At 71.1% G+C, this 112,759-nt stretch carries 102 protein-coding genes, 2 tRNA genes, 1 other RNA gene, 1 pseudogene and 1 riboswitch (1 of these 107 cut by a window edge); of the genes and pseudogenes, 38 read left to right on the plus strand and 68 right to left on the minus strand.

What is annotated here, in order from left to right; genetic code table 11:
* The coding region (locus KUM40_RS36165) for a hypothetical protein (RefSeq protein ID WP_217170557.1) at positions 1 to 1,744 on the plus strand (1,744 nt) is incomplete at its 5' end.
* Between the two features lie 151 nt (positions 1,745 to 1,895).
* On the opposite strand, the gene KUM40_RS36170 is transcribed toward KUM40_RS36165, so the two are convergent.
* Complete coding sequence (locus KUM40_RS36170) at positions 1,896 to 2,777, minus strand: SDR family oxidoreductase (RefSeq protein ID WP_217170558.1); 882 nt, start codon at positions 2,775 to 2,777, stop codon at positions 1,896 to 1,898.
* A 99-nt stretch (positions 2,778 to 2,876) separates the two neighbouring features.
* Here KUM40_RS36170 and KUM40_RS36175 point away from each other — a divergent pair, with 99 nt between their 5' ends.
* The 7 genes from KUM40_RS36175 (at position 2,877) to KUM40_RS36205 (ending at position 9,853) form a co-directional block, all read left to right on the plus strand.
* Positions 2,877 to 3,569, plus strand: a complete 693-nt coding sequence (locus KUM40_RS36175; RefSeq protein WP_217170559.1) for a TetR/AcrR family transcriptional regulator — start codon at positions 2,877 to 2,879, stop codon at positions 3,567 to 3,569.
* A 446-nt stretch (positions 3,570 to 4,015) separates the two neighbouring features.
* A complete protein-coding gene (locus KUM40_RS36180) occupies positions 4,016 to 6,013 on the plus strand; it encodes a sensor histidine kinase (protein WP_254396210.1) in 1,998 nt (665 codons plus the stop codon).
* Between the two features lie 2 nt (positions 6,014 to 6,015).
* Complete coding sequence (locus tag KUM40_RS36185) at positions 6,016 to 6,438, plus strand: roadblock/LC7 domain-containing protein (protein ID WP_217170560.1); 423 nt, start codon at positions 6,016 to 6,018, stop codon at positions 6,436 to 6,438.
* A complete protein-coding gene (locus KUM40_RS36190; protein ID WP_217170561.1) occupies positions 6,435 to 6,788 on the plus strand; it encodes a DUF742 domain-containing protein in 354 nt (117 codons plus the stop codon). Before KUM40_RS36185 ends, KUM40_RS36190 begins: the two co-directional genes overlap by 4 nt.
* Positions 6,766 to 7,386: an ATP/GTP-binding protein gene (locus KUM40_RS36195; protein WP_217170562.1), complete on the plus strand. Its 621-nt coding sequence runs from the start codon at positions 6,766 to 6,768 to the stop codon at positions 7,384 to 7,386. The genes KUM40_RS36190 and KUM40_RS36195 overlap by 23 nt, the downstream gene beginning before the upstream one ends.
* Positions 7,383 to 8,615, plus strand: coding sequence for a cytochrome P450 (locus KUM40_RS36200; RefSeq protein WP_217170563.1), 1,233 nt, complete (start codon positions 7,383 to 7,385; stop codon positions 8,613 to 8,615). Before KUM40_RS36195 ends, KUM40_RS36200 begins: the two co-directional genes overlap by 4 nt.
* A gap of 11 nt (positions 8,616 to 8,626) precedes the next feature.
* Entirely contained in the window at positions 8,627 to 9,853 is a 1,227-nt protein-coding gene (locus tag KUM40_RS36205; RefSeq protein WP_217170564.1) for a cytochrome P450, read from the plus strand.
* A 64-nt stretch (positions 9,854 to 9,917) separates the two neighbouring features.
* Here KUM40_RS36205 and KUM40_RS36210 read toward each other — a convergent pair whose 3' ends face one another.
* Entirely contained in the window at positions 9,918 to 10,391 is a 474-nt protein-coding gene (locus tag KUM40_RS36210) for a carboxymuconolactone decarboxylase family protein (RefSeq protein WP_217170653.1), read from the minus strand.
* A gap of 122 nt (positions 10,392 to 10,513) precedes the next feature.
* Entirely contained in the window at positions 10,514 to 11,404 is an 891-nt protein-coding gene (locus tag KUM40_RS36215; protein WP_217170565.1) for an alpha/beta fold hydrolase, read from the minus strand.
* 212 nt (positions 11,405 to 11,616) lie between these two features.
* On the opposite strand from KUM40_RS36215, the gene KUM40_RS36220 reads away from it, so the two are divergent.
* Positions 11,617 to 11,919, plus strand: coding sequence for a hypothetical protein (locus tag KUM40_RS36220; protein WP_217170566.1), 303 nt, complete (start codon positions 11,617 to 11,619; stop codon positions 11,917 to 11,919).
* 21 nt (positions 11,920 to 11,940) lie between these two features.
* Here KUM40_RS36220 and KUM40_RS36225 read toward each other — a convergent pair whose 3' ends face one another.
* From KUM40_RS36225 to KUM40_RS36235, 3 genes are all read right to left on the minus strand, one after another.
* Positions 11,941 to 12,300 carry a VOC family protein gene (locus tag KUM40_RS36225; protein ID WP_217170567.1) on the minus strand — a complete coding sequence of 120 codons (360 nt, stop codon included), beginning with the start codon at positions 12,298 to 12,300 and terminating at the stop codon, positions 11,941 to 11,943.
* A 30-nt stretch (positions 12,301 to 12,330) separates the two neighbouring features.
* On the minus strand, positions 12,331 to 13,809 hold the full coding sequence (locus KUM40_RS36230; protein WP_217170568.1) for an MFS transporter: 1,479 nt from the start codon (positions 13,807 to 13,809) through the stop codon (positions 12,331 to 12,333).
* A gap of 115 nt (positions 13,810 to 13,924) precedes the next feature.
* Positions 13,925 to 15,313: a DUF445 domain-containing protein gene (locus KUM40_RS36235; protein WP_254396211.1), complete on the minus strand. Its 1,389-nt coding sequence runs from the start codon at positions 15,311 to 15,313 to the stop codon at positions 13,925 to 13,927.
* 199 nt (positions 15,314 to 15,512) lie between these two features.
* Between KUM40_RS36235 and KUM40_RS36240 the strand changes: the two genes are divergently transcribed.
* Entirely contained in the window at positions 15,513 to 16,877 is a 1,365-nt protein-coding gene (locus tag KUM40_RS36240) for an SGNH/GDSL hydrolase family protein (protein ID WP_217170570.1), read from the plus strand.
* Between the two features lie 251 nt (positions 16,878 to 17,128).
* On the opposite strand, the gene KUM40_RS36245 is transcribed toward KUM40_RS36240, so the two are convergent.
* The 4 genes from KUM40_RS36245 to KUM40_RS36260 form a co-directional block, all read right to left on the minus strand.
* A complete protein-coding gene (locus KUM40_RS36245; protein ID WP_217170571.1) occupies positions 17,129 to 17,989 on the minus strand; it encodes a DUF1707 domain-containing protein in 861 nt (286 codons plus the stop codon).
* 33 nt (positions 17,990 to 18,022) lie between these two features.
* Positions 18,023 to 19,018: an ATP-binding cassette domain-containing protein gene (locus tag KUM40_RS36250; protein WP_217170654.1), complete on the minus strand. Its 996-nt coding sequence runs from the start codon at positions 19,016 to 19,018 to the stop codon at positions 18,023 to 18,025.
* 66 nt (positions 19,019 to 19,084) lie between these two features.
* Positions 19,085 to 19,927 carry an ABC transporter permease gene (locus KUM40_RS36255; RefSeq protein WP_308401314.1) on the minus strand — a complete coding sequence of 281 codons (843 nt, stop codon included), beginning with the start codon at positions 19,925 to 19,927 and terminating at the stop codon, positions 19,085 to 19,087.
* Positions 19,920 to 20,720, minus strand: coding sequence for an ABC-2 family transporter protein (locus tag KUM40_RS36260; protein ID WP_217170655.1), 801 nt, complete (start codon positions 20,718 to 20,720; stop codon positions 19,920 to 19,922). Before KUM40_RS36260 ends, KUM40_RS36255 begins: the two co-directional genes overlap by 8 nt.
* 216 nt (positions 20,721 to 20,936) lie before the next feature.
* On the opposite strand from KUM40_RS36260, the gene KUM40_RS36265 reads away from it, so the two are divergent.
* Complete coding sequence (locus KUM40_RS36265; RefSeq protein WP_217170572.1) at positions 20,937 to 23,384, plus strand: transglycosylase domain-containing protein; 2,448 nt, start codon at positions 20,937 to 20,939, stop codon at positions 23,382 to 23,384.
* Here the strand turns inward: KUM40_RS36265 and KUM40_RS36270 are convergent.
* The 3 genes from KUM40_RS36270 to KUM40_RS36280 form a co-directional block, all read right to left on the minus strand.
* Positions 23,378 to 23,698 carry a multidrug efflux SMR transporter gene (locus KUM40_RS36270; protein ID WP_217170573.1) on the minus strand — a complete coding sequence of 107 codons (321 nt, stop codon included), beginning with the start codon at positions 23,696 to 23,698 and terminating at the stop codon, positions 23,378 to 23,380. The genes KUM40_RS36265 and KUM40_RS36270 overlap by 7 nt on opposite strands.
* Positions 23,699 to 23,729: 31 nt before the next feature.
* A riboswitch (guanidine-III (ykkC-III) riboswitch) is annotated at positions 23,730 to 23,797 on the minus strand.
* 51 nt (positions 23,798 to 23,848) lie between these two features.
* The gene (locus tag KUM40_RS36275) at positions 23,849 to 24,151 is read right to left on the minus strand and encodes a co-chaperone GroES (RefSeq protein WP_254396221.1); all 303 of its coding nucleotides are present in this window, start codon (positions 24,149 to 24,151) and stop codon (positions 23,849 to 23,851) included.
* 77 nt (positions 24,152 to 24,228) lie between these two features.
* On the minus strand, positions 24,229 to 24,561 hold the full coding sequence (locus KUM40_RS36280; protein WP_217170575.1) for a DUF3618 domain-containing protein: 333 nt from the start codon (positions 24,559 to 24,561) through the stop codon (positions 24,229 to 24,231).
* Positions 24,562 to 24,653: 92 nt separating this feature from the next.
* On the opposite strand from KUM40_RS36280, the gene bcp reads away from it, so the two are divergent.
* The 3 genes from bcp to KUM40_RS36295 all read left to right on the plus strand — a co-directional run bounded on the left by bcp (position 24,654) and on the right by KUM40_RS36295 (position 26,392).
* A complete protein-coding gene (gene bcp / locus KUM40_RS36285) occupies positions 24,654 to 25,121 on the plus strand; it encodes a thioredoxin-dependent thiol peroxidase (RefSeq protein ID WP_217170576.1) in 468 nt (155 codons plus the stop codon).
* A gap of 132 nt (positions 25,122 to 25,253) precedes the next feature.
* Positions 25,254 to 26,255, plus strand: a complete 1,002-nt coding sequence (locus KUM40_RS36290) for an HNH endonuclease (RefSeq protein WP_217170577.1) — start codon at positions 25,254 to 25,256, stop codon at positions 26,253 to 26,255.
* Positions 26,256 to 26,308: 53 nt separating this feature from the next.
* A tRNA-Leu gene (locus KUM40_RS36295) sits at positions 26,309 to 26,392 on the plus strand.
* Positions 26,393 to 26,434: 42 nt separating this feature from the next.
* Here KUM40_RS36295 and rdgB read toward each other — a convergent pair.
* The 4 genes from rdgB to KUM40_RS36315 all read right to left on the minus strand — a co-directional run bounded on the left by rdgB (position 26,435) and on the right by KUM40_RS36315 (position 28,746).
* The gene (rdgB, locus tag KUM40_RS36300) at positions 26,435 to 27,037 is read right to left on the minus strand and encodes an RdgB/HAM1 family non-canonical purine NTP pyrophosphatase (protein ID WP_217170578.1); all 603 of its coding nucleotides are present in this window, start codon (positions 27,035 to 27,037) and stop codon (positions 26,435 to 26,437) included.
* A gap of 46 nt (positions 27,038 to 27,083) precedes the next feature.
* A complete protein-coding gene (locus KUM40_RS36305) occupies positions 27,084 to 27,488 on the minus strand; it encodes a hypothetical protein (RefSeq protein WP_217170579.1) in 405 nt (134 codons plus the stop codon).
* 180 nt (positions 27,489 to 27,668) lie between these two features.
* Positions 27,669 to 28,409: a ribonuclease PH gene (gene rph, locus KUM40_RS36310; protein WP_217170580.1), complete on the minus strand. Its 741-nt coding sequence runs from the start codon at positions 28,407 to 28,409 to the stop codon at positions 27,669 to 27,671.
* 103 nt (positions 28,410 to 28,512) lie between these two features.
* Positions 28,513 to 28,746 carry a glucose PTS transporter subunit EIIB gene (locus tag KUM40_RS36315; RefSeq protein WP_217170581.1) on the minus strand — a complete coding sequence of 78 codons (234 nt, stop codon included), beginning with the start codon at positions 28,744 to 28,746 and terminating at the stop codon, positions 28,513 to 28,515.
* Between the two features lie 177 nt (positions 28,747 to 28,923).
* Here KUM40_RS36315 and KUM40_RS36320 point away from each other — a divergent pair, with 177 nt between their 5' ends.
* Both KUM40_RS36320 and KUM40_RS36325 read left to right on the plus strand, forming a co-directional pair.
* Positions 28,924 to 30,219: a PTS transporter subunit EIIC gene (locus tag KUM40_RS36320; protein WP_217170657.1), complete on the plus strand. Its 1,296-nt coding sequence runs from the start codon at positions 28,924 to 28,926 to the stop codon at positions 30,217 to 30,219.
* Positions 30,220 to 30,457: 238 nt separating this feature from the next.
* On the plus strand, positions 30,458 to 31,708 hold the full coding sequence (locus KUM40_RS36325; protein ID WP_217170582.1) for a PTS transporter subunit EIIC: 1,251 nt from the start codon (positions 30,458 to 30,460) through the stop codon (positions 31,706 to 31,708).
* A gap of 114 nt (positions 31,709 to 31,822) precedes the next feature.
* On the opposite strand, the gene KUM40_RS36330 is transcribed toward KUM40_RS36325, so the two are convergent.
* Positions 31,823 to 32,575: an MBL fold metallo-hydrolase gene (locus KUM40_RS36330; protein WP_217170583.1), complete on the minus strand. Its 753-nt coding sequence runs from the start codon at positions 32,573 to 32,575 to the stop codon at positions 31,823 to 31,825.
* Positions 32,576 to 32,780: 205 nt separating this feature from the next.
* Here KUM40_RS36330 and KUM40_RS36335 point away from each other — a divergent pair, with 205 nt between their 5' ends.
* On the plus strand, positions 32,781 to 33,251 hold the full coding sequence (locus KUM40_RS36335) for a type II toxin-antitoxin system PemK/MazF family toxin (RefSeq protein WP_217170584.1): 471 nt from the start codon (positions 32,781 to 32,783) through the stop codon (positions 33,249 to 33,251).
* Positions 33,252 to 33,291: 40 nt separating this feature from the next.
* Here the strand turns inward: KUM40_RS36335 and KUM40_RS36340 are convergent, their stop codons facing one another.
* From KUM40_RS36340 to clpS, 7 genes are all read right to left on the minus strand, one after another.
* On the minus strand, positions 33,292 to 34,242 hold the full coding sequence (locus KUM40_RS36340; protein WP_217170585.1) for a PLP-dependent cysteine synthase family protein: 951 nt from the start codon (positions 34,240 to 34,242) through the stop codon (positions 33,292 to 33,294).
* A 6-nt stretch (positions 34,243 to 34,248) separates the two neighbouring features.
* A complete protein-coding gene (locus KUM40_RS36345; protein WP_217170586.1) occupies positions 34,249 to 34,536 on the minus strand; it encodes a MoaD/ThiS family protein in 288 nt (95 codons plus the stop codon).
* Positions 34,537 to 34,653: 117 nt separating this feature from the next.
* Positions 34,654 to 34,749 carry a putative leader peptide gene (locus KUM40_RS42770; protein ID WP_309546867.1) on the minus strand — a complete coding sequence of 32 codons (96 nt, stop codon included), beginning with the start codon at positions 34,747 to 34,749 and terminating at the stop codon, positions 34,654 to 34,656.
* A gap of 99 nt (positions 34,750 to 34,848) precedes the next feature.
* A complete protein-coding gene (locus KUM40_RS36350) occupies positions 34,849 to 35,271 on the minus strand; it encodes a Mov34/MPN/PAD-1 family protein (RefSeq protein ID WP_217170587.1) in 423 nt (140 codons plus the stop codon).
* Between the two features lie 95 nt (positions 35,272 to 35,366).
* The gene (locus tag KUM40_RS36355; RefSeq protein WP_217170588.1) at positions 35,367 to 36,803 is read right to left on the minus strand and encodes an amino acid permease; all 1,437 of its coding nucleotides are present in this window, start codon (positions 36,801 to 36,803) and stop codon (positions 35,367 to 35,369) included.
* Positions 36,804 to 37,195: 392 nt separating this feature from the next.
* Positions 37,196 to 37,804 carry a DUF2017 domain-containing protein gene (locus tag KUM40_RS36360; RefSeq protein ID WP_217170589.1) on the minus strand — a complete coding sequence of 203 codons (609 nt, stop codon included), beginning with the start codon at positions 37,802 to 37,804 and terminating at the stop codon, positions 37,196 to 37,198.
* An 80-nt stretch (positions 37,805 to 37,884) separates the two neighbouring features.
* The gene (gene clpS, locus KUM40_RS36365) at positions 37,885 to 38,202 is read right to left on the minus strand and encodes an ATP-dependent Clp protease adapter ClpS (protein WP_217170590.1); all 318 of its coding nucleotides are present in this window, start codon (positions 38,200 to 38,202) and stop codon (positions 37,885 to 37,887) included.
* 108 nt (positions 38,203 to 38,310) lie between these two features.
* On the opposite strand from clpS, the gene KUM40_RS36370 reads away from it, so the two are divergent.
* Complete coding sequence (locus tag KUM40_RS36370) at positions 38,311 to 39,657, plus strand: nicotinate phosphoribosyltransferase (protein WP_217170591.1); 1,347 nt, start codon at positions 38,311 to 38,313, stop codon at positions 39,655 to 39,657.
* Between the two features lie 94 nt (positions 39,658 to 39,751).
* A complete protein-coding gene (locus tag KUM40_RS36375) occupies positions 39,752 to 40,339 on the plus strand; it encodes a nicotinamidase (protein WP_217170592.1) in 588 nt (195 codons plus the stop codon).
* 88 nt (positions 40,340 to 40,427) lie between these two features.
* Here KUM40_RS36375 and KUM40_RS36380 read toward each other — a convergent pair whose 3' ends face one another.
* Together KUM40_RS36380 and KUM40_RS36385 are read right to left on the minus strand one after the other, a co-directional pair.
* A complete protein-coding gene (locus KUM40_RS36380; protein ID WP_217170593.1) occupies positions 40,428 to 40,775 on the minus strand; it encodes a hypothetical protein in 348 nt (115 codons plus the stop codon).
* A gap of 146 nt (positions 40,776 to 40,921) precedes the next feature.
* The gene (locus KUM40_RS36385; RefSeq protein WP_217170594.1) at positions 40,922 to 43,267 is read right to left on the minus strand and encodes an immune inhibitor A domain-containing protein; all 2,346 of its coding nucleotides are present in this window, start codon (positions 43,265 to 43,267) and stop codon (positions 40,922 to 40,924) included.
* Positions 43,268 to 43,700: 433 nt separating this feature from the next.
* On the opposite strand from KUM40_RS36385, the gene KUM40_RS36390 reads away from it, so the two are divergent.
* Positions 43,701 to 44,000, plus strand: coding sequence for a hypothetical protein (locus tag KUM40_RS36390; protein WP_217170595.1), 300 nt, complete (start codon positions 43,701 to 43,703; stop codon positions 43,998 to 44,000).
* A gap of 19 nt (positions 44,001 to 44,019) precedes the next feature.
* Here KUM40_RS36390 and KUM40_RS36395 read toward each other — a convergent pair whose 3' ends face one another.
* Both KUM40_RS36395 and KUM40_RS36400 read right to left on the minus strand, forming a co-directional pair.
* Positions 44,020 to 44,697 (minus strand): RDD family protein, encoded by a 678-nt coding sequence (locus KUM40_RS36395; RefSeq protein WP_217170596.1) that lies wholly within the window; start codon positions 44,695 to 44,697, stop codon positions 44,020 to 44,022.
* 305 nt (positions 44,698 to 45,002) lie between these two features.
* Positions 45,003 to 46,733, minus strand: coding sequence for an RDD family protein (locus tag KUM40_RS36400; protein WP_217170597.1), 1,731 nt, complete (start codon positions 46,731 to 46,733; stop codon positions 45,003 to 45,005).
* Positions 46,734 to 47,030: 297 nt separating this feature from the next.
* Here KUM40_RS36400 and KUM40_RS36405 point away from each other — a divergent pair, with 297 nt between their 5' ends.
* A complete protein-coding gene (locus tag KUM40_RS36405; protein ID WP_217170598.1) occupies positions 47,031 to 47,462 on the plus strand; it encodes an SsgA family sporulation/cell division regulator in 432 nt (143 codons plus the stop codon).
* A 26-nt stretch (positions 47,463 to 47,488) separates the two neighbouring features.
* On the opposite strand, the gene KUM40_RS36410 is transcribed toward KUM40_RS36405, so the two are convergent.
* Positions 47,489 to 48,931, minus strand: a complete 1,443-nt coding sequence (locus tag KUM40_RS36410; protein WP_374227454.1) for an FAD-binding oxidoreductase — start codon at positions 48,929 to 48,931, stop codon at positions 47,489 to 47,491.
* A 91-nt stretch (positions 48,932 to 49,022) separates the two neighbouring features.
* Here KUM40_RS36410 and KUM40_RS36415 point away from each other — a divergent pair, with 91 nt between their 5' ends.
* Complete coding sequence (locus KUM40_RS36415) at positions 49,023 to 50,456, plus strand: tetratricopeptide repeat protein (RefSeq protein ID WP_217170600.1); 1,434 nt, start codon at positions 49,023 to 49,025, stop codon at positions 50,454 to 50,456.
* 7 nt (positions 50,457 to 50,463) lie between these two features.
* On the opposite strand, the gene hppD is transcribed toward KUM40_RS36415, so the two are convergent.
* Entirely contained in the window at positions 50,464 to 51,609 is a 1,146-nt protein-coding gene (hppD, locus tag KUM40_RS36420) for a 4-hydroxyphenylpyruvate dioxygenase (RefSeq protein ID WP_217170601.1), read from the minus strand.
* Positions 51,610 to 51,733: 124 nt separating this feature from the next.
* Here hppD and KUM40_RS36425 point away from each other — a divergent pair, with 124 nt between their 5' ends.
* The 5 genes from KUM40_RS36425 (at position 51,734) to KUM40_RS36445 (ending at position 56,178) form a co-directional block, all read left to right on the plus strand.
* Positions 51,734 to 52,216 (plus strand): Lrp/AsnC family transcriptional regulator, encoded by a 483-nt coding sequence (locus KUM40_RS36425; RefSeq protein ID WP_217170602.1) that lies wholly within the window; start codon positions 51,734 to 51,736, stop codon positions 52,214 to 52,216.
* Positions 52,217 to 52,297: 81 nt separating this feature from the next.
* Positions 52,298 to 52,945, plus strand: a complete 648-nt coding sequence (locus KUM40_RS36430; protein ID WP_217170603.1) for an ABC transporter permease — start codon at positions 52,298 to 52,300, stop codon at positions 52,943 to 52,945.
* A gap of 13 nt (positions 52,946 to 52,958) precedes the next feature.
* The gene (locus KUM40_RS36435; protein ID WP_217170658.1) at positions 52,959 to 54,224 is read left to right on the plus strand and encodes a betaine/proline/choline family ABC transporter ATP-binding protein; all 1,266 of its coding nucleotides are present in this window, start codon (positions 52,959 to 52,961) and stop codon (positions 54,222 to 54,224) included.
* Positions 54,221 to 55,168, plus strand: coding sequence for an ABC transporter permease (locus KUM40_RS36440; RefSeq protein ID WP_217170604.1), 948 nt, complete (start codon positions 54,221 to 54,223; stop codon positions 55,166 to 55,168). Before KUM40_RS36435 ends, KUM40_RS36440 begins: the two co-directional genes overlap by 4 nt.
* A gap of 41 nt (positions 55,169 to 55,209) precedes the next feature.
* Positions 55,210 to 56,178 (plus strand): glycine betaine ABC transporter substrate-binding protein, encoded by a 969-nt coding sequence (locus KUM40_RS36445; RefSeq protein ID WP_217170659.1) that lies wholly within the window; start codon positions 55,210 to 55,212, stop codon positions 56,176 to 56,178.
* Positions 56,179 to 56,194: 16 nt separating this feature from the next.
* Here KUM40_RS36445 and KUM40_RS36450 read toward each other — a convergent pair whose 3' ends face one another.
* A complete protein-coding gene (locus tag KUM40_RS36450) occupies positions 56,195 to 56,974 on the minus strand; it encodes a S16 family serine protease (RefSeq protein ID WP_217170605.1) in 780 nt (259 codons plus the stop codon).
* 306 nt (positions 56,975 to 57,280) lie between these two features.
* A complete protein-coding gene (locus KUM40_RS36455) occupies positions 57,281 to 58,672 on the minus strand; it encodes a sporulation protein (RefSeq protein ID WP_308401315.1) in 1,392 nt (463 codons plus the stop codon).
* 254 nt (positions 58,673 to 58,926) lie between these two features.
* On the opposite strand from KUM40_RS36455, the gene KUM40_RS36460 reads away from it, so the two are divergent.
* The 3 genes from KUM40_RS36460 to KUM40_RS36470 are packed head-to-tail and all read left to right on the plus strand — an operon-like array spanning position 58,927 to position 62,320.
* On the plus strand, positions 58,927 to 59,931 hold the full coding sequence (locus KUM40_RS36460; RefSeq protein ID WP_217170606.1) for a dTDP-glucose 4,6-dehydratase: 1,005 nt from the start codon (positions 58,927 to 58,929) through the stop codon (positions 59,929 to 59,931).
* 2 nt (positions 59,932 to 59,933) lie between these two features.
* Complete coding sequence (locus KUM40_RS36465; RefSeq protein WP_217170607.1) at positions 59,934 to 61,169, plus strand: ATP-grasp domain-containing protein; 1,236 nt, start codon at positions 59,934 to 59,936, stop codon at positions 61,167 to 61,169.
* On the plus strand, positions 61,166 to 62,320 hold the full coding sequence (locus KUM40_RS36470; protein ID WP_217170608.1) for a DegT/DnrJ/EryC1/StrS aminotransferase family protein: 1,155 nt from the start codon (positions 61,166 to 61,168) through the stop codon (positions 62,318 to 62,320). Before KUM40_RS36465 ends, KUM40_RS36470 begins: the two co-directional genes overlap by 4 nt.
* Positions 62,321 to 62,330: 10 nt before the next feature.
* On the opposite strand, the gene KUM40_RS36475 is transcribed toward KUM40_RS36470, so the two are convergent.
* Both KUM40_RS36475 and KUM40_RS36480 read right to left on the minus strand, forming a co-directional pair.
* The gene (locus KUM40_RS36475; protein ID WP_217170609.1) at positions 62,331 to 63,506 is read right to left on the minus strand and encodes a glycosyltransferase; all 1,176 of its coding nucleotides are present in this window, start codon (positions 63,504 to 63,506) and stop codon (positions 62,331 to 62,333) included.
* Positions 63,507 to 63,636: 130 nt separating this feature from the next.
* The gene (locus tag KUM40_RS36480) at positions 63,637 to 64,212 is read right to left on the minus strand and encodes a TetR/AcrR family transcriptional regulator (protein ID WP_217170610.1); all 576 of its coding nucleotides are present in this window, start codon (positions 64,210 to 64,212) and stop codon (positions 63,637 to 63,639) included.
* A gap of 110 nt (positions 64,213 to 64,322) precedes the next feature.
* Between KUM40_RS36480 and KUM40_RS36485 the strand changes: the two genes are divergently transcribed.
* From KUM40_RS36485 to KUM40_RS41845, 3 genes and pseudogenes are all read left to right on the plus strand, one after another.
* Positions 64,323 to 64,619, plus strand: coding sequence for a putative quinol monooxygenase (locus tag KUM40_RS36485; RefSeq protein ID WP_217170611.1), 297 nt, complete (start codon positions 64,323 to 64,325; stop codon positions 64,617 to 64,619).
* A 237-nt stretch (positions 64,620 to 64,856) separates the two neighbouring features.
* Positions 64,857 to 65,624, plus strand: a pseudogene (locus KUM40_RS36490) (Scr1 family TA system antitoxin-like transcriptional regulator); the annotation flags it as partial.
* Complete coding sequence (locus tag KUM40_RS41845; RefSeq protein WP_308401318.1) at positions 65,610 to 65,864, plus strand: DUF397 domain-containing protein; 255 nt, start codon at positions 65,610 to 65,612, stop codon at positions 65,862 to 65,864. The pseudogene KUM40_RS36490 and the gene KUM40_RS41845, both read left to right, overlap by 15 nt.
* Positions 65,865 to 65,886: 22 nt before the next feature.
* On the opposite strand, the gene KUM40_RS36495 is transcribed toward KUM40_RS41845, so the two are convergent.
* The 3 genes from KUM40_RS36495 to KUM40_RS36505 all read right to left on the minus strand — a co-directional run bounded on the left by KUM40_RS36495 (position 65,887) and on the right by KUM40_RS36505 (position 70,322).
* A complete protein-coding gene (locus KUM40_RS36495; RefSeq protein WP_217170613.1) occupies positions 65,887 to 66,549 on the minus strand; it encodes an IclR family transcriptional regulator in 663 nt (220 codons plus the stop codon).
* 304 nt (positions 66,550 to 66,853) lie between these two features.
* Positions 66,854 to 68,650, minus strand: coding sequence for a DEAD/DEAH box helicase (locus KUM40_RS36500; protein WP_217170614.1), 1,797 nt, complete (start codon positions 68,648 to 68,650; stop codon positions 66,854 to 66,856).
* Between the two features lie 202 nt (positions 68,651 to 68,852).
* Positions 68,853 to 70,322, minus strand: a complete 1,470-nt coding sequence (locus tag KUM40_RS36505; RefSeq protein WP_217170615.1) for an MFS transporter — start codon at positions 70,320 to 70,322, stop codon at positions 68,853 to 68,855.
* A gap of 182 nt (positions 70,323 to 70,504) precedes the next feature.
* On the opposite strand from KUM40_RS36505, the gene KUM40_RS36510 reads away from it, so the two are divergent.
* Positions 70,505 to 70,605 (plus strand) — tRNA-OTHER (locus KUM40_RS36510).
* 226 nt (positions 70,606 to 70,831) lie between these two features.
* Positions 70,832 to 71,854: a hypothetical protein gene (locus KUM40_RS36515; protein WP_217170616.1), complete on the plus strand. Its 1,023-nt coding sequence runs from the start codon at positions 70,832 to 70,834 to the stop codon at positions 71,852 to 71,854.
* A 24-nt stretch (positions 71,855 to 71,878) separates the two neighbouring features.
* On the opposite strand, the gene KUM40_RS36520 is transcribed toward KUM40_RS36515, so the two are convergent.
* From KUM40_RS36520 to KUM40_RS36565, 10 genes are all read right to left on the minus strand, one after another.
* On the minus strand, positions 71,879 to 72,529 hold the full coding sequence (locus KUM40_RS36520) for an SUKH-4 family immunity protein (RefSeq protein WP_254396213.1): 651 nt from the start codon (positions 72,527 to 72,529) through the stop codon (positions 71,879 to 71,881).
* 130 nt (positions 72,530 to 72,659) lie between these two features.
* Entirely contained in the window at positions 72,660 to 74,987 is a 2,328-nt protein-coding gene (locus KUM40_RS36525; RefSeq protein ID WP_217170618.1) for a molybdopterin cofactor-binding domain-containing protein, read from the minus strand.
* The gene (locus tag KUM40_RS36530) at positions 74,984 to 77,329 is read right to left on the minus strand and encodes a 2Fe-2S iron-sulfur cluster-binding protein (protein WP_217170619.1); all 2,346 of its coding nucleotides are present in this window, start codon (positions 77,327 to 77,329) and stop codon (positions 74,984 to 74,986) included. The genes KUM40_RS36525 and KUM40_RS36530 overlap by 4 nt, the downstream gene beginning before the upstream one ends.
* Positions 77,326 to 78,219, minus strand: coding sequence for a xanthine dehydrogenase family protein subunit M (locus tag KUM40_RS36535; protein ID WP_217170620.1), 894 nt, complete (start codon positions 78,217 to 78,219; stop codon positions 77,326 to 77,328). The genes KUM40_RS36530 and KUM40_RS36535 overlap by 4 nt, the downstream gene beginning before the upstream one ends.
* Before the next feature lie 242 nt (positions 78,220 to 78,461).
* Positions 78,462 to 80,117, minus strand: coding sequence for a beta-N-acetylhexosaminidase (locus KUM40_RS36540; RefSeq protein WP_374227455.1), 1,656 nt, complete (start codon positions 80,115 to 80,117; stop codon positions 78,462 to 78,464).
* Positions 80,118 to 80,121: 4 nt separating this feature from the next.
* Positions 80,122 to 80,967, minus strand: coding sequence for a carbohydrate ABC transporter permease (locus KUM40_RS36545; protein ID WP_217170621.1), 846 nt, complete (start codon positions 80,965 to 80,967; stop codon positions 80,122 to 80,124).
* Positions 80,964 to 81,929: a carbohydrate ABC transporter permease gene (locus KUM40_RS36550; RefSeq protein WP_217170622.1), complete on the minus strand. Its 966-nt coding sequence runs from the start codon at positions 81,927 to 81,929 to the stop codon at positions 80,964 to 80,966. The genes KUM40_RS36545 and KUM40_RS36550 overlap by 4 nt, the downstream gene beginning before the upstream one ends.
* The gene (locus KUM40_RS36555; protein WP_217170623.1) at positions 81,926 to 83,224 is read right to left on the minus strand and encodes an extracellular solute-binding protein; all 1,299 of its coding nucleotides are present in this window, start codon (positions 83,222 to 83,224) and stop codon (positions 81,926 to 81,928) included. Before KUM40_RS36555 ends, KUM40_RS36550 begins: the two co-directional genes overlap by 4 nt.
* 202 nt (positions 83,225 to 83,426) lie before the next feature.
* Positions 83,427 to 83,723, minus strand: coding sequence for a DUF3039 domain-containing protein (locus tag KUM40_RS36560; RefSeq protein WP_217170624.1), 297 nt, complete (start codon positions 83,721 to 83,723; stop codon positions 83,427 to 83,429).
* A gap of 30 nt (positions 83,724 to 83,753) precedes the next feature.
* Positions 83,754 to 84,326, minus strand: coding sequence for a YqgE/AlgH family protein (locus KUM40_RS36565; protein ID WP_217170625.1), 573 nt, complete (start codon positions 84,324 to 84,326; stop codon positions 83,754 to 83,756).
* 233 nt (positions 84,327 to 84,559) lie between these two features.
* Between KUM40_RS36565 and murA the strand changes: the two genes are divergently transcribed.
* Positions 84,560 to 85,906 (plus strand): UDP-N-acetylglucosamine 1-carboxyvinyltransferase, encoded by a 1,347-nt coding sequence (gene murA / locus KUM40_RS36570; protein ID WP_217170626.1) that lies wholly within the window; start codon positions 84,560 to 84,562, stop codon positions 85,904 to 85,906.
* 197 nt (positions 85,907 to 86,103) lie between these two features.
* Here the strand turns inward: murA and KUM40_RS36575 are convergent, their stop codons facing one another.
* The 13 genes from KUM40_RS36575 to KUM40_RS36635 all read right to left on the minus strand — a co-directional run bounded on the left by KUM40_RS36575 (position 86,104) and on the right by KUM40_RS36635 (position 104,234).
* Positions 86,104 to 86,385, minus strand: a complete 282-nt coding sequence (locus tag KUM40_RS36575) for an HU family DNA-binding protein (RefSeq protein WP_003950507.1) — start codon at positions 86,383 to 86,385, stop codon at positions 86,104 to 86,106.
* Between the two features lie 352 nt (positions 86,386 to 86,737).
* A complete protein-coding gene (locus tag KUM40_RS36580) occupies positions 86,738 to 88,153 on the minus strand; it encodes an NAD-dependent malic enzyme (RefSeq protein WP_217170627.1) in 1,416 nt (471 codons plus the stop codon).
* A gap of 429 nt (positions 88,154 to 88,582) precedes the next feature.
* On the minus strand, positions 88,583 to 90,919 hold the full coding sequence (locus KUM40_RS36585) for a UvrD-helicase domain-containing protein (RefSeq protein WP_217170628.1): 2,337 nt from the start codon (positions 90,917 to 90,919) through the stop codon (positions 88,583 to 88,585).
* A gap of 82 nt (positions 90,920 to 91,001) precedes the next feature.
* On the minus strand, positions 91,002 to 91,790 hold the full coding sequence (locus tag KUM40_RS36590; RefSeq protein WP_217170629.1) for a zf-HC2 domain-containing protein: 789 nt from the start codon (positions 91,788 to 91,790) through the stop codon (positions 91,002 to 91,004).
* A gap of 59 nt (positions 91,791 to 91,849) precedes the next feature.
* Positions 91,850 to 92,374, minus strand: a complete 525-nt coding sequence (locus KUM40_RS36595) for a sigma-70 family RNA polymerase sigma factor (RefSeq protein WP_007450155.1) — start codon at positions 92,372 to 92,374, stop codon at positions 91,850 to 91,852.
* Positions 92,375 to 92,609: 235 nt separating this feature from the next.
* Positions 92,610 to 93,200 (minus strand): ABATE domain-containing protein, encoded by a 591-nt coding sequence (locus KUM40_RS36600; RefSeq protein WP_217170630.1) that lies wholly within the window; start codon positions 93,198 to 93,200, stop codon positions 92,610 to 92,612.
* Between the two features lie 932 nt (positions 93,201 to 94,132).
* A complete protein-coding gene (locus KUM40_RS36605) occupies positions 94,133 to 95,293 on the minus strand; it encodes a uroporphyrinogen-III synthase (RefSeq protein WP_254396214.1) in 1,161 nt (386 codons plus the stop codon).
* Positions 95,294 to 95,402: 109 nt separating this feature from the next.
* Entirely contained in the window at positions 95,403 to 96,764 is a 1,362-nt protein-coding gene (locus KUM40_RS36610) for a NarK/NasA family nitrate transporter (RefSeq protein WP_217170631.1), read from the minus strand.
* Positions 96,765 to 96,896: 132 nt separating this feature from the next.
* Positions 96,897 to 97,802, minus strand: a complete 906-nt coding sequence (locus KUM40_RS36615; RefSeq protein WP_217170632.1) for a hypothetical protein — start codon at positions 97,800 to 97,802, stop codon at positions 96,897 to 96,899.
* A gap of 235 nt (positions 97,803 to 98,037) precedes the next feature.
* A complete protein-coding gene (locus KUM40_RS36620) occupies positions 98,038 to 99,369 on the minus strand; it encodes an acyltransferase (protein ID WP_217170633.1) in 1,332 nt (443 codons plus the stop codon).
* Positions 99,366 to 101,561 carry a polysaccharide deacetylase family protein gene (locus KUM40_RS36625; RefSeq protein ID WP_217170634.1) on the minus strand — a complete coding sequence of 732 codons (2,196 nt, stop codon included), beginning with the start codon at positions 101,559 to 101,561 and terminating at the stop codon, positions 99,366 to 99,368. The genes KUM40_RS36620 and KUM40_RS36625 overlap by 4 nt, the downstream gene beginning before the upstream one ends.
* Positions 101,561 to 102,961, minus strand: coding sequence for a hypothetical protein (locus tag KUM40_RS36630; RefSeq protein WP_217170635.1), 1,401 nt, complete (start codon positions 102,959 to 102,961; stop codon positions 101,561 to 101,563). The genes KUM40_RS36625 and KUM40_RS36630 overlap by 1 nt, the downstream gene beginning before the upstream one ends.
* A 301-nt stretch (positions 102,962 to 103,262) precedes the next feature.
* Positions 103,263 to 104,234, minus strand: a complete 972-nt coding sequence (locus KUM40_RS36635) for a LysR family transcriptional regulator (protein ID WP_217170636.1) — start codon at positions 104,232 to 104,234, stop codon at positions 103,263 to 103,265.
* 83 nt (positions 104,235 to 104,317) lie between these two features.
* Here KUM40_RS36635 and KUM40_RS36640 point away from each other — a divergent pair, with 83 nt between their 5' ends.
* Entirely contained in the window at positions 104,318 to 105,697 is a 1,380-nt protein-coding gene (locus tag KUM40_RS36640; protein ID WP_254396215.1) for an MFS transporter, read from the plus strand.
* Between the two features lie 93 nt (positions 105,698 to 105,790).
* Here the strand turns inward: KUM40_RS36640 and ssrA are convergent.
* From ssrA to ftsE, 5 genes are all read right to left on the minus strand, one after another.
* Positions 105,791 to 106,189, minus strand: a transfer-messenger RNA (tmRNA) gene (ssrA, locus tag KUM40_RS36645).
* 108 nt (positions 106,190 to 106,297) lie between these two features.
* Complete coding sequence (gene smpB, locus KUM40_RS36650) at positions 106,298 to 106,777, minus strand: SsrA-binding protein SmpB (RefSeq protein ID WP_217170637.1); 480 nt, start codon at positions 106,775 to 106,777, stop codon at positions 106,298 to 106,300.
* 289 nt (positions 106,778 to 107,066) lie between these two features.
* Positions 107,067 to 108,257 (minus strand): S41 family peptidase, encoded by a 1,191-nt coding sequence (locus KUM40_RS36655; protein ID WP_217170638.1) that lies wholly within the window; start codon positions 108,255 to 108,257, stop codon positions 107,067 to 107,069.
* A 68-nt stretch (positions 108,258 to 108,325) separates the two neighbouring features.
* On the minus strand, positions 108,326 to 109,243 hold the full coding sequence (gene ftsX, locus KUM40_RS36660; protein ID WP_217170639.1) for a permease-like cell division protein FtsX: 918 nt from the start codon (positions 109,241 to 109,243) through the stop codon (positions 108,326 to 108,328).
* Positions 109,244 to 109,274: 31 nt separating this feature from the next.
* Positions 109,275 to 109,964 carry a cell division ATP-binding protein FtsE gene (gene ftsE, locus KUM40_RS36665; protein WP_217170640.1) on the minus strand — a complete coding sequence of 230 codons (690 nt, stop codon included), beginning with the start codon at positions 109,962 to 109,964 and terminating at the stop codon, positions 109,275 to 109,277.
* 214 nt (positions 109,965 to 110,178) lie between these two features.
* Here ftsE and KUM40_RS36670 point away from each other — a divergent pair, with 214 nt between their 5' ends.
* A complete protein-coding gene (locus KUM40_RS36670) occupies positions 110,179 to 110,373 on the plus strand; it encodes a hypothetical protein (RefSeq protein ID WP_217170641.1) in 195 nt (64 codons plus the stop codon).
* Positions 110,374 to 110,587: 214 nt separating this feature from the next.
* Here KUM40_RS36670 and KUM40_RS36675 read toward each other — a convergent pair whose 3' ends face one another.
* Entirely contained in the window at positions 110,588 to 111,466 is an 879-nt protein-coding gene (locus KUM40_RS36675) for a hypothetical protein (RefSeq protein ID WP_217170642.1), read from the minus strand.
* Positions 111,467 to 111,783: 317 nt separating this feature from the next.
* Positions 111,784 to 112,759 carry the 3' portion of a peptide chain release factor 2 gene (gene prfB, locus KUM40_RS36680; protein ID WP_217170643.1) on the minus strand. The gene runs 131 nt beyond the window's last position, so the window shows 976 of its 1,107 coding nt (coding positions 132–1,107); the start codon falls outside the window, past its right edge — the gene reads right to left on this strand; its stop codon occupies positions 111,784 to 111,786.

Raw genomic sequence — 112,759 nt, forward strand, 5'->3', positions numbered from 1 at the left:
ACGTGCCGCCGAAGAAGGACGCCGGGCCGCCGAAGAAGAGGAAGCACGCCTCGCCGAAGAACGCGCGGCCGCGGAGAGAGCACGCCTCGCCGCCGAACGCGCCACCGCCGAAGAGGCACGCATCGCCGCCCTCGTGGCCCGCTTCCCTCCGTCGGGACGCACCCGACGCGGCTCAGACTCCGGCACCCGGCCCGACCCCGCAGGCCTCACTCGACGCGGCTCCGAAACCGGCACCCAGGGCATGGAAGTCGACCCCGGCTTCCAAGAACACGTCGACACGGCCAGGGACGAAGCACGCACCGCCGCCGAAGAACGCGAGGCCGAAGAGGCACGCCGCGCCGCCGCCGAGGCCAGGTCGGAGGCCAGGAGTGAGCGCCTGAAGGCAGTCGCCGAGAACGCGGACCAGGGGAAGAGGGTCCTCGACCCCGCGGACGCCTTGGGCAAGGGTTTCCAGGCCCCCACCGCCGCCGGCCTCGGCCAGGAGGCCACCGCCGCAGCGTCCTCCGCCCCGAAGAACGACACGGCCGCCGCCGCGGACGCCTCCGCCCTGAAGCACGACGCCTCCGCCGCGGGGGTCTCCGGCGCATCGCTGAGCGCCGGCACGGAGCTCCTCTCCTTCGGGGCCAGCGTCGCGGATTCGTTCAGGAATCTGAGGACAGCCCTGCGGAAGGGGAGCGGAGCCGGCTACCACAACGCACATAAGAAGGGCAAGACCAAGGCGACCGACGCGGGCGTCAGTGTCGCCAGTACGGGTGCCAACGCCGGCGCCATCGCCAAGGACGCGGTCAAGCTCCAGGGCGTGGCAAGCACCGCGGCCTCCGCCGAAGCGAGCGGTGTTCTCAGCGCCGTCGCAGGTCTGGCGAAGAGCATCCGGGCCGTCGGCAAGGTCGGGGGAGCGTCCCGCAAGCACAGGAACCTGAAGAGGCTCGGAGATGCCAACGTCACCCACGCCGAACTGCTGGGCCGACTGGAGGCCGAGGCGAACACCGCGGAGCGGAACGCCAAAACCGCGTACGAGGCCGTCACGGCGCTCGCGGCGGACAACGCCGGTCGCCCACTGGAGGAGTGGAGGCCCGCGCTCGACGCCACCGCGGCCGACTACGAGGCGGCGGCGCAGCTCGAGACCCAGGCCAAAATCGCCCACCTCAGGGTCGTGCGAGACCTGGAAACTCTGACCGGCACCACGAAGCTCGCGAAGAAGAAGCAAGTCTCCAAGATCGCCAAGGAGGCGGGGGGCGGCGTCGTGGGCGAGGGCCTCAAGGGCGCGGGCGGCATCGCCACCGTGGCCATCGTCGCCACGGGAGCTCTGGCGTCCAACCCGGCCGGTTGGATCATCGCCGGGGTGGGGGCGGGCCTCGTCGTCACCGTCGCCGGTTACAAGGGAGGCCGGGCGGCCACCAAGCGTTTCCAGGAGGCCCACCACCCCGAGCGTTACACGCCGGAGGGCGAGGAAACGCCGGTGGCCCAGCCCACCTGGGAATCGCTGAAGCACGCCATGAAGGTCTGGAAGAAGGTGTCGAGGCACGAGCGCCAACTGGCGGCGCACAAGATCTACAACATGGCCTCGAGCCCCGACACGGCGCCCGAACTGCGCCGCTCCGCCCTGGACCTGCTGGTAGCGATCAAGTGCGGCCCCGAGAAGCACAAGATGGAACAGGGGCCGTGGGAGGCGAGCCTCATGGACCCGGCGGGCAAGAACGATTGGATCAAGGAGATCACGGACCAGCTCAGCTCCGGATCGTGAGGGAGCGGGTTGGAGCGGGTTGGAGCGGGGCGAGACGGGGCGGGGTGCCTGCGATGACAGCCCCGCTCCCGGCCCGCAGCACCTGCCGCCCGTAGCACCGCCCCCGGAGCACCGCCGCCGCAGCACCGGCCGGTCGAATCGGTCGGTCGGATCAGCCGGCGGACGGCTGCTCGCGCAGCGTCTCCCCCAGCGCCTCCCGCAGGCCGATCGGCTCCCGGCCCAGCAGCTCGGCCAGGGTCGAGTCGACCATGGAGAACTCGCCCGCGCGGGCGGCGGCGAAGATGCCCAGGAGATGGTCGGCCGACTCCGCGGGGACGCCGTTGCCCACCAGTTGGTCCCGGAACGGGGCGTCGGGTGCGGTGGTGCGGGTGAAGGTGCGGCCGGTCACCTCGGTGGCGATGCCCGCGATGTCGTCGAAGGTGAGCGCCCGGGAGCCGGTGAGCGGCGGGGTGGGGCCCTCGAAGCAGCCCTCGTCGGCCAGGATGGCGGCCGTCGCCTCGGCGAGGTCGGCGTGGGCGGTCCAGGCGACCGGTCCGTCGGCGGGGAGCACGATCTGGCCGGACTCCACCGCGCGTTCGAGGAAGAGCGCGGCGCTGGCGGCGTAGAAGCCGTTGCGCAGCGAGGTGTACGGCACGCCGCTCTCGCGCAGTATCTCCTCGGTGGCGGCGTGGTCGCGGCAGGACTGGAAGTGTGACGCCTCACCGGCTCCCATCTGGCTGGTGTAGAGGATGCGGCGGGCGCCCGCCGTGACGGCCGCCTCGATCGCGGCCCGGTGCTGCTTGACGCACTCCTCGCCCATCTTGTCCACGGACACGACGAGGACCTGCGAGGCGCCCTCGAAGGCGTGGGCGAGGCTCGCGGCGTCCGTGAAGCTGCCCCGCCGTACCCGCACGCCCTGGTCGGCGAAGGCCCGCGCCTGCGGCTTCTCCGGATCGCGGACGCTGACGCCGATCTGGTCCGCCGGCACCCGGTTGAGCAGGTGCTCGACGATCTGACGGCCCAGCTTGCCGGTGGCTCCAGTCACGATGATCATGATTCGCTCCAGTGTTCACAGAGGTTTGTTTCCAGCGGAATCACTTCCACGGTAACACCGATAATTACGATGGGAACACTGACGCGATATCGTTGATTCATGCCATCTCGTTCCGACCAGACCCGGCAGCGGGTCATCGAGGCCGCCATCGGCCTGCTGACGCGCGGGGGGCGCGACGCGGTCACCACGCGCGCGGTCGCCGAGGCGGCGGGGCTGCAGCCGCCGGCCATCTACCGGCTGTTCGGCGACAAGGACGGGCTGCTGGACGCGGTGGCCGAGCACGGCTTCGCGACCTTCCTCGCCGGCAAGCGCGTCGACCCCGACCCGCCGGACCCCATCGCGGACCTGCGGGCCGGCTGGGACGTCGCGGTCGAGTTCGGTCTGGCCAATCCCGCGCTGTACACGCTGATGTACACCGAGCCCACCAGAACGGGGTCGGCCGCCTTCAGGACCGGCATGGAGGTCCTCATGGGCCGGATCCGGCGCCTCGCCGCCGGTGGCTGGCTGCGCGTGGACGAGGAGCTGGCGGCCCAGATCATTCACGCCACGGCACGCGGCGCGGTGCTCACCTGGCTGTCCCTGCCCGCGGACCGGCGCGACCCGGCCCTGTTCACCACCCTGCGGGAGTCCATGGTCGCCGCCGTCACCCGCGAACGTCCGGCCGTACGGGACGCGGGCCCGGCGGGCGCCGCCCGCGCCCTGCGCGCCGCCCTCCCCGACCAGACGGCGCTCAGCGACGCGGAGCAGCGGCTGCTGAGCGAGTGGCTGAGGCGCCTCGCCGACGACGGCTGATCCTCTACCAAAGTTCCGCGGGCGGGGCCAACGCCCTTTTCAGCCACAGGTGTTCGACTGCCATCCGGGCATTTTTCGCGTCAAACCTCCGGTGGCTCCGGCTTGCAGTCACGAGGCTGACACGAGGTGTGAGCACAAGCGGTAGGGTCCCTTCCCGTACGTCGAACGCCGGTCGTGGATACGGGTGTTCGAGGCGGCTCGGGTGCGCGGTCCTGGTCCGTTTCGAGTCCGCGTCGTCGTCGCCCCCTCTGCTCGTACCGGCCCTCGCGTGTTCCCTGGAGATCCATGTCGTGCGCTCTCGCCGCCGCCGGGTCGTTCCGGCCTGTTGAGGCTCGCGGGCATCACCGCCGCCGGCCCCCGGCGCCCTCCGCCTCACCCCTTGCTCGGCCCCTCCGCGCCTCGGCCTCCCTCCCCCACACCGACGGCTTCCGATCCGTGAGGACCTGATGACTGAACTGATACTGACCGCCACCGCGGCGCTGGCGGTGGCCGCGGTCGGGGCCGCGTGGCATTTCCGGCGCAAGGGCGGGCAGGCCCGGCGCCGGGCCGAGCTGCTGCGCGAGCACGCCGACCGGCTCACCCTGCAACTCGTCGCGGCCGAGCAGTGCGTGCAGCACCTCACGACCACCGTGATCCCGGCGGCGGCAGCAGCGAAGGACGGGCGGGGGGCTGCGGGCCCCGAGGGCGGGCTGCTGGTGCCGGCGCAGCTCGAGGGGACCCCGCTCGCCGAGCGGCTGCGGGCCGTCCCCGGGTCGGTCGCCGCCGCGGTGGAGGACGTACGGGCCCAGGAGCGGACGGCCGCCGGGCAGGCCGCGGCCCGGACCGCCGACCACGTACGGCAGGACACCGAGCTGCGGATCGCACAGGTACGGCACGAGTCCGTCGGCGTGGCCCGGGCCGCCGTGCGCGGCTTCGCCAACAACGTCGTGGCGCGGTCGGCGAGGCTGGGCCGGGCCGTCAGCCACGGCGTACGGCGGCACATCTCGGACGAGGCGTACGCGACGCTGGTGGAGATCGACCACCTCGCGCAGCAGATGCTGCTCACGGCGTCGGGGTACTCCGTACTCGCCGGGGACAAGCTGTCCCGGCGCTGGCCCGCCACCACGCTGACCGACATCGTGCGCGCCGCCATGGGCCGCATCGAGGGGTACGAGCGGATCAAGCACCCCGAGATGGGATCCGTCGTGGTCGAGGGCCGCGCGGTGGAGGCGATCGTGCACGCGCTCGCCGTACTCCTGGACAACGCGCTGCGCTACTCGCCGCCCGCCGCCAGTGTCCACGTCTCGCTCGAACAGGGGCACCACGCCTGCTTCCTGATCGTGGACGACGCGGGACTGCGCATGGACGACGAGCGGCTGCTGTGGGCCAGTGACGTGATGTCCGGCGAGCAGCGCGACGACATCACCCGGCTGGGCGCCCACCCCCAGACCGGGCTGCGCGTGGCGTCCCTGCTGGCGGAGAGCTACGGCTTCCGCGTCGAGCTGACCGCGCCGAACATCTACCAGGGAACCCGGGCCATGGTCGTCCTGCCGAAGAACCTGCTCGCCGACCCGGCGACGACCCATCCGGCCACCACACCCGCCGCCGTGCCGGGCGCCATACGTGCCGCCCCGGCCGCCGCCGTGCCAGCGGCCGTGCCCGGCGCCCAGCCCGGCGCCGTGCCTACCGCCGTACCCGCGGCCGTACCCGGCGCCGTACCTGCCGCCGTGCCCGGCGCCGTGACCGCCCAGCCCGCCGCCGTGCCCGGCGCCAAACCTGCCGCCCAGCCCGGCCCCGTGACCGCCCAACCCGCGGCCGAGCCCACCGCCACACCCGCCGCCGCGACGGGCGCCCCGACCGGCCGCGGCCTCGCACCGTCGACCCCGGCCGCCACACCCACCGCCGTACCTGCCGCCCAGCCCGACGCCACACCCGCCCCCGCATCCGCCGCCGCGACCGGCGTCGCCCCGGTCGGCGCCGACTTCGCGCCGTCGGCCCTGGTCGCCGAACCCGCGCCGCCGGCCCCCGACGCGGAGCCCGCGGTGGCTCTCGCCGCGGAGCCACCGCGACCGGATTCGGGGTCGGAATCCGTACCGGAGCACGGGCCCAGAGAGCACGGGCCCAGAGAGCACAGGTCCGGGGAGCGCTGGCCCAGGGAGCACGGGCCCGAGGGCGGATCGCCCGCCCCGCATCCCGCTGGCGAACCGACCCCCGCTCCGGAACCGGCCGCCGCGCCCGCGACCACCACCGCCAGCGGTCTGACCGTCCGGCGGCGTTCCACCGCGCCCGCCCCGGCGCGGCGGCCCGCCGCATCGGACGACACCGAGCCCGGCCGGCCCACCGTCGCCGCGGCCTGGGCGGCGGGGACCCGCCTCGGTCGGCAGGGGGAGGCCGGACCCGCCGACACCGGCGCCGACGCCACGCACACCGCCGGCCGCGACGCCGCTCACGACGAAGGACACTGATCGTGCAAGACACACACACCAACAGCCTGGGCTGGCTGCTCGACCAGGAACTCGGCACCGTCGAAGGCGTCCGCTACGCCGTACTGATGAGCAGCGACGGCCTGTTGAAGGCCCGGACCGTGACGATCGGCCAGGACGACGGGGAGAAGTTCGCCGCGCTGACGGCGGCGCTGCGGGCGGCGGGCAAGGCCTGGGACGAGTTCACCGGCGGTGCGGGCATGCGCCAGTTGCTGATCGAGTCGGTCGGCTGCATCGGCCTGACGACCACCGCCGCGAAGAACACCATGCTGTCGGTGTGCACCACGGGCCCGGACGCCGACGTCGGGCTGATCTCCCACCACATGGTGCGCCTCGCCACCCGGGTCGGACACGAGCTGACCACGGAGGAGCGCGTCCCGGTCGCGGAAGGCGGCTCACCGGTATGAGCGGGCCGCGGCGTGACCCCGACATGGTCAGGCCCTACGTCCGCACCCAGGGCCGGATCCGCGCACGCGAGGACGTTCGCCTGGAGAGCGTGGTCATCGCCGCGACCGGTCCCACGGACACCCTCGGCCCGGACGCCCGCCGGGTGATGCGGCTGTTCGCGGGCGCGGACGGCGGCCTGGCCGTCGCCGACATCGCCGCCGCGCTGGAACTGCCGCCCTCCACGGTCCGCATCCTCGTCTCCTCGCTGATGGACTCCGGCCACCTCTCGAGCCCGGTCCCCGCGGCCGACGACGAACCCGACTTCGACCTGTTGCAGGAGGTACTCCGTGGGCTCCGCTCCATGGTCTGACCCGCCCGTCGCCTACGTCCCGGCCACGGTGACGCGGTCGGCCAAGATCGTGGTCGCGGGGGGCTTCGGCGTCGGCAAGACGACATTCATCGGCAGCGTCTCGGAGGTGCGGCCGCTGCGGATGGAGGAACCGATCACGCAGGCCAGCGCCGGTGTGGACGACCTGCGCGGCACCCCGCACAAGACGACGACCACCGTGGCGATGGACTTCGGCCGCATCCACCTGGCCGACGGGCGGCTCGCGCTGTACCTGTTCGGGCTGCCGGGGCAGTCCCGTTTCCAGCCGCTGTGGGAGGACCTGGCCCAGGGCGCCCTCGGCTGTCTCGTGCTGGCCGACACCCGCGACCTCGACGCCTCCCACGACGCCCTCGGTCTGCTGGACGGCGCGGGCATCCCGTACGCCGTCGCCATCAACACCTTCCCCGGCGCCCCGGGTTACCCCGAGCCCGAACTGCGCGAGGCGCTGGCCCTCGAACCCGCCACGCCCCTGACGGTGTGCGACGCCCGCGACCGCACGTCCTCCCTGCACGCCCTGATCACGCTCACGGAGTACCTCTCCGCACACCGTTCAGCCGCCCTCCTGGAGTCCCGCCGATGACGTTGCCCTCCACCGAGCCCGCGCCGACCACCCCACCGGGCCGGATCGCCCTGTACGCCCCGGAGTTCGCCGACGACCCGCACGCCGCCTACCGGCGCATGCGGCGCACCCACGGCCCGCTCGTCCCCGTCGACCTGGCGCCCGGGGTCCCCGCGACGCTGGTGATCGGCTACTACCAGGCCCGCCGCATCCTCAACGACCCGCTGCACTTCCCGGCCGACCCCCGCGCCTGGGAGAAGCTGATCCCGGCGACCTGCCCGGTGCGGCCGATGATGGAGTGGCGGCCCAACGCGCTGCGTTCGGGCGGCGCCGAACACGCCCGCTACCGGGCCGCGAACACCCAGGCCATCGACCACGTCGACCAGCACGGGCTGCGGGCCCTGGTCGAGAAGGTCGCCGACGGTGCCATCGACGGGTTCCGCGGCGTCGGCTCGGCGGACCTGCTCACGCAGTACTCGTTCCCCATCGCCTTCAGCGTGCTGAGCGCGCTGCTCGGCTGCCCGGACGAGATCGGGCAGCGCATCGCCGACGGCATGGCGAAGATCTTCGACACCACCAACGCCGACCAGGGCAACCAGATCCTCGCCCAGGCCGTGTCCGACCTCGTGACCCTGCGCCGGCTCCACCCCGGCGACGACATCACGTCCCGCCTGACCCTCCACCCCGCCGAACTGAGCGACGAGGAGATGGGCCATCAGCTCGTCACGCTCTACGGCGCCGGGATCGAGCCCCTGACCAACCTGATCAGCAACACGATCCTGAAGATCCTCACCGACGACGAGTTCTCCGCGGACCTGCACGCCGGTCTGTCCACGGTGCGCGACGCCCTCGACGCCGTCCTCTACACCGACCCGCCGATGGCGAACTACTGCATCTCCTATCCCCCGTACCCCATCGACGTGGAGGGGGTGCTGCTGCCCGCCGACCAGCCGGTCGTGATCTCCATGGCGGCCGCGAACAACGACCCGGCCCTCACCGAGGGCATTCCCGCGGGCCACCACGCCGGCAACCGCGCCCATCTGGCCTGGAGCATCGGCCCGCACACCTGCCCCGCCCGCTCGCACGCCTACCTCATCGCGGAGACCGCGGTCACCCACCTCCTGGACGCGCTGCCCCGGACCGACCTCGCCCGGCCGCTCGCCGAACTGACCTGGCGCCCCGGCCCGTTCCACCGCGCCCTGGAATCCCTGCCCGTCACCTTCCCCGCCGTACACCACGCCGCACACTAAGGAGCCAGGCCATGGCGACCCAGCAGCCCGTCCTCGTCCTCGACCCCACCGGCGCCGGTCACCACGCCGAGCACCGTGCCCTGCGGGAGGGCGGCCCGGCGACACGCGTGGACGTCCTCGGGGTGGAGGCCTGGTCGATCACCGATCCCGCCCTCCTCAAACAGTTGCTCACCAGCCCCGACGTCTCCAAGGACGCCCGGGCGCACTGGCCCGCCTTCGGCGAGGTGGTCGGCACCTGGCCGCTCGCCCTGTGGGTGGCGGTGGAGAACATGTTCACCGCGTACGGACCCAATCACCGCAAGCTGCGCCGGCTGGTGGCACCCGCCTTCAGCGCCCGTCGCATCGCCGCGATGCGCCCTGCCGTCGAGGAGATGGTGACCGGGCTCGTCGACCGCCTCGCGGACCTCCCCGCCGGTGAGCCGGTCGACCTGCGGCAGGAGCTGGCCTACCCGCTGCCCATCGCGGTGATCGGTCACCTCATGGGCGTGCCCGAGGACCGGCGGGAGGGCTTCCGCGCCCTCGTCGACGGAGTCTTCGACACCACCCTGGACCAGAGCGAGGCACAGGCCAACACCGCCCGCCTGTACGGGGTTCTGGACGAGCTGATCGCCGCGAAGGGCGCCACCCCGGGCGACGACATGACGTCCCTGCTCATCGCCGCGCGGGACGACGAGGAGGACGGCGCCCGCCTCTCCCCCGCGGAGCTGCGCGACACCCTGCTGCTGATGATCAGCGCCGGTTACGAGACCACCGTCAACGTCATCGACCAGGCCGCGCACACCCTGCTGACCCGCCCCGACCAGCTCGCACTGGTCCGCAAGGGCGAGGTCACCTGGGCGGACGTGGTCGAGGAGACGCTGCGCCACGAACCGGCGGTCAAGCACCTGCCCCTGCGGTACGCGGTCACCGACGTCGCCCTGCCGGACGGGCGGACCATCGCCCGCGGGGAGGCGATCCTCGCCTCGTACGCCGCCGCCAACCGCCACCCGGACTGGCACGAGGACGCCGACACGTTCGACGCGACACGCACGGTCAAGGAGCACCTGGCCTTCGGTCACGGCGTCCACTTCTGCCTGGGCGCGCCGCTGGCCCGCATGGAGGTGACCCTCGCCCTGGAGAGCCTCTTCGGCCGCTTCCCCGACATACGCCTCGCCGACCCCGCGGAGGAACTGCCGCCCGTGCCCTCCCTGATCAGCAACGGCCACCAGCGGCTCCCGGTCCTGCTGCACGCCGACTGAACGGCGGGCAGCGGGACACCGGGGGCCGATGGGCCAACGGGCCAGCAGGCTGGCGGGCCGGGCTTCAGCCGAACATTCCCGGCTCGTAGTCGCCCGCCGGCTGCTGCGTGATGACGTTCATACGGTTGTACGTGTTGATGATGGCGATCAGCCCGACCAGGGCGGTGAGCTGCTCCTCGTCGTAGTGCTCGGCGGCGTTCGCCCAGGCCTCGTCGGTGACACCGCCGCCGGCGTCGGCGATGCGGGTGCCCTGCTCGGTCAGTTCCAGGGCGGCGCGCTCGGCGTCGGTGAAGACCTTGGCCTCCCGCCAGGCGGCGATCAGGTTCATGCGCAGCGAGGTCTCTCCCGCCTTCGCCGCGTCCTTGGTGTGCATGTCGAGGCAGAAGCCGCAGCCGTTGATCTGGCTGGCACGGATCTTGACCAGCTCCTGGGTCGCGGCGGGCAGAGTGGATTCGCCCACGGTCTTGCCCGCGGAGTTGATGTGCCGCAGGAGCTTGCCCGCGAGCGGGTTGGCGAACAGGTTGAGGCGCGCTTCCATGATGAGTTCCTCCGTCATTGGTCATTGGTGATTGGTCGCTGGCTGTCGGCCTACACAGCTACGACGGACCGACGGGGGTGGGATGTGACAGGCCGGGCAAGGGCGCGTCTGTGACCTGCGTCTCACCCGTTTGGAGTAGTGCGTTCCATCAGCCGGCCCAGTGCCGCCGTCACGGCGTCCGGGCGTTCGTCCATCACCCAGTGGCCCGCGTCGTCCAGCATCGTCAGTTCGGCGCGGGGCACGGCCCCGGCCAGCTCGGTCGCGATCGCGGGGCTCAGGTACGGGTCCGCGCGGCCCCAGACGACCGCCGTCGGGCAGGAGATGCCGGCGAGGCCCCGGCGCAGCTCGGGGCGGGGCGGGGTGCGGTAGTCGCCGAAGTAGTGGAGCAGCCAGCGGCGGCCCTGTGGGGTGTCCATCCAGCCGACGTAGCCCTCCAGGACGTCGACGTCCAGGTGTCCGGCGCGCACGAGCGGCGCGAAGGAACGGCGGTGGATGGCGGCGTAGGGCAGGCGCATCGCCGGGCGGCGGAGTACGGGGCTGCGTCCGGCGAGGCCGACCAGGCTGAACGCGGCGTACCAGCGGCGGGTGAACGTGGCCTGCGCGCGGCTGTTGAGGATCGCCAGCCGGCGCACCCGCCCGGGGTGGGTCTCGGCGAAGCCGAGGGCGAGGAAGCCGCCGTAGTCGTGGCCGACCAGGTTCACCGAGTCCAGCCCGAGCGCGTCCAGCAGCCGGCCGAGCCGGGCGACCTCCGTGTCGTAGTCGAAGGACAGGTGCAGCGGTCGGTCGGACGCGCCCCAGCCGAGGATGTCCGGGGCGACGACGCGGTGCCGGACCGACAGAGGTGGGATCTGGTGGCGCCAGCAGCGGTGGTCGGCCGGGTAGCCGTGCAGGAGCAGCACGGGCTCGGCGTGGGGCGGCCCCGACTCCCAGCAGGCCACGCGGGCGCCGTCCACCCGGACCGACCGGGCGCGGGACCGGTCCGGCCGGTCGGTGCCGGGACTCTGCGTACTCATCGGCTTGCTGCTCCCTCGTTTCCCTCGTTCACGTTCCACCTGTCCACCTGACCACCGTCCCCGCTCCTCAACTGGGCGGATACCCCGAGGTGTCGCGCTCAGGGCACGATGTTCGGCCAATCGGGCGGCGCTCACCCCGGCGCGAGCGCCGTGCCCGGTGAGGATTAGCCTCGGTTCCAGAAGTCGGTGCGGCAGCAGGAGCAGGAGGCAGCATGGCGAAGGTTCCCAGCTCGGTGGTGGCCGCGGGCGGTCTCGTCGGCGGGTACGGCGTGGCCCGCTGGACGAAGAAGCGGCAGCTCGGCGGGGTCGTGCTCGCCGTGGCCGGGGCGGCTGCCGCGCAGCAGTGGCGGGAGCGGGCGGGCGGCCGGGCCGCGGGCGCGCTGAGCGCCGCGTACGTCGCCGGGTTCGCCGGGTCCCACCCGCTGGCCAAGAAGGTGGGCGCCTGGCCCGCCGTGTTCGGTGTCGCCGGTGCGGTGGCGCTGGCCTCGTGGGCGGTCGCCGACCGGCGGGCCTGAGCACCGCGCGGCCGACGCCGGTCAGGACATGTGGGTCAGGACGTTGATCACGCGGCCGTTCGGATCCCGTACGAAGAAGCGCCGTACGCCCCACTCCTCGTCCTGCGGCTCCCGTACGATCTCGGCGCCCGACGCGACCACCTGGTCGTACACCGCGTCCACGTCCTCGACCTCCACGCTCAGGTCGGGGACGACGGGCGCGGTGCGTTCCTCGGTGAAGAGGCTGATCTGGGCGGTGGGGTTGGACGGGGAGGCCAGGGTCGTCACCCAGCCCATGTCCATGACCTCCTCGAAGCCGAGCAGGCCGTAGAAGTCACGGCTCGTCTGCCACTGCTCCTCGGCCTCGACGTGGATGTTGGGGACGATCCTTCGGATGCTCATCGGGGGCTCCTCACCCATTCTCTCGGCTCCTCACCGCTCCGCCACCGTCGACAGCGGTTCCGCGATGTCCTCCAGCGAACGGCGTTCCGCCTTGACCGCGAGGAACGCCGCCACCAGCCCGGCCGCGCACATCAGTCCCGCGCCGATCTGGAAGGCCAGGACAGTGTCGCCGACCACGCCGGACTCCGTCAGGTTCGCGAAGAGCAGCGGGCCGCTGATACCGCCGGCGGCGGTACCGAGAGCGTAGAAGAAGGCGATGGCCATCGCGCGGGTCTCCATGGGGAAGATCTCGGAGACGGTCAGGTACGCGCTGGAGGCGCCCGCCGAGGCGAAGAACAGCACCACGCACCAGCAGGCCGTCATCGTGCTGGCCGTCAGCGAGCCGCGGTCGAAGAGCCAGGCCGTGCCGAAGAGCAGGATGCCGGAGATCAGATAGGTGCTGGAGATCATGATCCGGCGGCCGACCGTGTCGAAGAGGTGGCCGAGGAGCAGCGGGCCGCAGAAGTTTCCGGCGGCGATGACGGCGAAGTAGTAGCCGGTGCTGCCGGTCGGCACGTCGAAGAACGTGATGAGGATGGTGCCGAAGCCGAAGGTGATGGCGTTGTAGAGGAAGGCCTGGCCGATGAAGAGGGAGAGGCCGAGGACCGCGCGGCGCGGGTAGCGGCGGAAGACGGTCTTGGCGATCAGGCCGAAGCCGATGCTCTTGCGCTGGTGGATGGTGATCTCACCGGCCGGTGGCGGCAGTTTCTCGCCCTTCTCCGCCTCGATCTCCCGTTCGACGGAGGAGACGAGTCTGTCGGCCTTCTCGCCCTGGCCGTGGATGAACTGCCACCGTGGGCTCTCCGGGACGTGCCGCCGCACCAGGAGCACCACCAGGCCCAGGAGCACACCCATGGCGAAGCTGAGCCGCCAGCCGAGGTCCTTGGCGAAGATGTCGGTGTCCAGCATCACGATGGACAGCAGCGCGCCGCCGATCGCGCCCAGCCAGTAGCTGCCGTTGATGATCAGGTCGACCCGGCCCCGGTAGTGGGACGGGATCAGCTCGTCGATCGCGGAGTTGATCGCCGCGTACTCGCCGCCGATGCCGAAGCCGGTGAGGAAGCGGAAGAGGAAGAACCACCAGGACTCGAAGGAGAGCGCGGTCAGCGCGGTCGCCGCCAGATAGACCACCAGTGTGATCATGAACAGCTTCCGGCGGCCGTGCCGGTCGGTCAGCCAGCCGAAGAACAGCGCCCCGGAGCACGCGCCCGCCACGTACAGGGCGGCGGCGAGGCCGGTGATCTGGGCCGAGCTGATGTCGAGGCCGCTGCCGTCCTCGGCGATGCGCCCGGCGACATTGCCGACGATCGTGACCTCGAGGCCGTCCAGGATCCAGACGGTGCCCAGGCCGATGACGATCATCCAGTGCCATCGCGACCAGGGCAGCCGGTCCAGACGGGCCGGGACGGCCGTGGTGACGGTACCGGTGGAGGCGGGCACCGAGCCCGACGACGACGCTTCCGCTGCCATGGCTCCCTCTCCGTCGGGCTCCGCCGAGCGAACGCCTCCCGTGTGCCCGGCACCGGGAGGAACACGCCACCGCGCCGGGAGGCCTGCGAGAGGCCCGGGGCCCGTCGGACGGGGGCTACGCCCCCAGCATGCGGGAGACCGTGTAGATCAGCAGCCCGGCCAGCGAACCGACCACCGTGCCGTTGATGCGGATGAACTGGAGGTCGCGGCCGATGTTCGCCTCGATCTTCTTCGTGGTGTGCTCCGCGTCCCAGCTCGCCACCGTGTCCGTGATCAGCGAGGTGATCTCCTTGCGGTAGGTGGTGACCACGTACACCGCGGCGCCCTCCACCCACCCGTCGACCTTGCCCTGCACCTTGGGGTCGGAGGCCATCCGGGCGCCCAGGGACAGCAGCGAGGCCCGGACCCGCAGGCGCAGTTCGCTGCGCTCGTCCTCCGCCGCCGAGACGATCATGGATCGTACGGCCGTCCAGGCGGACGCGATCAGATCCTGGACCTCACCGCGGCCCAGCACCTCGGTCTTCAGCCGCTCCACACGCGCGCGCGTGTCCGTGTCGGACTGGAGGTCGGAGGCGAAGTCGGTGAGGAACCGGTCGAGGGCGCCGCGCGCGGGGTGGGCGGGCATGTCGCGCATCTCGGTGACGAAGCGCAGCAGCTCCTTGTAGACGCGGTCGCCGATCCGCTTGTCGACGAACCGGGGCGTCCACCCGGGTGCCCCGCCCTGTACGGCGTCCATCACGGAGTCGCCGTGCAGGATCAGCCAGTCGTGGGCGCGGGAGACGATCAGGTCGACGGCGCGTCTGTGGCCGCCGTCGGCGACGACCCGGTCCAGCATCTTGCCGATGCCGGGGGCGATCTCCTGGGCGTCGGCACGGCGCGTGATCGCCTCGCCGACCACCGCCTGCACGTCGGAGTCCCGCAGCACGGTGAGGGCGCCGCGCAGGGCGGCGGACAGCTCGGCCGTCACCCGGTCGGCGTGTTCGGGCACGGCGAGCCAGGCGCCGAGCCGGCTGCCGATGCCGACGGCGCGCAGCCGCTGGCGTACGACGTCCTCGGAGAGGAAGTTCTCGCCGACGAACTCGCCGAGCGAGACACCGAGCTGGTCCTTCTTCTTGGGGATGATCGCGGTGTGCGGGATGGGAATGCCGAGCGGGTGCCGGAACAGGGCCGTGACCGCGAACCAGTCGGCGAGGGCGCCGACCATCCCGGCCTCCGCGGCGGCCGACACATAGCCCGCCCAGGCGCCCGCGCCGCGGTGGGAGGCCCACTCGGCCAGGACGTACACCACGGCCACGAACAGCAGCATGCCGGTGGCGGTGAGCTTCATACGGCGCACGCCGCGGCGCTTCTCCTCGTCGGCCGGGCTGAAGGAGGTCATCGCGCGGTCGCGGTACGCCCCCGCGGCGGGAGCACCGGTCCCCGCGCCCTCCGCGGCCCCTCCGGAACCGCCCGCCCCTCCGGAACCGCCGGCACCGCCGGGAAGTTCCGCCTTCGTGCGTTCCATCCGCTCCACCCGTTCGCTGATCCGTCCCGCACACATTGTCCCTTCCTGACCGACTCCTGGAACGGAACACAAGTTCCCGGCGTCTGTCCGGAAGGGGGAACGCCCGGGGCTCCTGCGGCCTTTCCCCGCCCCATGACGCATCATGGGTTCATCGGACCGGAGCCTCGGGGCTCCCCTCGCCCGAGGAGAACAACACAGCATGACCCGGGGTCGTGACGGAGGTGCGGGGGCGCCTCCCACCAAGCACCGTGCCCTGCTCGCGGCGATCGTCACCCTGATAGTGGCGATCTCCGCGGCCATATACGCCGGAGTGTCCGCGGACGGCGGCGGCAGGGACCGCACACCGCTCGCCGGCGGCCGTCTCCCGCGGGGTGACGTCGCCCCCGCCTCCACGGGCACCTGGGTCGGCGCCTGGGCCACCTCGCCCGCCGCCGCCGAGCCGGGCACCGAGACGACCGGCATGGCGGGCCGCTCCGTGCGCAACGTCGTGCACACGAGCATCGGCGGCACCAGCGCGCGGATCACCCTGTCCAACCTCTACGGGCAGTCCCCGCTGACCGTCACGCACGCCTCCATCGCCCTGGCCGCAGGACCCGACACCGCCGCCGCGATCGCCGACACCATGCGCCGGCTGACCTTCGGCGGCAGCGCGCGGGTGATCATCCCGGCGGGCGGACAGGTGATGAGCGACATCGCCCGCATCGCCGTCCCCTACGGTGCGGACGTCCTGGTCACCACGTACTCCCCCATCCCGTCCGGGCCGGTGACCTACCACCCGCAGGCCCGGCAGACCAGCTACCTCGCCGACGGCGACCGCACGGCGGGCGTCACCGGCGTCGCCTACACCACGCCGACGCCGTACTGGCGCTACCTGACCGCGCTGGACGTACTGAGCCACGAGGCCGACGGCACCGTCGTCGCGTTCGGCGACTCGATCACCGACGGCTTCGGGTCCGAGGTCGGCGCCAACCACCGCTGGCCCGACATCCTCGCCGGGCGGCTGCACGACGCGGCGGACGCCGGCGAGGACGCGCCCCACTACAGCGTCGTCAACGAGGGCATCAGCGGAAACCGCGTCCTGACCAGCAGGACGGGGCGGCCCGCCGACAACCCGAGCGCGCTCAGCAGGTTCGAGCGGGACGTACTGAGCCGCACCAACGTCAAGGTCGTCGTCATCGTCCTCGGCGTGAACGACATCCTGCACAGCCCCGAACTCGCCGACCGCGACGCCATCCTCACCGGCCTGCGCACCCTGGTCGACCAGGCGCACGCCCGGGGACTGAAGGCCGTCGGCGCGACGATCATGCCGTTCGGCGGCTACGGCGGCTACACGGAGGCCCGGGAGACGATGCGGCAGGAGATCAACGAGGAGATCCGCTCCGGCCGGGTCTTCGACGCGGTCGTCGACTTCGACAAGGCCCTGCGCGACGCCTACGACCCACGCCGGTTCCGCTCCGACTACGACAGCGGCGACCACCTGCACCCCAGCGACAAGGGATACGCGCGCATGGGCGAGATCCTCGACCTGGACACACTGAAGGGGGCCGCTCCGATCGCGGCGTAGGGGCCGGCGGGACTCAACGGGGCCCGGCGGAACCCGGCGGGACCGGCGAGAACGACCTCGCCCGGCTCAACCCTCGCCGCGCCTGCGGCGGTCCCGGTCCTCCCGGCGCAGTTCGCGCTACTCGCGGCGCTCGTCGCTGCGCCCATCGAGGCGCAGGGGCCGGCGGGACCCTGCGGGACCGGCGGAAGCCGACCTGGACCGGCAGGACCCGGCAGGACCCGGCTGGACCGGCGGGAACGACCTCGCCCCGCTCAGTCCTCGCCGCGCCTGCGGCGGTCCCGGTCCTCGCGGCGCAGTTCGCGCTGCTCACGGCGTTCGTCGCGCTGCTCGCGGCGTTGGTCATGGTGCTCGCGCAGCATGTCCCGGTGGCCCTCCAGCATCCTGTCGTGGGCCCCCTCCACGTCCTCCCGGAAGGAGGAGTGCAGCTCCCGCATCTCGGCCCTGCGGTCCAGCTTCTCCTGCCGGCGCTCCTCCTTCAGCCGCTGCCGCTCCGCCCGCGCCATCTTGCGCTCGACGCCGACGCCGCCCCAGAAGGCGAAGCCCGTCACGACCACGCGCGGGGCGCCCGGATCCCCTGGGACACCCTCCTCGCGGTGGTCGAAGCCGCCCATGATCCCGATGCCGCGCACTACGACCTCGATGCCCGGCGGCACGGTCACCTGCATCCCGCCCATGATCGCCACGCAGTTGATCACGACCTCGCGGTCCGAGAAGTCCGCCTCGCGCAGGTCGATCTCCCCGCCGCCCCAGAACGAGAAGGAGTTGAACCGCTTCGGCACCGTCCAGCGCCCCTTGCGCTGGAAGCCGGACATCACGGCGACCGCCCACGACGACGAGCCCTCACGGCCGGTGATCCGGCCCGCCCAGCCCTCACCGCGCCGCTCGGGCTCCTTGGTCATCGACACCCTGGGCATCTCGACCGCCGTACCGGCCGGCAGGTCCCTGGTGATCGGCGCCAGCTCGCCGTAGGTCCGCGCGCTGTACGTGGCGTCCAGCCGCTCCTCGAACTCGGTCATGTCCAGGCGCCCCTCCGCGAGGGCGTCCCGCAGGACCTCGGCGACTCGTTCACGGTCGGCGTCGGATGCGCGGAGTTCCGGGGCGTCGTCGGTCATGTACAGCAGCCTACGAGGTCACCGCGCCGGACACTACGCGCCCGCGCGTTCCGCGTACATCTTCGCGATCACCGACTCGATGTCCGGCTCCCGCACCGACAGGTCCACCAGCGGATACTCCGCCGCGATCCGCGCCACCAGCCCCGCCGCCGAAGCCGACGCCGGGAACGCCAGCCACTGCCGCGGCCCCTCCACCCGCACCACCCGCGCAGGCTCCGGCGCCTCGATCGGCGGCAACTCCCGCTCCAGGTCCACCACCAGAGTGCGTTCGCTCTCCCCCACCTCGTGCAGACCGGCCAGCGGACCGTCGTACATCAGCCGCCCGTGGTCGATCACCATCACCCGCGAGCACAACTGCTCGATGTCCTGGAGGTCGTGCGTGGTCAGCAGCACCGTCGTGCCGCGCTCGGCGTTCAAGTCCCGCAGGAACCCCCGCACCTTGGCCTTGGACACCACGTCCAGGCCGATCGTCGGCTCGTCCAGGTACAGCACCTCCGGGTCGTGCAGCAGCGCCGCCGCGATGTCCCCGCGCATCCGCTGCCCCAGCGACAACTGTCGCACCGGCACGTCCAGCAGCTCCTGGAGCTGGAGGAGTTCGACACAGCGGTCCAGGTTCACGCGGTAACGGGCGTCCGGGATGCGGTACATGCGGTGCATCAGCCGGTAGGAGTCGATCAGCGGCAGGTCCCACCACAGCGTCGTCCGCTGCCCGAAGACGACCCCCATACGCTGCGCCAGCCGGGTCCGCTCCCGGGACGGGTCGATCCCGGCCACCCGCAGCCGGCCGCCGCTCGGCGTCAGGATGCCGGTGAGCATCTTGATCGTCGTCGACTTCCCGGCACCGTTCGGCCCGATGTAGCCGACCATCTCGCCCCGCGCCACCGTGAACGACAGCCCGTCCACGGCCCGCACCTCACGCCGCTCCCGCTTCATGAAGCCGGTCTTCTTGCGCACGTCGAAGACCTTCTCGACGCCGGTCAGCTCGATGAAGGCCGCGCCCTGCGGCGCGGCGGTGTCCACCTCGGTCATCGCCGTCTGCTCCCTCACACCCTCAGCTCCCTCTGCTCCCTCTGCTCCCTCTGCTCCCGCACGCCCTCAGCTCCCTGTACTCCGGTACGAACGAAGCCCCGCCCGCCAGGCCAGCCCCGCCAGCGCACAGCAGGCCACCGCCACGAGCGGCGACGTGAAGGCCACCCACTCCGGCAGGTCCAGCGGGAAGGGCCGGTCCAGCACATAACCCGCCGGCAGCCAGTTGACGAAGGCCAGCGGCATCACGAAGGTCACCCCCCGCACCAGGTCCAGCGCGAACACCGTCGGCGGATACTGCAGCATCGTCGTCCCGCCGTAGGTGAACGCGTTCGACACCTCCGACGCGTCCTGCGCCACGAACTGGAACGCCGCCGCCGCCACGAACACGGCGCAGAAGATCCCGGCCCCGCCGAGCAGCATCACCGGCATCAGCAGCAGCTTCGCCGCCGTCCAGTCGATGTCCAGCAGCACCAGGGCGTAGACCAGCACCAGCACCCCCTGCGCCAGCCGGCCCAGCCGGCGCAGCGCGAACCGGTCCGCCGCCACCTGCGCCAGCACCGGCGCCGGGCGCACCAGCAGCGTGTCCAGCGTGCCGTCGCGCACCCGCCGGCCCAGCCGCTCCATCGAGCCGACCGCCAGATCGGCCAGCCCGAAGGAGACCCCGGCCGCCCCGTACAGGAACGCCACCTCGCCCAGCGACCAGCCACCCAGCGCGTCGACACGGGAGAACATCAGCAGGATCGCCACGAAGTCCAGCGCGGTCGCCGCGAAGTTCCCGAACGTCGTCAGCGCGAACGACGTCCGGTACGCCATCGTCGACCTGATCCACATCGTGGCGATCAGGCCGTACGCGCGCACCCCCTCCGCGACCCGCCCGCGCTCCCCGGCCACCCGCGCCGTCTCAGCCACCCTGGACCACCACCCGTCGCGTCGCCGCCGACTGCATCAGCCGCCCCACCGCCAGCAGCGCCGCCGCCCACCCGGCCTGGAAGACGAACGTCCCCAGCGCGTCGGTCTCACCGAGGAGCACGTCCGCCGGCGCCTGGAGCAGCGACGACCACGGCAGCATCCGGACCACCTCACCGAGCGCACCCGGGAACACGTTCAGCGGAAGCAGCATCCCCGAGCAGAAGAATCCCGCGAGCCACGCCATCTGCGTCACCCCCATGCCGTCCATCAGCCAGAACGCCGAGAGCGCCACCAGATACCGCAGCGCGAAACTGACCACCGCCGCCAGCACCACCGCCACCAGGAACGCCGCCCACACGGACACCTCCCGCGGCAGCGCCACCGGGAAGACCAGCGACCCGAACGCGAACGGCAGCACCCCGCGCCCCAGCAACTGGAACACCGCCCGCCCCACGTCCGCCGCCAGCCACCACATCTGAAGGTCCACCGGACGGTACAGATCGACGGCGACATCACCCGTACGGATGCGCTCCATCAACTCGTCCTCGAACCCGCCGCCCCCGATCGCCAGCGCCGCCAGCAGCGCCTGCCCCAGCCACACGAAGGTCACGGCCTGCGCCTGGTCGTACCCCCCGAGCTGCGGTTTCTCGTCCCACAGGGCCAGATAGGTGTATACCAGGATCAATCCGAAGACCGTGTTGGTGAACACCCCGGCCGCGGTGGCCGCCCGATACGTCGCGTACCGTCGAAATCCACCCGCCGCGACGGCCACGTACAGCCGCCCGGAGCCCACAGGGGCCACATCCACAGCCCTCCCCCTCCGATCGGCACCAAAGCGCAGGAGCCTAGTCCGACCGCGACGGCCGGTGCCACGGAATTTCACGGGTGTGCCGTCGAGTGGGAACGGAACGCCCGGTGCGAGAGTCTTCATCAGAAGAACCTCAGACGTCGCCAGACGACTCAGACGACCCAAAATCCGCACGAAGCGAAACAGGAGTCCGTGCACGACATGAGTGACGAGCCGCAGCCGCAGCAGCCGCACCAGGGCTGGGCGCCGAGAGAGCCACAGGCGGCCGGCGAGGATCGGACGGACCGGACGGGCCAGGCAGACCAGGCAGGCAAGCCCGGGAAGCCGAAGCGGCCCAAGCGGCCCAAGCGCACCGGATGGCGCCGGCTGATCCCGACCTGGCGCATCGTGCTGAGCACCGTCGTCATCGGCCTCCTGCTGATCGTCGGCGGCTTCTTCCTCGGCTACCACCTCGTGCAGATCCCCGCCGCCAACGCGCTCGCCACCAAGCAGTCCAACGTCTACCTGTACGCCGACGGCAGCGTCCTCGCCCGCGACGGCGAGGTCAACCGGGAGAGCGTCGGCCTCGCCCGCATCTCCAAGGACGCCCAGCACGCCGTCCTGGCCGCCGAGGACCGCGACTTCTACACCGAGTCCGCCATCGACCCCGCAGCGATGCTCCGGGCCGGCTGGAACACCGCCACCGGCAAGGGCAAGCAGTCCGGCTCCACGATCACCCAGCAGTACGTGAAGAACTACTACCTGGCCCAGGACCAGACCATCACCCGCAAGGTGAAGGAGTTCTTCATCTCGATCAAGCTCGACCGCGAGACGAGCAAGAGCGAGATCCTCGAGGGCTACCTCAACACCAGCTTCTTCGGCCGCGGCGCCTACGGCATCCAGTCCGCCGCCCAGGCCTACTACGGCATCGACGCCAAGGACCTCAGCGCCGCCCAGGGCGCCTACCTCGCCTCCCTGCTCAACGCCCCCAGCCACTACGACGTCGTCGCCCACCCCGAGAACAAGCCCGCCGCCGTGGCCCGCTGGAACTACGTCATGAACGGCATGGTCGAGCAGGACTGGATCAGCCCCTCCGAACGCGCCGCCGCGAAGTTCCCCAAGCCCAAGCAGTCCACCATCTCCACCAACATGTCCGGACAGCGCGGCTACGTCGTCAACATCGTCAAGAAGTACCTGATCGAGCACGGCATCGTCGACGAGGAAGAACTCGACCGCGGCGGCTACCGCATCACCACCACCCTCCAGAAGGACAAGCAGGACGCCTTCGTCAAAGCCGTCGACGACAAGCTGATGTCCCAGCTCGACAAGAAGGAACGCAAGGTCGACACCTACGTCCGCGCCGGCGGCGCCTCCGTCGAACCGAAGACCGGCAAGGTCGTCGCGATGTACAACGGCATCGACTACGTCAAGCAGTACACACCCAACGCCGTCCGCCGCGACTTCCAGGTCGGCTCCACCTTCAAGCCCTTCGTCTTCGCATCCGCCGTCGAGAACCACTCCGAGACGCAGGACGGCCGCACGATCAACCCCAACACACGCTACGACGGCACCAGCGAACGCCCCGTCCAGGGCTGGAGCGGCGGCCGCTACGCCCCCGAGAACGAGGACCACCGCGACTACGGCAACGTCACCGTCCGCGAGGCCACCGACAAGTCCATCAACGCCGTGTACGCCCAGATGGCCGTGGACGTCGGCTCCGACAAGGTCATGCAGACCGCCATCGACCTCGGGCTCTCCAAGAACACCCCGGAACTGACCCCCTCCCCCTCCATCGCCCTCGGCGTCGCCACCGCAAGCCCCCTCGACATGGCACAGGCGTACGCGACCATCGCCAACCACGGCAGGCACGGCACGTACACCCTGGTCGAGAAGGTCATGAAGGACGGCAAGCACGAGGTCGAGCTGCCCGAGCGGCGCGAGCACCAGGCCGTCAGCCGCGAGTCCGCCGACACCACCACCTCCGTCCTGCGCAGTGTCGTCCAGAACGGCACCGCCACCGCCGCCCAGGCCGCCGGCCGCCCCGCCGCCGCCAAGACCGGCACCGCCGAGGAGGACACGGCCGCCTGGTTCGCCGGCTACACCCCCGAACTGTCCACCGTCGTCGCCGTCATGGGCCAGGACCCGAAAACCGCCGCCCACAAGCCCCTGTACGGCGCCATGGGCCTGGCCCGCGTCAACGGCGGCGGCGCCCCCGCCGAAATCTGGAGCCAGTACACCCGCAACGCCCTCAAGGGCGAACCCGTCACCGACTTCGACCTCCGGCTCCAGGACGGCGCCGACGTCACCGCGCCCCCGTCCGCCGACTCCTCCGACGAACCCGGCAGCGGCGACGAGAGCGGCAGCGGCGACCCGGACGACGAGTCCACCGGCGACGAGGACGACGGCTCCGGCACCGAAACCCCGGGCGGTGGCGACAGCGACAGCACCCCGCCCGGCGACTCCGGCGGCAACGACACCGGCCCCCCGTCGACCGGCGGCGGCACCCCCACCACCGGCGGCGCCAGCACCGAACCCGGCCCCACGGGCGGCGGCGGCTCGCCGGACGGCGGCACCACCGAGGGCGGCGGGGACAACAGCGGAGCGGGCGGCGGCGACTCGGACACCGCGGGCACGGTCGCCGGCATCCCCATCACACCCCGGCGTCAGTGACCCGAGGTCGCCTTCAGCCCCACCACGGCGACCAGCAGCAGACAGATGAAGAAGATCCGGGCGGCGGTCATCGGCTCACCCAGCACCACCATGCCGAGCACCGCCGCCCCGGCCGCACCGATCCCCACCCACACGCCGTAGGCGGTACCGATGGGCAGCGTCCGCGCCGCGTACGACAGCAACATCATGCTCGCGACGATCCCGGCACCGGTGAACACACTCGGCCACAGCCGGGTGAAACCGTCGGTGTACTTCATCCCGATCGACCAGCCGACCTCGAGCAGACCGGCGACGACAAGCAGAACCCACGCCATGACAGGCACCTCCGTGAACGAACTGAACGGTGGTGCGTCGTCTTTTCCTTCAGCCCGGTACGGCGCGTCTCGTCGGGGTGCTTCCCAAGGTAGCAAAAACAGCAGAAAGGGGCTGGTGACACCGGTCACCAGCCCCTTCGCCCTACCGCTCTACAGATACAGCCCGGTGGAGTCCTCCGACCCCTCGAACCGGTCCGCGGCCACGGCGTGCAGATCGCGCTCGCGCATGAGCACGTAGCCCACGCCCCGCACCTCGACCTCCGCACGGTCCTCCGGGTCGTACAGCACCCGGTCGCCCGGCTCCACGGTCCGTACGTTCTGCCCGACCGCGACCACCTCGGCCCAGGCCAGCCGCTTGCCGACCGCCGCCGTGGCGGGGATCAGGATGCCGCCCCCCGAACGCCGCTCGCCCTCACCGGAGTCGTGCCGCACGAGTACACGGTCGTGCAGCATCCGGATGGGCAGCTTGTCGTCCTGGGAGACGTGCTCGTTTCTCTTGGCGCTCACGCCTCGAACCTACCTGCCCCGGCTCAGCGCCTGCGCCGCCGGGTACCGCCCAGGGCGAGCAGCCCCACGACCCCGACCACCACGAGCGCGACGGGCACGACCCGCTCCAACCGAGGCGCGCCCTCCTCGTCCACGAACTGCGACTTCACATCGCCGACCACCCGATTGGCCTGGACGTACGCCCGCCCAAGGGTGTGATCGACGCTGGAAGCGACCTTGGCCTTGGCATCGCCCACGATCGTCTTCGGGTGCACCCGCATCCCGATCTCGTCGAGCGTCTCGGCCAGCACCTCGCGACGGCGCTTGATGTCCGCCTCGATCTGCGCCGGGGTTCTGATGTCCGACGTGTCCGCCACCGTACGCCTCCGAAGTCTTCTGACACTGTCCCGGACAGTCTGTCAGCTCCGGGCCCCGCCGCACTGTCAGGACCCCCCGTTACTCTGACCCGATGAGCGAGCGACTCCAGCCCGGGGACCCGGCCCCCGCCTTCACCCTCCCGGACGCCGACGGCAACGAGGTGTCCCTGTCCGACCACAAGGGCCGCAAGGTCATCGTCTACTTCTACCCTGCCGCGCTTACCCCCGGCTGCACGAAGCAGGCCTGCGACTTCACCGACAACCTCGAGCTGCTGGCCGGCGCCGGGTACGACGTGATCGGCATCTCCCCCGACAAGCCGGAGAAGCTGGCCAAGTTCCGCGAGACCGAGTCCCTGAAGATCACCCTCCTCGCCGACCCCGACAAAGAGACCCTCGACGCGTACGGCGCCTTCGGCGAGAAGAAGAACTACGGCCGCACCTACATGGGCGTCATCCGCTCCACGATCGTCGTCGACGAACAGGGCAAGGTCGAACACGCCCTCTACAACGTCCGCGCCACGGGCCACGTAGCCAAGCTCATCAAGGACCTGGGCATCTGAACTGCCCTTGACGGGGCCCGTACCGGAAGCTTTCCGGTACGGGCCCTTCCGCATGCCGTGCGTGACGGTCCGATAACCGGTTCGTTACTCCGTACGAGGCCACGAACGCGTGGCCGGAACGGAGGGGGTTCGATGGGATCCAGCGCGTACAGCCGGGAGCGGCTGGAGGAGGCGGTCGCCGAAGCTCGAAACTGGGCCGATCTGATGAGGCGACTCGGCCTCAAGGTGAGCGGCGGCCAGCGAAGGGTGCTCCAGGAAAAGGTCAACGGATACGGGCTGGACACGAGCCACTTCGTCAAGCGCAGCCCTTGGCGCAAGTATCCCGACGCAGCCATCGCTGAGGCCGCCGCCTCGTCATCGTCCCTGCGGGAGGTGGCGCTGAAGCTGGGTGCGACCCCTGCCACCGGAACCCTGTCCCACATCCGACGCCGCATCGCCGCAGCGGGAATCGACGTCGGCCACTTCCCCGGCCTCCACCACGCCGAGGTGGACCTGCCTTTCACTACCGATGAACTTCGTATCGCGGCGGCAGCGGTGACCAGCGTGCGGGCCGTCGCGCGTGCGCTGGGCGTACCGGACGACAGCCGCTCGCGCGCCACACCGCGTCGCATGATGAGCGCCCAGGGCATCGACACGAGTCACTTCTCACACCGGCGCCTGCATATTCTCGAAGATCAGCTCCGCGATCTTGTGCCGTGTTGCACGAGCTACGCCGATGTCATGCGCAGCCTTGGGCTGGAGGTCTGTGACGTCAATCATCGCCGAGTCCGACGCGCGGTCGCGCGACTAGGCATCGACACCAGTCATTTCGAGCGCAGGTCCTGGGGGCGAGCCGAGCCGCCCGCCCCAGCATCTACTGCTCACCGAGTGCTGATCGTTCTCCCGTCTCACGTCGGCCGAACCAACAGGGCCCAACTGCACAGAGCTCTGGGTGAGATCGGGGTGCCATACTCCTGCGAGACCTGCGGCAGCACCGGCGAATGGCTCGGCCGGCGCATCACCCTTCAGATCGACCATGTCAATGGGAACTGGCGGGACAACCGTCGGGAGAACCTGCGGTACCTCTGTCCCAACTGCCACGCCCTGACGGAGACCTGGTGTCGCCGGAAAGGCGAGGCGCCCCTCGCAGGGTGACCCGCTCCCCCGTACACTGACTGCCACCGGTCGAGCACTGTGATCGGTTTTGAGCGGCCGTGTCGTAACTGGCAGCCGAGCGGCGTTTAGATCGCCGTGGGCGAAAGCCCGTGTGGGTTCGAATCCCACCGGCCGCACGGCAGAGGGGCCGTCCAATGGGCGGCCCCTTCCGTGGGGCCTCAGCCCAACAGCTCCCGTACCACCGGCACCAGTGCCCGGAACGCCTTCCCCCGGTGGCTGATCGCGTTTTTTTCCTCCGCCGTCAGTTCCGCGCAGGTCCGCGTCTCGCCCTCCGGCTGGAGGATCGGGTCGTAGCCGAAGCCGTTCGTGCCGGCCGGGGTGTGGCGGAGGGTGCCTCGGAGTTGGCCCTCGACCACGCGCTCCGTGCCGTCGGGCAGGGCCAGGGCTGCCGCGCAGGCGAAGTGGGCGGGGCGGTGTTCGTCGGCGATGTCGGCTAGCTGGGCGAGGAGGAGGTCGAGGTTGGCCTTGTCGTCGCCGTGGCGGCCGGCCCAGCGGGCGGAGAAGATGCCCGGCGCGCCGTTCAGGACGTCGACGCAGAGGCCGGAGTCGTCGGCGACGGCGGGGAGGCCGGTGGCCTGGGCGAGGGCGTGGGCCTTGAGCAGGGCGTTCTCGGCGAAGGTGACGCCGGTTTCCTTGACGTCGGGGATCTGCGGGTAGGCGTCCGCGCCGACGAGGTCGTGGGGCACGCCCGCGTCGGCGAGGATGGCGCGGAGTTCGGTGATCTTTCCGGCGTTGCGGGTGGCGAGGATCAGGCGGGTCATGGGGTCCAGTATCCCGGGCGCCCGCCAGTCCTCCGACACCCGCTCCCTACGGCGTGCAGACCTTCGTCAGTTCGCCGGCCGCGTCCGTCACCGGGCTGAGGTCGGGGGTCTCGTCGCCGTTCTCGACCGAGGTGCGGACGTTGTCGACGGCCTTGCCGAGGTCGTCGACCGCCTGGTTGACGTCGGCGTTGTCGGTCTGGTCGCCGATCTTGCCGAGGTTCTTGTCTATGGAGTCGAGGGACTCCTCCCACTGGGTGGGGTCGTCCGTGTTCTCCACGGCCTGCTGGAGTTCGGTGACGCTGTCGGCTATCGCGTCGGCCGTGCGCACGCAGTCGAGGGCCTTGTCGACGGCGTCGCAGCCGGTGGTGAGGCCGGCCGTCAGGGCGATGGTCGCGGCGGTGGCGACGGCGGTGGCGGTGCGGCGAAGGCGGCGGTGGCGGCTCGCGGCCATGGGTCTCGGTCCTCCCCTTGGGACAGGGCCGGGCGGCCCGTGTGCGGTGCGGCGTCGGGCGTACGGCTTGGACTGCCGTACGCCCGTGGTGTTGTACTGCTAGGGACGCGGTGGTGGGCGGCCGAGTTGCGTGTGCGGCCGCCTTTCCTTGAGGCGTCTTTGGCGCTTCCTTTACTCCCTTTACCTTTCGAGGACCGCGTCGAGCGCCTTGCGCTGGAGCTCGGCGAGTTCGGTGCAGCCGGCGGTGGCGAGGTCCAGCAGGACGTTCAGCTCGTCGCGGGCGAAGGGCTCGGCCTCGGCGGTGCCCTGGACCTCGACGAAGCGGCCGTCGCCGGTGCAGACGACGTTCATGTCGGTGTCGGCGCGGACGTCCTCCTCGTAGCACAGGTCGAGGAGCGGGGTGCCGTCGACGATGCCGACGGAGACGGCGGAGACGGTGCCGGTGAGCGGCTTGCGGCTGGGCTTGATCAGCTTCCTGGTGTGCTGGGCCCACATGACGGCGTCGGCCAGGGCGACATAGGCGCCGGTGATGGCGGCGGTGCGGGTGCCGCCGTCGGCCTGGAGGACGTCGCAGTCCAGGACGATGGTGTTCTCGCCGAGCGCCTTGTAGTCGATGACGGCGCGCAGGGAGCGGCCGATGAGGCGGCTGATCTCGTGGGTGCGGCCGCCGATGCGGCCCTTGACGGACTCGCGGTCGCCGCGGGTGTTGGTGGCGCGGGGGAGCATGGCGTATTCGGCGGTGACCCAGCCTTCGCCGCTGCCCTTGCGCCAGCGGGGGACGCCTTCGGTGACGGAGGCGTTGCAGAGGACTTTGGTGTCGCCGAAGGAGACGAGGACGGAGCCTTCGGCGTGCTTGCTCCAGCCGCGTTCGATGGTGACGGGGCGGAGCTGCTGGGGGGTGCGGCCGTCGATGCGTGACATGCGGATGAGCCTAGCGGCCCATGGGGAAGGGGCCTTCCCCGCTGTGGAAATCCGCGGTGGAGGCCCCTTGTCGATGAAGCGGTGAAACGGTGAGCCCGTTCGTTTACATCAGGTCTTCGATGTCCGCGGCGATCGGGTCGGCGTCGGTGCCGATGACGACCTGGATGGCGGTGCCCATCTTGACGACGCCGTGGGCGCCGGCGGCCTTGAGGGCGGCTTCGTCGACGAGCGCGGGGTCTTTGACCTCGGTGCGGAGTCGGGTGATGCAGCCTTCGATCTCGTCGATGTTGTCGATGCCGCCGAGGCCGGCGACGATCTTCTCAGCCTTGCTGGCCATGTTCCTTCTCCCTGGTCCGGACCGCTTTGTCGCAGTAACCCACAGTTGGCCCATCTTCGCGAGCCATCGTGCGGTGCGTACCGAATGATGGCGTCACGACGGCGGAGCCGCCCGTCGACTGGTCTACACCAGTGTACGGGTGGCCGGATGGCCGGATGGAGACCGGATGGAGACCGGATGAGTGCCGACAGCGCGGTCAGTCCCGCTCGCGTCCGCTGGAACAAGGCGTTCCAGGGCTTGCAGAAGATGGGTCGCAGTCTTCAGTTGCCCATCGCGGTCCTGCCCGCCGCGGGCATTCTCAACCGGCTGGGGCAGCCGGACGTGTTCGGGGACGACGGTCTTGGCTGGTCGAACGTCTCGAAGGTGATGACCGGCGCGGGGGGTGCGCTGCTGGACGGTTCGCTGGGGCTGCCGCTGCTGTTCTGTGTGGGCGTGGCCATCGGGATGGCGAAGAAGTCGGACGGTTCGACGGCGTTGGCGGCGGTGGCGGGGTTTCTCGTCTACTACAACGTGCTGCGGCAGTTCCCGGAGGACTGTCCGGAGGGTTCGCAGGTGGTGCCGCAGGTCGGCTGTCAGCCGGTCGACGGTTCGGCGGAGGCGACCGCGTTCGTCTTCCAGAATCCGGGGGTCTTCGGCGGGATCGTGATGGGGCTGCTGACGGCGTATTTCTGGCAGCGGTTCCATCGGACGAAGCTGGTGGACTGGCTGGGCTTCTTCAACGGGCGCCGGCTGGTGCCGATCATCATGGCGTTCGTGGCGATCGTGTTCGCGGCGCTGTGTCTGTGGGTGTGGCCGCCGATCGGTGACGCGCTGGAGAGTTTCAGCGACTGGCTGACCGGGATCGGCGCGTGGGGCGCGGGGGTGTTCGGGCTGGCGAACCGGGCGTTGCTGGTGATCGGTCTGCATCAGTTCCTGAACGTGCCGATGTGGTTCCAGTTCGGTTCGTACACGAAGCCGGACGGCACGGTGGTGCACGGTGACATCAACATGTTCCTGGCGGGTGATCCGAACGCGGGTCAGTTCACGTCGGGCTTCTTCCCGATCATGATGTTCGCGTTGCCGGCGGCGGCGCTGGCGATCACGCACTGCGCGAAGCCGCACCGGCGCAAGGAGGTCGGCGGTCTGATGCTGTCGGTGGCGCTGACGTCGTTCGTGACGGGGATCACGGAGCCGCTGGAGTACTCGTTCCTGTTCATCGCCCCGCTGCTGTACGCGGCGCACGCGGTGTTGACGGGGGTGTCGATGGCGGTGACGTGGGCGCTGGGTGTGAAGGACGGGTTCAGCTTCTCGGCGGGGCTGATCGACTACGTCATCAACTGGAACCTGGCGACGAAGCCGTGGCTGATCATTCCGATCGGGCTGTGTTTCGCGGTGGTGTACTACGTGGTTTTCCGGTTCGCGATCACGAAGTTCGATCTGAAGACTCCGGGGCGGGAGCCGGAGGACGAGGTGGAGGACGTCACCAAGGTGTAGCCCTCACGCACCGTCACGTACCGTCTCACGTACCCTTTGACCGTGGTCTTGCGAAGGCCCCCGGACTCTCCGTCCGGGGGCCTTCGGCGCGCCCTCGCGGGGGCGTGAGCTGGGGGTTTGATCGGGCACTGCGCGTAGCGCTCCGGTCGCGGAATCACGGGTTCCTTACGCGGCCTTCATCGTGCTAAAACAGGTCTACACCACTGAGTGGTGTAGACCACCACCCGATGGAGGAAGTATGAGCACCGCCACCGACAAGGCGGCCCCCGCAAAGAAGCGGGGATCTGGTCTTTTCCAGGGTTTGCAGAAGGTCGGCCGCAGCCTGCAGCTCCCGATCGCCGTTCTCCCGGCGGCGGGCATCATGGTCCGGCTCGGCCAGGACGACATCTTCGGCAAGGACGGCCTGGGCTGGGACAAGGTCGCCGCCGTCTTCAACAACGCGGGCGGTGCTCTCACCGGCTCGCTGCCGATCCTGTTCTGCATAGGCGTGGCCATCGGCTTCGCCAAGAAGGCCGATGGCTCGACCGCGCTGGCCGCGGTGGTCGGCTTCCTCGTCTACAGCAAGGTCCTGGAGGCCTTCCCGGTCACCGAGGCGGTGGTCCAGAAGGGCGAGGACGTCGCGGCGACGTACAACGACCCGGGTGTGCTCGGCGGCATCATCATGGGTCTGCTCGCCGCCGTCCTGTGGCAGCGGTTCCACCGGACCAGGCTGGTGGACTGGCTCGGCTTCTTCAACGGCCGTCGTCTGGTGCCGATCATCATGGCCTTCGTCGGCATCGTGGTGGGCGTGTTCTTCGGTCTGGTCTGGGAGCCCGTCGGCACCGGCATCTCCAACTTCGGTGAGTGGATGACCGGCCTCGGCTCCGGCGGCGCCGCCCTGTTCGGTGGCGTGAACCGCGCGCTGATCCCGGTCGGCATGCACCAGTTCGTGAACACCGTGGCCTGGTTCCAGCTCGGCGACTTCACCAACTCCGCCGGTGAGGTCGTGCACGGCGACATCACCCGCTTCCTGGCCGGTGACCCGTCCGCCGGCATCTTCCAGGCGGGCTTCTTCCCGATCATGATGTTCGGTCTGCCGGCCGCCGCCCTGGCGATGGCGCACACCGCCCGTCCCGAGCGCCGCAAGGCCGTCCTCGGCATGATGCTCTCCCTGGCCGCGACCTCGTTCGTCACCGGTGTGACCGAGCCGATCGAGTTCTCGTTCATGTTCATCGCACCGGTCCTGTACGTGCTGCACGCGGTGCTGACCGCCATCTCCATGGCGGTGACGTGGGGCCTGGGTGTGCACGCCGGCTTCAACTTCTCGGCCGGCGCCATCGACTACGTCCTGAACTGGCATCTGGCGACCAAGCCATGGCTGATCATTCCGATCGGTCTGGTGTTCGCGGCGATCTACTACGTGACGTTCCGCTTCGCGATCATCAAGTTCAACCTGATGACGCCGGGCCGCGAGCCCGAGGAAGAGGTCGAGGACCTCACCAAGGCGTGAGCCACCGCCGTACGGCATGACCGCCGTACGCATGACGGCCGTACGGCATGACGAGGGCCCCGGAACCGGGTAGCGGGTACTTGGTTCCGGGGCCCTCGTGCGTCCGGGTGCGGTCTAGATCTCGTACACCGCGCCCGCCGCGGCGACCTCCACCGCTCCGTCGTAGACCTCGCGCGCGTCGGCCAGGTTGACCTCGGGGTCGGTCCACGGGGGGATGTGGGTGAGCACCAGGCGCCGGGCGCCGGCGCGGGCGGCGCTCTCGCCGGCCTCGCGTCCGTTGAGGTGGAGGTCGGGGATGTTCTCCTTGCCGTGCGTGAAGGCGGCCTCGCACAGGAACAGGTCGGTGTCGCGGGCGAGTTCGTCCAGCACGGGGGTGACTCCCGTGTCGCCGGAGTACGTCAGTGAGCGGCCGCCGTGCTCGACGCGGACGCCGTAGGCCTCCACGGGGTGGGCGACCCGCTCGGTGTGCACGGTGAAGGGCCCGACCTCGAAGGTGGACGGCTTGACCGTGTGGAAGTCGAACACCTCGCTCATGGACGAGGCGGAGGGGGTGTCGGCGTAGGCGGTGGTGAGCCGGTGCTCGGTGCCCTCGGGTCCGTAGACCGGGAGGGGGGCGCAGCGGCCGCCGTCGTGCCGGTAGTAGCGCGCCACGAAGTAGGCGCACATGTCGATGCAGTGGTCGGCGTGCAGGTGGCTGAGGAAGATCGCGTCGAGGTCGTAGAGACCGCAGTGGCGCTGCAGCTCGCCGAGGGCACCGTTGCCCATGTCGAGGAGCAGCCGGAAGCCGTCGGCCTCGACGAGGTAGCTCGAGCAGGCCGATTCCGCGGACGGGAACGACCCCGAGCAGCCGACGACGGTGAGCTTCATGAAGCAGAAACCTCCGCTGGCGCGTGTGGGTAGACGGGGGTCGTGCGGTTCGTCGAGCGTAAGGCGCAAAACCTGTGGTCGCTCCTCCACCAGGGGCCGTTGTGGGCGAACTCACCTGCGGTGTCACCGGTTCGGCTGGAAGTGGGGCGCGCGGGGCCGCGGAAGGGGCGCGCAAGTGGTTGTGCGCGCCGGTACGGTCGTCGGTATGGACACGTCCTGGTGGCTCGCCTTCGCGGCGGTGGTGCTTCTCGCACTCGTCGCCACGGTCGTCGACGGCTGGGGCCGGGGGCGGCGACCTCCCCGGCCGGGCGGCAGCCGGCGTCCGCCGGGGCACCCCCGGGGGCCGAGGGTCCGGGTGGACCGGCCGCGGCCCGCGGAGATCTGGTGGGCGAACGTGCCGTACGAGGACTCGGGCGGGGCGAAGGACCGGCCGTGTCTGGTGATCTCGGTGCGCGGGCGGCGGGTACTGGTCGCGAAGATCACCACCCGGTACCGGGACGGGCGGGCCGGGGTGATCACGTTGCCGCCGGGCTCGGTCGGGGACGCGCGAGGGCGGACGAGCTACCTGGAGACCGAGGAGCTGCGGAGGGTGCCGGAGCGGGACTTCCGGCGCCGGGTGGGTGCGGTGGACCCGGCCCTGTGGGACCAGGTCCGCCGTCACCTCGCCGCCGAATGAGCCGAACGAGCCGAAAGAACCGGATGAGTCGAACGAGCCGTCAGGCCCAGAGCTGGCCCTGGAGGGTCTCGATGGCCTCTTCGGTGGTGGCCGCCGTGTAGACGCCGGTGGAGAGGTACTTCCAGCCGCCGTCGGCGACGACGAACGCGATGTCCGCGCTCTCGCCGGCCTTCACCGCCTTCTTGCCGACGCCGATCGCGGCGTGCAGCGCGGCGCCGGTGGAGACGCCCGCGAAGATGCCCTCCTGCTGGAGCAGCTCACGGGTGCGGGTGACGGCGTCGGCGGAGCCCACCGAGAAGCGGGTGGTGAGCACGGAGGCGTCGTACAGCTCGGGTACGAAGCCCTCGTCGAGGTTGCGCAGGCCGTACACCAGGTCGTCGTAGCGCGGTTCGGCGGCGACGATCTTCACGTCCGGCTTGTTCTCACGCAGGTAGCGGCCGACGCCCATGAGGGTGCCGGTGGTGCCGAGGCCGGCCACGAAGTGGGTGATGGAGGGGAGGTCGGCGAGGATCTCCGGGCCGGTGCCGGCGTAGTGGGCGCCCGCGTTGTCCGGGTTGCCGTACTGGTAGAGCATGACCCAGTCCGGGTGCTCGGCGGAGAGTTCCTTGGCGACCCGGACTGCGGTGTTGGAGCCGCCCGCGGCCGGGGAGGAGATGATCTCCGCGCCCCACATGGCGAGCAGGTCCCGGCGCTCGCGCGAGGTGTTCTCGGGCATCACGCAGACGATTCGGTAGCCCTTGAGCCGGGCGGCCATGGCCAGGGAGATGCCGGTGTTGCCGCTGGTCGGCTCCAGGATCGTGCAGCCCTTGGTGAGGCGGCCGTCCTTCTCGGCCTGCTCGATCATGTGGAGCGCGGGGCGGTCCTTGATCGAGCCGGTCGGGTTGCGGTCCTCCAGCTTGGCCCAGATGCGGACGTCGTCGGACGGCGAGAGCCGCGGCAGGCGCACCAGAGGGGTGTTGCCCACCGCGGCCAGCGGGGAGTCGTAGCGCATCGCCGATCAGGCCATACCGCCGGCCACGGCCGGCAGGATCGTGATGCTGTCGCCGTCGGTGAGCTTGGTGTCGATGCCGTCGAGGAAGCGGACGTCCTCGTCGTTCAGGTAGACGTTGACGAAGCGGCGCAGTTGCTCGCCGTTCTCCTGGTCGATGATGCGGGCCTGGATGCCCGTGTGCCGGGTCTCGAGGTCGGCGAAGAGCTTGGCGAGGGTGTCCCCGTTGCCCTCCACCGCCTTCTGGCCGTCGGTGTACTGGCGGAGGATGGTCGGGATGCGGACCTCGATGGCCATGGCTGAGGGCTCCTGTCGGAAGTTTGTCGTGGGTGGTGAGGGCGCACGGCGGCGCACGTCGGCACGCCGCGGCTCACGGCCGTACGGCACCGCTCACGGCCGTACGGCGGCGGAAGATCAACAGATGGCGCTTTTCAGCCTGCACAGGTCGACGTGCAGGCGCGCCACGAGCAGCGTGCCCGGCGCCTTTTCGCTCACGTCGAGAAGAACCATGGGCTCATCGTATCGATTCCCGGTCCGGCTTCCGGAGTGTGATCTCACCTGATGGACTCGTTCCGTCCGCTGTGCGAGATCGGGTGAGGTCGGGCGAGATCAGTACGCCTCGACGACCTTGACCTCCTCCTCCGTGACCTCGCCCTCCAGGATGCGGAACGACCGGAACTGGAAGTCGCCGACGCCGTCGGTGTCGGCGGTGGAGACGAGGACGTAGTGGGCGCCGGGCTCGTTGGCGTAGGTGATGTCGGTGCGGGAGGGGTGGGCCTCGGTGGCGGTGTGGGAGTGGTAGATGACCGCCGGCTCCTCGTCGCGGTCGTCCATCTCGCGGTAGAGCTTGAGGAGGTCCTGCGAGTCGAACTCGTAGAAGGTGGGCGAGCGGGCGGCGTTGAGCATGGGGACGAACCGCTCGGGGCGGCCCTCGCCCACGGGACCGGCCACCACGCCGCACGCCTCGTCGGGGTGGTCCTCGCGCGCGTGGGCGACGATCTGGTCGTACAGGGCCTGGGTGATGGTCAGCATGCGGCCAGGATAAGCAGAGGGACCGGACCGTACCGGTGGGTGGTACGGGCCGGTCCACATGCCGGACGTCCGTCGGGCATCGCCCGCCGGCGGTGTCAGCCGATCTTCTCGAACTCCGGCTCGCCGGGCCGCTCGGTGATCTGCGGGTTGCGGCTCTTGAGCACCGCCCAGCCGATGCCGAGGGCGGCGGCCCAGCCGGCCATCACGTACAGACAGACGCGGGCGTCGGCGTCGTAGGCGATCAGGCAGGTGACGAAGAGCAGGAAGGCGATGGCGATGTAGGAGCACACGGAGCCGCCCGGCGCCGGGAAGGAGGAGGCGGGCAGGCGGCCCGCGACGACCTTGCGGCGGTAGCGGACGTGGCTGATCAGGATCATCAGCCAGGTCCAGATGCCGGCGGCGGTGGCGACGGAGGTGACGTAGCCGAAGGCCTTCTCCGGGACGAGGTAGTTCAGGACCACGCCGATGGCCATGAAGACGACCGAGACGCCGATGCCGATGGCCGGGGTCTTCGTCGAGGACAGCTTGTTGAAGACCCTGGGAGCCTCGCCGTTGTCCGCGAGGGTGCGCAGCATGCGGCCCGTGGAGTACATGCCGGAGTTGCAGGACGACAGGGCGGCGGTGAGCACGACGAAGTTGACGATGCCGGCGCCGGCCGGGATGCCGATGACGGTGAAGGCCTCCACGAAGGGGCTGACGCCCTCGGCGAACTCGGTCCACTTGACCACCGCCAGGATGACGGTCAGGGCGCCGACGTAGAAGAGGGCGATGCGCCAGGGCAGGGTGTTGATGGCCTTGGGGAGGGTCTTCTCCGGGTTCTCCGACTCACCGGCGGTGACGCCGACCAGCTCGACGGCGAGGTAGGCGAACATGACGCCCTGGAGGGTCATCAGGGACGAGCCGATGCCCTTGGGGAAGAAGCCGTCGAACTCCCACAGGTTGGAGACGGCGGCGGTGTCCCCGGCCTGGCTGAAGCCGAGGGTGAGCACGCCGACGCCGATCACGATCATGCCGATGATGGCGGTGACCTTGACCATCGAGAACCAGAACTCGATCTCGCCGAACAGCTTCACCGAGATCAGGTTGGCGACGAACAGCAGGACCAGGAAGACCAGGGCGGAGACCCACTGCGGGATGTCCGGGAACCAGTAGTGGATGTAGATGGCGGCGGCGGTCAGCTCCGCCATGCCGGTGACCACCCACATCAGCCAGTACGTCCAGCCGGTGAAGTAGCCGAAGAAGGGGCCGAGGAATTCACGTGAGTACTCGGCGAACGAGCCGGAGACGGGACGGTAGAGGAGCAGTTCGCCGAGCGCCCGCATGATGAAGAAGATGATCACGCCGGCGAGGGCGTACATGAGGATGATGCTGGGGCCGGCCTTGGCGATGTTGGCCCCGGCGCCCAGGAAGAGACCGACGCCGATGGCGCCGCCGATCGCGATCATCTGGACCTGGCGGCTGTTGAGGCCGCGCTCGTAGCCCTCCTCGGGGGCCTTGTCCGTGTCGTCCGTGTCGACCTGCGCTGAGGTCATGTGTGGTGCGCCTTTCTCCATGCCGATCCGGGCCTTGACTCGGCCTCGGATCGGGTCTCGATCCCCCCGGATGATGGAGCTGAGCGGGCCTCACATCCCGCTCGGTGCCTGGCCGGCGGTCGGCCGGCTCGGTGGCGCACCCGGCCGAACATTCGGGTGGTGTTCGCCGGGCGGTCGAGAAGATTTACCACGACGACGGCGCTGATCACAGGGGTCGACTGTGACGTGTCCCACAGGGAGAAGCGGACAAAGGACACCCCGGCGGTGCAAAAAAGGGCGCGGCTTTGACGGGATCGTTATCCGGATTTGAGACTCCGCTGAGCGGACACCCAGCGTGACCGAATCACCGCGCTCGGGGCATAACGGCACGCGGCATCACGGCACCACAGCACTCAGGCCATGAGTGTCGCGACGAGTGACTCCTGGAGCCCGCCGAGCCACAGGTACGCCATCACCATCGGCTTGCGCGGGTCCTCGTCGGGGAGCCGGTAGAGCAGGTCCGTGTCGTCCTCGTCGGCGATCTCCAGCCGGGCGCCGATCGCCAGGCGCAGGTCGTTCAGGGCGCTCAGCCACTGCCGGGACTCCTGCGCCGACAGCTTCAGCACCGCCCCGTCCTCGCCGGCCGACCGGGAGGCGACGGCGTCCAGGCCGCGGATCACCGTGAGCGCGCTGTCCCGCTTGCCGGCGCGCAGGTCGTTCTCGGTGTAGCGGCGGAACTCCGCGGAGTGCGCCCGCTGCTCCTCGGCCTCCCGGGCCTGCGGGGTGCCCTCGGGGTCGCCGTAGGCGTCCGGGAACAGGCGGCGCAGCACCGGGTCGGAGGGGGGCTCGCTCGGGCCCTCGGCGAACAGCTCGGCGAGCGGGTCGTCGGAGGCGTCCTCGGCGGGTCCCGGGCCGATCAGCTCCAGGAGCTGCACGGCCAGGGAGCGGATGATGGAGATCTCGACGTCGTCGAGGGCGACGGCCGCGCCGCCGCCGGGGAGCGGTTCGAATTGTCCGGGCATGAAGGCGATTCAGCTCTTCCGTCCTGCGGGCGGGCGTGGGTCACCGGGCGTCCGTCACCGGCACGGGTCCCTGGGCGTGGTCATTTCCGGTCCTGCTGGAGGGTGGCCCACAGACCGTAGCCGTGCATGGCCTGTACGTCCCGTTCCATCTCCTCCCGGCTGCCGCTGGACACGACCGCCCGGCCCTTGTGATGGACGTCCATCATGAGCTTGGTGGCCTTGTCCTTGGAGTAGCCGAAGTACGACTGGAAGACGTACGTCACGTAGCTCATGAGGTTGACGGGATCGTTGTGAACGATCGTCAACCAGGGCACGTCGGGCTCGGGTACGGCGAAGACCTCCTCCGCCGGTTCGGTCTTCTCGATCTCCATGGGTGCGGCTGCCGTCACATGGCCCATGCTGCCACCACAGGGGGGCACCCGCACAAACGGGCCTGTGGCGGGCGCCACGCGAACAGGCGGACATCGAAATCGTCAGAGTGACGAAATGGGGGTACGATCCGTCGTATGAACACAGCGGACCTTGGGCTGCCGGTGGACGTTCCGTCGACGGCGCTCTTCACGGACCAGTACGAGCTGACCATGCTGCGGGCAGCCCTGAAGGCGGGCACGGCCGGGCGCCGGAGCGTGTTCGAGGTCTTCACCAGGCGGCTGCCGGACGGGCGCCGCTACGGCGTCGTGGCGGGCACCGGGCGGGTACTGGACGCGGTGGAGAACTTCCGCTTCGACGCGGACGTCCTGCGCTTTCTGCGCGAGAAGGACATCGTCGACGAGGAGACCCTGGACTGGCTCGCCCAGTACCGCTTCGGCGGCGACATCTGGGGCTACCCCGAGGGCGAGGTGTACTTCCCGGGCTCGCCGATCATGCGGGTCGAGGGGACCTTCGGCGAGTGCGTGCTGCTGGAGACGGTGATCCTGTCCATCCTCAACCACGACTCGGCGATCGCGGCCGCCGCCTCCCGGATGTCCTCCGCCGCCGGGGAGCGTCCGCTGATCGAGATGGGCGCCCGGCGCACCCACGAGCTGGCGGCCGTGGCCGCCGCCCGCTCCGCCTACGTCGGCGGCTTCGCCACCACCTCCGACCTGGCCGCGGGCTTCCGCTACAACATCCCCACCGTCGGCACCTCCGCCCACGCCTTCACCCTGCTGCACGACAACGAGCGCGACGCCTTCCGCGCCCAGGTCGACTCGCTCGGCCGGGACACCACACTCCTGGTGGACACCTACGACGTCGCCGAGGCCGTCCGTACGGCCGTGGAGATCGCCGGGCCCGAGCTGGGCGCCGTACGCATCGACTCCGGCGACCTGCTCCTCGTCGCCCACCGGGTGCGGCAGCAGCTCGACGAGCTGGGCGCCACCGGGACGAGGATCGTCGTGACCTCGGACCTGGACGAGTACGCCATCGCCTCGCTGGCGGCGGCGCCCGTGGACGCCTACGGGGTCGGCACCCAGCTAGTGACCGGGTCAGGGCACCCGACGGCGTCCATGGTCTACAAGCTGGTCGCGCGCGCCGAGTCCGGCGCGGACGGGGCGCCGCTGGTGCCGGTGGCCAAGAAGTCCACCGGCGGCAAGACGTCGATCGGGGGACGCAAGTGGGCCGCGCGGCGCCTGGACGCGGAGGGGTACGCGGAGGCCGAGGTGGTCGGCACCGGGCCGGTGCCCGACGCCCTCGCCGACCGGCAGCTTCTGGTCGAGCTGGTCAAGGGCGGCGAGGTGGTCGCCCGCGAGCCGCTGGACGCCGTCCGGGACCGGCACACGGCCGCCCGCGCCAACCTTCCGCTGTCCGCGACCCAGCTCTCCCGAGGGGAACCCGTCATTCCGACGGAGTACGCGCACGGGGGCTCGGGTAGCTAAAGCTGTGCGGCCCACAAGGCCGGAACCAGCCCCGCACCACCCGTCTCCACACCACCCCCCACCCCACCCCCGACCCAGTCGAAGGACACCGACCATGCGCCGCGCCTTGATCGTCGTAGACGTGCAGAACGACTTCTGCGAGGGAGGCAGCCTCGCGGTGTCCGGCGGTGCCGACGTGGCGGCCGCCATCACCGAGCTGATCGGGCAGGCGCCCGCCGGCTACCGCCACGTGGTGGCCACCCGCGACCACCACGTGGCGCCGGGCGGCCACTTCGCCGACAACCCCAACTACGCCCACTCCTGGCCGGCCCACTGTGTCGCCGGTACCGAGGGGGTCGGCTTCCACCCGAACTTCGCCCCCGTCGTCGCCTCCGGCGCGATAGACGCCGTCTTCGACAAGGGGGCGTACGCGGCCGCCTACAGCGGCTTCGAGGGCGCCGACGAGAACGGCACGACGCTCGCCGAGTGGCTGCGGTCCCGGGAGATCGACGAGGTCGACGTCGTGGGCATCGCCACCGACCACTGCGTCCGGGCCACCGCCCTGGACGCCGCCCGTGAGGGCTTTCGTACGCAGGTGCTGCTCGACCTGACCGCGGGGGTGGCCGCGCAGACCACCGAGCGGGCGCTGGAGGAGCTGCGGGAGGCGGGCGTGGAGCTGTCCGGGAAGCCGGTCGTCCAGTAGGGCCGGATCCTGCCGTCCCGATCGCCGTCCGGATCACCGACCCGGTCACCGGCCCGGTCACCGTTCCGGTCGCGGGCCCCGGCGGGCTCTACGTCTGAGGGGCGGCCGGGCGTCTGAGCAGGGCCCGGATCGGGTGCCACAGCTCCTGGACCAGGTCGGGGCCGCCCACGGCGCCGGCCACCGGTGCCGTACGCCATATCAGGCCGTCCGGGTGGTGCAGGACCGCGGTGACCTCGTCCGGGGTCGGCGGGGCCGCGTTGCCCCGCAGGTAGACGGCGCGCAGCCCCAGGTTGCGCAGCCTGGTCAGGGCGCGCGCCCGGTTCTGGGCGTGGACGAGAAAGCGCACTCCCCCGGCCTGCGGGCCGACGGGGCTCGGCAGGTTCAGTGCCACCACCACCGTGCCGTTCGGCAGCTTGCAGAAGCCTCCTGCGGCCATGCGGTCATACCCCCGAGTCAGCCTGCGTCGGTCCGGGTGTCGGGCCCGGTGTCAATAAGAGAACCACAGGACGCACCTAAACACGGATCGGCGGCGACCCGCCAGGGGGTCACCGCCGATCATGATCTGACCTGGGCAGATGCTATTTACCTGCCCGCTGGACGGACCTCGAGCGTGATCGTCGAGCCGTTTCTGGCCTCCTTGAGGATCTTGATCTTCGTGTTGGTGTCAGTGATCTTGACGCCGCCGGTGGGGTTCGCCGGGTCCCAGTAGTCGTTCTTGCGGTCGTTGAAGACCGAGACGCCCTTCGAGCCCGGGATGTACTTCGCGACGTCCGCCTTGTGCAGCGTCATGCCGTCCGTGCGGTAGCGGCTGAACGGCGCGTCGTACGACTGGACGCGGTTGCGCATCAGCGTGCCGTCCTTCCACTTCAGCGCGGTCGGGTGCGAGTCGATCGGCAGGATCAGGCCGGTGCCCGGGTGCTGACTGGTGTTGTTGTCCGTCTGGGAGGTGTCCCACTTCCAGATCAGCAGGCCGTTCTGGTAGTTGTAGTGCTCGACCCAGTTCGGGCGCGACGTGAAGCCGAAGTTGTACGGACCGGTCTTCAGCGTCGTGTCGTACGACACGTACTGCCGGTTCTCGGCGACGTAGTACTGCGCGTACTCCTTGGTGAAGGACGCGCCCTTGCGGGTGAAGCCCTTCGCCGTCCACGCGTCGTCCGCGGTCTCCGCGTTGTCGGAGAAGAGCGTCTCGCCGTCGGCCGTCACCGCGATCTCGTCGGCGGCGAAGCCCTTCATCGCCAGGCCGCCGTCGGTCTGGTAGCGGAAGCGCAGGTCGATCTTCTTGCCGGCGTAGGCGTCCAGCGGGTAGACCAGCTTGCCGTAGGCGTCGACGGTGGCGCTCAGCGCGGGCTTGTCACTGCCGTCGCGCTGGATCGGCTGCCCGTCGAACGTGCCGTCGATCGCGGTCCAGTTGGCGCCGCCGTCGGTGGACACCTCGGTGTAGAGGAAGTCGTAGTCGGCCTCGATGTCGTACCAGCCGTCCAGGGTGAGGGAGGCGGACGACTTGCCGGTGAGGTCGACGCTGCGGGTCAGCGTGTTCTTGAGGTCGTTGCCGCTGCCGCTCCACCACTGGGTCTCGCCCTCGGCCGGCGGGACGATCTCGGTGGTGACCGCCTCCTTCGGCAGCTCGACGACCAGGCCCTGCTTGTGCTTGGTGTTGTACTCGGCCAGGCCCAGCTTGTGCCAGGAGTTGACGCCCGCCTTGGCGGTGTCGTAGTTCAGCCAGCCGAGCTGGAGCTTGTCCCAGGCGGTCATGTCGCCGGGAAGGTTGCCGATCTCGTTGCGGCCGGTGCCGAGCCAGGAACCGGACGACATCAGCGTCCAGAAGCCGGTGGAGTTGTCGCCGCCGGCGGTGTCGTAGAGGTCTGGCAGACCGAGGTCGTGGCCGTACTCGTGCGCGTAGACGCCGAGTCCGCCGTTCTCCGGCTGGATGGTGTAGTCGCCGACCCAGATGCCGGTGTCGCCGATCTGCGTGCCGCCGAGCTGGTTCCCGTCGGGTCCTGTGGCGCCGGCGTCGGTGCCGAAGGCGTACCAGCGGTGGGCCCAGATCGCGTCCTCGCCCTGCGCGCCGCCGCCCGCGGACTCGTCCTCACCGGCGTGCACGATCTGGAAGTGGTCGATGTAGCCGTCGGGCTCGTTGAAGTCGCCGTCGCCGTCGAAGTCGTAGCGGTCCCACTGGTCGTACTGGGCGAGCTGGGACTTGATCTGGGCGCTGGTCCGGCCGGCGGCCTTCTGGTCGGCGACCCAGGCGGTGACGCCGTCCTGCACCGCGTACCAGGCGCAGTTGTCGGGGTCGCACTTGTTGGAGCCGTAACGGGCCTCGTTGTAGGGCACCTTGACCCAGTCGGAGACCTCGCCGTCGACCGAGTAGCGGCCGGAGGACTGCTTCTCGTAGTACGTCTTGACCGAGTGGACGCCCTTGCCGGAACCGAAGTACAGGTCCTGGTAGTGGTCCTGGTCGTAGTCCTCCTGCCAGGCCGTGGAGTTGTCCGTACTCCGTTTCGGCTTGGCTATCTCGTTGTGCAGCGGGCCGGCGTCGCCGCCGTAGCGGCTGTCGACCTTGTCGCCGAACTCGACCAGGATGGTGAAGATCTTGTCGGTCTTCTCCCGGCCCAGTTCTACGTACTTGCTGTCGCCCTTCCTGCTCTTGAGCTCGACGACTTTGGAGCCGTCCTTCTTCTTCACCGAGGCATCGCCGGATATGACCTGCTTCAGGGCTTCCTCGCGCTGGGCTGCCTGAGTGTCGCTCAGGGGGCCCTTGAGGTTGTGGGCGCGCGACTCCTTGGCCGGGCTCGGGTCGTGACGGTTCACGGCCTCCGGCCGGGCCGGCGAATCCGCCTGCGCCACGCCGGCCGCCGACATCGTTGCGGTGGCGGCCGCCAGTGCGACGGTGGTCGCCGCGGTTCTGAACGTCCAGGATCTTCTGGCCACTTGAGTTCCTCCCCCGCGTTCACGCGCGCGGATGGAGGGACAGGGACAGAGCGAAGTCCGCGCACACGTGTTCAACGCGTGTAGTCAAGTGACGACATTTGACTAGAGGTTCCCCAGAAAAGACAGACCTTGACTTGAGCAGAACAAGTGCACTATGCGGAGCCGCGGTTCGCTTTGCGGACGCCGAATCGTGACCGTCCTGACGTCCGACCTGACGTCCGTACTCACGTCCGACGGGCGCGCGGGACCGTCCACTTCGCGGACGTCGTGAATCCGTGCGCCCCCCGTGCATCGGCCATGCCGGTTAGGTCACGCTTACTGCTGGTTCCACTCGGGCACACAGCGGGTTAGAGTCGCTTGGCGGAACGCCCGGAAGCCGGCGGAAAGCCAGGCCGACAGCCCGTCTCACCCCAGATTGTCTTCCGAGGACACGATGGCCATGCCCCGTCCGACTGCCGCACAGTTCGCCTACGGTTCGTTCACCGTGATCTTCTCGACGCTCGCCATGCTGCTGCTGTCGCGGACGAGTTCGGGTCCTGGAGTCGCTCTCATCGCCGTCGCGGCCCTCGGCCTCGGGCTGTTGGTCGCCATGACCGTCCCGGTGCCCAGGTCGCGCGCGGTGACCGCCGTGCCGGCCCACAGGCCCGCCGCGGGCCGGGAGCCGGTATCGGCGGCGACCCGGATCTCCGCGGGCGCGAGCGCGGGCGAGTCGGCGCGCGGACGGGCCGCCTGAGGCCGAGGAGGAGGCCGTGTCAGCGGGTGCTGACCACGACCGTCTTGGCCGCCTTGTCGTGCAGGCCCTGCTTGTAGGGCCGGTCGAAGAAGCTCCAGCCACCCGCGATGATCGTCCATACGCAGGCGCAGCAGAACGCGAACGGGATCCACAGCACCAGGGCGCGGATCAGTGACGTCTGCCCCGAGGGCGTCGCTCCGTTGTCCAGGTTGGCCACGCGCAGCCCGAGCCACTTCTTGCCGAGGGTCTGGCCGTTCCTCGTGATCATGTACGTGTCGTAGCCGATGTAGAGCAGGGCGGCGATCAGGGACTGCCAGAAGGACTTGCCGAAGGAGACGTCGTCGTCGTCCACCTGGTACTCCTGGACGTCGAAGGCCCAGCTCAGCAGCCAGACCACGAGGCCCACGAGAATCATGTCGACGATCCGCGCGAGCGTACGCCGGCCACTGTCGGCGAGCGGGGGCATCCCGGCCAGCGGATCGGTGGGGTAGGAGCCGCCGCCGTACGGATCACCGCCGTAGGGCCCGCCACCGCCCGGGGGCGGGGGCGGGGACGGGGACGGGTTGTCGTACGGCGAGCCCGTGCCGCCCTCGCCGGGGCCCGGGTCGGGGCCCGGCCCGGGGGACTGGGGACGCTTCCTGAACGGGTCGTCTTCCGGCGGCTGCCCGCCGGATCCGGGGGGCGGTTCGCTGCTCATGTCCCGAGTCGACCCCGGGCTCTTTTACGGCGCATCCGGCGAGCGGCCGTTCGGAGTACGGGGGCGTGCCTTGCCTTGCCGTCGACGCCGTCGGGGGAGGTGGGCCGAGGGTGCGTCGGCGGGTGCGGGTGCGTGGGGGCTGGTCGCGCGCACGCGGCGGAGCCGCATATTCAGCACAGCCCCGCGCCCCTTGAGGCGCGTGCAGTGGACGCGCCCCCAAAGGGGCGCGGGGAACGGCGCGAGCAACCACAACGCACCCGCAGCCGACCGCGAGACGCACGCCCCCCTCGGCCCCACCCGCCAAGCTAGCCCGCGACAAACGTGCGGGCCGCCTTGTCGTGCCAGCACTGGTGCCACGGGCGGTCGAACAGGCACCACGCGACGCCGACCACTCCCACGGCCAGGAGGCCCGGGACGCTGTAGACCAGCCAGCGGCGCAGGGCCGAGCTGAACGACGGCGGCTCGTGGGCCTCGATGTCCCGTACCTCCAGGCCGAGCAGCCTCTTGCCCAGCGTGCGGCCCCACTTGGCGGTCGGCAGCGCCTCGTAGACGACGCCGAAGAGCAGCAGGACGGCGAGCACGATCCCCAGATACGTGGAGGTCGTGCCGTCCAGCAGCCACACCGTGACCGTCTCGCCGGAGAGCTTCGCCTGGTCGATCTTGTCGTTGACGTGGTCGGCGGCCTTGACCCCGAGGGGTACGGCGGCCACGCCGGTGACGCCCGCGAGGACGACGGTGTCGATCAGCCGGGCGGCCAGCCGCTTGCCGAGACCGGCGGGCCGGGCGGCCGCCTGACGCCTGGCGGCGGCCTGGAACACGTCGTCGACCGGCGGCTTCCACGGCGCGACGGGCTGCTCGTCCGCGCCGGCGAGCCGGTGCACCTGCTGCGCCCAGGAGGACTGACCGCCGCCGGGACCGGCCGCCGCGACCGGCGCGGAGGCGTCGGGCTGCGACGCAGGCACCGGGGCCGGGGCCTGCCCCTGGTGCGGAACCCCGGGGGCGGCGGGGGCCGTCGGAGGCTGCGCGCCGACGGCCCGGTCGGCGGCCGCCTTGCCGGCACCGAAGCCGGGGCCGGGGCCTGAGCCGGAGCCGCCGGGCTGCGTGCCCGCACGCGGGGTGACGGCGCGGAAGGTCATGGTGCCCTCGTCCTCCGCGGCGGGGGCGCTCTGCGGGCCCGCCGTCGGGCGACGGAAGACGAAGGTGTTGCCGGCCTGGGCCTCCGCCTCGCCGGAAGTCGCGGCGCCGGAGGCGGCGTCGTCCTGCGCGGGCCTGCCGCCGCCAGCCGAACCCGCAGGGCCCGCCGAGTCGGCAGACGCAGCGCCTGCGGGCACGCCGGGGTGCCGCCCCGGGCCACGCCCATCCTGCACGGGCCCGCCACCACCAGCCGAACCCGCGGCACCCGCCGAGCCCGCAGGACCCGCCGAGGCCGCCGAGCCCGCCGAGTCGGCAGACGCGGCGCGCGCGGATCCGCCGGGGTTCCGCCCGTCCTGCGCAGGCCTGCCACCGCCCGCAGGGCCCGCAGGGCCTGCCGGGCCGCCGGGGGCACGTCCCTCCCCCGCCGTACTGGCCCCCGTACCGGGCCCGGCGATCCCCGCACGCGGGTCGCCGCCCGGCGCCGTGCCGGGGTCGGGTGGGGCGGTCGGTCCCGGCTGCCGGGCGTGCGGGATCCTCGGGTCCGTGCCCTGCGCCGTGCCCGGCCAGGCGACGCGCTGCTCCGGGGTGCCGGGGTGGCCCGGCTGGTGGGAGCGGTCGGCGCCCCAGGCCGTGGCGGGCTCCGGACGGCTGCCGTGCTGGGACGCGGCTCCGGGCGGCTCCCCGACCGGGTCCTCGTCGAAGAAGTGCGGGCCGGTCTCCTCGACGGAGGGCCGCGCGCCGGGCGGAGGCGCGAGCGGCTCGCCGTCCTCGGGGGCGGGGCGGCTCGTGCCCGCCACCCAGGAGGCGCCGTTCCAGTACCGGACGTATCCAGGAATGGACGGGTCCGGGTAATACCCTTCGCGGGGCCTGTCGTCGCCGGGGGCCGGGGTTGGGGCGCTCATGTCCGTCGTCCCGTATCTGCTCGGGGGTTGATAGGGGGGCCTCAACATCTATCAGACGGGCGCAATCCGCACCGCCGGTCCCGCCGGACCCGCCCCTTTCCGGGCAACCTCGTGCACAGACCTTCACACCCGGGGGCGCCCGGGACAGAGGTGGTGCGAAAAAAGTTCCGCGAACCCGCGTAATGCTCCCGCCCCGGTGCGCTCTCTCTCGTGCGGGCCCGCTCCGGCCGGCCCGTACGGATCCGTACGAGACACGAGATCCGGGACACGAGAGACGAGCGAGAGAGGGACCCCGCCATGCACCCCGACCACCCCACCGCCCCCACCGTCGTGGAACGCGAACTGGAGCTGAGGCTCATCCTGTCGCCCGAGCGCGGCATCCCGGTGCCGGCCCGGCTCGGCTACCACACCGACGACCCCTACGCCGTCCACATCACCTTCCACATCGACTCCGGCCTCCCGGTGCACTGGACGTTCGCCCGCGACCTCCTGGTGGAGGGCGTCTTCCGGCCGTCCGGGCACGGCGACGTGCGGGTGTGGCCGTCGAAGGCGGAGGGCCGCAGCGTCGTACTGATCGCGCTGAGCAGCCCGGACGGCGACGCCCTCCTGGAGGCGCCCACCCCCCAGGTGTCGGCCTGGCTGGAGCGGACCCTGCGGACGGTGCCGCCGGGGACGGAGGGCGGGCAGCTCGGCATCGACGACGGGCTGGCCGAGCTGCTCGCAAGGTGAGGGGCGGGCGGCCGGGGCCTGTCCGGTCAGAAGAGCTTGCCCGGGTTGAGGAGGCCCAGCGGGTCGAAGACCTGTTTGACGGCCCGCTGCATCTCCAGGCCCACCGGGCCGATCTCCCGCGCCAGCCACTCCTTCTTCAGTACCCCCACGCCGTGCTCGCCGGTGATGGTGCCGTCGAGCTCCAGGCCGAGGGCCATGATCTCGTCGAAGGACTCGCGGGCCCGCCGGGACTCGTCGGGGTCCAAGGCGTCGAAGCAGACCGTGGGGTGGGTGTTGCCGTCGCCCGCGTGGGCGCAGACCCCGATGGTGAGGTCGTACTTCACGGCGATGCGCTCGATGCCCTCCAGCATGGCGCCGAGCCGGGAGCGGGGCACGCACACGTCGTCGATCATCGTCGTGCCCTTGACCGACTCCAGCGCGGTGAGCGCCAGCCGCCTCGCCTGGAGGAGGAGTTCGGACTCGGCCGCGTCCTCGGCCGGTACCACCTGCGTGGCGCCCGCGGCCTCGCACAGCGCGCCGACGGCGGCGAGGTCGCCTGCCGGGTCGGTGGTGTCGAAGGCGGCGAGCAGCAGCGCCTCGGTGGTCTCCGGCAGGCCCATGTGGGCGAGGTCGTTGACCGCCTTGACCGTCGTACGGTCCATCAGTTCGAGGAGGGACGGGACGTGCCCTCCCTCCATGATCCGGCAGATCGCGTCGCAGGCGGCCGACGCGGAGGCGAACTCGGCGGCCAGCACCAACTGCTCGGGCGGCTTGGGGCGCAGCGCGAGGACCGCCCGTACGACGATGCCGAGGGAGCCCTCGGAGCCGACGAAGAGCCGGGTGAGGTCGTACCCGGCGACGCCCTTGGCGGTGCGGCGGCCGGTGGACATCAGGCGGCCGTCGGCGAGGACGACGTCCAGGCCGAGGACGTACTCGGCGGTCACCCCGTACTTGACGCAGCACAGGCCGCCGGAGGCGGTGCCGATGTTGCCGCCGATCGTGCACATCTCCCAGCTTGAGGGGTCCGGCGGGTAGTAGAGGCCGTGCTCGTTCACCGCGCGGGAGAGCGCGGCGTTGACGACGCCCGGTTCGACGACGGCGACGCGGTCGACCGGGTTGATCTCCAGGATGCGGTCCATCTTCGTCAGGGAGAGGACCACGCAGCCGTCGGTGGCGTTGGCCGCGCCGGACAGGCCGGTGCGGGCGCCCTGCGGGACGACGGGGACGCGCAGCTCGGTGGCGGTGCGCATGACGTGCTGGACGTCCTCCACGGTGCGCGGCAGGACGACGACCGCGGGGGCGCCGGCCGGGCAGAAGCTCGCCATGTCGTTGGCGTAGGAGGCCGTGACGTCGGGGTCGGTGAGGACGGACCCGGCGGGCAGTCCGGCCACCAGCCGGTCGACGAGGGTGCTGTCGACCGCCGCGGCCGCGCCGGCCTCGGAGGCCGCGTCGTCTTCGTCGCGAGGCGCTTCGATACGGCTCATGATCACAGGTTCGCACCCGGGGCCATCGGTGTGAACCCCGTCGACGGCACCCGCCGCCTGCCCGGTGCGATCGTCGTATTGACGCACAGTGAGCGCCATGGACGCCACGGACGCCATGCAGGACGTCGTGCAGAAGGAGACCGGACGCGGGCGGCGATCCCGCCGCGGTCGCCGGGTCCTGATCGCCTCCGTCGCCGGGACCGCCGTACTCGGCGGGGTCCTGGTGCTGCTGCCCTGGGGCGGGGGCGACGCTCCCCCGCCAGCGCCGGGTCCTGCGGCGGTGGCCCGGGGCGCGGTCACCACGGGGGTGCCGGCCGCGCTGGGCGACCTGGCGGTGCTGATCGGGGACCGGGAGACCCACCTGCGGGCGCATCCGCTGGACGGGGCGTCGTGGGCGGTGCTGGGCGCGGCCTACGTCGAGCAGGGCCGCCGGACGGAGGACGCCGCGAACTGGCCGAAGGCCGAGAAGGCGCTGCGCACCTCGCTGAAGACCGGGGCGAAGCGCAATCCGCAGGCCCTGGAGGGGCTCGCGGCGCTGTCGGTGGCGCGCCGGGACTTCCCGGCGGCGAAGAAGTGGGGCGAGAGCGCGGTGAAGGCGGCGCCGAAGCGGTGGTCGGCGCACGCGGTGCTGATCGACGCGTACACCGGACTCGGCGACCACAAGGGCGTGGGCCGGGCCCTGGACAAGGTGATGGAGCTGCGCCCGGGCACTCCGGCCGTGGGCGCGCTGGCCGCGGCCGTCTACCGGGACCGGGGCTGGCGGGACGACGCGGCGGCCCGGATCTCGGACGCGGCGGCGGCGGCCGAGGCACCGGCCGAGCGGGCGGCATACCTGGAGCAGGCCGGGCGGCTGGCGTTCGAGCGCGGGGACCGCGAGGAGGCGCTGCGGTTCTTCCAGGAGGCGCTGCGCACCGACCCCGACCAGCGGGCCGCGCAGGCCGGGCAGGGCCGGGCGCTGGCGGCGCTGGGCCGCACGACGGACGCGCTGTCCGCGTACCAGGCGGCGCTGGCCAAGCGGCCGAGCCCGGAGTACGCGCTGGAGCTGGGCGAGCTGTACGAGTCGCTGGACCTCGGGCAGGCCGCGCGGGTGGAGTACGACCTGCTGCGGGACCGGGTACGGAGCGCGGAGGCCGCCGGGGCCGACGAGCGGCTGGTGCTGGGGCGTCTGGAGGCGGACCACGGGGACCCGGCGACGGCGGTGCGTCTCCTGCGGGCCGAGTGGGGGCGGCAGCCGGGGATCGCGGTCGCCGACGCGCTGGGCTGGGCGCTGCACCGCACCGGCGCCGACGAGGAGGCGCTGGAGTTCGCGACGATCGCGACGGAGGGTGAGAAGGGCGGCGGGGTGCGCAGCGCGCTGTACGTGTTCCACCGGGGGGTGATCGAGAAGGAGCTGGAGCGGTCCGGGCCCGCGCGGCGGCATCTGCGGGAGGCGCTGATGATCAACCCGTACTTCTCGCCGCTGCGGGCGCCGGAGGCGAAGCGGGCACTGGCGGAGCTGGGCGAGCCCTCGCTGGAGGGCCCGCCCGCGTAGCGTCGGCTCAGAGGTTGCCGCGCTTGTCCTGCTCGCGCTCGATCGCCTCGAACAGGGCCTTGAAGTTGCCCTTGCCGAAGCCCATCGAGCCGTGGCGTTCGATCATCTCGAAGAAGACGGTCGGACGGTCCTGGACCGGCTTGGTGAAGATCTGCAGCAGGTAGCCGTCCTCGTCGCGGTCGACGAGGATCTTCAGCTCGCGCAGCGTGTCGACGGGCACCCGGGTCTCGCCTGCCCACTCGCCGAGCGTGTCGTAGTACGAGTCGGGGGTGTTCAGGAACTCGACGCCGGCCGCCCGCATCGCGCGGACGGTCTGCACGATGTCGTTGGTGTTCAGCGCGATGTGCTGGACGCCGGCGCCACCGTAGAACTCCAGATACTCGTCGATCTGGGACTTCTTCTTGGCGACGGCGGGCTCGTTGATCGGGAACTTGACCTTGAGGGTGCCGTCGGCCACGACCTTCGACATCAGCGCGCTGTACTCGGTGGCGATGTCGTCGCCCACGAACTCCTTCATGTTCGTGAAGCCCATGACCTTGTTGTAGAAGCCGACCCACTCGTTCATGCGGCCGAGTTCGACGTTGCCGACGCAGTGGTCCACAGCCTGGAAGACACGCTGCTCGGGCGGGGCGACCATCGGCTTGGCGGCGGCGTAGCCGGGCAGGTACGGGCCGTCGTAGCCGGTGCGCTCGACGAGGGTGTGGCGGGTCTCGCCGTACGTGGCGATCGCGGCGAGGACGACGGTGCCGTGCTCGTCCTTGACCTCGTGCGGCTCGGCGAGCGAGCGGGCGCCGTGCTCGACGGCGTAGGCGTGGGCGGCGCGCGCGTCCGGGACCTCGATGGCGAGGTCGACGACGCCGTCGCCGTGCGCGGCGACGTGCTCGGCCAGGAAGCGGCCCCAGTCGGTCGAGGGCCTGATCACGGAGGTGAACACGAAGCGGGCGGAGCCGCTCTCCAGGACGTAGCTCGCGGTCTCCCGGCTGCCGTTCTCCGGTCCGGAGTAGGCGACCAGTCGCATGCCGAAGGCGGTGGAGTAGTAGTGCGCGGCCTGCTTGGCGTTGCCCACGGCGAAGACGACCGCGTCCATTCCCTTGACCGGGAAGGGATCGGCCTGCCGGGCGGTGTCGGGAGTGTGGTGTGTGGTCTGCGTCATAGTCGCAGCGTCTCCCGTGTCTGCAAGGTGCGCAATAGTTTGCGTTTTCAGTGGGCAACCTGACCAGTGATACGCCGGTGGGTGCGGGCGATGTGTACAGGATGACCAGCCGGGAGGGCGTGACATGGCGATCGATCGACTGGACGGGCGGATCATCGGGCTGCTGGCGCGGGAGCCGCGGATCGGGGTGCTGGAGATGTCCCGGCGGCTGGGGGTGGCGCGCGGTACCGCGCAGGCCCGGCTCGACCGGCTTCAGTCGAACGGAGTCATCCGCGGCTTCGGTCCTGACGTGGACCCGGCGGCCCTCGGATACCCGGTGACCGCGTTCGCCACGCTGGAGATCCGACAGGGCCAAGGAGCCGACGTACGGGCGCACTTGGCGAACGTGCCGGAGGTGCTGGAGCTGCACACCACGACCGGCACCGGGGACATGCTGTGCCGCCTCGTGGCCCGCTCGAACGCCGATCTCCAGCGGGTGATCGACCGGGTTGTCGGTTTTGATGGCATCGTCCGGGCCGCCACGGCGATCGTCATGGAGAACCCGGTTCCGCTGCGGATCATCCCGCTGGTGGAGCAGGCGGCCGAGGACAGCGGCGGACACGACTGAGTGACCGAGACCGACTGAGTGACCCAGACCGACTGAGTGACTGAGTGACTGAGGCCGACCCGATCCCGGAGGTGAGCGGACGTGAACTTCTGGGACTTCCTGGGCAACCGGCACCAGCAGTTGCTCGCCGACGCCTACCAGCACGCGAGCGCCGTCTTCCAGTGCATGGTCGTGGCGACCCTGATCGGCGTCCTGGTCGGCGTCGTCACCTACCGCAGCGAGTGGGCGGGGAACCTGGCGACCCTGACCACGTCCACCATCCTCACCATCCCGGCGCTGGCCATGATCGGTCTGCTCATCCCGATCGTGGGCCTGGGCGTGCCGCCGACGGTGACCGCGCTGACGCTGTACGGGCTGCTGCCGATCGTGCGCAACGCGATCGTCGGCCTGCGCGGGGTCGACCCGGCGCTGGTGGACGCGGCCAAGGGCATCGGGATGTCGCGTCCGGCGCGGCTGCTGCGGGTGGAGCTGCCGCTGGCGTGGCCGCCGATCCTGACCGGCATCCGGGTCTCCACGCAGATGCTGATGGGCATCGCGGCGATCGCCGCCTACGCCTCGGGTCCTGGCCTGGGCAACGAGATCTTCCGCGGGATCGCCTCGCTGGGCAGCAAGAACGCGCTCAACCAGGTGCTCGCGGGCACGCTCGGGATCATCGTCCTGGCCCTGTTGTTCGACGCGGCGTACGTGCTGCTCGGACGCCTGACCATTCCGAGGGGGATTCGTGCCTGAGACAGCTCAGTCCGTGACCGAGAACGACCACGGCAAGGCGGCCGCCGGCGACACCACCGGGGCGACGATCGAGCTGGATTCCCTCACCAAGCGCTACCCGGGCAATCCGCAGCCGGCCGTCGAGAACGTGTCGATGGAGATCAAGGCCGGCGAGACGGTCATCCTCGTCGGCCCCTCGGGCTGCGGGAAGTCCACCACCCTGAAGATGATCAACCGGTTGATCGAGCCCAGCGGCGGCCGCATCCGCATCAACGGCGAGGACGTCACCGACATCGACCCGGTGAAGCTGCGCCGCAAGGTCGGCTACGCGATCCAGTCCTCCGGTCTCTTCCCGCACATGACCGTCGCCCAGAACATCGCCCTCGTACCGAAGATGATCGGCTGGTCGAAGTCCCGCATCCGCGCGCGGGTGGAGGAGATGCTCGACCTGGTCGGTCTCGACGCCGGGGAGTTCCACGGCCGCTATCCGCGCCAGTTGTCCGGCGGCCAGCAGCAGCGGGTGGGCGTGGCACGGGCGCTGGCGGCCGATCCGCCCGTACTGCTGATGGACGAGCCGTTCGGCGCGGTCGACCCGATCACCCGGGACCACCTCCAGGACGAGCTGATCCGCCTCCAGCACGAACTGCACAAGACGATCGTCTTCGTCACCCACGACTTCGACGAGGCGATCAAGCTGGGCGACCGGATCGCGGTGCTGCGCGAACGCTCCCACATCGCGCAGTTCGACACCCCGGAGGCCATCCTCACCAACCCGGCGGACGACTTCGTCTCCGGCTTCGTGGGCGCGGGCGCGGCGCTGAAGCGGCTGAACCTGACCCGGGTGCGGGACGTCGGCATCACGGACTACCCGACGGTGACCGTGGAGGACCCGCTCCAGCACATCTTCGACCGGCTGCGGGAGTCGGGCACCAACGAGATCCTGCTCCTCGACCGGCGCGGGCGCCCCTACAAGTGGCTGCGGCGCGGCGACCTGATGCGGGCCAGGGGCTCGCTGGCGCGGGCCGGGACGCTGGTCCACGACACGGTGACCCGGGACGCGACGCTGCGGGACGCGTTGGAGGCGGTGCTCACCGACAACGCGGGGCGGGTCGCGGTCACCGGGCGGCGCGGCACGTACGAGGGCGTCGTCGACATGGAGACGCTGATGAACTCCGTGCACGAGCTGCTGGAGGCCGACCGGCTCGACGCGCTGGAGCACCAGCACGACCTCGAGGAGACCCGGGCCACGCAGACGCACAGCGAGCAGGAGGGCTTCGTAGGGGACGGGGGCGGGGCGTGAGCAGCTCTTCGCGCCCCTCCCCCGGCCGCCGCCCCGCGGGCGAGCACGAGGTCAAGGGGCTGGCCTTCCGGGACGACGGCGGAGGCGGAGGCGAGGGCGGCGGAGGCGGAGGCGAGGACGGGGGCGAGGGCGGGGGCAGGGGCGCCGGGGAGGACGCGGCGCAGTCACCGCCGTCCCCGCCGTCCCCGGCTGCCGCGGCGGCCCGGCCCCGGGTCGGGTGGCGGAAACTGACCTTCCTGCCCGTGGTCCTGATCGCCGTGCTGCTGGCGACCTGGCTGTGGTTCCAGCAGGCCGACCTGGACGCGCTCAGCCGCAACGCCCTGTCGAACGGCCAGGTCACCAAGGCCCTGTGGCAGCACGTCCAACTGACGGTGATCTCCACCTTCTTCGTACTGATCATCGCGATCCCGCTGGGCATCCTGCTCACCCGGCGGATGTTCCGGAAGGCCACGCCGGTGGCGATGGCGTTCGCCAACATGGGCCAGGCGACCCCGGCGATCGGTCTGCTGGCGCTGCTGGTGATCTGGCTGGGCATCGGCCGCAGGGCCGCCCTGATCGGCATCATCATCTACGCGATCCTGCCGGTGCTCTCCAACACCATCGCCGGCCTGAAGGCGAACGACCCGACGCTCCTGGAGGCGGCCACCGGCATCGGCATGTCGCCGCTGGGCGTACTCACCCGGGTGGAACTCCCGCTGGCCGTCCCGCTGATCCTGGCCGGCGTGCGCACGGCCCTCGTCCTGAACGTCGGTACGGCGACGCTGGCGACCTTCGGCGGCGGCGGTGGCCTGGGCGTGCTGATCACCACGGGGATCACCAGCCAGCGGATGCCGGTGCTGGTACTGGGCTCGATCCTCACCGTCGCCCTCGCGCTGCTGGTGGACTGGCTGGCCTCGCTCACCGAACTGCTGCTGCGCCCGCGGGGACTGGAGGTGGAGACATGAGACGGCTCACACCGCCGAGACGGCTGAAACGGCTGACCCGGCTGAGACGGCGGACGTGTCTGCTGCTGGCCGCGGCCGTCCTGGCGGCTCCCGCCGGCTGCGGCCTGACGAGCGGCTCCCCCATGGTCGACGACGTCGAGCCCGGCTCCATCGGAAAGGGACGCCCGCTGGACGGCGCCGATCTCACGGTCACCTCGAAGGAGTTCACCGAGCAGTTGGTCCTCGGCGCGATCATGGGCATCGCCTTCGAGGCGGCCGGCGCGGAGGTGCTCGACCGCACGGGCATCCAGGGCTCCGTCGGCACCCGCGCGGCGGTCGAGAACGGCGACGCCGACGCCACGTACGAGTACACGGGCACCGCCTGGATCACGTACCTGGGCCACAGCAAGCCGATCCCCGACCCGCGGCAGCAGTGGGAGGCGGTGAAGGAGGCCGACGCGAAGAAAGGGCTGACGTGGCTGGAGCCGGCCCGCCTGAACAACACGTACGCCCTGGCGATGAACCAGGCCAACTACAAGAAGTACAAGACGAAGACCCTCTCGGAGGTGGCCGAGCTGGCGAAGTCGGACCCGGGTGCGGTGACGCTGTGCGTGGAGGGCGAGTTCGCCAACCGGGCCGACGGCCTGCCGGGCCTGGAGAAGGCGTACGACATGTCCATCCCGGCCGGGAACATCACCCAGATGGACACCGGCATCATCTACACCCAGACCGCGGAGGGCGCCTGCACCTACGGCGAGGTGTACACCACCGACGGGCGGATCAAGTCCATGAACCTGGTGGTGATGGAGGACGACAAGAAGTTCTTCCCGAACTACAACGCGGCGCCCATGGTCCGCACCGCCACCCTGGAGAAGTGGCCGGCGATCGCCTCCGTCCTGGACCCGGTCACCAAGGCGCTGACCAACGACGTGGCCCAGACCCTGAACGCGAAGGTCGACGTGGACGGCGAGGATCCGCACCAGGTGGCGCTGGACTGGATGAAGGAGAAGGGCTTCGTGAAGGAGGGCTAGACGGGGGCGGCGGTGCTCAGCAGGAGGGGACGCTGCCCTTCCCGCTCTCCAGCGCCTTGAGCGAGTCGACGGCGCCCTTGAGGGTGGTGACGGGGATCAGCCGGAGCCCCTTCGGCAGCTCGGCCTGCGCGTCCGAGCACTCCGCCTTCGGTACGAGGAAGACGGTCGCCCCGTCCCGCCGCGCGGCCTGCGTCTTGAGCGGCACCCCGCCCACGGCACCGACCTTGCCGCCGTCGGTGATGGTCCCGGTCCCGGCGATGACCTTGCCTGCGGCGAGGTCCCCGGCGCCGAGCTTGTCGACGATGCCGAGGGAGAACAGCAGCCCGGCACTGGGCCCGCCGACGTCCTCGAGCCGCAGCTCAACGTCGACATCGTCCTTGTCCATCCGGAGGTACCGGAGCGCGGCCGCGGTGGCCGAGTCCTGCGACTCCTCCATCTGCTCCCGGTTGTACTCCTCGATCTCGCTCACGTCGTCGCCGCTCGGGTACACGGCGTCGCGCGGCATGACGGCCCGGTCGGTGTCGAACCAGCTACTGAGCACGTCGCCGAGATGAACACTCGCGTCCGGCCCGGTCGCCTGGATCGTCGTCATCCGCAGTTGCCCGCTGGTGTCGTCCGTCGGCGCGCCGCTGATCGTGATCACCTCGGCCCCCTGGTTCTTGCCCAGCACATCGGCCGTCAGCCCCGGCTGCGCCACGGAGAACGGCAGCGGCGCGAACACGGCGGTCGCGAGCAGCGCCACGACGGGAAGCCCGCATACGGCGAGGACCTGGGGACGCGTGAGACGAGAGAGCACGGAGTCAATCTAACGCGAGGTCGTCCTGCCCGGACCGGGCGCCTGTCGCGCCTGTCAGGGGTAGCGCCGGTAACGCTCCAGGATTGAACGGTAGCGACGGTCCCCCGGCTGGAGGCGACCGTCCTCGATGGAACGCCTCGAATGCCACGCACGAGATCCAGCTCAGGGCGTGGCCTTCCTTCGCTAGGTAGAGCGTCTGGGACCGGGTCGCCGGGCCCCGTCCGTTGGTGAGGCTGGCAAGAGAGCTATCCGCCGTCACGGACACCCACCGCGCGGTGTGATCTGCTCAGCGGCGGTCCGCAGGGGTCACGCCGCGGCGGGCAGTTCGGTGCGTGTGCGCTGGATCAGGTCGCCGACCTCGGGGTGCGCCTTCCACGGTGCGAGGGCGCGGGTGACGTCGTGGAGGTAGCTGTGGGCTCGGGCGGAGTGAACGGTGCTGAGGATGCGCAGTGAGGTGTTCGCTGCTGTGAGGCCGGCTTCGAGTTCGCGGTTCTGGAGGTGGCTGGTGGCCAGGACGGCCATGCGGATGCCGGTGGCTCGGGTGAAGCGGTCCGCGGGCATGGGCTCGGCCAGCTCGTTCCAGGCGAAGGCGCCCTTGGGGTCGGCGAGGTCGCGGTGTACTTCGGTGGCGTCGGCGGCGAGCCGGGCGTGGGTCATGTAGGCGAGCTGCTGCGGATCGTGGCTGCCGGGTCGGATGGAGTCGAGCAGTTCTTCGGTGCGGCCGAGGGCGGCCTTGGCTGCTCTGGCATTTCCGCTGCGCCCGTGGGCACGGGCCTCGGCCAGCTTCGCGAAGGCCAGCACCCGGGGTGCGGCGTGGCCGAGACCGCGCTCGTAGGCGCCCTCGGCCATGTCGGCGGCCTGGTCGGGGCATCCGCGCAGGAATGCTTGGAGCGCCATGGTGGCCAGCACGTAGCAGCCGCTCTCCACGTTGCCTGCGGCCCGCGCCAGACGCAGGGCCTGGACGAAGTGCCGCTGGGCGACGTCGTGGTGACCGGTGTCGACGGCTGACCAGCCCACGACACGGGACAGCTCAGCGGTCGCCGCGAACAGCTCGCGCCCGATGGTCTCGGTGTACGTGCCGGTCAGTAGGGGTGCGGCGCGCAGGCGTAGGCATTCGGTGACGGAGCTGGCCTTCCAGTTCCCGCCGCCGTAGCGGGAGTCCCAGAGGCGGGCTTCATCGGCGGCCTTCCACAGTTCGCCGAGGTCGCTGCGGCCTACCTGGCGGCCGCCTTCGTGCGCGGTGGGGGTGTCGGTCGGCTTGGCCAGCCAGCGGGTGACGGGGGTGGCGAAGGCGGCGATGGCGAAGCCGTTGCTGATGAGTTTGCGGCGGGAGCGGTCCACGGTTCTCCAGTAGGTCGCGGCGACGCGGATCGCATCGACGGGGTCGCGGGCGAAATCCAACCCCATATCAGGGTTTCCGCCTGACCTGCCGTACATGCCGATTTCGTCCACGCTGACCGGCCTGCCGAGGCGTTCGCCCAGCGCAGCGGCCAGAAACTCAGGGGTCCGGCCGCGCGGGGTCATTCCGAGATTCACCCATCTGGCGACACTGGTGTGCTCGTACCTGAGGGGCACGCCGGCCGCTGCCCCGATCTTGTTGATCTGCGCGGCCAGCGATTTATGGCTCGCGCCGGCCTGGGTGACGAGCCGGGCCAGAGCCTCGTTGGGATCGCTCTGGCGGTCCTTTGCAGACGTCACCGAGCCCCCTCCAACCAGCTGTTGTCCTGCGACGCGGATGCCGCAGGTGCGGGACCCGAGCCTAGGACGTGACGGGGAGGCGGGGATACGGGATGTGCGTTGTTCGCCCCCATAGTTCGCCTCCCCATGCCCCCGCGCCGGCGGTTCCCTGAGGGCAGACAGCGACTCGCCAACGGGCCCCCACATCGACTTAGGGGTCTGGTGTTCGAGGGGTCCGCTGTCCCTTCCCGGTCCACGACCAAAGTGGGTGTCAGATGTACGAAATTCTCGTCACCGGCGGTGCCGGCTTCATCGGTTCGCACTTCGTCCGGCGGATGCTGCGCCGGGACGACGTGTCCCGGGTGACCGTGCTGGACGCGCTCACCTACGCAGGCAACACCGCGAACCTCGGGGATGCCTTCCTCGACCCGAGGCTGACCTTCGTCCACGGCAACATCCTCGACGCCGCGCTCGTGGACGAGCTCATGGCCCGGCACACCGTGGTGGTGCACTTCGCTGCTGAATCGCACGTCGACCGTTCCCTCACCACGGCCGACCGCTTCCTCACGACGAACGTCCTGGGGACCCATACCCTCGCCGCGGCCGCGGGCCGCCACGGGATCGAGAAGTTCGTGCACGTCTCGACGGACGAGGTGTACGGTTCGCTGGCCGAAGGCGCAGCAGGCGAGGACGCCCCCTTACGGCCCGGCGTCCCCTACGCCGCGTCGAAGGCCGCCAGCGACCTCGTGGCCCTGAGCCACTTCCAGACCTACGGCCTGCCGCTGTGCGTGACGCGCAGCTCGAACAACTACGGCCCCCACCAGTTCCCCGAGAAGATCATTCCCCTCTTCGTCACCCGCCTCCTGCGCGGGGAGAAGGTGACCCTGCACGGTCAGGGACAGCATGTGCGCAACTGGCTGCACGTGGACGACAACTGCGCCGGCATCGAGCTCGTGCTGTGCGCCGGGAAGCCCGGCGAGATCTACAACCTGGGCGGCGGCACCGACCTCACCAGCCGCGACCTGACCGCCAAGCTCCTGTCCCTGTGCGGCACGGACTGGGACTCGGTGACCTACATTCCCGACCGGCAGGCCAACGACCTGCGGTACTCCATGCTCTGGGACAAGATCCGCGCTCTCGGCTTCCGCCCGGCCCACGACCTCGACGAAGGGCTGGAGAAGACCGTCCAGTGGTATCGCCACAACCACGGCCGGCGGACGCCGCCCCTGTCCGCCGCCATGCGTCCGCGCGTCATCCTCGCCACGGCCCAGGGAGCCTGAGCATGTCTGAGAGCTGGCCACAGGGTGCGCTGATCGTGCTGGGTGCATCGGAGGAGCAGATCCCGCTCTACCAGGAGGCACGACGCCGTGAGATCCCGACCATCGCGGTGGACATGCGGTCGGACGCTCTCGCGTTTCCGTTCGCCGACGCGGCCCTGACGATCTCCACCCGGGACACCGGCGCCATCGCCGACGCGCTGGGCGACGTACGCCCCGCCGGGATCGTATGCGGCGCGAGCGACGCCGGGCTCGCCAGTTGGCACGCCCTGGCGCTGCGATACGGCACTGCCTACGTCTACCCCAAGAGCGCACTCGTGGCCCTCGACAAGGCCGCGTTCCACGAGATCACCGCTGCCTGCGGCATTACCGGATACGGATGGACCGCGTCGAGCGATCCGGATGAGGTCGTCGCAAAAGCGGCGGGGCTGCGCTTCCCGCTCGTGATCAAGCCTGTGGATGGTTCGGGAAGTAAGGGTGTCACCCGCGTCACCCGCCCGGACGACCTACCGGCCGCCGTCGCCCACGCCCGTGTCTACTCCGCCTCTCGGACCGTGATCGCTGAGGAGTTCGTCCAGGGCCGTCAGTTGACCATTGATCTCTTCCTGCGGGACGGCAGGTCGATGATGACCTGCGTCAAGGAGCAAGAGCTTGTCGCCGGGAGTTTCGTCGTCAGGCGGATCAGCACGGTGCAGCTGTCCTCGGCGGAACACGACCAGCTTGAGGCGAGCGCCGAACGGCTGTGCCGTGCACTTGGCATTGTCGATGGGCCGGCGAACTTCGACCTTGTCCTTGGTACAGATGGTCAGGCGCGCATCATCGAGGCCAACCCACGTCTCAGCGGCGACAGCATCCCGCGAGTGCACACCGCCGCCTATGGCGTGAACGTCGTGGGTGCGCTCGTCGCACTCGCGCTCGGCGAGCCGTTCGACGATCATCTGGTGCCGACGCGCAACGAGCAGGCGGCGGTGGAGCTGGTCGGATCACCGCTCATCACGGACGGCGAGTTGGTCGCATGGGAAGGCGTCGCCGAAGCCCGCAACATCCCCGGGATCACCGACGTCGTGCTGTATGCCAAGCCGGGCGACCTTATACGGCCGCACGACCAGTCCGGCCACAAGATCGGCATGTTCGTCGCTGCCGGGCCGTCGGTCGCGGACGTGTCCTCGGCTCTGGAGACGGCCGGCGCGCTGATGCGACCGATCATCCGTCCGATCACGAAGGCGGAGGGTGAGTCATGATCAACTCGTCAAAGCCGGATACCCGGCGCAATGCCAGGCCGTACCTCTACGGCCAGGAGGCCGCCGCCGTCGCCCAGGCCCTGGAGTCCGGCCAGTACGGACACACCAGCGTCACCGAGGAGTTCGAGCAGAGGATTGCCGAATTCCTCGGCGTCCACGATGCCGTGGCCGTCACCTCCGGCACCGCAGCCCTCCATACCGCCCTACTCGCCGCCAAGGCCGGCCCCGGTGACGAGGTGATCGTCCCCTCGATGACGTTCTGCGCGACGATTCAGGCGATCCTGGCCGTCGGCGCCACCCCGCGGTTCATCGAGATCGACCCCGCCACCCTGTGCGTGGACCACCAGCTAGTCCTGGAGGCGGTCACCGACAAGACGGCCGCTGTCATGCCGGTCCTGTTCGGCGGCCGGCCCGTCGACCTCTCCGCCATCCGGGAGGACCTCGACGAACGGGGCATCGTTGTGATCGAGGACGCGGCGCACGCGTTCGGCTCCCGGCACGGCACACGCCGCGTCGGGGCGAGCGGCACCGCCCTGACCTGCTTCTCGTTCGGCCCGATCAAGAACCTCACCTGCGGCCAGGGCGGCATGGTCATCCCCCGCACGCCCGCGGAAGCCGACACGATCCGCAGGACCCGGCTCTTGGGCGTGGTCCAGTCCCAGGGCGAACGCGCGAACACCACCAGCTACCGGGTGGAGGGCTTCGGCCTGCGCTACCAGCTCTCTGCCCTCAATGCCGCCATCGGCCTGGTCCAGCTCGACGGCTTCCAGGCCGCCGAGGACACCCGCCGCCACCTGTGGCGCACCTACCGCGACGCCCTCGCCCCGCTGGACGGTGTCACGCTCGTCGACGTCGACGTCGACCAGGCGGTGCCACACCTGTGCCAGGTCCGCATCGCTCACCGCGACGAGGTGTTCGCCGCCCTCCGGGGCCGGGACATCGGAGTCGGAGTCCACTACCCGCCCAACCACACCCAACCAGCGTTCGCCGCATTCAGGCGTCACCTGCCGGAGACCGAACAGGCCGGTGAGGAGATCCTCAGCCTGCCGTTCCACCAGCACCCCACCGAGCCGGACATCGACCTCGTGGTGACCTCGCTCGAACAGGCCCTCACGTCCGCCGGAGGTTCATCGGGACGCGGCCGCCCCTGAACGCGGCCAATCAGCCGGATGCTGCGGACAGCACCACATCCACGAGCCGGTCCGCCGCATCCGGTCGCCCCTTCGAGCGGGCACGCTCCGCCATCCCCGCCCGCAGGGCGGGGTCGGTCAGGAGCGGGCCCACCGCATCCCGGAGAGCCTGGCCGGTGACCTCGCCGAGCAGAGCGAGCGCGGCCCCGGCGTCGGCCAGGTGCCGGGCGTTGTGTGCCTGCTCGTTCCCGGCCGACGTGGCGAGCGGAACGAATACGGCCGGCTTGCCGAGCGCGGTCAGCTCGGCCATGGTCCCGGCGCCGCTCCGGGACACCACCACGTCGGCCAGCGCCAGAACGTCCGGCAGCTCCGACCCGACGAACCCGCTCACGTGGTACCGCCCGGCGAGAACCGGATCCAGGCCGCTGGCGGCCGCCCGGAGTCCGTCCACGTTCGCCGGACCGCACTGGTGGACTACGTTCGCATGCGCCAAGAGCCAGGGCAGCACCTCACGGACGACCAGATTGATCTGCTGGGCGCCCTGGGCCCCGCCGGTGACGTACACGGTCGGCAGATGCCGGTCGAACCCGTGCAGGCCCAGTGCCTCGATCGCCTTGTCCCCGTGGCCGCCCAGCACCTCAGGCCGTACCGGGTTTCCGGTGACGACCGCACGCTCACGCACCTCGGCCGGCAGCAGCGGCAGCGAGGACTCCGAAGACACCGCGATGCGCGTCGCCGAACTCGCCAGCTTCCGGTTGGCCAGCCCGAGCCGGACCGTCTGCTCATGCAGGACCAGCGGGCGCCGGCACAGCCGCGCAGCGAGCCCGGCCGGGACCGCCACATACCCGCCGGTCGCCAGGACCACGTCCGGCTGGAACTCCGACACGATCGAGCGGGCCTGAGCGACGCCGAGCGGCACCCGCGCCATGTCCTTCACGTTCGCAGCGGACAGCATCCTGAGCGGATTCGACGAGCGGCGGATCTTCCCCGTGGCCACCGTCCTGAAGGCGATGCCCTCCGCCGGCGCGACACGCGCTTCGAGACCGTCCGCCGTCCCGATCCACAGGACATCCAGCGTGCCGCCCGCATCCGCGAAGCGGCCTTGCAGCGTACGGATCGCCGTCAGGGCCGGGTAGGTATGACCGCCAGTGCCTCCCCCCGTCACCAGCAGCCGGAACGAACGCGGGAGCGTGGAGGAAGTGTTCACCTCACGCACCCTACTGGCTGCCCAACGCCTCCCGTTACCGAAGGACGCCGGACCCCTAACCCTCGCCAACCCCTCAGAAGCGGAACCGTCGCTACCGTTCAATCCTGGATCATTACCGGCGCTACCCCTGTCACGCCTGGCGGGTCAGAAGGGGCACCGCAATGCCGTCGACGATCCGTTCGATGGCCTCGTCGGACACGGGCCGCAGCGTCATGAGGACCTCGTGCCGGAAGAGATCGAAGGGCAGCGAGACGAGACGCGGCTCCAGCAGGGAGGCGTCCACCTCCCCCCGCCGGACGGCCCGCTGGACGATCTCCTCGGCCGCCGAACGCCGGCCCGCCAGCACATACTCGCGGAGTTGGTCCGGATTCGTCCCCGTGTCCGCGAAGTACCCGTCGAGGAGGATCACGGTCGCCACGAGAAGGTCGGTCCGCGACGCGTTCGCCGCCCGCAGGACGGCGATCAGGTCACCACGGAGCGTCCCCGTGTCCGGGACCTCGACGACCCGCTGAGAACTCGCGTGCGCGATGGCCGCCTCGACCATGAGCGCCTTGTTGGCCCAGCGACGGTAGATCACCGGCGTACTCGTACCGGCCCGGTTCGCCACGGCCTCCAGCGTGAACGCCGCATACCCGCGCTCCGTCAGCTCGGCCCACGCCGCCCCCAGCAGGGCATCCTCGAGATCCTTGCCCCGTCTGCGCCGCATCGCCCCTCCTGTTGTACCGTTGGCAAATAAGAAGCGTGAACACATCTTATTCTACCGACTGGACCGACTGGACCGACGGAGAACCCACAGGAGAGACGGGAGCACCACCCATGAGCAACCAGAACACCATCACAGTCCTCATCGAGATCCACGCCAAGGACGGACTGGAGCTCCAAGCCCGAGACGCGCTGCTCCACGCGATCCAGACCTCCGAGAAGCTCGGCCTGATCAGCTCCACCGAGTACGAGGACGCCAATGACCCCGGAGCCTTCTACGCCATCCAGGTCTGGGAGAACGCCGACGCCTTCCACGCACACATGGACGATGCCGCCAAGTCCGGCATGAACGAGGCGATCCAGGTCCTGCGCGAGCACCCCAAGACCGCACTCCTGCGCACCATCGGCTGATCACGTCGGCTGGTCGAGCTGAAGCTTCGGATGAACATACGTACGGCGACAGCGAGTTGGCGGGGCGGGAGCGACATCACGGGGTCACCGTGGCACTGGACGCGGTACTTCACCAGGTCAGCCACTCGTACGCAGAGTCAGCGTACGAGTGCGAAGAGTGGACAGTGGCGGTGACCGACTGTAACCCTGGGCGCGTTGGGAGTGTGCGGCGGGGAGAACGTGCGGAAGGTGGCCGCCATGGCGGACGGTGCGGTGGATGCGGGCGTGGTCGGCGGGGGCGGGGAGCCTGAAGTCTCCGACAGCCTCAAGACGTTCGGGGCCGTGGTCAAGGGGTTCCGCAGGCGGGCCGGGCTGACGCAGGAGGAGCTGGCCGAGCAGGTGCGGTACTCGGTCCAGACCGTGGCCTCCGTCGAGCAGGGCAGGCGCCTCCCCACGCTGGAGTACGTCCAGCGGGCCGATGACGCGCTGGACGCGGCAGGCATTCTCAGCGGAGCCGTGCAGCATCTGTCGCGGCAACCGGGACTCGCGAGCTGGTTCCGGCAGTGGGCCAGGCTGGAAGCCACGGCCGTCAGCCTCAGTACGTACGAATGCCGGCTCATTCCAGGCCTGTTGCAGACGGAGGCGTATGCGCGCACTCTGTTCGAGAACCAGTTGCCTCCGCTGGGAGACGAACAGATCGAGGCGCAGTGGGTGGCACGGGAAGAACGGCAGAAGTTGCTGCGCGAGCGGCCGAACACGGCGTTCAGCTTCATCGTTGAGGAACACCTGTTCCTCCGGTGCACGGGCGGGGCGGACGTGACACGACAACTGATCGACCACGTACTGGAGCTGGCGGCGCTGCGCAACATCGAAGTGCAGGTGATGCCGTTGGTGCGGACGGCTCACGCCGGCTTGGCCGGCCCCATGCAGTTGCTGGAGACGCCCGAGGCGCGATGGTTCGCCTACAACGAGGGTCAGGGTGGTGGTCTGTTCGTCTCCGACCCGAAGGAAGTGAGCGTCCTCCAGAGCACTGAACTGGCCTGGTTCAAGAGCAGCTACAGCAGCAGCGGAGACGGCGACTGCGTCGAGGTGGCTGTCGCCTGGTTCAAGAGCAGCTACAGCAGCGGCGGAGACGGTGACTGCGTCGAGGTCGCCACCTGCGCCGCCGCGGTCCACATCCGGGATTCCAAGGACAGGCGCGGCCCGCAGCTTGCCCTCTCCCCCGCTGCCTGGGGCGACTTCGTCGCTTACGCGGCGCACGACTGATACCGACGCGCGCCGCCGGACGTCACCGCAGGGCCTCCGCCACCTCGCGGGCCGCGTGCATGACGCGTTCGCCGACGCGTTCGGGGACCACGTCGGCCAGCATGACCACGCCGACGCTGCCCTCGACGCCCGTGACGCCGAGGAGGGGTGCCGCCGCGCCACACGCGCCGGCCTCCAGTTCGCCGTGGGTGAGGGTGTAGCCGGGGTCGTCCTCGGGCTCGCCGGCGGGCTGGGGCGGCGGCTGGCGGGCGGCCAGGATCGCCTTGCCGGCGGCGCCCCGTTCCAGGGGATGGCGGAAGCCGGCGCGGTAGGCGACGTGGTAGTCCGTCCAGGTCGGCTCGACGACGGCGACGGCCAGCGCCTCCGCGCCGTCCACCAGGGTCAGGTGGGCCGTCGCCCCTATGTCCTCGGCCAGCGAGCGCAGCGCCGGCATCGCGGCCTCGCGGACGAGGGGGTGCACCTGGCGGCCCAGGCCCAGTACGCCGAGTCCGACGCGGGCGCGGCCGCCCAGGTCGCGGCGTACGAGTGCGTGCTGCTCCAGCGTGGCGAGCAACCGGTAGACAACGGTCCGGTTCACGCCCAGTTTGTGGGACAGCTCGGTGACGGTCAGCCCGTGGTCCGTATCGGCCAGCAGCTTGAGGACGCGCAGTCCCCGGTCGAGCGTCTGAGAGGTCTCCGCGGTCACGACGCCCACTCCTTAGTGGTGAGGTCGGCGGCCCTCCTCGCGGCGATGCGTCACCGAGTCCCGTCAGTGACGCGCTTCAGAGGCCGCCGATCGGCTGACGGTCCGGCCTTGTGCCCGGGTCCAGTCGCTTCACGGCTGCGCTCCGCGGCGGCGCTGCCACGGGGCGTGTGCGTAGCGGGACAGTAACTACCAGGTCCGCTCAGCGGAAGGCTCCGTCCAGAATCCGGGCGCCAACCGTTATCGACTGCCTGTGTTTGTCCCGATACGTATCGCGCGTGCGCACGGGGCCGCACGCCCCCGCGCGTCACTTCATGCGCGTCGCCCACTCCTGCACCTTGGCGATGCGCTGGCGAAGCTGACCGCCGGTGGCCTCGGCGCTGGGCGGGCCGCCGCACACGCGGCGCAGTTCGGTGTGGATCACACCGTGCGGCTTGCCGCTCTGGTGGACGTAGGCGCCGACCATGGTGTTGAGCTGCTTGCGCAGCTCCATCAGCTCCTTGTGGGAGACGACCGGGCGGCGTTCGGCGGGCAGTTCGAGCAGGTCGGCCTCGTCGTCCGGCTTCTTGCGGCTGTGCGCGATCTGCCGGGCCTGACGCTTCTGGAGGAGGAGTTGGACCTGGTCGGGCTCCAGCAGGCCCGGGATGCCCAGGTAGTCCCGCTCCTCCTCGCTGCCCGGGTGCGCCTGCATGCCGAACTCGGCGCCGTTGTACATCACCCGGTCGAAGGTGGCCTCGGACTCCAGTGCCTCGAAGGAGAACTGCTCCTGCTCGCCGGTGTCCTCGTCCTGCTCCCGGTTCGCCTCGTCCATCTCCTTCTCGGACTCGGCGTAGGGATCCTCCTCGCCCTCCTTCTTGGGCTTGTCGAGGACGTGGTCCCGCTCGCGCTCCATCTCGCCCGCGAAGGTGAGCAGGTCGGGCACGGTGGGGAGGAAGACGGAGGCGGTCTCGCCGCGGCGCCTGGAACGGACGAAGCGGCCTACTGCCTGGGCGAAGAAGAGGGGGGTCGAAATCGTCGTGGCGTAGACGCCGACCGCGAGGCGGGGGACGTCGACGCCCTCGGACACCATGCGGACGGCGACCATCCAGCGGTCGGTGCTCGCGCTGAAGTCGTCGATGTTCTTGGACGCGCCGGTGTCGTCGGACAGGACGACGGTGGCCTTGTCGCCGGTGATCTCGCGGATCAGCTTGGCGTAGGAGCGGGCGGAGTCCTGGTCGGCGGCGATGACGAGGGCGCCGGCGTCCGGGACGCCCTTCCTGACCTCGGTGAGCCGCTGGTCGGCGGCGCGCAGCACGGCGGGCATCCACTCGCCGCGCGGGTCGAGCGCGGTGCGCCAGGCCTGGCTGACGGCGTCCTTGGTCATCGGCTCGCCGAGCCGGGCGGCGATCTCGTCGCCCGCCTTCGTGCGCCAGCGCATGTTGCCGCTGTAGCTCATGAAGATGACGGGGCGGACCACGCCGTCGGCGAGCGCCGATCCGTAGCCGTAGGTGTAGTCGGCGGCGGAGCGGCGGATGCCGTCGTTGCCCTCCTCGTACGCGACGAAGGGGATCGGGTTCGTGTCGGAGCGGAAGGGCGTGCCGGTGAGCGCGAGGCGGCGGGTGGCCGGCTCGAACGCCTCCAGGCAGGCCTCGCCCCAGGACTTGGAGTCACCGGCGTGGTGGATCTCGTCGAGGATGACGAGGGTCTTGCGCTGCTCGACGCGGTTGCGGTGCAGCATGGGGCGCACGCCGACGCCGGCGTACGTGATGGCGATGCCCTGGTACTCGCGGCTGAGCGGGCCCGCGCTGTACTCGGGGTCCAGCTTGATCCCTATGCGGGCCGCGGCCTCGGCCCACTGCTTCTTCAGGTGCTCGGTCGGCGCGACGACGGTCACCTGCTGCACGACGTGGTGGTGCAGCAGCCAGGACGCCAGCGTCAGGGCGAAGGTGGTCTTTCCGGCGCCGGGGGTGGCGACCGCCAGGAAGTCCCGGGGCTGGTCCTGGAGGTACTTCTCCATCGCCCCCTCCTGCCAGGCCCGCAGCTTGCCGGCGGTGCCCCACGGGGCACGGCCCGGGAAGGCCGGGGACAGGTGGTGCGAGGTGCTGGAGCTGGCGGTGGTAGTCACGGTCTCCGAAGGGGTCCGAAGGGGGTGGAGCGGCTCGGCCACGTATGACAACCGGGCCACCCTACCGGCGGGCCGACGCGTTCAACGCGCCCACGGGGGCGGGTCACCCCCGGGTGGGACGGACGTCACAGCTCCCCCGGCCGCCTCGCAGCCGGGCCCGGCTCGCTTCTCCCGCATCCGGTTCATTTCTTCCGCACCCGGCTCACTTCTCCCGTACCCGCATAGCCACCCACGCCCCCACCAGCGCCACCGCCGCCATCGGCAGGAACACCGCCGCGAAGGCCGTCGGGTGGGAGCCGGTGGCTTCCGTGGCCGCGTGGCTGACCGTGCCGCCGCCGAGGGCGGCGAAGGCGGCGCCTCCGACCGACAGCAGTACGACGTTGGAGAGGCCGTCGGAGATCTGGAGGGCGGCGGAGTTGGTGCCGGCCTCCTCGGGGGCGGAGAGCTTGAGCAGGAGGACGCTGGTGGAGGAGATCACCAGGCCCATGCCGAAGCAGCCGAAGCCCCAGGCGACGGCCACCGTCCAGGCGGGCACGGCGTCGATCAGCACGCTCGGCGCCGTCGCGATGGCCGCCGCGACCAGGACCATGCCGAGGGCCATCAGGCGCTCGCGGTGGGGTTCCAGGCGCGGCCGGGACTGAAGCCAGGAGCCCGCCGCCCAGGTCGCCCCGCCGGCCGCCAGCGAGAGACCGGCCAGCGTGGGGCTGAGTCCGCGCTGGGTGACCAGCATCAGCGGGACGAAGGACTCGGCGGCGATGAAGGACCCCGCGGCCACCCCGCGCAGCAGGACCACGGAGGGCAGCCCGCGCACCGCCCGGTAGGTGCCGCGCGGCAGCAGTCCGAGGACCGACGGCACGAGCAGCGCCACGCCCGCCGCGCCGGGCAGCAGCGAGAGGGGGCGCAGGTCCTGGGCGGCGTACTGGAGCAGCCCCGCGCCCAGCGAGATGGCGAGGGCGAGGCGGATGCGGCGGCCGTCGAAGGACGCCGGCGCTTCCCCTCCGCCGACGGCGCCGGACGCGCGGGCGCGTATCTGCGGCAGCGCGAGGGCCAGCGGGAAGACGACCAGCACCGGGATGCCGAGGAACACCCAGCGCCACCCGAGGTGTTCGGTCACCGCGCCGGAGGCCAGCGGGCCGACCACCGACGGGACGACCCAGCCCGCCGCGAACGCCGCCATGATCGCGGGCCGCAGCCGCTCCGGGTAGGCCCGCCCGACGACGACGTACAGGGCGACGATGACCAGCCCGCCGCCGAGCCCCTGCACGGCCCGCCCGAGGATGAACAGCCACATCGCCCCGGCCGTCCCGGCCAGCACCAGACCCGCGGCGAAGGATGCGATACCGCAGGTCAGCGGTGCCAGCGGGCCCCGTCGGTCCGACCACTGGCCGGAGAGAACCATCCCGAACAGGCTCGTCGTGAAGTACCCCGAGAACGCGAACGCGTACAGCGACACCCCGTCCAGCTCCCGCGCCGCCACCGGCATCGCCGTACCGACCGCCGTCGCCTCGAAGGCGATCAGCACGATCACGGAGACGATGCCGATGCTCAGCGCCCGGTAGGTGCGGCTCAGTACGGTCTCGTCGGGCGCGGCGGTACCGACGGCGGGCTCGGCGGGGACTGTGGGGACTGCGGGGACGGCGACATCGGTGTCGCGGGGCTCAGGGACGGTCATGGTCGCCAGAGTAAGGGCCACAGTGCGCTTTGACCCCTGTCGGAGGGCGGTACGGGGCCGGGACCTTGGTCGTACGACCGCCCGCCGTTCATGAACGCGGTATGGCAGTCGTGTTGCGGCCTCCCCGGGTTCCTTGAGCACCGCCGCGGCTCCGCCTACCGTCGAGTCACGAAGTCGGACACGGCCGTGTGCCCGAGTGGTTGAGGGGCTCGCCTGCGCGGCATCCATGAGCGAGCTCCGCTCGCGGGGAGTTACGTGGGTTCGATTCCCGCCACGGCCTCCATGCTTGTGCAAAGGGAGGACAACAAGGGGCCGTACAAGAAGGGGCCGTGCCCGTTCGGGCGTCGGAGTCTGCCCCTCAGCCTCTGGTCCCGTGGCCGTCGTCCGCGTATGCAGAGGTGACCGACACACCTGCTCCGAGGAGAAACGCGTGCACGCCCGACGCCAGGACCCCGTACGCCGGAGCCGACCGTCCGCGGCACGGCCCCTCTCCCACGGCGACGGCGACGGTGGGCAGAACGCCGCTGCTCAGCGTCACGGAGGTCCAGAACACCGCCGGGAACCAGGCCGCGGTGCAGATGCTGCGCGAGGGTCACCATCCGCACGGCCGGCCGCGGCAGGGTTCCGGCTCCGCCGCCGGCGGCCTGCCGGTGCAGCGCATCCTTTCCGGCACCATCGCCCCGCCCACTGAGGGAGCCTCGGAATCAGTGCCCGACCTGCCTGCCGAGCTCGTCCGGCGCATCGGCACGGCGGCGCCGGGCGAGCGTCAGCAGCTACTGATGGACGTGTTCACGCATGTCATGCAGCAGATGCCCGCTCCGACGGACGAGGTGGGCATCGAAGGAATGAAGAACCTGCACAGGAACGCCAAGATCGTTTACAAGGACACCGACGCAGGGGCCGGGAAGGCCATGGCCGTCACCCAGGAGGCCCTGATCAAAGACGGAGAGTCGCCCGGTGAGCAGCAGGTCACCCTGACCTTCCACCGCAACCTCTTCACCCTCGGTGCGGCGGCCCTCTACAGCACCCTTCGTCACGAACTCATCCACGTGGCACAACGGTCCCTGGCTCCCGACGAGGACCGCGCGGACGGCGGTGACGCGCACATCTTCAACGACCCCATGGCGGACACCCCGACCGGGGGACCGACCATGAAGACCCTCCAGCTCCCCATGCAGGAGATCGAGGCCCATGTGTGGGAGTTGGAGCACACGGGCGAGACCGGCATCGACGACGCGCACCTGGGCAGCACCGTGCATTACCTCGTCGAATACACGAACCGTCTGAGCGCCAGCCTCAACGGAAAGAACGTCACCGCGCAGCAGTTCGCCTACTGGAAGGCGTACGTGGAGAAGTCGCTGGCCGCTCTCGGCCGGGCCGCCGTCGCCGCCCCCGGGCACACCGAAGCGATCAACGGGGCGAGGGCCGGGCTCCAGCAGGCGTACGAAGCGAGGTCGGCGAAGGCGGGCGGCACCAAGCGCGGTGCGTCGGGCACCGGTTCGGGCAGCAGCAGCAAGAGGGGCCGGAGGTGAGCCAGGCGCCGGCCGGCCGCCCCGCTACGTGAGCGCGGCGTCGCGCGCGGCTCCGCGCGACGCCCGGTGTCTGAGCCACAGTCCGAACGCCAGGACCGAGAGGTCCGGAGCCAGGGGCAGCGGGGCGCCCTCCGGCGGGCACCAGGTCAGGACCTCGCCCGTCGTGCCGTGGACGAGCAGGTGGATGCCGTCGGCCGTGCCGCCCAGGTGAAGCAGGTGGTCGGCGTGGTCCGGGAGCGGCGGGGCGTCCGCCCGTTCCGAGGCGTACTCCGCGAGCGTTGGCAGCACCGGCAGGCCCTCGTCGGTGCGCCCGAGGAAGGGGCCGTGGTCCGGCAGCCCCGTCTCGCACAGGAAGCGCCGGGTCGGTTCGTGGGTGAGGGTGCCCGGGAAGTCGGCTTCCTCGAAGCGCGTCACCCGGGACCGGCCGAACTCCCGGTCCAGGAACCGGGCCGGCAGTCCCGGAGCGGCTTCCGCGGGCGCTCGGCGGCCCGCTGTCAGGAACAGACAGCCGACCAGCACGTACGTCTTCCACAGCCACAGCGGTGGCGGCGTCTCGCACCCGGCCGGCGCGGGTCTGAGGATGCCGCGCGTCCAGGACGGATCGTCCACCGACGTCACGAGGCGGACCAGGGTCAGCAGCGACGGCACCGAACGCGCGGTCGTCTTCTCGCCCATGGCTGTGTGCATTGTTTCCCCCGAGAGTGTGCGGTCCCGCGGTCGGGGACTGCTGCCGTCCCCACCACCTCGCACACTACGGGGCACCACTGACATCGCCCGGTGGACCGGCCGCGCCCGGCGCTCACGCTCAGCCCCCGGTCACCACCGCGGCCTGCGGGCGGATCGGGAGGCGGTTCACCGGGCGTCCGGTGGCCGCGCGTACGGCGGAGGCGACGGCCGCCGGGGAGGCCACCACCGGCACCGCGCTGACGGCCTTGGCGCCGAAGGGGGCGACCACGTCGCGTTCCTCGACGAGCTTCACGATCCGGATGTCGGGGGCGTCCAGCGCGGTCGGGAGGGCGTAGCCGGTCAGGTCGGGGTGCCGGATCAGGCCGCGCGGGGTGCGGAGGTTCTCGGTGAGCGCGATACCGACGCCCTGGGTGACGCCCGCCTCGATCCGGGCGGTCAACTGGTCCGGGTTCAGCACCCGGCCCACGTCCTGGGCGACGGCCAGCTCGACGACCCGTACCGAGCCGATCTCGATGTCGACGTCGACCACGGCGCGGATCGCGCAGAAGGCCATGCCGACGAAGGCGTCGCCCTGCCCGGCCTCGTCGAGCGGCTCGGTCGGGTGCGGGCGGCACTGGGCGGTGGCCCACAGTTCCTTGCCGTCCAGCGCCTCGGTGACCGTGGTCGACAGCACGCCGTCGTACGAGGTGATCTTGCCGTCGGCGATCTGGAGCAGCTCGGTGGACATCCCGAACTGGTGCGCCAGCGGCTGGAGGAGCTGGGTGCGGACCATCTTCGCCGCCCGTTCCACCGCGCCGCCCGACACCCACGTGTGCCGTCCCCGGCAGCCCGGTCCCGCCGGGGGCTGGTCGGTGTCGACGGGCGCCACCTGGACCTCGTCGACGCCGAGGGTGTCCTGCACGATCTGCCGGGCCAGCGTGGTGAAGCCCTGGCCGGTCTCGACGGCCGCGCACAGCACCGTCGCCACGCCGTCCTGGACCTTCACGGTGGCCGTGGAGACCTCGTCGGCGCCCTCGGCGCCCAGCATGTGCACCATGCCGATGCCGTAGCCCACGCCCCGGCGCACCGCGCCCGGTTCGCCCGCGCCCTCGGGGCCGCCGGGCAGCAGCCACTCGTCCTCGGGCGTGTCCTTGGGCAGGTCGGGGAGGGGGAAGTCGCGGACCGCCTGGAGGAGTTCGGCGACGGGGGCGGGACACGTGACCGTCTGGCCGGTGGGCAGCACGTCGCCGGTGGCCAGTACGTTGCGCAGCCGCACCTCGGCCGGGTCCAGGCCGAGCTTCTTGGCGACCTTGTCCATCTGCGCCTCGTAGGCGGCGCACACCTGCATGGCGCCCTCGCCGCGCACATGGCCGGAGGGCGGGTTGTTGGTGCGTACGGCCCAGCCCTCGATGGAGGCGTTCGGGACGACGTACGGGCCGCAGGCGAAGGCCACCGCGGCGGCCAGGGCGTCGGAGGAGGTGTCCGCGTAGGCGCCCGCGTCGAGCAGGATCTGCGCCTCGACCTTCACGACCCGGCCCTCGGCGTCCGCGTGGTGGCGGTAGCGCAGGAGGGTGGGGTGGCGGTGGGTGTGGCCGAGGAAGGACTCCTCGCGCGTGGCGGTCAGTTTCACCGGGCAGCCGGTCCTCAGCGCCAGCAGGCCGAGCGGAAGCTGGAAGCCCTGGTCCTCGCGGTCGGCGGTGGCCCCGGGCACCCCGGTGACGACGATCTTCACCTGTTCGGGTGTCAGGCCGTAGCAGGCGGCGGCCGTGTCGCGGTCGCCGTGCGGGTCGGTGGAGGCCAGGTACAGCTCCACGCCGCCGTCGGGGCGCGGTACGGCCAGGCCCGCCTCGGCTCCTATGGGGGCCGGGTCCTGGCGGCCGATGCGGTACAGGCCCTCGACGACGACCTCGCCGGCCGCCTCCGGGTCGCCGTGGCGCAGCGGGATGTGCCGGATGAGGTTGCCGTCGGGGTGCAGCGGCTCGGCCTCGAAGGCCTGCTCGGGGTCGGTCACCGGGTCGAGGACCTCGTACTCGACGATGACGGCGGCGGCGGCCATCCGGGCGGTGTCCGGGTGGTCGGCGGCGACGGCGGCGATGGGCTCGCCGTGGTGGCGTACGACCTCGGAGGCGAAGACCGGGCGGTCGGCGCGACCCCGGCCGTGCAGCGCGGTGCCGGGCACGTCCTCGTGGGTGACGACCGCGCGGACGCCGTGCATCTCGCGCGCGTGGGTGGTGTCGATGGACACGATGCGCGCGTGCGGGTGCGGTGAGCGCAGGACGGCCGCCCACAGCAGGCCCTCGGCCCACAGGTCGGCGGCGTAGGGGAAGGTGCCCTCGGTCTTGGCGCGGGCGTCGGCGGGCGGCAGGGACGCGCCGATGCCGTGCGGGATCGGCTCGGAGACGGGGGGTGCCTGGGGTGCCGCCCCGGCGGTTCCCTCGGCCTCCGCAGTCGCGGCGTCGTTGCTCACGCGTGGCCTCCGTCCTGGCCCTGGTCACCGAAGGGCCGGTCGTGCGGTCCCGCTGCCGCGTCCGGAGTGCCGGGCGGTGGCTGGGAGTCGAACGCCGACGGGTTGACGCCGCCCGCGCCCGGACCGGCCTGGTGCGGGATGCGGGGCTCGTCGGCGTCCGTGCCGCCCGCCTCGGCGGCGGTGTGCGCCTCGCGCTCGGCGACGACCTCGTCGACGGCCTCCAGGACGCCCCGGTAGCCGGAGCAGCGGCACAGGTTGCCGCACAGGGCCTGGCGGGCCTCCAGCTCGGTCGGCGCCGGGTTGCCCTCCAGGAGGTTGTGCACGGTCATCGCCATGCCGGGTACGCAGAAGCCGCACTGCACCGCGCCGCGCCGGGCGAGCGCCCGCTGCACGTCCGACGGCTGCCCGTCGGTGGCCAGGCCCTCGACCGTACGGACCTCGCTGCCGGCGGAGGTGACGGCCGGGACCAGGCAGGAGGCGACGAGCCGTCCGTCGACCTGCACGTTGCACGCGCCGCACTCGCCCTGCGAGCAGCCGTCCTTGGCGCCCGCGAGACCGAGCCGCTCGCGCAGCACGTACAGCAGCGACTCCCCGATCCAGGCGTCGGTGACGGGCCGGTCGGCGCCGTTGACGCGCAGGACGTAGGAGGCGAGGGGGTGGTCCTCGTGCGGGCCGGCCGGGGACGGCTCCTGGTCGACGGCCGGGTCCTGGTCGGCCGGGTCCTGGTCGGCGGCCGGGTCGGCCGCGGTGGCCGCGGTGGGCTCGTCGGTTCCGTCTGTCCCGTCGACCGCGTCGGCCGCGTCGGCCTGGGGATCGGTGGTGTCGGTCGCGTCGGGCCGGTCGTCGGTCGCGTCGAGCCGGGGGTGGGCGCGGTCCTGGTCCCTCGGGCCGGTCCGGGGCTCCGTCTCCGGGTCCCGTCCGGGATCCTGACCGCGGTCCGGTGCGGGCTGCGGAGCCCGCTCCCGCGGGGCGGCCGTACCGGGCCGCGCCAAGGCCGTCACGGGGTGCGCGGCGGCCTCCGGTCCGGAATCAGCATCCGCGGCCTCTCCGCGGTCCGCCGCCCGCTCAGCGGGGCCTTCAGGGGCCTCCTCGGCCCCACCGGGTCCGTCGGCCACGGTCCTGTCGCCGGGCGCGGTCGCGGAGCCCGCTTCCACGGCGGAGCCGGCGGGCGGCCGTTGCCCGTACGGGCCGACGACGGGTTCGGGCGCGCGCGGAGCCCCGGTCACGGTCTCGTCGCCGGGCGCGGTCGCGGAGCCCGCTTCCACCGCGGGGGCGGCGGGCGGCCGTTGCCCGTACGGGCCGACGACGGGTTCGGGCGCGCGCGGAGCCCCAGTCACGGTCTCCTCGCGGGGCGCGGTCGCGGAGCCCGCTTCCACCGCGGGGGCGGCGGGCGGCCGTTGCCCGTACGGGCCGACGGCGGGTTCGGGCGCGCGCGGAGCCCCGGTCACGGTCTCGTCGCCGGGGGCGGTCGCGGGGGCCGCTTCCACCGCGGAGCCGGACGGCGGCCGTTGCCCGTACGGGCCGACGGCCGGTTCGGGCGCGCGCGGGGCCCCGGGCGCCTGTCGTTCACGGCCGGGACCGGCCTGGGCCGGGCCCTCGCCCTCGCCCCACGGCTGTCCGGCGGGCTGGGTCGCCCAGGGCGCGGGGGCGCCGCCGGGGAGGGTGGCCGGAGCGCCGGTCCCCCACTGCTCGGCCAGGGACGACGTGGTGAACTCGCCCGACTCGTCCGGCAGATCGCCGTCGGCCACGGGGATGGACCACTGCCCGGTCACGTCCTGCCCGGGTGCGGGTCGAGCCGCCGCCTCCGCCTCCGCCTCGGCCTGCGAGAAGTCCCACTGTCCGGTGGCGCCGGGCTGGTAGCTGAACCGGGTGTCCTGTCCGGGGGCGCCCTGCCCGGTGTTCGCGTCGTAGGGCGCGGCCCCGCCGTACGGGTCCTGCCGCGGGTACTCGGTGTACCCCTGGTGGGCGGGGGGCTCCTGCCGCGTGTCCGGGACCTGCCACTGGGTGCCGTCCACGGGCGCGGACGGTGCCGACGGCATGGCCCAGGAGCCGGTGGCGGCCGGGTCGGTGCCGGTCGTGGCGGGCGTGACCGTGATCTGCGGCGGCACATAGCCGTGCCCGGGCGCGGCGAGCGGGCTGTCGGAGGAGGCCAGGAGCGCGTCCACGCCGCCCTCGGGCAGCTTCACGAAGGCGGTGGCGCCGTCGTCGTAGTCGCCCTGGGGCAGCGGGTCCCAGCGTCCGCCGCTCGGGGGCGTGCCCCCTCCGTGCTGGTCGCCGTACTGATCGCCGTAGGGATCGTCGTGCGGATCGTCGTACTGGTCGCCGTGCTGGTCGTCGGTCACGACAGCGCCCTCCCCAGTGCTCGTCGGGCCAGCGCGGCGACAGTGCGCCGCAGGTGCAGTACGGCGGGCGGGAGCTGCGTCACGGAGCCGTCCTCGGCCGGGACCGCGTCGGGGATGCAGGCCGCGGCGACGTACTCGCCGAAGCCGTGCAGCGCCTCCGGGACGATGGCGCGGCCGTTGTCCCAGTCGATGAGCGAGGCCACCCACTGCTCGGCCTCCAGGGGCCGCAGCGGCATCGGCGCGATGGCGCCGACGGCGCACCGCACGCCGCGCCTGGCGGGGTCGAGGACCAGCGCCACGGAGGCCGTCGCGCGGCCCGGGCCGGTCCGGCCTGTCGCCTTGAGGAAGACCTGCGGCGCGTGCAGCAGCGGCACGCGCACGTAGCCGATCAGCTCGCCCGCGCGAAGCATCTCCATGCCCGCCAGCAGGTGCGAGACCGGCATCTCCCGGCGGGCCCCGTCCGGGCCCGCGATGATCAGCGTCGCCTCCAGGGCGGCCAGCACCGGCAGCGCGTCCCCGGTGGGGGCGGCCGAGGCGATGTTGCCGCCCAGGGTGCCCGCGTTGCGGATCTGCGGCGGTCCGGCGGCGCGTGCGGCGGCGGCGAGCGCCGGGATGAGCGCGGCGAAGTCGGGGCGGCCCATGCGGGCATGGGTGAGCCCCGCGCCGAGCAGTGCGTGCCCGTCCTGGTACTGCCAGCCGCGGATCTCGCTGATCCGGCCGAGGCCCACCAGCGCGGCGGGCCTGAGCTGGCCTGAGTTGACGGCCGCCATCAGGTCGGTGCCGCCCGCGACCGGCACGGCGGCGGGCATCGCGGCGAGCGCCGCCACGGCCTCGTCCAGTGTCGTGGGCAGCGTGACGGCCTGCGCCGCCTGCGGTGCGTGCGTGGTCAAACCGACTGCCCCTTCCCGCTGTCCCACCTGGTCCCGCCCATGTGGCCGTACGGTACGACCTGACAGGGCGGACGTGGCAACTCTGGCACATCTTTGCAGGGCCCGAACGCAGGGGTCCGCTAGGAGGCATTCGCCCACCTCGCCGACGGGATGGTCCGTTTTCACACGGGATATCCAGCGATCGGAGCTACGCTCGATGCGCACGAGTTGCCACTCTTCGGTGGCGTTTGGGGGCGTTTTCCTTACTTGTTGGGCGGTGGCCCGTCGAGCGGCCTGCCGAGCACGCCGGGCCGCCGCTGCCAGGGCAGGGGGCCGCCGGGCGGCCGGTAGGAGACGCCCAGGGCGTCAAGTCGCCGGTAGTGGGTGGCCATCCGCTGCTCGAAGGCGGCGAAGTCCCGGTCGGCCGGGGCGGGCAGGGCGCTCCAGGCGACCTCGGCGAAGGCGGCGAGCCTCGGGAACAGTTGGTAGTCCACCCGCTCCTGGTTCTCGGTCACCTCGGTCCACAGGTTCGCCTGGGTGCCGATCACATGCCCGGCCTCCTCCGGCGCCAGTTCCGCCGGAACCGGCTCGAACCGGTAGACGTCCTCCAGGGTGCGCACGAAGGCGATCGGCACGGGTTCGTCCTCGCCCCCGTGCTCCCGGAAGTTCAAGTACACCTGCTGCTCGGGGCACATCACGACGTCGTGTCCCGCACGCGCGGCGGCGACCCCGCCCGCGTACCCGCGCCAGGAGGACACGGCCGCACCCTTGGCCAGTCCACCCTCCAGGATCTCGTCCCAGCCGATGAGCCGGCGCCCGCGTTCGGCGAGCCAGGTGTCGAAGTGCTGGATGAACCAGGACTGGAGTTCGTCCTCGTCGGCAAGGCCGAGTTCCTCGATCCGCGCCTGGGCGGTGGGCGAACGCCGCCACTGCTCCTTGGGGCATTCGTCGCCGCCGATGTGGAGGAACTCCGAGGGGAAAAGCTCCAGGAGTTCCTCGAAGACGCCCTCGTAGAAGCGCAGCGTGTTCTCGGTGGGGGCGAGTACGTTCGGGGAGACACCCCAGGTGTCCCAGACGGAGAGGGCGGTGGTGTCGATCACATCGGTGTTGCCGAGTTCCGGATACGCGGCGATGGCGGCCTGCGAGTGCCCGGGTACGTCGATTTCGGGGACGACGGTGATGTGCCGCTCGGCGGCGTAGGCGACGATCTCCCGGATGTCCTCCTGGGTGTAGTAACCGCCGTGGGGTTTGTCCTCCCACAGCGGCGAGGCCCGGTGGCCGTATTTGGTGCGCGACCGCCAGGAGCCGGTCTCGGTGAGCTTCGGGTGGCGTTTGATCTCGACGCGCCAGCCCTGGTCGTCCGTCAGGTGGAAGTGCAGGACGTTGAGTTTGTGGGCGGCCATCAGGTCCAGGTACCGCAGGACGCCGTCCTTCGGCATGAAGTGCCGGGCGACGTCCAGCATCAGGCCGCGCCAGCGGAAACGGGGCGCGTCCTCGATGCGGACCAGCGGCAGCCGCCACCGGCGGCCGGGGAGCGGGGCGCGCCGGAAGGCGTCCGGGCCGAGCAGTTGCCGCAGCGTCTGCGCGCCCCAGAAGAGGCCCGCCGGGCCGCCGCCGGTGAGGTGTACGCCGGTCGGTGCGACGTCGAGGCGGTAGCCCTCGGCGTCCAGTTTCCCGTCGAGGGACAGCCGGACGGCGTTGTCGTCGCCCGCCGCGGGGGCCAGCGGCAGACCGGTGGCCGCGCCCAGCGTGGCCCGCAGCCAGCGCTCGGTGTGCCCGGTGCCGTCGCCCGCCGCCAGCCCGGTGTCCGGACCGAGGTCGAAGAAGGCGCCCCGGGCCGCCACGTGCTGAGGCCGGGGAATCACGTCCGCCGGGTCCGTCAGGTCTGTCACGTCCGTCGGGTCCGTCAAGTCCGTCACGATGTCAGTCCTTTACCGCTCCGCCGAGGCCGGAGACGAGTCGTCGTTGTACGAGTACGAAGAAGACCAGCACCGGAATCGTCATCACCGTGGACGCGGCCATCACTCCGCCCCAGTCGGGATCGTCCGGCTTGTAGAAGACCAGCAGCGCCATCGGCAGCGTCGACTGGGAGATGTCACTGATGATGAACGACTTGGCGAACAGGAAGTCGTTCCAGGTCGAGATGAAGGAGAAGACGCTGGTGGCCACCAGCCCCGGGAAGACCAGCGGGAAAAGGATCTGCCACAGAAAGCGCGTCCGGCTCGCCCCGTCGATGTAGGCGGCCTCCTCCAGGGCGTCCGGCACGGCTTTCACAAAGCCCCGCAGCATCCAGATCGCGAAGGGCAGCGAGAAGGCGATGTGGGGCAGGATCAGCGAACCCAGCGTGTTCAGCAGGCCGAAGTCCCGCATGAGGAAGAACAGCGGGATCGTGAGCGCCTCCACGGGCACCATCTGTGCCACCAGGAACATGATCAGCAGGGTGGTCCGGAAACGGAACCGGAAACGCGTCACCGCGGTCGCCGCGAGGAACGCGATCAGCGCCGAGGCGATCACGACGGTGCCCGCCACGAGCAGACTGTTGAGAAAGTAACGGCCGAATTCCTGCTGCCCGAAGACCCGCCGGAAGGAATCCAGCGACGGCGTCAGGGTCCACGGCCGCGGCTCGCTCGACTCGATCTCCCCGGCCGGTTTGAAGGCGCTCAGCACCATCCAGTACAGCGGGAAGGCGACCACGACCGCGATCAGCAGCGCCGACGTCTCCGCCGCGAGCCGCCACGGACGGCGCACCCGCACGCGCGGAAGATTCACAGCTCCTCCCCCTGGCGGCGCAGCAGCCGCAAGTACACCAGCGTCACGGCGAGCAGGATCAGCAGCATGACGACGCCGATCGCGGAGCCGAGGCTGTACTGCGAGGACGCGAACGCCTTCTGGTAGGCGTAGACGTTGAGTACGAGGTTCTGGCCGGCGATGCCGCCGCCGTTCGTCATGACGTAGATCTGGGTGAAGACCTTGAAGTCCCAGATGACCGACTGGATGGTGACGACCACCAGGATCGGCCGCAGCATCGGCGCGAGCACCGAACGCCAGATCCGCCACTGGGAGGCCCCGTCGAGCGCGGCCGCCTCCAGCACCTCGGACGGCACGGACCGGATCCCGGCGTAGACGGTCACCATGACGAACGGGAAGGAGCACCAGACCACTTCGAGCAGGACGAGCAGGAAGGCGCTGTAGCGCCCGTACGTCCAGGAGTGGTCGCCGAGGCCCAGCATCCGGTTGACGGGCCCGAAGTCCGGGTCGAACAGCAGCAGCCAGACCGTCGACCCGGTGACCGCCGGGGTCGCCCACGCACCCAGCCCCGCCAGCATCAACGCCAGCCGCGGCACGGCCCGCACCCGCGTGAGCAACACGGCGAGCGCACACCCGACGGCCAACGTGGACACCACGCAGGCCGCGGCGAACACGACGGTGGCGAGCAGCACCCGCCAGAACTCACCGTCCCCGAACAACTCGGCGTAGTTCCCGAACCCCTGAAAGGTGGTCGGCTCTCCACCGGACACCTGGGCCTGCGTGTACTCCAGAAAGGAGATCAGCCCAAGCTGATAGACGGGGTAGACGAGCAGCCCACCGAGGACGACAAGGGCGGGGGCAAGATAGATCCAAGGGGTGCTGGAAGCGCCCCGATAGGGGCGCGGGGAACGGCGCGACAAGCCACCACGTACCCGCACCCGCCCACGAACCGCACCCCCCACCCCATTAGGCACCCCAGTCATCCGGCGGAGCCAAACGCCTCGTCCATCTTGTCGGCCGCGTCCCCAGCGGCAGCGCCCACGTCCTTCTTGCCGCTGACGACCTCCTGGAACATCGTCGGCAGCACCTGCGAGGAGTCGATCGTCGCCCACGCGGGAGAGGCCGGGACGAACTTCGTGCCGGCGGCGAGCGTGTCGACGAACGGCTTCACGAAGGGCTCCTCCGCCGCCACCTGCTGCCGTACGTCCGTGTAGGTCGGCAGGAAGCCCATCGCGTCGAACAGTTCACCCTGCGCCTTCTTCGACGCGAGCCGCTTCATCAGGTCGACGGCGAGGGTGCGGTGCGAGGTGCTCTTCAGGATGCCGATGTTGTTGCCGCCCGCGAAGGCGGGGGCGATCGAGCCGGGCTCGGCGCCCGGCAGCGGCACGACCGCGTACTTGCCCTTCACTTTGCCGGCCTCCACGGCCTGGTGGCTGAAGTCGCCGCCGATCGCCATGGCCGCCTTGCCGGAGGCGAACGCGGTGACGGTGTCGTTGCCGCTCATGCCGGCGCACTTGGCGGCCGGGCAGTTGTCGTCGCCGAACAGGGAGGTGTACGCCTCGATGCCCTTCTGGGACGCGGCGCTGTCGATCGCCGAGGCGTACGAACCGCCCTTGCCGGTGGCGAGTTCGCCGCCGGACGCCCAGATGAAGGGCATCGCGCCGTAGGTGTAGGCGCCGCCGACCGCGATGCCGTAGAGGTCGGGCTTCGCGGCCCGGACCTTCTTCGCGGTGGACGCCAGTTCGTCCAGCGACTTGGGTGCCTGAAGGCCCAGTTCGTCGAAGACGTCGGTGCGGTAGTACAGGGCCCGGACGCCGACGAAGTACGGGGCGCCGTAGACCTTGCCGTCCACGGTGACCGACTGGCGGGCGGTGGGGTCGGTGTCCTTGGCCTCGTCCCAGGCCGCGAATTCCTTGGTCACGTCGGCGAGTCCGCCGTCCTTGACGTACCCGGCCGTGTCGGTGTTGCCGAACTCGATGACGTCGGGGGCGCTCTTCGGGTCGTTGAAGGCGGCCTTGATGCGCTGGGCGCGGGTCTCGACGGGGATGTACTCGACGGTGACCTTCGTGTCCTCGTGCGCCTTCTCGAAGTCGGCCAGGACCGCGTCGACGACCTTCTCCTTGGGCTTGTTGTTGACCTCCTGGAAGAGCCAGACCCGGAGCGTGCCGCTCTTCTCGTCCTTGCCGGAGGAGGAGTTGTCGGACGTCTGGGGGGCACAGGCGGTCGCGGCGACGACGGCGACGGCCAGCAGTACGGCCAGGCGGGGGGCGAGCTTCATGGAGTGTTCCTCCGGACGCGCGTTGCAACATATGCAATGACGGTTTCGCTCTGCACAACATCCAGGAGGGTAAGGAGTACATGAACATGTCCACAAGAGGTCTGAACCAAGAGGTCTGAACCAATTGATCACGCACGAAGACCCCCGGAGTGTGCGCGGGCACACTCCGGGGGCCTTCGGGATGGTCTGTGCGGGGCGGCCGCTACTTCTTGTCGCCGCCCTTGCCGCCGCCCTTGCCCTCGTCCCCGCCGCCGTTCATGGACTCGTAGATCTCCTTGCACATGGGACAGACGGGATACTTCTTCGGGTCGCGGCCCGGCACCCAGACCTTGCCGCACAGCGCCACGACGGGGGTGCCGTCGAGGGCGCTCGCCATGATCTTGTCCTTCTGGACGTAATGCGCGAAGCGCTCGTGATCGCCGTCGCCGTGGGACGTCTGCGGCGCCGGCTCGACGAGGGTTCCCGTACCTGTCCCGCGCTCGGGCTCGAGAGTGCTCATAACCGCCAAGGGTACTGAAGCTCACACGCTTCAGTTGAGCGACGGGTCCTCCGGATACGTCGCCACCATGGCCAGGTCGCCCCGCTGGCGGCGCAGGACCTCGCGCCAGAGCTTCTCGGGCAACGGCGAGGAGACGTCGCCGGGCTCGGACTCGACCACGTACCAGGCACCCTCCGCCAGTTCGTCCTCCAACTGGCCGGGCCCCCAGCCCGCGTACCCGGCGAAGATCCGCAGGGCGCCCACCGCGGACGCCAGCAGCTCCGGCGGTGCCTCCAGGTCCACCAGGCCGATCGCGCCGTGCACCCGGCGCCAGCCCAGCGGCGCCCGCTCGCCGGACGCCCCGCCGGGGACGACGGCGACGCCGAGGGCCGAGTCCAGCGAGACCGGGCCGCCCTGGAAGACGACGCCCGGTTCGCCGGCCAGGTCGGCCCAGTCCTCCAGGATGTCGCCCACGTCGACCGGGGTGGGACGGTTGAGGACGACACCGAGGGAGCCCTCCTCGTCGTGGTCGAGGAGCAGCACCACGGCACGCTCAAAGTTCGGGTCCGCCAGGGCGGGCGTGGCCACGAGCAGCCGCCCCGTGAGCGAGGACACCTCGGTCATGCCAGACATGATCCCGCATGTTCGCCCGTCGTGGGGCGGCAATCGGCGGCACGGGGTGAACACACCCCCCGCGCACGCTCCGGGGCCGTGACCCCCCGTGTGCGCCGGTGAACACCGCGTGTTGTGACAAATCCATGACGTCGCCGGACCGTGCGGAGGCGCACTGAAGGGGGGTACAAGACGATTACCCTTTCCCTTCTGGCCCCTGCCCAACCCCACGGAACGCGAGATTCATGACCGTCAACGGCGCTGATGACGTACTGCTTGTCCACGGCGGAACCCCGCTGGAGGGCGAGATCCGGGTCCGCGGTGCGAAGAACCTCGTGCCGAAGGCAATGGTGGCCGCTCTGCTGGGCAGTGCGCCGAGCCGGCTGCGCAACGTGCCGGACATCCGCGATGTGCGGGTCGTACGCGGACTGCTGCAACTGCACGGGGTGACCGTCCGTCCGGGCGGGGAGCCCGGCGAGCTGGTGATGGACCCCTCCCACGTGGAGAGCGCGAACGTCGCCGACATCGATGCCCACGCGGGCTCGTCGCGCATCCCGATCCTGTTCTGCGGCCCGCTGCTGCACCGGCTCGGGCACGCCTTCATCCCGGGTCTGGGCGGCTGCGACATCGGCGGGCGGCCCATCGACTTCCACTTCGAGGTGCTGCGGCAGTTCGGCGCGACGATCGAGAAGCGGGCGGACGGCCAGTACCTGGAGGCCCCGCAGCGGCTGCGCGGTACGAAGATCAACCTGCCGTACCCGTCCGTCGGCGCGACCGAGCAGGTCCTGCTGACCGCGGTGCTCGCCGAGGGCGTCACGGAGCTGTCCAACGCGGCCGTGGAGCCGGAGATCGAGGACCTGATCTGCGTTCTGCAGAAAATGGGCGCGATCATCGCGATGGACACCGACCGCACGATCCGCGTCACCGGTGTGGACGAGCTGGGCGGCTACACCCACCGCGCCCTCTCGGACCGCCTGGAGGCCGCCTCCTGGGCCTCGGCGGCGCTGGCGACCGAGGGCAACGTCTACGTCCGGGGCGCCCAGCAGCGCTCGATGATGACGTTCCTCAACACCTTCCGGAAGGTGGGCGGCGCCTTCGAGATCGAGGACGAGGGCATCCGCTTCTGGCATCCGGGCGGCCGGCTGAAGTCCATCGCCCTGGAGACGGACGTGCACCCCGGCTTCCAGACGGACTGGCAGCAGCCCCTGGTGGTCGCCCTGACGCAGGCCACGGGGCTGTCCATCGTCCACGAGACGGTCTACGAGTCCCGTCTCGGCTTCACCTCGGCGCTCAACCAGATGGGCGCCCACATCCAGCTCTACCGCGAGTGCCTCGGCGGCTCCCACTGCCGCTTCGGCCAGCGCAACTTCCTCCACTCGGCCGTCGTCTCGGGACCGACCAAGCTGGAGGGCGCCGACCTGGTCATCCCCGACCTGCGCGGCGGCTTCTCGTACCTCATCGCCGCCCTCGCGGCCCAGGGCACGTCCCGGGTCCACGGCATCGACCTGATCAACCGGGGCTACGAGAACTTCATGGAGAAGCTCGTGGAGCTGGGCGCGAAGGTGGAACTCCCGGGCAAGGCTCTGGGCTGACGACAGCACACACGCCGATGGGGCGGTCACCCGAACCCGGGTGACCGCCCCATCGGCGTTGAGTTGAGCGCCCGCGACAGGGGCGCGGGGCTGTATCGACTTGCGGCTCCGCCGCGCGGGCGCGACCAGCCACAACCGGCCCGCGGCCATACGACGACCCGCAGCCCCGCAGTCCCCCGGCGCTAAAAGCGGAGCGCTTACTTACCCTTGGCGGCTTCCTTGAGCTTCGAGCCCGCCGAGACCTTGACGCTGTAGCCGGCCGGGATCTGGATCGGCTCGCCGGTCTGCGGGTTCCGGGCGGTGCGAGCGGCACGGTGGGTGCGCTCGAAGGTCAGGAAGCCGGGGATGGTGACCTTCTCGTCACCCTTGGAGACGATGTCACCGACAACCTCGGCGAACGCGGCCAGAACGGCGTCGGCGTCCTTGCGGGTCACCTCGGCGCGGTCGGCCAGCGCGGCCACCAGCTCACTGCGGTTCATGTTGTTACTCCCGTGTTCTACTTGCCGTTGAGGCGTGCCACGCGGCGGAGCCGCATGTTGGGCACAGCGATGCCGATGCTGCCAGGGTCCTCGGACACTCCCCGGACCCGGGTCGGTCGTCAGACCCTCGCGCCCAGGGAGGCATCCTGCCTCCACCTGCGGCGGTAAAGCCAATCCGGCACCCCCAGGAGTCGTGAGAACACCCGTGGGAGTCACACGCCGAGAGGGCCTGAGCCTTGCGCAACCCTAGAGGGCGATCCGAGGCCCGACATCCCGCGACGCGCCGGTGGAGCGGCCCGCCGTGGTGATCCTCACCACCACGCCACAGGCCGCCTTCCCCCGCCGGAGGAACCTACGCCACCACTCCGGCGGCCTTCGCCGCCTCCCGCACGGCGCCCGCGACGGCACCGGCGACCTTGTCGTTGAAGACGCTGGGAATGACGTAGTTCGGGTTGATCTCGTCCTCGGTCACGACGTCCGCGAGGGCGTGCGCGGCGGCCAGCATCATCTCGGTGTTGACCGTGCGGGACTGGGCGTCCAGCAGTCCGCGGAAGACGCCCGGGAAGACCAGCACGTTGTTGATCTGGTTCGGGAAGTCCGAGCGGCCGGTGGCGACGACCGCCGCCGTCTCGCGGGCGATGGCGGGGTCGACCTCGGGGTCGGGGTTCGCGAGCGCGAACACGATCGCGCCCTCGGCCATGGCGGCCACGTCGTCGCCGTCGAGGACGTTGGGGGCGGAGACGCCGATGAAGACGTCCGCGCCGTGCACGGCCTCCTTGAGGGTGCCGGTGAGGCCCTCGGGGTTGGTGTTGTCGGCGATCCAGCGCAGGGCCGACTCGGGCGCGGCGTCCACCAGGTCGGCGCGGCCCGCGTGCACGACGCCGTGGATGTCGGCGACGACGGCGTTCTTGAGGCCCGCGGCGAGCAGTAGCTTGAGGATGGCCGTACCGGCCGCGCCGGCGCCGGACATGACGACCCGTACGTTCTCGATGCCCTTGCCGACGACGCGCAGCGCGTTGGTCAGCGCGGCGAGGACGACGATCGCGGTGCCGTGCTGGTCGTCGTGGAAGACGGGGATGTCGAGGGCCTCGCGCAGCCGGGCCTCGATCTCGAAGCAGCGGGGGGCGGAGATGTCCTCGAGGTTGATACCGGCGAAGCCCGGGGCGATGGCCTTGACGATCTCGACGATCGCGTCGGTGTCCTGGGTGTCCAGGCAGAGCGGCCAGGCGTCGATGCCGGCGAACCGCTTGAACAGGGCCGCCTTGCCCTCCATGACCGGCAGCGCGGCCTTGGGGCCGATGTTTCCGAGGCCCAGCACCGCCGAGCCGTCGGTCACGACCGCAACGGAGTTGCGCTTGATGGTGAGGCGGCGGGCGTCCTCGGGGTTCTCGGCGATCGCCATGCAGACGCGGGCCACGCCGGGCGTGTAGACCATGGACAGGTCGTCGCGGTTGCGGATGGGGTGCTTGGACTGCATCTCGATCTTGCCGCCGAGGTGCATGAGGAAGGTACGGTCGGAGACCTTGCCCAGGCTGACGCCCTCGATGCCCCGAAGCTGCTCCACGATCTCGTCGGCGTGGGAGGTCGAGCCGGCCGCGATGGTGACGTCGATCCGGAGCTTGTCGTGGCCGGAGGCCGTGACGTCGAGGCCGGTGACGGAGCCGCCGGCTGCCTCCACAGCGGTGGTGAGCTGCGAGACTGCGGTTCCCCCCGCGGGCACCTCCAGTCGGACCGTCATCGAGTAGGAGACGCTGGGCGCCGTTGCCATGGCCGACTTCCTCTGCTTTCACCTGTAACCGGGTTGTGCCGTCCGATCGTCGCACCTACCACTGAGTACGCGGTAGCCGCCCCGGATTGCGAACTTTTTGTTCGCACCGCTTTCGGAAAACGACTTCCACCATACGAGAAATTGCCCGTCGGGGGAAGGGGCCGCCGGAGGGGCAGACCGGAAGCGGTGGAGAGGTCGGCGAAGGAACCCGCGGGACGGGAATTGTCTTGCGGGGATCGTTTGTTACCTTGGACGTGGCACCGGCTCGATCCAAGCCCCCGGGCCCAACCTTCGTCGCTACGAGCGACCACTTGCCGCGAGGCGAGCATGGCGGGTCGGTGCCACTTAAACGAAGTGCACGAAGAAGCGAAGACGTGAGGCCCGCGCCGCTCGACGGCGTGGGCCTCTCGCACGTTCTGGACCGGCGCCTCAGTCGCGCAGCAGGTCCGGCACCCCCGCCGCGTCCGGCTCGTCCCGCTCGCACGAGACGACGGTGAGCTGCTGGGTGGCCCGGGTCAGGGCGACGTACAGCACGCGCAGTCCGGCGGGCGACTCGTCGGCGATCTCGGCCGGGGAGACGACCACCGTGGCGTCGTACTCCAGGCCCTTCGCCTCCAGGCTGCCCAGCGCCACCACGCGGTCGCCCAGTCCCGCCAGCCAGCGCCTGGCCTCCTCGCGCCGGTTCATGGCGACCACGACGCCGACGGTGCCGTCCACGAGGTCCAGCAGCCGGGCGGCCTCCGCCCGGACCGTCCGGGCGAGGGAGTCCCGCACCACCGCGAAGCGCGGCTCCACACCGGTCGAACGCACGGCCGACGGGGACTGCGAGCCGGGCATGGCGAGGGCGAGGACCTTCGCCGCCAGTTCGGCGATCTCGGCCGGGTTGCGGTAGTTGACGGTCAGCTCGAAGCGGCGGCGCGGGCGGGTGCCCAGGGCCTCGTCACGGGCCTGCGCCGCCTCGTCGGGGTCGGACCAGGAGGACTGGGCCGGGTCGCCGACGACGGTCCAGGTGGCGTGCCTGCCGCGGCGGCCGACCATCCGCCACTGCATGGGGGTGAGGTCCTGCGCCTCGTCCACGATGACGTGCGCGTACTCGGTGCGTTCCTGCGCGAGGCGCTCGGCGCGCTCCCACTGGGTCTCCTCGCGCTGCGGCATCAGCTCGTCCAGCCCGGTGAGCTGGTCCAGCGGGTCCGCCTCGCGCCGCTTGCGGGGGCGGGCCGGGGTGCCGACGATCGCCTGGAGCTCGTCGAGCAGCGCGATGTCGTGCACGGAGTAGCCCTCGCGCCGCAGCGAACGGGCCACCTTGCGCACCTCTCCGGGGTTGAGCACGCGCCGGGCCCAGCGGCCCAGGCGGCGCTCGTCCGCCATGGCCGTCAGCACGGCGCGCGGGGTCAGCTCGGGCCACCAGGCGTCGAGGAAGGCGATGAAGGGGTCCTCGGCGCTGACGTCCTCGTCGAAGGAGGAGCGCAGCTCGGCGGCCAGCTCGGGGTCGGTGTGCCGGGCGCCGGCGCCGGACCTGTCCCACAGGGCGTCCAGGAGCAGCCGGCGGGCGCGGGGGCGCAGCAGGTTGACGGGCGCGGTGCCGCCGAGGACGGTGCGGCGGATGCCGGCCAGTTCCTCGGCCTCCAGTTCGAGGCGGCGGCCGAGGGCGACGACCCTCAGCAGGGTCGGCGAGTCGGCGGGCTCCAGGGCTCCGCGCGCGGCCCTGCGCAGCACCCTGAGCATCCGCGAGGAGCCCTTGGCGCGGGCGGTGGCCGGGGAGTCGTACAGCGTGGCCCCGGCGCCCGCCGCGTCGTCGGCCAGTGAACCGATCGCGCGGATGGCGACCTGCCCCTCCTCGCCCAGGGAGGGCAGCACGCCCTCGGTGTACGCCACGAGCAGCGGGGTGGGCGAGACGATCAGGATGCCGCCCGCGTACCGGCGCCGGTCCTGGTAGAGCAGGTACGCCGCCCGGTGCAGCGCGACGGCGGTCTTGCCGGTGCCTGGGCCACCCTCGACGTAGGTCACGGAGGCGGCGGGGGCGCGGATCACCCGGTCCTGCTCGGCCTGGATGGAGGCCACGATGTCACGCATGGAGTGCGTACGGGCCTGGCCGAGGGCGGCCATCAGGGCGCCGTCGCCGACGACGGCCAGCTCCTCGCCGTCCAGGCGGGCGGTGACCTCGGGCCGCATGAGGTCGTCCTCGACGCCGAGGACGCGCCGCCCCTTGGAGCGGATCACCCGGCGGCGCACGACCCGGCCCGGGTCGACCGGCGTGGAGCGGTAGAAGGGCGCCGCGGCGGGCGCCCGCCAGTCGATGACCAGCGGGGCGTAGTCCTCGTCCAGGACGCCGATGCGGCCGATGTGCAGGGTCTCGGCGATGTCGGCGGTGTGGTCGGGTCCGAGGGCGCCCTCGGCGGGCTCGACCGCCGTGTACGCGCCGTCCGGGCCCTTCCTGCCGTCCTTGCCGGGGAGCAGGTCGATCCGGCCGAACAGGAAGTCCTCGAACTCGTTGTTCAGGCGGTTGAGGTGGATGCCGGCCCGGAAGACCTGCGCGTCGCGCTCGGCCAGCGCGCCGGGCGTGCCGACGTGGCCGCGCTGCGCGGCGTCGTGCATGAGGAACTCCGCCTCGTGGATCTTCTCCTCGAGGCGGCGGTACACCCGGTCGAGGTGTGCCTGTTCCACGTCGATCTCTCGGTCCCGTACGGAGTCCTCCCGCGCGGAGTCCTTTCGTACGGAGTCGTGCTCCGAGTCGACCGCTGAATCCTGTTGAGCCTGTGCGGCCACCGGGCCCCCTTCTGACGTGCTGGGCAGCCGTCAAAAATACGCGAAGGGGGCCCCGGAAGCTACGGCGCGCCTGGCGGACGGTCTACGCGTCGACCTCCACCAGCCGCTTCCCGTCGAAGGTCATGACCTCGAAGTGGGCGATCTGGTTGGGTTCGAAGGCGGCGCCGCCGTGCACGTAGAGCGGCTTCTTGGCCTTTTCGGTGGTGGCGTTCGGTATGCCGTAGCCCCACTCGGGGACCGTCCAGGAGGTGAGCGTCTCCCGCTCGCCGTTCTTGCCGACGGCGATCAGGGAGCACTTCTGGGGGCCCTTGAGGTTCTTGAGCTCCAGGACCGTCTCGGTGCCCCAGGCCTTCTTCTCCAGGGCCACGGTGGCGCTGACCTCGGTGGACGGGTCGGTGGCGGTGACCCGGTCCGGCATGGTGGCGAAGGCGGACTCGGCGGGGCTCGCGGCCTGCTGCGACGCCTCGGTCTTGCGGCCGCCGTCGTCACCGCCGCCCCCTCCGCCGCCGCCCGTGGTCGCCACGGCGGCGAACGGGCCGCCGATGATCAGCGCGGCCGCGGTGCCCACCAGGTAGAAGTTGCGGCGGCGTTTGCTCGCGCGGCGTTCGGCGACCTCGTCGACGAGCTTCTCCGACAGGCGCGGTCCCGGCTTGGCGGTGAGCGACTCGGCGATCGCGGGCGTGCCGACACCCGGCAGGTCCGCGAGGGCGGCCATCATCGGCTCCATGCCGGCCAGCTCGTCGAGCTGCTGGGCGCACCATTCGCAGGTGGCGAGGTGGGCCTCGAAGGCCGTCGCCTCCGCGTCGTCGAGGATCCCGAGGGCGTAGGCGCCGACGGTCTCGTGCTCGTTCGGCGCCGGTGATCCCTGCATGGGGACAGAATTACCCGTATCCCCCGCGCCGAATCCCTGAACTCCCCCGTACCCGCTCATCACGCCGTCACCCCCCGCTCCTCGAGTGCCAGCTTCATCGAACGCAGGGCGTAGAACACCCGGGAGCGAACGGTGCCGCTGGGTATGCCCAGTGTCTGCGCCGCCTCATTGACGGTACGCCCCTTGAAGTACGTCTCGACGAGGACCTCCCGGTGGGCCGGGGTCAGGTCGTCGAGCGCGTCCGACAGCGTCATCAGCCACAGCGCCTTGTCGATCTCGTCCTCCGCGGGGATGACCTCCAGCGGCGACGGATCGACCTCCTGCGGCCGGGCCTGCCGGCTGCGGTGGCCGTCGATGACGATGCGCCGGGCGACCGTCACCAGCCAGGGGCGTACCGATCCGGTCGCACGGTTGAGCTGACCGGCGTTCTTCCAGGCACGGATGAGCGTCTCCTGGACGACGTCCTCGGCGCGCTGCCGGTCCCCCGCGACCAGCCGCAGCACGTAGGCCAGCAAGGGGCCGGCGTGCTCGCGGTACAGGGCGCGCATCAGCTCCTCGTCGGGTTCCGAGGACGATTGGGACATGCGATGTCGGGCCCTCGCACCACGTTCATTGGCCACGACGGAATCCTTGCGCACGCCCACCTCCGGTGTCCGGGGGATCCCCCAGTCGGTCGCTCGCCCATTCGGTACGGGCGCGAAGTGCGGCGTGTTCAAAGTGAGATGAGAGTTTTCTCGGGAGCGGCGCGCAGAGCGGGACACGGCGGCACATAACCGCCTCTACCTCTTCACGTTTCTGCCACACCGAGGTCTGTGAAGCTCAGCGGGCGAGCGCGGCGCGGCGGCGGTGCCGGGCGACGCGCTCGCGGTTGCCGCAGATCTCGCTGGAGCACCAGCGTCGGCGGCGGCCGCGGGAGGTGTCCACGTACACGATGGGGCAGTTGTCGCCCTCGCACTGCCTCAGGCTCGCCCGCGCCGCGGGGTCGGTGAGCAGTTCCACGGCGTCCCGGGCGAGGGCGCCGAGCAGCGCCGCGCACTGCGGCGGCCCGGTCAGCTCGCGCACCAGCGCGCCGTCCTCGCCGGGGACCGCACGGGGGGCGGGGGGCGCGGCGCGGGAGAGTTCGTTGACGCGGGCGAGCGCGAGGTCGTACCGGCGGGTGCGGGAGGCCGGCCGGGCGCGGACCAACCTCGCGGTCTCGCCGCGCAGTTCGCGGAAGCCGGTCAGCCAGGCGGTGTCGGCGTGGGCCAGCGGGGTCCCGGGCGGCACGAGTCCGGAGCCGGTGATCCAGGCGCGCAGCGCCTCCAGGGAGTCGAGGCGTTCCACGGGGTGGGTGGTGGCGATGAGGTCCAGACAGATCCGCCCGGTGTCGAACCGCAGCTCGTACGGGTCGGTGGCCGTACCCAATGCCATGTTCCTGTCACCGCCTAGGGCTGGCCCGCCGCAGTGCGGGCTGGAAAGGGGAGCAGGTGGACCGCTCCCTCTACAGTGCCTTCCCGCACTCCCGCCCGGAACCCCTCGTACCGCTCCCACATGGGCGCACGCGTACGCGCCCGCGCTTACGGGGAGGCCCTGGCGTGCCCCGCGCCGCCGCGCCCCGGTGCTGGCGCAGCGGCGCGTCCCGGTGCTGGCGCGCTGCCGCACCGCCGCGTCCCGGTGCCGCCGCGTCCGGGTGCTGCGGCGCCCGGGTGCTGCGGCGCCCTCGTGCCAGCGCGCGCCCGCGTCAGCGTCCCCGTTGCCAGCGCGCCCCCGCGCTGCCGCGCCCCGGTGCTGGCGCGCTGCCGCGCCGCGGTGCTGGCGCGCTGCCGCGCCCCGGTGCTGGCGCGCCGACGCGCCCTGGTGCTGCCGCGTCCCCGTGCTGCGGCGCCCCCCGTGCCAGCGCGCCCCCGCGTCAGCGTCCCCGTTGCCAGCGCGCCCCCGCGCCGCTGCGTCTCCGTGCCGGAGCGCCGCCGCGCCGCCGCGCCGCCGCGCCGCCACGTCCCGGTGCTGCCGCGCCGCCGCGCCGCCGCGCCCTGGTGCTGCCGCGCCCCCGTGCCAGCGCGCCCCGCGCTGCCACGTCCCGGTGCCGCCGCACCGCAGCGTCCCGGTGCTACCGCGTCCCGGTGCCAACGCGTGCCCGTGCTGCCTTGTCCGTGCTGCCTTGTCCCCGTTCGAGCGCGCCCCAGCGCCGCCGCGTCTCCGTGCGAGCGCGCCCCGCGCTGCCGCGCCCCGGTGCCGCCGCACCGCAGCGCCCCCGTGCTGCCCCCGGCCCCCGTTCCAGCGCACCCCAGCGCCGCCGCGTCCCCGTGCCGGCGCGTGCCCGTTTTCAGCGCGCCGCCGTGTGCCCTCAGCCGTCCTCGTGCCCCTCAACCGTCCGTGTACTTGGCGTCCGTGGCCGGGTCCAGGGAGAGGCGGTAGCCGCGTTTGACGACCGTCTGGATCAGTTTCGGGGTGCCGAGGGAGGTGCGCAGGCGTGCCATCGCCGTCTCGACGGCGTGTTCGTCGCGGCCGGTGCCCGGCAGGGCGCGCAGCAGGTCGGCGCGGGGCACGACCCAGCCCGGGCGCCGGGCGAGGGTCCGCAGCAGGGACATGCCCGCGGGGGGTACGGTTCGCAGCTCCCCGTCGACGAGCACCGCGTGGCCGCGGATCTCCAGCCGGTGCCCGGCGACCGGCAGGGCGCGGGCGCGGCCGGGGAGTTCCTGGCACAGCAACTGGACGAGGGGGCCCAGCCGGAAGCGTTCGGGCTGAACCGTGTCGACGCCGTGCGCCTGCAGCGGCACCGCGGTGACCGGGCCGACGCAGGCGGCCAGCACGTCGTGGCCGAACGCGGCGACCAGCTCCGGCAGCAGCCCCCGCTCCTCGGCCCGGCCCAGCAGCGACACCGCGGCGGGCGCGCTGGTGAACGTCACGGCGTCCACGCCCCGCGCCACGGCGGCGTCCAGCAGCCGGTCCACGGGAGAGATGTCCTCCGGCGGCAGCCACCGGTACACGGGCACGCCCACCACCTCCGCGCCGCCCGCCCGCAGCGCCTCCACGAACCCCGGCAGCGGCTCACCGTGCAGTTGTACGGCGATCCGGCGCCCGTCGACGCCCTCCTCCAGGAGCCGGTCGAGAACCTCGGCCATGGACTCCGACACGGGCGACCACCGCTCCGTCAGTCCCGCGGCCCGCACCGCCCCCTTGACCTTGGGCCCGCGCGCCAGCAGCTCCACCTCGCGCAGCCGCTCCAGCAGGGCGTCCCCGAGCCCCCAGCCGTCGGCGGCCTCGACCCACCCGCGGAACCCGATGGCGGTGGTGGCGACGACGACGTCCGGTGCCTGCTCGATGAGCTGCTTGGTCGCGCCCATCAGCTCACTGTCGTCGGCCAGCGGCACGATCCGCAGCGCCGGCGCGTGCTGTACGACGGCACCGCGCCGCTGGAGCAGCGCGCCCAGTTCGTCGGCCCGGCGGGCGGCGGTCACGCCCACGGTGAATCCGGCCAGGGGCCCGTGGTCGGGTCGCTGCCGCTCGTCGTACACGTCGTCCATCGTTCGCCGCGCTCCGATCCGTTCACACCCACGTGCACAGTCACGTGGCGACCGAGCCTGTCAACGCTGCGTGACAGGCTCGGTTCCGCTTCATGTCACCAGTGTTACGTCACACCTCGGCACGGCTGAGCTCGGCCTTCGCCCTGTCCGGGCCCGCCGGGACGTCCGCCGCCCGGAGAGCCGCGCGGGGAAGGTATACCGCCCACGTGAGAGCGAAACACACGGCGTAGAAGGCGAGGAAGGCGACGAAGGCACCGGTGCCCGAGCCGAAGGAGAGGAAGGACTGCCGGAAGGCGAGGTTGATCGCGACGCCGCCGAGCGCGCCCACCGCGCCGATCAGCCCCATGGCGGCACCGGAGAGCCGCCGCCCGTACGCCACGGCGGCCTCCCCCGTCAGTCCCATACCCAGCGCCTTGTTCTGGAAGATCCCCGGGATCATCTTGAACGTCGACCCGTTGCCCAGCCCGCTGAGCACGAACAGCACCACGAACGCGGCCACGAACAGCGCGAGCGACTTCGCCATACCGGCCGCGACGAGTACGGCGGTGGCGGCGGCCATGGCCACGAAGTTCCACAGGGTGATCCGCGCGCCGCCGTACCGGTCGGCGAGCCTGCCGCCCAGCGGACGGATCAGGGAGCCGAGCAGCGGGCCGATGAAGGTCAGGTACGCCGCCTGGAGCGGGGTCCGCCCGAACTGGCTCTGCAGCACCTGCCCGAAGGCGAAGCTGTAGCCGATGAACGAGCCGAACGTGCCGATGTACAGCACGGACATGATCCAGGTGTGGGCGTCGCGGGCGGCGTCCTTGGCGGCCCCGGTGTCGTTCTTCACGGAGGCGAGGTTGTCCATGAAGCGGGCGGCGAGGACGGCGGCCACCAGGATCAGCGGAATGTAGATGCCGAGCAGCACCCGCGGCCCGCCGCTCGCCCCGATGATCGCGAGCGCGGCCAGTTGGACGACCGGCACGCCGATGTTCCCGCCCCCGGCGTTGAGACCGAGCGCCCAGCCCTTCTTCCTGAGCGGGAAGAAGGCGTTGATGTTGGTCATGGAGGAGGCGAAGTTGCCGCCGCCGATCCCGGCCAGCAGCCCGACCAGGAGGAAGGTCGAGAAGGGCGTCCCCGGCTCCATGACGGCGAAGGCCGCGACAGCCGGTACGAGCAGCAGCCCGGCGGAGACGATCGTCCAGTTCCGGCCGCCGAAGACGGCGACGGCGAAGGTGTACGGCACCCGCACGACGGCCCCGACGAGCGTCACCACGGACGTCAGCAGGAACTTGTCGGCCGGTGTCAGCCCGTACTCCGGGCCCATGAAGAGCACCAGGACGGACCACAGCGTCCAGACGGAGAACCCGATGTGCTCGCAGAGCACCGAGAAGAACAGGTTCCGCCGGGCGGTCCGCTCCCCCGTCTCCCGCCAGAAGGTCTCGTCCTCGGGATCCCAGTACTCGATCCAGCGGCCGCCAGGGACTGTCATGACGCCTCCACGGTGCTCCACAGCTCGGTTGCACCGAAGGTAGGGAGGACGCGTTTCGGGCCGGTGGGGCTGTGGATGACCGGAAGGGAACGTCGCTCTCACCCGGCGCGAACGCCGGGTGAGAGATCGCCGTCAGCCCTGCGGGGGCTGGGACTGCCAGTGCGGATTCTGCTGGGGGTACGGCTGGGGGTGCTGCTGCGGGTTCTGCTGGGGGTGACCCTGCGGCGGGTACGGCTGCTGGGCCTGGGGCGGCGCATACGGCTGCGGGGCGTAGGGCTGCTGCGGCTGCTGCGGCGCGTAGGGCTGCTGCGGCTGCTGCGGCGCGTAGGGCTGCTGAGGCTGGGCGTACGGCTGCTGCTGCGGTGGCTGGGCGGCGTACTGGCCGGGGGCCGGCTGTCCGTAGCCGCCGGGCGCGGCGCCGAACGGGTTCCCGTGCCCCGGCAACTGCCCGCCGGGCGGGAGGTACCGCACCCGCCCCGTCTCGTCGGCCATCGGCAGGAACCCGGCGGCCTGCAACCGGGCCGCGAACTTCGCGTTGCGCTTGCGGGTGACGAGGAAGCCGACGCCCAGGGCCGCCATGAGGGCCAGCCAGATGATCCCGGAGAGCACGAAGTCGTCCGACGAACCGCCCTGGCGGTAGGCGAGGGCCACACACGCGACGGTGCCGCCGAGCGCGCCGTAGCCCATGTTCTTCTGGGCGTTCTTGCCCGTGAGGTCGAAGTTGATCCGGGCCTTGAGGAGTTCGAAGGCGTCCGGCACGAGCGGCGGCAGCGACACGCCGTCGCCGGCGTTCGGGTACTGCGCCCAGTTCTGCGCGGCCCGGGTGCGGGCCTGCGGGCTCGGGTCGGGGACGAGCAGCATGGTGAGCGCGGCATTGTTCCCCCCGCTCTGGCGCACGTCGGCGTACTCGTACCCGAACTGCTGGGCGACGAAGGCCAGCTTGGCGAGCTTCTTCACCGAAGACATCCGGCTGGTGAGCTGGACCGGCTCCCCGCTCGCCATCAACCGCAGCATCTTCTGCGTCTGCCGCTTACTCATCCCGCCTGCTCCCCCTGACCGGCTCACGCCACGCCACCCTGTTCACTTGCGCAACCGGGGCAGTCTCGCACGCCCACCCACGTCGATCCAGAGCGGCTTCCCGGCCCCGGCTGCCGATGCCTACCGGCAGATCCGCAACGGCAACGCACCCCGCTTCGATCCCGTGACGGATCCGTGTCCGTGTCCGGATCCGGCACCGAGATCATCGGCCGAGCCGCGCGTCGGCGCCCTGGCGTCAGCCCCGGTGCGCCCCCGTGCTCGGTCGGGGCCGCTTGCTCGTGCTTCCGTTCGGCCAGAGTCTCGGTTTGCGCTTCGCCGCCAGGTCCTCGATCCAACCGACCGCCAGGATCACCAGACCGATGAGGGGCCAGACGAGGGAGAACATCCACAGCGTGTACGAGCCGTCGAGGGCGCCGACCGCCCGCTCGCCCTGCATGAAGGGGAGTCTGTAGGCGAGGTCGATGATCGGAACCGTCGCCATGATCAGCAGGTTGTGCCACAGGTAGATGGTGACCGCGCGGTTGTTGGAGAGCGTGATCAGCCTGTCCCAGTTGGCCAGTCGGCCCGGGAGTTCCTGCCACGACGGGGAGTACTGGAGCAGGATCACGACGAATCCGAACGACCAGGTGGCCTGGGCGAGCGGGATGTCGTTGAGGTCCCAGCCGTCGGGGCCCAGGTGATTCGAGGCCCACCACAGGCCGAAGGCCATCACCAGAGAGGCGCTGGAGACCGAGACGTAACGCGGGATCTGCTTCAGCAGACCCTCGTGGTGGGCGAAGCCCAGGACCCAGCAACTGCCGTAGACCGCGAAGTCGGTGACGGCGTTGCCGGTTTCGCCGGGGATCTTCACCAGGTCCGTGCCGACGAGCACCGTCAGGCCCAGCGGTGCGAGCAGCGTCGGCCAGGGGGCCTTGCGGAACAGCCACAGCAGCAGCGGGGAGGCGACGACGAACCAGAGGTAGGCACGCAGGTACCACAGCGGTCCCGCGGCCTGCACGGCCCAGGTGTCCTCCAGCAGTCCGGACTTGGAGCCGACGTGCCAGGGGTAGGGCGGGGCGCCGATCGGGACGATGTAGTTGAACAGCTCGATCAGGCCCCAGGTGCCGCCGTGATCCGGATCGTCGGACGGGTTCCAGCCGTTCACGAACATCATCGTCAGCACCAGCACTCCGAACGCCCACATCGGCGGCAGGAGACGACGCACGCGCCCGCGGATCACGCTCATCGCCGGGCGCTTCAGCGAACGCGCCATCAGTGAGCCCGCCAGTGCGAACATCACGCCCATCGACGGGAACAGCACCGACAGCCAGGCCCAGCCGAAGAGGTGGTACACCACGACGCGGACGAGGGCCACGGAGCGCAGCAGGTCCAGGTAGCGGTCGCGCCCCGGCCTGCCGACCGCCGGCGCGGGAGCTGGCGCGAGCGCGGGAGCGGGAGTCGCGGTGCGCTGCTGCGGGACCGCGTACGGTGTCGGCGCGGCCCCGTTCGGGTCCCCCGCGTACGCGGAGTCGTAGGGACGGGTGGGCTCCGGGTTCGTACCGGTACCCGTTGTGTGTCCGCGCGTCATGCCACGGGCCTCCGATCATGGCTGCTCCGCCCACGCTGTTGCGGCGCGGAGCCGCCGGGCGCTCCGACCGCGCCGGTGCGCCGGAGCTTCTGCCAGCGCAGGCGGCCGCCGGTGAGCGCGGTGATCCAGGACTGGAGCAGCACGACGTACATGAGCTGGCGGTAGAGGATCTGCTGCAGCGGCAGCGAGATCAGGTGGGTCATGCGTTCCCGGTCGAGCCGGAAGGCGAAGGCCGCGCACACCGCCTGGATGGCCAGGACGCCCAGCCACGCCACGATCGTCTTCTGCGTCGGGCCGAAGACGATGCCGTAGAGCAGGAAGACGTCGATCAGAGGCGCCAGCAGCGGGGCCACGATCATGAACAGGGAGACGAAGGGCAGGCCCACGCGGCCGAAGCGGCCCGAGGGGCCCTTCTCGATCACCGCGCGGCGGTGCTTCCAGATGGCCTGCATCGTGCCGTACGACCAGCGGTAGCGCTGGGACCAGAGCTGCTGGACGGACTCCGGGGCCTCGGTCCAGGCGCGGGCGTTCTCGGCGTAGACCACCCGCCAGCCGGCGCGGTGCAGCGCCATGGTGACGTCGGTGTCCTCGGCGAGGGTGTCGTCGCTCATGCCGCCGAAGGGCTCCAGGGCGGAGCGGCGGAACGCGCCGACGGCCCCGGGGATCGTCGGCATGCAGCCGAGGATGTCGTACATCCGGCGGTCCAGGTTGAAGCCCATCACGTACTCGATGTGCTGCCAGGCGCCGATGAGGTTGTCCTTGTTGCCGACCTTCGCGTTGCCGGCCACCGCGCCGACCTTCGGGTCGCCGAAGGGCTGGACGAGTTCGCGGACGGTGGAGGGTTCGAAGACGGTGTCGCCGTCCATCATCACGACGAGGTCGTAACGGGCGTTGGCGAGCCCCCGGTTGAGCGCGGCCGGCTTGCCCGCGTTGAGCTGCCGGATCACCCGGACATGGGGCAGGCCGAGGCCCTCCACGATCCGGGCGGTGCCGTCGCTGGAGCCGTCGTCGATGACGATGACCTCGATCGGGTGGTCGCTCTCCATCAGGGAACGGACCGTGTTCTCGATGCACTTGGCCTCGTTGTACGCCGGGACCAGCACCGTCACCGGTTCGGTGATCGCCTGTCCCCAGCGGAAGCGTTTGCGGCGGACCCGGCGGGCGTGGACGACGGAGAGCAGCAGCATCAGACCGAAGCGGGCGATGACCAGCGTGCCGATGACCGCCAGGCCCACCACCAGGACGTCGGTGAGCTTCTCCGAGGCCTGGACCAGGAAGATCCACGCCTTGCCCTTCCACAGTTCGGCGCCGGTCACCGGGCTCATGGCGCTGGGCGCGTCCAGGGCCTCGGTGAGGTTGTCGAACTCGTAGCCCTTCTTCTTCAGGTCGGGCAGGAACCGGTCCAGGGCCTGCACGGTCTGGTGGCGGTCGCCGCCGGAGTCGTGCATCAGGACGATGGCGCCCTTGCCGCCGTGCGGCGTGGCGCGACGGATGATCTCGTCGACGCCGGGCTTCTTCCAGTCCTCGCTGTCCGTGTTGTTGACGACGACGAGGTAGCCGCGGCTGCCGATGTACTCGGTGACCGGCCAGGACTTGTCGTCCATGGCGTCGGCGAAGGAGGAGTACGGCGGACGGAACAGCGAGGTGCGCACACCGGCCGCGCCGGTGATCGCCAGTTGGTTCTGCGACAGCTCCCAGTCGATGCGCTTCTTGGACTGGAAGGAGAGGTCGGGGTGGTTGAAGGTGTGCAGTCCCACCTCGTGGCCCTCGTCGACCATGCGCTGGACGAGGTCCGGGTAGCGGGAGGCCATGGTGCCGGTGACGAAGAAGACCGCATGCGCGTCGTACTTCTTCAGCACGTCCAGCACCTTCGGGGTCCAGGTCGGGTCCGGGCCGTCGTCGAAGGTGAGGACGAGCCGGTGGTCGGGCACGCTCAGGCTCTCGGTGCGGCCGCCGCGGACGTCGATGACCGGGCCGCCCTCGAGGATCTTCTCGGGTACGTGGGTGGTCGGCGCGGGCGGCTGGACGCGGTGGTCGGCGAGGATCTCGCTGTGTACGTATCCGCGCAGCATGAGCATCGCCACCAGGGCGACCAGCACGAGCAGCGGAAGCAGCAGACGCAGGGGCAGGCGACGGCGGGAGCCCTCACGGGCGCTGCGCGCGGCCCCGTGACGGCGGGTGCGGGATGCCATCAGAGGGTGTTCTCCGGGGCCAGGGAAAGGGGAGCGGAAGAGGAACCGGAAGAGGAAGCGGACGTGGTGGTGTCGCCCGGGTCGGCGGCGACGACGACGGGCGCGCCGGCGGGCCCCGCGACGGCGTCGGGGTCACTCGCTCCGTTGGCGTTGGTGCCGCCGTCACCGGGTGCGGTGCTGGTGCCGCCCGTGGGCTCGGTCGGGTCGGTCGTGGTCTCGCCGCCGCCCGCCGGTTGTGACGGGTCGGTGGTGGCGGGCGGCGGTGCCTGCGTCGACTCCGACGTGCCCGGCTCGGTCGCGCCGCCGCCGCCCGGTTTCGGGTCGGTGCCGGGCGCCGACGACTGGGGGTCGGCGCTCGTGCCGGGCTGCCCGGTGGCTCCGCCGGTCACGCCGGACGTACCGGAGGCGGGCGCCTCGACGCCCGGTTCGGTCGTCACGCCGGCGTCGGCCGAGGGGCTGGTCTGCGGGGCGCCGGTGCCGGTGCCGGAGGGCTGCGCCGACTGCGAGGGCAGCGGGGTGGGGTCGACCTGGCCGGCCGGCTCGCCCTCCTCCTGGCCCGGTACGGGCATCCAGGGCGCGTCGGAGTTGCCGGAGAGCAGCGTGGAGACGATGACGACGGCGTAGATCGCGCAGGCGATGCCGACGAGGATGCCGAGGCGGCGGTACAGGCGGTTGCGGCGGCCCGACGAGTCGACGAAGACGGGTCCGTCGGAGCCCTCCGGGCCGCTCTTGCGGTGTCCGCCGTCGGCCCGCAGGAGCACGCCGTCGCCGAGGTGGACGGCGTCGAGCTGGACCGTCACCTCGTGCGGATCGTGGGTGTGACCACTGGCGCCGGGATCGGCATCGGCGTCGGCGTCGGCGTTGGCACCGGCACCGGCGGGGTCGTCCGTGCCCGGGGTCTCCTGCCAGGGGTCGCGGAGTGCGGCGGTGGCGGGGCCGGCCGGGGGGAGGACGTCCGTCCGGTCGATGTCCGCGCCGGTTCGGAGGCCCTGGCCGACATCGGTGGCCGGGGTGGCGTCGGAGGCCTTGCCGAACGGGTTGGCCCTGGTGGGATCGATCCTCGTGGGGTCGGTCCCGATGGCCGGGCGGGTCTCACCGGGGTTGGCGCGGTTCGGGAGGGCGTGGTTCGGGGCGGCCGCGTTGCGGTCCGGTCTCTTGGGGTTCGATCCAGTCGGGTTCGATCCGTTGGGGTTCGATCCGCTGGGGTTCGCCCCGGCCGGTTCGGTTCTGCCCCAGGTTATCCGTCCCTGGCCCACCGGGCTCCGGTCTGTCCGGGCTCGGTCCCGGTCCCGGTTCCCTATTCGGGAGCCGAGGATCTCCGTCTCGTCGGCACCGGAACGTCCGAACCACCCCGAGCCCGACGCGGATCCGCTGGACCCGCCGGGCGGCGTCGCGGTCATCGGAGGTTCCCCTGCTGACGGGAAGGGCCGGTTCGCCGGCAGCACCTCGGTGGCGTCAGCATTCTGTCCTGCCTCCGAGTGATCACGACCCCCGGACGCGACCTTGGGCCACTCCGGTTGGGCGTCTTCTTGCCATTTCTTCACGCGCGCGCACTTCCCCCCAAGGAACACTTCCGGGTGCGCACACGACTCCGAGCACCCGTCGGCCGAACCGGCCCCCACCAGGTTCGAGCGCCCCCTGTATCACACCGTGCTCAGGCAGAGAATGTAGCGCACGCGGAGGATGTGTGGTGGCCGCGTGTCAGTTGTGGACGGACATCACAGTCGCGTCGGCGGCCGGAATCCATCCTTCGACAGGGGCCTGGAGCCAGCACTTTTCGGCCGCGACCTGCGCCGCCGCCCGGCGCAGCGCGTCGAGTGCCGGATGCGCCAGTCCCTTTCGCCAGACCAGTGACACGGGCGACAGCGGCACGGGGCCGACGAGGGGGCGCACCACGGTCGCGGCCATGGCCGGAAAGCTCACCACGGCGAGGATCGGGTTGCGCGTCTTGTCCATGATGCGCTGGAACTCCTCCTCGCCGATCGCCAGCGGAGCGGGTGGCGCCACGTCGATGCCGCGCCCCTCGAACAGGCGGTGCGCGAGGTCGGTCCACTCCGGCGTGCGCGGGTTGCCCGCCCCGGCGTACACGGTCTCCCCGGCGAGTGCGGAGAGCGGTACCTCCGCCAGCTCGGCCAGCGGGTGGTCCTCGGGCAGGACGACCGCCATGGGCTCGTAGCGCACCGGCTGGTGGCGGAGTCCGGCCCGCAGCGCCGGGGGGAGCCCGGCGAACCGGCCGAAGGAGGCGTCGAGGCGGCCGGCGAGCAGTTCGCCCGCGGCATGGGTCAGTCCGCTCTCGTAACGCGCGATCAGCTCCTGCTCGGGCGCGAGCGAGCGGGCCCGTTCCAGGACCAGGCGGCCGGTGACCAGCCCCGGGGAGTTGAGGTCGACCAGCAGCGGCCGGGCCTGTCCGAAGGCGGCGAGCAGGTCGTCCTGCGCCTGGAGGACCCGGCGGGCGTACGGCAGCAGCCGCTCACCGTCGGCCGTCGGCGTCACCTGCCGAGTGGTCCGGACGAACAGCTCGGCGCCCAACTCCCGCTCCAGGCGCCGGACGTCCCTGCTGAGCGCCTGCTGGGCGACATAGAGACGGGCGGCGGCGCGGGTGAAGTGCAGCTCCTCGGCGACGACGACGAAGGCGCGCAGGAGGCGGGGGTCGAGGTGGGCGGGTGCGGGCATCCGGCGAATTTACAACGGGGGTGCGTGAATGGCCACGGAGAAGGTGTTGGACCCCCTGATCGTCTCCGGGCGACGGTGGGCACATGCCGCAACGGACCCCCGCGCACTCGTCCCATCTATCCCACCCGCCCCATCCGTCTCGCCCGTCCTGTCCGTCCTGCCCGTCTCCGCCCACCACCGTCTTCGCCGTCACCGCCGACACTCTGGTCGCCGCCGACTTCGGCCCCCGCACCGGGCGCCGGCCGCCGGGACCGTACCGGCGTCTGCTCTCCATACCCGGCGCCCGAGCGTTCACGATCGGGAATCTCATGGCCCGGCTGCCCATGGGCATGTTCAGTGTGAGCGCGGTCGTGATGATCGCCGGCACTCGTGGTTCGTACGCCCTCGCCGGCGCCGTCACCGCGACGGGGCTGGCGGCGACGGCGCTGGTCGCCCCGTGGACGGCCCGCCTCGTGGACCGGCACGGCCAGGCCAAGGTGGCCGTGCCCGCCACCCTGATCGCCGCGCTGGGCTCCGTCGCCCTGCTGCTGTGCGTGCGGTACGGGGCGCCCGCCTGGACGCTGTTCGCCGCCTACGCCGCCACCGCGACGACACCCAACACCGGCGGCATGGCCCGCGCCCGCTGGGCCCACCTGCTGAAGGACGGGAGGGACAGGAAGGACCGGAAGGACGCCGCCGACGCGCTGCACACCGCGAACTCCTTCGAACAGGCCGCGGACGAGCTGTGCTTCATGTTCGGGCCCGTCCTCGCCGCGTTCCTGTGCACCGCGCTGTTCCCGGAGGCGGGCACGCTCGTCGGCGTGGTGCTGCTGGTGACCGGCATGCTGCTGTTCGCCGCGCAGCGCTCGACCGAGCCGCCGGCCCGTCCACGGCCGGGCGCGAAGGCGCCCCTGCGGGCCCCGGGCATCCCGCCGCTGCTGGTCACGTGCCTGGCGATGGGCGGGGTGTTCGGCGCCATGGAGGTCGTCACGATCGCGTTCGCGGACGCACAGGGACACCGCGCGGCGGCCGGTGTGGTCCTCGCCCTGCAGGCGGCCGGTTCCTGCGCGGCGGGCCTGCTGTACGGCGCGCTCAAGCCGGCCGGTCCCGCCGAGCACCGTCTGCCGTGGTGTGTGGCCGCGATGGCGGCGCTGCTGACGCTGCCGCTGCTCGCGGCGTCCCTCAGCGGCTCACTGCCCCTGCTGGCGCTCACGCTGCTGGTCGCCGGGATGGCGACGGCACCGACGATGGTCACCACGATGACGCTGGTCCAGCACCGCACCCCGGAGGGCCGGCTCAACGAGGGCATGACGCTCGCGGTGACGGGCCTGCTCGGCGGCATCGCCTGCGGCAGCGCGGCGGGCGGCTGGACGGTGGAGCACCTCTCCCCCACCGCCGGCTACGGCGTACCGGTGACGGCGGCCGCGGTGGCACTGCTGCTCACCCTGCTGCCGCCGCCCCGGCGGGACCTCGCGACCGCGTGACGACGACCTGTTCGTCCGGCGTCCGGGCGCCGGCGCCAAAAAAGACGAGGGCGACATGGCTCGCGTTTCCGCGAGCGCATGTCGCCCTCGATCTCGTGGAGATGGCGGGAATCGAACCCGCGTCCAACGGTGCGGAATCAGGGCTTCTCCGTGCGCAGTCCGCTTCGATTTTCTCAGCCCCGGAGATCACGCGGACAAGTCTCCGACGGGCTCAGTCACTGTTTGGTTTCCCTCTTCACCCCGTGACCGGGATCAAGGTTTAGTCCCCTAGCTGATGCCAGGATCCGGGTCGGGAACAGCCCCGGGCTGACACTCCCTTAGTAGGAGGCTCGCTTCGCTACCTGAGATCAGGCAGCGAGGGCGAAGGCCTGCTGGGAGGAATCGCGCTTGGTGTTGGCGATTATTTTTTCGGCCTGTGGTTTACGAGATCATGGCCGCTTCCTCGACACGCTTCCCCTGCTTCGACAGCCGCTGTCGAAACCGATCATCCCCATGTTGCTGTGTTTAATTTACAACAGTTCAATCACGTCCACACCTGCTCCGAGGTGCGGATGCCATCCTACGTGACCAACGCACGAAGGTGCCAGCGTATTCCCGGCGTCAGGCCCGCTGCTTGCGCCGGATCGCCGAGACCGTCCGCTCCGCCTCGCGACGGTCCTGCTTCTCGCGGAGGGTCTGGCGCTTGTCGTACTCCTTCTTGCCGCGCGCCAGCGCGATCTCGATCTTGGCCCGGCCGTCCTTGAAGTAGAGCGCCAGGGGCACGATCGTGTGACCGGTCTCCTGGGACTTCGCCTCCAGCTTGTCGATCTCCACGCGGTGCAGCAGCAGCTTCCGCTTGCGGCGTGCGCTGTGGTTGGTCCAGGTGCCCTGGCTGTACTCCGGCACGTGCACGTTGTGCAGCCACGCCTCGTGCCCGTCGAGCTGCACGAACCCGTCGGCCAGTGAGGCCCGCCCCTGGCGCAGCGACTTCACCTCGGTCCCGGACAGCACGAGGCCGGCCTCGTAGGTGTCGAGGATCTGGTAGTCGTGCCGCGCCTTCTTGTTCTGCGCGATCAGCTTGCGCCCTTTTTCCTTAGCCATAGTGCAGCCCATTTTGGCACTACGGAGGGGCCCCGGGGAAAGCCGATTACGCGGGCGCCGCCCCGCCTGGGGCCTGTCCGGCGGATCATGCCGCAGACGCGGGGTCTGGCACGCACATCTGCGGCGTTGTCGTCGGTTGTCGACTCCCCCACTCTCGGCTTCGCTCGAGCGGGGGGACCCCCATCGCGTCGCCGCCCTCCTCCGTCTTGCATCTGCACGCACCAGACCCCGCTCACCGGCGCCGATGAGGCGCCGTGACTTTCCTGCGACCTGATCCGCCGGACAGGCCCTAGCGTCCCAGTCCGCTCAGGACCGTCCGGGCCCGTTCCAGGGCGGCCGGGTCGGCCGGGTCGACCTCCAGGTCGGGCGTGATGCCCGTGCCGTCGACGCCGCGGCCGGAGGGGGTGCGGTAGTGCCCGACGGTCAGCTCGGCCACCGAGCCGCCGGGCAGCCGGCTCGGCATCTGCACCGAGCCCTTGCCGAAGGTGCGGGAGCCCAGGACGACCGCCCGGCCGCGGTCCTGGAGGGCCCCGGTGAGGAGTTCGGCCGCGCTCATCGTGCCGCCGTCGACGAGCGCGACCAGGGGTCTGGTGGTGTCGCCGCCGGATTCGGCGTGCAGGGCCCGCTGGTCGCCGTCGACGTCGTAGGTGGCGACCAGGCCGCCGTCGAGGAAGGCGGAGGCGGCCGTGACCGCCTCGGTGACCAGGCCGCCGGAGTTGCCGCGCAGGTCGAGGACGATTCCGGCGCCGGACGGCACCTGCGCGACGGCGTCGCGCACCTGTTCGCCGACGCCCTTGGTGAAGGAGGTGACCTTGACGACGGTGAGGCCGTCGGCGAGCTTGCGGACGGTCACCGGGTCCGTGGACAGCCGGGCGCGGCGTACGGTCGCGGTCCACGCGCGCGTGCCGCGTTCCAGACCGAGCCGGACGGCGGTGCCGGCGGGTTCCTGCTCGGCGTCGCCGCGCAGTATGGAGACGACCTCGGTGACGGGGCGCCCGTCGACCCGCTCGCCGTCGACACTGCGCAGCCGGTCGCCCTCGCGGATCCCGGCGTCGGCGGCGGGTGAGCCGGAGCGCACCTCGCTCACCTCGATACCGCCGTCGCGCTCGCGGCGCGCGGAGAGCCCGACGCCGGTGTAGCGGCCGTCGAGGGCGGCCTCCAACTCCTCGTACTCGCCCTCGGAGTAGACAGCGCCCCAGCGGTCCCCGCTGCGGCTGACGGCGCGTTCGGCGGCCTCCACGGGGGACTTGCCGTCGGCCATGGCCTCGGCCGCCGCGCGGGCGACGTCGCCGTTCCGGCCGTGCTGACCGGCCGAGGCGGCCGGGGCGGCCGAACGGGCCGTGCCGGGCCCGGACTTCCGGTCGGTCCCGGGGAGCGAGCCGGTGGCCGCGCCCGCGGCGAGCACACTGGCGAACACCAAGGTCAGGACAGCCCCGTGGCGTACGCGGCGGGGCTGACAGAACAGGTCACGACCTGACATGCCGGTGAGTCTAGGACAACGCGAGAGGGCCGCACGGTCGCTTGACCGTGCGGCCCTCTTGGCATGTGTCACACCTTCAGGTACTTGCGCAACGCGAAGAAAGCGGCCAACGCGGGCATCAGCAGACTGGTGGCCAGGATGAGCGGCAGCTTCGTCAGGACGGCGTCCCAGCCGATGAAGTTGATCAGGTTCAGCTTCTCGGACAGGGCGAGCCCGTGGTCGATGATGAAGTACCTGGCGACCACCAGGAAGCCGCAGGCGACACCACCGCCGATGAGCCCGGCGACCGCCGCCTCCATGATGAACGGCGCCTGGATGTAGAAGCCCGAGGCGCCGACCAGGCGCATGATGCCGGTCTCGCGCCGCCGGCTGAACGCCGAGACACGCACCGTGTTGACGATCAGCATCAGCGCGACGACGAGCATGAGCGCCATCACCGCGCGGGCGGCCCAGTTCATGCCGTTGAGGAGGCCGAAGAGGTTGTCCAGGATGCCCTTCTGGTCCTGCACGGACTGCACGCCGTCCCGGCCGTCGAAGGCGGTCGCGATGACCTGGTACTTCTCCGGGTCCTTCAGCTTGATCCGGTAGGACTCCTGCATCTGGTCCGGCGTGAGGGAGCTGGCCAGCGGCGAGTCGCCGAACTGCTCCTTGTAGTGCTTGTACGCGTCGTCCTGCGACTCGTACGTCACCTTCTCGACGACGGCCATCTCGTCGAGGTCGGACGTGATCTGCTTCTTCTGGTCCGCGGTCACCGCGCCCTTGGCGCAGTTGGGGTCGGACTCGGCATCGCTCTTGTTGCAGAGGAAGACCGAGACGTTGACCTTGTCGTACCAGTAGCCCTTCATGGTGGTGACCTGGTCGCTCATCAGCAGCGACCCGCCGAACAGGGCCAGCGACAGGGCGACGGAGACGATCACCGCGAAGGTCATCGTCAGATTGCGGCGAAGACCGACACCGATCTCCGAGAGTACGAACTGGGCGCGCATGGCGTCTCGTTAAGCCTTTCGTTCCTCGACGTCAGTGCTGGTAGCCGTAGACGCCGCGCGCCTGGTCCCGGACGAGGCGGCCCTTCTCCAGCTCGATGACGCGCTTGCGCATCTGGTCCACGATGTTCTGGTCGTGGGTCGCCATGATCACGGTGGTGCCCGTCCGGTTGATGCGGTCGAGCAGCTTCATGATGCCGACGGAGGTCTGCGGGTCCAGGTTGCCGGTGGGCTCGTCGGCGATCAGCAGCTTGGGCCGGTTGACGAAGGCGCGTGCGATGGCGACGCGCTGCTGCTCACCGCCGGACAGCTCGCCGGGCCTGCGGTCCTCCTTGCCGCCGAGACCGACGAGGTCCAGCACCTGCGGCACGGACTTGCGGATCTCGCCGCGGGACTTGCCGATGACCTCCTGGGCGAAGGCGACGTTCTCATGGACCGTCTTGTTCGGCAGCAGGCGGAAGTCCTGGAACACCGTCCCGAGCTGGCGCCGCATCTGCGGCACCTTCCAGTTGGACAGGCGGGCGAGGTCCTTCCCCAGGACGTGCACCTGCCCGTGACTGCACCGCTCCTCGCGGAGGACCAGCCGCAGGAAGGTGGACTTTCCCGAGCCCGAAGACCCGACGAGGAAGACGAACTCGCCCTTCTCGACCTCCAGGGAGACGTCCCTGAGGGCTGGGTGGCTCTGTTTGGGGTAGACCTTGGAGACGTTGTCGAATCGGATCACGGATGCACCACGGGTCGCCGGGGGTAGATGTGCGTGACCATACGCGAACCGGGGAGCGGACCGCAGTCACCGGTCGGGGTTGCGTGGTAGTTGCGCGTTTTGTCCCCGCCGGGAGGGCGAGCGGGGGGCCGGGGAACCTGGCACAGTGGAAGGGGAACGTTCGTGTCGTCGCGGGCGTTGTTCGGATTGAGCCGGTTGCAAGGAGGGCGAGCGCATGACGTATGACCGGTTGGTGTGCGCGAACTGCGCGGCGCCCGTGAGCGAGGGCAGGTGCCCGGTGTGCCGGGCCAACCGCGAGCGGCTCCAGCAGGAGAACAGCTTCTTCGCGGGCCTGAACCCGATGACGCTGATCGCGCTGCTGGCGGTGCTGGTCGCGGCGGTGGCCCTCCTGGCCCACCAGACCGTCTGACAGGCCTGCAGCACCCCCTCAGGGCCTCCAGCACCCCTCAGGGCTCCAGCTCCAGGACGCCGACACCCGCGCGAGCGCGAGGGATCAGCCCAGGACACGTACACGTACACGTACACATGGACAGGCCACATGGAAGGGGCCCGGAGCGATGCCGCTCCGGGCCCCTTCGTGTGCGTACGCGGTGCCTGCGCGGTGCGTACGCGGACGGCTACCGTCAGGCAGTGGCCCCGCCGCGGCCGTTCATCATGCGCGGCAGCAGGCGGAAGCCGATGCCACCGGCGATCATCGTGGCGGCGCCGACCAGCAGGAACGTGGTCTCCGCGGCGCCGGTCTCGGCGAGCTCGTCACCGCTGCCCTGGGCGGCGGTGTCGGAGGCCGGGGCCTCCTCGCCGGTGTCGGTCAGGGCGGAGGAACCCTCCTCCTGAGCGGCGTTGTCGTTGCCGCCGCCGTCGGGGGTGGTGCCGTCGTCGCCGCCGGTACCGCCGCCGTTGCCGCCGGTGCTCTGCGAGCCGCCGTTGTCACCGTTGCCGCCGGTGTCGCCGTTCCCGCCGTTGTCGCCGGAACCGCCGTTGTCACCATTGCCACCGTTGTCGCCGGTGCCGCCGTTGTCGCCGCCCTCAGAGGTGCCCTCGGACGTGCCCTCGGAGGTGCCGGTGGAGGTGCCCTCGGACGTGCCCTCGGAAGTACCCACCGAAGTGCCCTCGGACGTACCTTCCGACGTGCCCTCGGAGGTGCCCTCGGACGTACCTTCGGAGGTGCCCTCCGACGTGCCCTCGGACGTGCCCTCGGACGTACCTTCAGAGGTGCCTTCGGACGTGCCCTCGGAGGCACCCACCGAAGAGCCCTCGGAGGCGCCCTCCGACGTGCCCTGAGAGGTGCCCTCGATCACACCGAGGCTGGTGTTGCCGTCGGTCGTGCCTTCGGTGTCACCGTCGGGGCCGTCCTGGACGGTCAAGTCGAGACCGTCTTCGGAACTGGCGCTCACGCCGATCTCGAGTGCCGAGGCGGCGCCCGCGGCGGTCAGGGAGGCGCCGGCCGCGATCACGGCGCCGGCTGCTATGCGCGCGACACGGATGCGCGTCTTCTTCGTCATGTAGTTGCTACCCCCAGTAGCCATTAGTCGGTGAGGCCGCAATCGGGGCCGTGATCGACGGAGGTAGCTGCGCTCAAGTCCCCCGGTTCACATGCGCCCCAGAAATACGCATGCCGAGCATCACCCTTACGAATGTTCAAAGCAACGTCAAGGCCATTGCGTACGCGATGTCCAGGTACGGGACGTATGCCGGACACAAAGGGTGTGAGTGTGATGTAAAACCCAGACATCACCGGCGAACGAGGGGCAGACGAAAGGCAACCGCCGCCGGAAGGGCGGCAGTTGCCTTGTCGACAAAGCGGCGTTCCCGCTTCGCGTTACTTCTCCTGCTGCTTGCGCCAGCGAATGCCGGCCTCCAGGAAACCGTCGATCTCGCCGTTGAACACGGCCTCGGGGTTGCCCACTTCGTGCTCCGTGCGCAGGTCCTTGACCATCTGGTACGGATGCAGCACGTACGAACGCATCTGGTTGCCCCAGGAGTTGCCCCCGTCGCCCTTGAGGGCGTCCATCTTGGCCTGCTCCTCCTGGCGGCGCCGCTCCAGGAGCTTGGCCTGGAGGACGTTCATGGCGGTGGCCTTGTTCTGGATCTGCGAGCGCTCGTTCTGGCAGGAGACGACGATGCCGGTGGGGATGTGGGTGAGGCGCACGGCGGAGTCGGTGGTGTTCACGCCCTGGCCGCCGGGGCCGGAGGACCGGTACACGTCCACCCGCAGCTCGGACTCGTCGATCTCGATGTGGTCGGTCTGCTCGACCACAGGGAGGATCTCGACGCCCGCGAAGGAGGTCTGGCGGCGGCCCTGGTTGTCGAAGGGCGAGATCCGCACTAGCCGGTGCGTGCCCTGCTCGACGGAGAGGGTGCCGTAGGCGTACGGCGACTGCACGGCGAAGGTGGTCGACTTGATGCCGGCCTCTTCCGCGTACGACGTCTCGTAGATCTCGGTCTTGTAGCCGCGCTGCTCGGCCCAGCGCAGGTACATGCGCTGGAGCTTCTCGGCGAAGTCGGCGGCGTCCACGCCACCGGCCTCGGCGCGGATGTTGACGAGCGCCTCACGCGCGTCGTACTCGCCCGAGAGCAGGGTGCGGACCTCCATCTCGTCCAGCGCCTTGCGCACGGCCGTGAGCTCGGTCTCGGCCTCGGCACGGGTGTCCGGGTCGTCCTCCTCCTCGGCCATCTCGAAGAGCACACCGAGATCGTCGATCCGGCCGCGCAGTGCCTCGGCCTTCCTGACCTCGGCCTGGAGGTGCGAGAGCTTGCTGGTGATCTTCTGCGCCGCCTCCGGGTCGTCCCACAGG

The sequence above is a fragment of the Streptomyces sp. AC512_CC834 genome, assembly GCF_019049325.1.
Lineage (GTDB): Bacteria > Actinomycetota > Actinomycetes > Streptomycetales > Streptomycetaceae > Streptomyces.

Excerpts from the sequence above, each read along its gene's own strand:
- KUM40_RS36205 (WP_217170564.1), top strand. The coding sequence starts at position 8,627 with ATGGCGACCCAGCAGCCCGTCCTCGTCCTCGACCCCACCGGCGCCGGT.
- KUM40_RS36595 (WP_007450155.1), bottom strand. The coding sequence starts at position 92,374 with ATGTCCCAATCGTCCTCGGAACCCGACGAGGAGCTGATGCGCGCCCTG.
- rph (WP_217170580.1), bottom strand. The coding sequence starts at position 28,409 with ATGTCACGCATCGACGGCCGCACCCCCCAGCAGCTCCGCCCCGTCACC.
- KUM40_RS36590 (WP_217170629.1), bottom strand. The coding sequence starts at position 91,790 with ATGCAGGGATCACCGGCGCCGAACGAGCACGAGACCGTCGGCGCCTAC.
- KUM40_RS36415 (WP_217170600.1), top strand. The coding sequence starts at position 49,023 with ATGGACGCCACGGACGCCATGCAGGACGTCGTGCAGAAGGAGACCGGA.
- KUM40_RS36675 (WP_217170642.1), bottom strand. The coding sequence starts at position 111,466 with ATGACGAAGAAGACGCGCATCCGTGTCGCGCGCATAGCAGCCGGCGCC.
- KUM40_RS36460 (WP_217170606.1), top strand. The coding sequence starts at position 58,927 with ATGTACGAAATTCTCGTCACCGGCGGTGCCGGCTTCATCGGTTCGCAC.
- KUM40_RS36190 (WP_217170561.1), top strand. The coding sequence starts at position 6,435 with ATGAGCGGGCCGCGGCGTGACCCCGACATGGTCAGGCCCTACGTCCGC.
- KUM40_RS36270 (WP_217170573.1), bottom strand. The coding sequence starts at position 23,698 with ATGGCGTGGGTTCTGCTTGTCGTCGCCGGTCTGCTCGAGGTCGGCTGG.
- KUM40_RS36640 (WP_254396215.1), top strand. The coding sequence starts at position 104,318 with ATGCCGCAACGGACCCCCGCGCACTCGTCCCATCTATCCCACCCGCCC.
- KUM40_RS36605 (WP_254396214.1), bottom strand. The coding sequence starts at position 95,293 with ATGGACGACGTGTACGACGAGCGGCAGCGACCCGACCACGGGCCCCTG.
- KUM40_RS36250 (WP_217170654.1), bottom strand. The coding sequence starts at position 19,018 with ATGACCGAGGTGGACACCGCCGCGCCGCAGGGCGCGGCCTTCATCGAG.
- KUM40_RS36610 (WP_217170631.1), bottom strand. The coding sequence starts at position 96,764 with ATGACAGTCCCTGGCGGCCGCTGGATCGAGTACTGGGATCCCGAGGAC.
- rdgB (WP_217170578.1), bottom strand. The coding sequence starts at position 27,037 with ATGACCCGCCTGATCCTCGCCACCCGCAACGCCGGAAAGATCACCGAA.
- KUM40_RS36550 (WP_217170622.1), bottom strand. The coding sequence starts at position 81,929 with ATGACTGGGGTGCCTAATGGGGTGGGGGGTGCGGTTCGTGGGCGGGTG.
- KUM40_RS36630 (WP_217170635.1), bottom strand. The coding sequence starts at position 102,961 with ATGACCGCGACGCCGCCCGGCGGGTCCAGCGGATCCGCGTCGGGCTCG.
- KUM40_RS36505 (WP_217170615.1), bottom strand. The coding sequence starts at position 70,322 with ATGACCGTCCCTGAGCCCCGCGACACCGATGTCGCCGTCCCCGCAGTC.
- KUM40_RS36170 (WP_217170558.1), bottom strand. The coding sequence starts at position 2,777 with ATGATCATCGTGACTGGAGCCACCGGCAAGCTGGGCCGTCAGATCGTC.
- KUM40_RS36350 (WP_217170587.1), bottom strand. The coding sequence starts at position 35,271 with ATGCTGACCATCACCCAGGCCCTGTACGACCAGATCGTCGCCCACGCG.
- KUM40_RS36580 (WP_217170627.1), bottom strand. The coding sequence starts at position 88,153 with ATGGCAACGGCGCCCAGCGTCTCCTACTCGATGACGGTCCGACTGGAG.
- KUM40_RS36305 (WP_217170579.1), bottom strand. The coding sequence starts at position 27,488 with ATGGCCGCGAGCCGCCACCGCCGCCTTCGCCGCACCGCCACCGCCGTC.
- smpB (WP_217170637.1), bottom strand. The coding sequence starts at position 106,777 with ATGGCTAAGGAAAAAGGGCGCAAGCTGATCGCGCAGAACAAGAAGGCG.
- KUM40_RS36180 (WP_254396210.1), top strand. The coding sequence starts at position 4,016 with ATGACTGAACTGATACTGACCGCCACCGCGGCGCTGGCGGTGGCCGCG.
- KUM40_RS36275 (WP_254396221.1), bottom strand. The coding sequence starts at position 24,151 with ATGCTGCACGACCGTGTACTCGTGCGGCACGACTCCGGTGAGGGCGAG.
- KUM40_RS36240 (WP_217170570.1), top strand. The coding sequence starts at position 15,513 with ATGACCCGGGGTCGTGACGGAGGTGCGGGGGCGCCTCCCACCAAGCAC.
- ftsX (WP_217170639.1), bottom strand. The coding sequence starts at position 109,243 with ATGCGCGCCCAGTTCGTACTCTCGGAGATCGGTGTCGGTCTTCGCCGC.
- KUM40_RS36480 (WP_217170610.1), bottom strand. The coding sequence starts at position 64,212 with ATGCGGCGCAGACGGGGCAAGGATCTCGAGGATGCCCTGCTGGGGGCG.
- KUM40_RS36370 (WP_217170591.1), top strand. The coding sequence starts at position 38,311 with ATGAACACAGCGGACCTTGGGCTGCCGGTGGACGTTCCGTCGACGGCG.
- KUM40_RS36620 (WP_217170633.1), bottom strand. The coding sequence starts at position 99,369 with ATGACGCGCGGACACACAACGGGTACCGGTACGAACCCGGAGCCCACC.
- KUM40_RS36265 (WP_217170572.1), top strand. The coding sequence starts at position 20,937 with ATGAGTGACGAGCCGCAGCCGCAGCAGCCGCACCAGGGCTGGGCGCCG.
- KUM40_RS36330 (WP_217170583.1), bottom strand. The coding sequence starts at position 32,575 with ATGAAGCTCACCGTCGTCGGCTGCTCGGGGTCGTTCCCGTCCGCGGAA.
- KUM40_RS36345 (WP_217170586.1), bottom strand. The coding sequence starts at position 34,536 with ATGGCCATCGAGGTCCGCATCCCGACCATCCTCCGCCAGTACACCGAC.
- KUM40_RS36320 (WP_217170657.1), top strand. The coding sequence starts at position 28,924 with ATGAGTGCCGACAGCGCGGTCAGTCCCGCTCGCGTCCGCTGGAACAAG.
- KUM40_RS36290 (WP_217170577.1), top strand. The coding sequence starts at position 25,254 with ATGGGATCCAGCGCGTACAGCCGGGAGCGGCTGGAGGAGGCGGTCGCC.
- KUM40_RS36425 (WP_217170602.1), top strand. The coding sequence starts at position 51,734 with ATGGCGATCGATCGACTGGACGGGCGGATCATCGGGCTGCTGGCGCGG.
- murA (WP_217170626.1), top strand. The coding sequence starts at position 84,560 with ATGACCGTCAACGGCGCTGATGACGTACTGCTTGTCCACGGCGGAACC.
- KUM40_RS36175 (WP_217170559.1), top strand. The coding sequence starts at position 2,877 with ATGCCATCTCGTTCCGACCAGACCCGGCAGCGGGTCATCGAGGCCGCC.
- KUM40_RS36600 (WP_217170630.1), bottom strand. The coding sequence starts at position 93,200 with ATGGCATTGGGTACGGCCACCGACCCGTACGAGCTGCGGTTCGACACC.
- KUM40_RS36390 (WP_217170595.1), top strand. The coding sequence starts at position 43,701 with ATGGCCATGCCCCGTCCGACTGCCGCACAGTTCGCCTACGGTTCGTTC.
- KUM40_RS36560 (WP_217170624.1), bottom strand. The coding sequence starts at position 83,723 with ATGAGCACTCTCGAGCCCGAGCGCGGGACAGGTACGGGAACCCTCGTC.
- KUM40_RS36470 (WP_217170608.1), top strand. The coding sequence starts at position 61,166 with ATGATCAACTCGTCAAAGCCGGATACCCGGCGCAATGCCAGGCCGTAC.
- KUM40_RS36655 (WP_217170638.1), bottom strand. The coding sequence starts at position 108,257 with ATGTCAGGTCGTGACCTGTTCTGTCAGCCCCGCCGCGTACGCCACGGG.
- KUM40_RS36670 (WP_217170641.1), top strand. The coding sequence starts at position 110,179 with ATGACGTATGACCGGTTGGTGTGCGCGAACTGCGCGGCGCCCGTGAGC.
- KUM40_RS36625 (WP_217170634.1), bottom strand. The coding sequence starts at position 101,561 with ATGGCATCCCGCACCCGCCGTCACGGGGCCGCGCGCAGCGCCCGTGAG.
- KUM40_RS36340 (WP_217170585.1), bottom strand. The coding sequence starts at position 34,242 with ATGCGCTACGACTCCCCGCTGGCCGCGGTGGGCAACACCCCTCTGGTG.
- KUM40_RS36215 (WP_217170565.1), bottom strand. The coding sequence starts at position 11,404 with ATGAGTACGCAGAGTCCCGGCACCGACCGGCCGGACCGGTCCCGCGCC.
- KUM40_RS36405 (WP_217170598.1), top strand. The coding sequence starts at position 47,031 with ATGCACCCCGACCACCCCACCGCCCCCACCGTCGTGGAACGCGAACTG.
- KUM40_RS36615 (WP_217170632.1), bottom strand. The coding sequence starts at position 97,802 with ATGAGTAAGCGGCAGACGCAGAAGATGCTGCGGTTGATGGCGAGCGGG.
- KUM40_RS42770 (WP_309546867.1), bottom strand. The coding sequence starts at position 34,749 with ATGGTTCTTCTCGACGTGAGCGAAAAGGCGCCGGGCACGCTGCTCGTG.
- KUM40_RS36325 (WP_217170582.1), top strand. The coding sequence starts at position 30,458 with ATGAGCACCGCCACCGACAAGGCGGCCCCCGCAAAGAAGCGGGGATCT.
- KUM40_RS36400 (WP_217170597.1), bottom strand. The coding sequence starts at position 46,733 with ATGAGCGCCCCAACCCCGGCCCCCGGCGACGACAGGCCCCGCGAAGGG.
- KUM40_RS36245 (WP_217170571.1), bottom strand. The coding sequence starts at position 17,989 with ATGACCGACGACGCCCCGGAACTCCGCGCATCCGACGCCGACCGTGAA.
- KUM40_RS36520 (WP_254396213.1), bottom strand. The coding sequence starts at position 72,529 with ATGGGCGAGAAGACGACCGCGCGTTCGGTGCCGTCGCTGCTGACCCTG.
- KUM40_RS36575 (WP_003950507.1), bottom strand. The coding sequence starts at position 86,385 with ATGAACCGCAGTGAGCTGGTGGCCGCGCTGGCCGACCGCGCCGAGGTG.
- KUM40_RS36465 (WP_217170607.1), top strand. The coding sequence starts at position 59,934 with ATGTCTGAGAGCTGGCCACAGGGTGCGCTGATCGTGCTGGGTGCATCG.
- KUM40_RS36395 (WP_217170596.1), bottom strand. The coding sequence starts at position 44,697 with ATGAGCAGCGAACCGCCCCCCGGATCCGGCGGGCAGCCGCCGGAAGAC.
- KUM40_RS36635 (WP_217170636.1), bottom strand. The coding sequence starts at position 104,234 with ATGCCCGCACCCGCCCACCTCGACCCCCGCCTCCTGCGCGCCTTCGTC.
- KUM40_RS36335 (WP_217170584.1), top strand. The coding sequence starts at position 32,781 with ATGGACACGTCCTGGTGGCTCGCCTTCGCGGCGGTGGTGCTTCTCGCA.
- KUM40_RS36360 (WP_217170589.1), bottom strand. The coding sequence starts at position 37,804 with ATGCCCGGACAATTCGAACCGCTCCCCGGCGGCGGCGCGGCCGTCGCC.
- KUM40_RS36485 (WP_217170611.1), top strand. The coding sequence starts at position 64,323 with ATGAGCAACCAGAACACCATCACAGTCCTCATCGAGATCCACGCCAAG.
- bcp (WP_217170576.1), top strand. The coding sequence starts at position 24,654 with ATGAGCGAGCGACTCCAGCCCGGGGACCCGGCCCCCGCCTTCACCCTC.
- KUM40_RS36315 (WP_217170581.1), bottom strand. The coding sequence starts at position 28,746 with ATGGCCAGCAAGGCTGAGAAGATCGTCGCCGGCCTCGGCGGCATCGAC.
- KUM40_RS36375 (WP_217170592.1), top strand. The coding sequence starts at position 39,752 with ATGCGCCGCGCCTTGATCGTCGTAGACGTGCAGAACGACTTCTGCGAG.
- KUM40_RS36235 (WP_254396211.1), bottom strand. The coding sequence starts at position 15,313 with ATGGAACGCACGAAGGCGGAACTTCCCGGCGGTGCCGGCGGTTCCGGA.
- KUM40_RS36565 (WP_217170625.1), bottom strand. The coding sequence starts at position 84,326 with ATGACCGAGGTGTCCTCGCTCACGGGGCGGCTGCTCGTGGCCACGCCC.
- KUM40_RS36230 (WP_217170568.1), bottom strand. The coding sequence starts at position 13,809 with ATGGCAGCGGAAGCGTCGTCGTCGGGCTCGGTGCCCGCCTCCACCGGT.
- hppD (WP_217170601.1), bottom strand. The coding sequence starts at position 51,609 with ATGACGCAGACCACACACCACACTCCCGACACCGCCCGGCAGGCCGAT.
- KUM40_RS36200 (WP_217170563.1), top strand. The coding sequence starts at position 7,383 with ATGACGTTGCCCTCCACCGAGCCCGCGCCGACCACCCCACCGGGCCGG.
- KUM40_RS36225 (WP_217170567.1), bottom strand. The coding sequence starts at position 12,300 with ATGAGCATCCGAAGGATCGTCCCCAACATCCACGTCGAGGCCGAGGAG.
- KUM40_RS36355 (WP_217170588.1), bottom strand. The coding sequence starts at position 36,803 with ATGACCTCAGCGCAGGTCGACACGGACGACACGGACAAGGCCCCCGAG.
- KUM40_RS36555 (WP_217170623.1), bottom strand. The coding sequence starts at position 83,224 with ATGAAGCTCGCCCCCCGCCTGGCCGTACTGCTGGCCGTCGCCGTCGTC.
- KUM40_RS36220 (WP_217170566.1), top strand. The coding sequence starts at position 11,617 with ATGGCGAAGGTTCCCAGCTCGGTGGTGGCCGCGGGCGGTCTCGTCGGC.
- KUM40_RS36210 (WP_217170653.1), bottom strand. The coding sequence starts at position 10,391 with ATGGAAGCGCGCCTCAACCTGTTCGCCAACCCGCTCGCGGGCAAGCTC.
- KUM40_RS36380 (WP_217170593.1), bottom strand. The coding sequence starts at position 40,775 with ATGGCCGCAGGAGGCTTCTGCAAGCTGCCGAACGGCACGGTGGTGGTG.
- clpS (WP_217170590.1), bottom strand. The coding sequence starts at position 38,202 with ATGGGCCATGTGACGGCAGCCGCACCCATGGAGATCGAGAAGACCGAA.